The 99,778-nt window shown below is 69.0% G+C and carries 100 protein-coding genes (1 of these 100 cut by a window edge); 31 read left to right on the forward strand and 69 right to left on the reverse strand.

Annotated features, from left to right (window positions below; all coding sequences use genetic code 11):
- Window positions 1–794, forward strand: the 3' portion of a protein-coding gene (locus MKK67_RS30465) for a YncE family protein (RefSeq protein WP_243972557.1). It extends 163 nt beyond the left edge of the window; the window shows 794 of its 957 coding nt (coding positions 164–957); its start codon lies beyond the left edge, outside the window; its stop codon occupies window positions 792–794.
- A 58-nt stretch (window positions 795–852) separates the two neighbouring features.
- Here the strand turns inward: MKK67_RS30465 and MKK67_RS30470 are convergent, their stop codons facing one another.
- The 8 genes from MKK67_RS30470 to MKK67_RS30505 all read right to left on the reverse strand — a co-directional run bounded on the left by MKK67_RS30470 (window position 853) and on the right by MKK67_RS30505 (window position 5,949).
- Complete coding sequence (locus MKK67_RS30470) at window positions 853–1,053, reverse strand: hypothetical protein (RefSeq protein WP_092041377.1); 201 nt, start codon at window positions 1,051–1,053, stop codon at window positions 853–855.
- A 74-nt stretch (window positions 1,054–1,127) separates the two neighbouring features.
- Window positions 1,128–2,300, reverse strand: coding sequence for a chlorophyllase/cutinase-like alpha/beta fold protein (locus MKK67_RS30475; protein WP_243972558.1), 1,173 nt, complete (start codon window positions 2,298–2,300; stop codon window positions 1,128–1,130).
- An 89-nt stretch (window positions 2,301–2,389) separates the two neighbouring features.
- Window positions 2,390–2,590, reverse strand: a complete 201-nt coding sequence (locus tag MKK67_RS30480) for a hypothetical protein (protein ID WP_243972561.1) — start codon at window positions 2,588–2,590, stop codon at window positions 2,390–2,392.
- 79 nt (window positions 2,591–2,669) lie between these two features.
- Window positions 2,670–3,125 (reverse strand): response regulator, encoded by a 456-nt coding sequence (locus MKK67_RS30485; RefSeq protein ID WP_243972563.1) that lies wholly within the window; start codon window positions 3,123–3,125, stop codon window positions 2,670–2,672.
- A gap of 191 nt (window positions 3,126–3,316) precedes the next feature.
- Window positions 3,317–4,189: a dienelactone hydrolase family protein gene (locus tag MKK67_RS30490; RefSeq protein ID WP_243972564.1), complete on the reverse strand. Its 873-nt coding sequence runs from the start codon at window positions 4,187–4,189 to the stop codon at window positions 3,317–3,319.
- A gap of 71 nt (window positions 4,190–4,260) precedes the next feature.
- Entirely contained in the window at window positions 4,261–4,665 is a 405-nt protein-coding gene (locus MKK67_RS30495) for a hypothetical protein (protein WP_243972569.1), read from the reverse strand.
- A 119-nt stretch (window positions 4,666–4,784) separates the two neighbouring features.
- Window positions 4,785–5,279: a DUF192 domain-containing protein gene (locus MKK67_RS30500; RefSeq protein WP_409568182.1), complete on the reverse strand. Its 495-nt coding sequence runs from the start codon at window positions 5,277–5,279 to the stop codon at window positions 4,785–4,787.
- 64 nt (window positions 5,280–5,343) lie between these two features.
- Window positions 5,344–5,949 carry a cold-shock protein gene (locus MKK67_RS30505; protein ID WP_243972579.1) on the reverse strand — a complete coding sequence of 202 codons (606 nt, stop codon included), beginning with the start codon at window positions 5,947–5,949 and terminating at the stop codon, window positions 5,344–5,346.
- Window positions 5,950–6,299: 350 nt separating this feature from the next.
- Between MKK67_RS30505 and MKK67_RS30510 the strand changes: the two genes are divergently transcribed.
- Complete coding sequence (locus MKK67_RS30510) at window positions 6,300–7,295, forward strand: heparan-alpha-glucosaminide N-acetyltransferase (RefSeq protein WP_243972584.1); 996 nt, start codon at window positions 6,300–6,302, stop codon at window positions 7,293–7,295.
- A gap of 204 nt (window positions 7,296–7,499) precedes the next feature.
- Here MKK67_RS30510 and efp read toward each other — a convergent pair whose 3' ends face one another.
- Window positions 7,500–8,066 carry an elongation factor P gene (efp, locus tag MKK67_RS30515; RefSeq protein WP_243972585.1) on the reverse strand — a complete coding sequence of 189 codons (567 nt, stop codon included), beginning with the start codon at window positions 8,064–8,066 and terminating at the stop codon, window positions 7,500–7,502.
- Between the two features lie 277 nt (window positions 8,067–8,343).
- Between efp and epmA the strand changes: the two genes are divergently transcribed.
- The 5 genes from epmA to MKK67_RS30540 all read left to right on the forward strand — a co-directional run bounded on the left by epmA (window position 8,344) and on the right by MKK67_RS30540 (window position 12,644).
- A complete protein-coding gene (gene epmA, locus MKK67_RS30520) occupies window positions 8,344–9,399 on the forward strand; it encodes an EF-P lysine aminoacylase EpmA (protein WP_243972586.1) in 1,056 nt (351 codons plus the stop codon).
- Window positions 9,396–10,439: a lysine-2,3-aminomutase-like protein gene (locus MKK67_RS30525; RefSeq protein ID WP_243972589.1), complete on the forward strand. Its 1,044-nt coding sequence runs from the start codon at window positions 9,396–9,398 to the stop codon at window positions 10,437–10,439. Before epmA ends, MKK67_RS30525 begins: the two co-directional genes overlap by 4 nt.
- 19 nt (window positions 10,440–10,458) lie before the next feature.
- On the forward strand, window positions 10,459–11,070 hold the full coding sequence (locus MKK67_RS30530; protein ID WP_243972776.1) for a glutathione S-transferase family protein: 612 nt from the start codon (window positions 10,459–10,461) through the stop codon (window positions 11,068–11,070).
- Between the two features lie 90 nt (window positions 11,071–11,160).
- Entirely contained in the window at window positions 11,161–11,808 is a 648-nt protein-coding gene (locus MKK67_RS30535) for a dimethylmenaquinone methyltransferase (protein WP_243972591.1), read from the forward strand.
- Window positions 11,809–11,816: 8 nt separating this feature from the next.
- The gene (locus MKK67_RS30540; protein WP_243972593.1) at window positions 11,817–12,644 is read left to right on the forward strand and encodes a YdcF family protein; all 828 of its coding nucleotides are present in this window, start codon (window positions 11,817–11,819) and stop codon (window positions 12,642–12,644) included.
- On the opposite strand, the gene MKK67_RS30545 is transcribed toward MKK67_RS30540, so the two are convergent.
- From MKK67_RS30545 to MKK67_RS30585, 10 genes are all read right to left on the reverse strand, one after another.
- Window positions 12,581–12,889 carry a DUF3253 domain-containing protein gene (locus tag MKK67_RS30545; protein WP_243972595.1) on the reverse strand — a complete coding sequence of 103 codons (309 nt, stop codon included), beginning with the start codon at window positions 12,887–12,889 and terminating at the stop codon, window positions 12,581–12,583. The genes MKK67_RS30540 and MKK67_RS30545 overlap by 64 nt on opposite strands.
- Entirely contained in the window at window positions 12,886–13,647 is a 762-nt protein-coding gene (locus tag MKK67_RS30550; protein WP_243972597.1) for a DUF599 domain-containing protein, read from the reverse strand. The genes MKK67_RS30545 and MKK67_RS30550 overlap by 4 nt, the downstream gene beginning before the upstream one ends.
- Before the next feature lie 97 nt (window positions 13,648–13,744).
- Entirely contained in the window at window positions 13,745–14,029 is a 285-nt protein-coding gene (locus MKK67_RS30555) for an acylphosphatase (RefSeq protein ID WP_243972599.1), read from the reverse strand.
- A 56-nt stretch (window positions 14,030–14,085) separates the two neighbouring features.
- The gene (locus tag MKK67_RS30560; RefSeq protein ID WP_243972601.1) at window positions 14,086–14,934 is read right to left on the reverse strand and encodes a formate/nitrite transporter family protein; all 849 of its coding nucleotides are present in this window, start codon (window positions 14,932–14,934) and stop codon (window positions 14,086–14,088) included.
- A gap of 143 nt (window positions 14,935–15,077) precedes the next feature.
- The gene (locus MKK67_RS30565) at window positions 15,078–15,509 is read right to left on the reverse strand and encodes a gamma-glutamylcyclotransferase family protein (protein ID WP_243972603.1); all 432 of its coding nucleotides are present in this window, start codon (window positions 15,507–15,509) and stop codon (window positions 15,078–15,080) included.
- A 30-nt stretch (window positions 15,510–15,539) separates the two neighbouring features.
- Window positions 15,540–15,662: a hypothetical protein gene (locus tag MKK67_RS32735; RefSeq protein ID WP_279601913.1), complete on the reverse strand. Its 123-nt coding sequence runs from the start codon at window positions 15,660–15,662 to the stop codon at window positions 15,540–15,542.
- Window positions 15,659–15,898: a hypothetical protein gene (locus MKK67_RS30570; protein WP_243972606.1), complete on the reverse strand. Its 240-nt coding sequence runs from the start codon at window positions 15,896–15,898 to the stop codon at window positions 15,659–15,661. The genes MKK67_RS32735 and MKK67_RS30570 overlap by 4 nt, the downstream gene beginning before the upstream one ends.
- Before the next feature lie 7 nt (window positions 15,899–15,905).
- Window positions 15,906–17,909: an acetyl/propionyl/methylcrotonyl-CoA carboxylase subunit alpha gene (locus tag MKK67_RS30575; RefSeq protein WP_243972608.1), complete on the reverse strand. Its 2,004-nt coding sequence runs from the start codon at window positions 17,907–17,909 to the stop codon at window positions 15,906–15,908.
- A gap of 100 nt (window positions 17,910–18,009) precedes the next feature.
- A complete protein-coding gene (locus MKK67_RS30580; RefSeq protein ID WP_243972610.1) occupies window positions 18,010–18,450 on the reverse strand; it encodes a hypothetical protein in 441 nt (146 codons plus the stop codon).
- A gap of 162 nt (window positions 18,451–18,612) precedes the next feature.
- On the reverse strand, window positions 18,613–19,191 hold the full coding sequence (locus tag MKK67_RS30585) for a L,D-transpeptidase (protein ID WP_243972612.1): 579 nt from the start codon (window positions 19,189–19,191) through the stop codon (window positions 18,613–18,615).
- Window positions 19,192–19,375: 184 nt separating this feature from the next.
- Between MKK67_RS30585 and MKK67_RS30590 the strand changes: the two genes are divergently transcribed.
- Together MKK67_RS30590 and MKK67_RS30595 are read left to right on the forward strand one after the other, a co-directional pair.
- Window positions 19,376–20,305, forward strand: coding sequence for a histone deacetylase family protein (locus MKK67_RS30590; protein WP_243972614.1), 930 nt, complete (start codon window positions 19,376–19,378; stop codon window positions 20,303–20,305).
- Window positions 20,306–20,466: 161 nt separating this feature from the next.
- Window positions 20,467–21,084, forward strand: a complete 618-nt coding sequence (locus MKK67_RS30595) for a LysE family translocator (protein ID WP_243972616.1) — start codon at window positions 20,467–20,469, stop codon at window positions 21,082–21,084.
- 4 nt (window positions 21,085–21,088) lie between these two features.
- Here the strand turns inward: MKK67_RS30595 and ribB are convergent, their stop codons facing one another.
- The 4 genes from ribB to MKK67_RS30615 all read right to left on the reverse strand — a co-directional run bounded on the left by ribB (window position 21,089) and on the right by MKK67_RS30615 (window position 24,270).
- Window positions 21,089–22,165, reverse strand: a complete 1,077-nt coding sequence (gene ribB / locus MKK67_RS30600; protein ID WP_243972618.1) for a 3,4-dihydroxy-2-butanone-4-phosphate synthase — start codon at window positions 22,163–22,165, stop codon at window positions 21,089–21,091.
- 159 nt (window positions 22,166–22,324) lie between these two features.
- Window positions 22,325–23,422 (reverse strand): chorismate synthase, encoded by a 1,098-nt coding sequence (aroC, locus tag MKK67_RS30605; protein ID WP_243972621.1) that lies wholly within the window; start codon window positions 23,420–23,422, stop codon window positions 22,325–22,327.
- A gap of 228 nt (window positions 23,423–23,650) precedes the next feature.
- The gene (locus MKK67_RS30610) at window positions 23,651–23,917 is read right to left on the reverse strand and encodes an amino acid transporter protein (protein WP_243972622.1); all 267 of its coding nucleotides are present in this window, start codon (window positions 23,915–23,917) and stop codon (window positions 23,651–23,653) included.
- Window positions 23,918–24,027: 110 nt separating this feature from the next.
- Window positions 24,028–24,270 carry a hypothetical protein gene (locus tag MKK67_RS30615; protein WP_243972623.1) on the reverse strand — a complete coding sequence of 81 codons (243 nt, stop codon included), beginning with the start codon at window positions 24,268–24,270 and terminating at the stop codon, window positions 24,028–24,030.
- A 165-nt stretch (window positions 24,271–24,435) separates the two neighbouring features.
- On the opposite strand from MKK67_RS30615, the gene MKK67_RS30620 reads away from it, so the two are divergent.
- Window positions 24,436–25,368, forward strand: coding sequence for an EamA family transporter (locus tag MKK67_RS30620; protein ID WP_243972624.1), 933 nt, complete (start codon window positions 24,436–24,438; stop codon window positions 25,366–25,368).
- On the opposite strand, the gene MKK67_RS30625 is transcribed toward MKK67_RS30620, so the two are convergent.
- From MKK67_RS30625 to MKK67_RS30635, 3 genes are all read right to left on the reverse strand, one after another.
- Window positions 25,334–25,933: a DUF3578 domain-containing protein gene (locus tag MKK67_RS30625; RefSeq protein WP_243972625.1), complete on the reverse strand. Its 600-nt coding sequence runs from the start codon at window positions 25,931–25,933 to the stop codon at window positions 25,334–25,336. The two genes, MKK67_RS30620 and MKK67_RS30625, sit on opposite strands and share 35 nt — an antisense overlap.
- Window positions 25,934–25,946: 13 nt before the next feature.
- Complete coding sequence (locus MKK67_RS30630; RefSeq protein ID WP_243972778.1) at window positions 25,947–27,029, reverse strand: catalase family protein; 1,083 nt, start codon at window positions 27,027–27,029, stop codon at window positions 25,947–25,949.
- A gap of 79 nt (window positions 27,030–27,108) precedes the next feature.
- Window positions 27,109–28,248, reverse strand: coding sequence for an anhydro-N-acetylmuramic acid kinase (locus MKK67_RS30635; protein ID WP_243972626.1), 1,140 nt, complete (start codon window positions 28,246–28,248; stop codon window positions 27,109–27,111).
- A 127-nt stretch (window positions 28,249–28,375) separates the two neighbouring features.
- Here MKK67_RS30635 and tyrS point away from each other — a divergent pair, with 127 nt between their 5' ends.
- Window positions 28,376–29,647 (forward strand): tyrosine--tRNA ligase, encoded by a 1,272-nt coding sequence (gene tyrS, locus MKK67_RS30640; protein ID WP_243972627.1) that lies wholly within the window; start codon window positions 28,376–28,378, stop codon window positions 29,645–29,647.
- Window positions 29,648–30,040: 393 nt separating this feature from the next.
- On the opposite strand, the gene tatC is transcribed toward tyrS, so the two are convergent.
- The 6 genes from tatC to argS form a co-directional block, all read right to left on the reverse strand.
- The gene (gene tatC / locus MKK67_RS30645; RefSeq protein WP_243972628.1) at window positions 30,041–30,841 is read right to left on the reverse strand and encodes a twin-arginine translocase subunit TatC; all 801 of its coding nucleotides are present in this window, start codon (window positions 30,839–30,841) and stop codon (window positions 30,041–30,043) included.
- Window positions 30,838–31,431, reverse strand: a complete 594-nt coding sequence (gene tatB, locus MKK67_RS30650; protein ID WP_243972630.1) for a Sec-independent protein translocase protein TatB — start codon at window positions 31,429–31,431, stop codon at window positions 30,838–30,840. The genes tatC and tatB overlap by 4 nt, the downstream gene beginning before the upstream one ends.
- 88 nt (window positions 31,432–31,519) lie before the next feature.
- A complete protein-coding gene (locus MKK67_RS30655) occupies window positions 31,520–31,792 on the reverse strand; it encodes a twin-arginine translocase TatA/TatE family subunit (protein WP_243972634.1) in 273 nt (90 codons plus the stop codon).
- Between the two features lie 196 nt (window positions 31,793–31,988).
- Complete coding sequence (gene nagZ / locus MKK67_RS30660; protein ID WP_243972635.1) at window positions 31,989–32,996, reverse strand: beta-N-acetylhexosaminidase; 1,008 nt, start codon at window positions 32,994–32,996, stop codon at window positions 31,989–31,991.
- A 409-nt stretch (window positions 32,997–33,405) separates the two neighbouring features.
- Window positions 33,406–34,758 (reverse strand): SPOR domain-containing protein, encoded by a 1,353-nt coding sequence (locus MKK67_RS30665; protein WP_243972636.1) that lies wholly within the window; start codon window positions 34,756–34,758, stop codon window positions 33,406–33,408.
- Between the two features lie 49 nt (window positions 34,759–34,807).
- On the reverse strand, window positions 34,808–36,559 hold the full coding sequence (gene argS, locus MKK67_RS30670) for an arginine--tRNA ligase (RefSeq protein ID WP_243972637.1): 1,752 nt from the start codon (window positions 36,557–36,559) through the stop codon (window positions 34,808–34,810).
- Between the two features lie 292 nt (window positions 36,560–36,851).
- Here argS and MKK67_RS30675 point away from each other — a divergent pair, with 292 nt between their 5' ends.
- Window positions 36,852–37,271 carry a hypothetical protein gene (locus tag MKK67_RS30675; protein WP_243972638.1) on the forward strand — a complete coding sequence of 140 codons (420 nt, stop codon included), beginning with the start codon at window positions 36,852–36,854 and terminating at the stop codon, window positions 37,269–37,271.
- 25 nt (window positions 37,272–37,296) lie between these two features.
- Here MKK67_RS30675 and MKK67_RS30680 read toward each other — a convergent pair whose 3' ends face one another.
- Entirely contained in the window at window positions 37,297–38,553 is a 1,257-nt protein-coding gene (locus MKK67_RS30680) for a deoxyguanosinetriphosphate triphosphohydrolase (protein WP_243972639.1), read from the reverse strand.
- A 145-nt stretch (window positions 38,554–38,698) separates the two neighbouring features.
- On the opposite strand from MKK67_RS30680, the gene MKK67_RS30685 reads away from it, so the two are divergent.
- Window positions 38,699–39,025, forward strand: coding sequence for a HesB/IscA family protein (locus tag MKK67_RS30685; RefSeq protein WP_243972640.1), 327 nt, complete (start codon window positions 38,699–38,701; stop codon window positions 39,023–39,025).
- Window positions 39,026–39,177: 152 nt separating this feature from the next.
- A complete protein-coding gene (locus MKK67_RS30690) occupies window positions 39,178–41,103 on the forward strand; it encodes a hypothetical protein (protein ID WP_243972641.1) in 1,926 nt (641 codons plus the stop codon).
- 42 nt (window positions 41,104–41,145) lie between these two features.
- Here MKK67_RS30690 and MKK67_RS30695 read toward each other — a convergent pair whose 3' ends face one another.
- The 3 genes from MKK67_RS30695 to MKK67_RS30705 are packed head-to-tail and all read right to left on the reverse strand — an operon-like array spanning window position 41,146 to window position 43,633.
- Window positions 41,146–41,880 carry an ABC transporter ATP-binding protein gene (locus MKK67_RS30695; RefSeq protein ID WP_243972643.1) on the reverse strand — a complete coding sequence of 245 codons (735 nt, stop codon included), beginning with the start codon at window positions 41,878–41,880 and terminating at the stop codon, window positions 41,146–41,148.
- A complete protein-coding gene (locus MKK67_RS30700; protein WP_243972645.1) occupies window positions 41,861–42,598 on the reverse strand; it encodes an ABC transporter permease in 738 nt (245 codons plus the stop codon). Before MKK67_RS30700 ends, MKK67_RS30695 begins: the two co-directional genes overlap by 20 nt.
- 51 nt (window positions 42,599–42,649) lie before the next feature.
- A complete protein-coding gene (locus MKK67_RS30705) occupies window positions 42,650–43,633 on the reverse strand; it encodes an ABC transporter substrate-binding protein (protein ID WP_243972647.1) in 984 nt (327 codons plus the stop codon).
- A 197-nt stretch (window positions 43,634–43,830) separates the two neighbouring features.
- On the opposite strand from MKK67_RS30705, the gene MKK67_RS30710 reads away from it, so the two are divergent.
- Complete coding sequence (locus tag MKK67_RS30710) at window positions 43,831–44,208, forward strand: 4a-hydroxytetrahydrobiopterin dehydratase (protein ID WP_243972649.1); 378 nt, start codon at window positions 43,831–43,833, stop codon at window positions 44,206–44,208.
- A gap of 20 nt (window positions 44,209–44,228) precedes the next feature.
- Here MKK67_RS30710 and MKK67_RS30715 read toward each other — a convergent pair whose 3' ends face one another.
- The 4 genes from MKK67_RS30715 to MKK67_RS30730 all read right to left on the reverse strand — a co-directional run bounded on the left by MKK67_RS30715 (window position 44,229) and on the right by MKK67_RS30730 (window position 49,902).
- Window positions 44,229–44,450: a hypothetical protein gene (locus MKK67_RS30715; protein ID WP_243972651.1), complete on the reverse strand. Its 222-nt coding sequence runs from the start codon at window positions 44,448–44,450 to the stop codon at window positions 44,229–44,231.
- Window positions 44,451–44,628: 178 nt separating this feature from the next.
- A complete protein-coding gene (locus tag MKK67_RS30720) occupies window positions 44,629–47,694 on the reverse strand; it encodes an efflux RND transporter permease subunit (RefSeq protein WP_243972653.1) in 3,066 nt (1,021 codons plus the stop codon).
- 22 nt (window positions 47,695–47,716) lie between these two features.
- Window positions 47,717–48,814, reverse strand: a complete 1,098-nt coding sequence (locus MKK67_RS30725; protein WP_243972654.1) for an efflux RND transporter periplasmic adaptor subunit — start codon at window positions 48,812–48,814, stop codon at window positions 47,717–47,719.
- Window positions 48,811–49,902 (reverse strand): efflux RND transporter periplasmic adaptor subunit, encoded by a 1,092-nt coding sequence (locus MKK67_RS30730; protein WP_243972779.1) that lies wholly within the window; start codon window positions 49,900–49,902, stop codon window positions 48,811–48,813. Before MKK67_RS30730 ends, MKK67_RS30725 begins: the two co-directional genes overlap by 4 nt.
- Window positions 49,903–50,007: 105 nt before the next feature.
- Here MKK67_RS30730 and MKK67_RS30735 point away from each other — a divergent pair, with 105 nt between their 5' ends.
- The gene (locus MKK67_RS30735; RefSeq protein WP_243972655.1) at window positions 50,008–50,571 is read left to right on the forward strand and encodes a TetR/AcrR family transcriptional regulator; all 564 of its coding nucleotides are present in this window, start codon (window positions 50,008–50,010) and stop codon (window positions 50,569–50,571) included.
- A gap of 363 nt (window positions 50,572–50,934) precedes the next feature.
- Entirely contained in the window at window positions 50,935–51,636 is a 702-nt protein-coding gene (locus tag MKK67_RS30740; protein ID WP_243972658.1) for a hypothetical protein, read from the forward strand.
- 37 nt (window positions 51,637–51,673) lie between these two features.
- Here the strand turns inward: MKK67_RS30740 and MKK67_RS30745 are convergent, their stop codons facing one another.
- A complete protein-coding gene (locus MKK67_RS30745; protein ID WP_243972660.1) occupies window positions 51,674–51,958 on the reverse strand; it encodes a hypothetical protein in 285 nt (94 codons plus the stop codon).
- Window positions 51,959–52,403: 445 nt separating this feature from the next.
- Between MKK67_RS30745 and frc the strand changes: the two genes are divergently transcribed.
- Complete coding sequence (gene frc, locus MKK67_RS30750) at window positions 52,404–53,681, forward strand: formyl-CoA transferase (RefSeq protein ID WP_243972662.1); 1,278 nt, start codon at window positions 52,404–52,406, stop codon at window positions 53,679–53,681.
- Window positions 53,682–53,796: 115 nt separating this feature from the next.
- Entirely contained in the window at window positions 53,797–54,729 is a 933-nt protein-coding gene (locus tag MKK67_RS30755) for a methionyl-tRNA formyltransferase (protein ID WP_243972664.1), read from the forward strand.
- Window positions 54,730–54,747: 18 nt separating this feature from the next.
- On the opposite strand, the gene MKK67_RS30760 is transcribed toward MKK67_RS30755, so the two are convergent.
- Together MKK67_RS30760 and oxlT are read right to left on the reverse strand one after the other, a co-directional pair.
- The gene (locus MKK67_RS30760; protein ID WP_243972666.1) at window positions 54,748–55,404 is read right to left on the reverse strand and encodes a class II aldolase/adducin family protein; all 657 of its coding nucleotides are present in this window, start codon (window positions 55,402–55,404) and stop codon (window positions 54,748–54,750) included.
- A gap of 92 nt (window positions 55,405–55,496) precedes the next feature.
- Complete coding sequence (oxlT, locus tag MKK67_RS30765) at window positions 55,497–56,774, reverse strand: oxalate/formate MFS antiporter (protein WP_243972668.1); 1,278 nt, start codon at window positions 56,772–56,774, stop codon at window positions 55,497–55,499.
- A gap of 486 nt (window positions 56,775–57,260) precedes the next feature.
- On the opposite strand from oxlT, the gene MKK67_RS30770 reads away from it, so the two are divergent.
- The 4 genes from MKK67_RS30770 to MKK67_RS30785 all read left to right on the forward strand — a co-directional run bounded on the left by MKK67_RS30770 (window position 57,261) and on the right by MKK67_RS30785 (window position 60,408).
- Window positions 57,261–57,953 (forward strand): GntR family transcriptional regulator, encoded by a 693-nt coding sequence (locus MKK67_RS30770; protein WP_243972671.1) that lies wholly within the window; start codon window positions 57,261–57,263, stop codon window positions 57,951–57,953.
- 502 nt (window positions 57,954–58,455) lie between these two features.
- A complete protein-coding gene (locus MKK67_RS30775; protein ID WP_243972673.1) occupies window positions 58,456–58,608 on the forward strand; it encodes a hypothetical protein in 153 nt (50 codons plus the stop codon).
- A gap of 114 nt (window positions 58,609–58,722) precedes the next feature.
- Window positions 58,723–59,796, forward strand: a complete 1,074-nt coding sequence (locus MKK67_RS30780; RefSeq protein WP_243972675.1) for an HD-GYP domain-containing protein — start codon at window positions 58,723–58,725, stop codon at window positions 59,794–59,796.
- A gap of 117 nt (window positions 59,797–59,913) precedes the next feature.
- On the forward strand, window positions 59,914–60,408 hold the full coding sequence (locus tag MKK67_RS30785) for a CAP domain-containing protein (RefSeq protein WP_243972685.1): 495 nt from the start codon (window positions 59,914–59,916) through the stop codon (window positions 60,406–60,408).
- Window positions 60,409–60,412: 4 nt separating this feature from the next.
- On the opposite strand, the gene recJ is transcribed toward MKK67_RS30785, so the two are convergent.
- From recJ to MKK67_RS30830, 9 genes are all read right to left on the reverse strand, one after another.
- Window positions 60,413–62,236, reverse strand: a complete 1,824-nt coding sequence (gene recJ, locus MKK67_RS30790) for a single-stranded-DNA-specific exonuclease RecJ (RefSeq protein ID WP_243972687.1) — start codon at window positions 62,234–62,236, stop codon at window positions 60,413–60,415.
- A 137-nt stretch (window positions 62,237–62,373) separates the two neighbouring features.
- Window positions 62,374–63,774 (reverse strand): NAD(P)(+) transhydrogenase (Re/Si-specific) subunit beta, encoded by a 1,401-nt coding sequence (locus MKK67_RS30795; protein WP_243972690.1) that lies wholly within the window; start codon window positions 63,772–63,774, stop codon window positions 62,374–62,376.
- A gap of 4 nt (window positions 63,775–63,778) precedes the next feature.
- Window positions 63,779–64,234 (reverse strand): proton-translocating transhydrogenase family protein, encoded by a 456-nt coding sequence (locus MKK67_RS30800; protein WP_058194406.1) that lies wholly within the window; start codon window positions 64,232–64,234, stop codon window positions 63,779–63,781.
- A gap of 24 nt (window positions 64,235–64,258) precedes the next feature.
- On the reverse strand, window positions 64,259–65,488 hold the full coding sequence (locus MKK67_RS30805; RefSeq protein WP_243972696.1) for a Re/Si-specific NAD(P)(+) transhydrogenase subunit alpha: 1,230 nt from the start codon (window positions 65,486–65,488) through the stop codon (window positions 64,259–64,261).
- Window positions 65,489–65,675: 187 nt separating this feature from the next.
- Window positions 65,676–65,969 (reverse strand): aa3-type cytochrome c oxidase subunit IV, encoded by a 294-nt coding sequence (locus tag MKK67_RS30810; RefSeq protein ID WP_243972698.1) that lies wholly within the window; start codon window positions 65,967–65,969, stop codon window positions 65,676–65,678.
- A 124-nt stretch (window positions 65,970–66,093) separates the two neighbouring features.
- Window positions 66,094–67,455, reverse strand: coding sequence for an ABC1 kinase family protein (locus MKK67_RS30815; protein ID WP_243972700.1), 1,362 nt, complete (start codon window positions 67,453–67,455; stop codon window positions 66,094–66,096).
- Window positions 67,456–67,540: 85 nt separating this feature from the next.
- Entirely contained in the window at window positions 67,541–67,948 is a 408-nt protein-coding gene (locus tag MKK67_RS30820) for a type II toxin-antitoxin system death-on-curing family toxin (RefSeq protein WP_243972702.1), read from the reverse strand.
- A complete protein-coding gene (locus MKK67_RS30825) occupies window positions 67,945–68,169 on the reverse strand; it encodes an AbrB/MazE/SpoVT family DNA-binding domain-containing protein (protein WP_243972704.1) in 225 nt (74 codons plus the stop codon). Before MKK67_RS30825 ends, MKK67_RS30820 begins: the two co-directional genes overlap by 4 nt.
- A 60-nt stretch (window positions 68,170–68,229) precedes the next feature.
- Entirely contained in the window at window positions 68,230–70,101 is a 1,872-nt protein-coding gene (locus tag MKK67_RS30830; RefSeq protein ID WP_243972706.1) for a M3 family oligoendopeptidase, read from the reverse strand.
- Between the two features lie 237 nt (window positions 70,102–70,338).
- Here MKK67_RS30830 and MKK67_RS30835 point away from each other — a divergent pair, with 237 nt between their 5' ends.
- The 3 genes from MKK67_RS30835 (at window position 70,339) to MKK67_RS30845 (ending at window position 75,757) form a co-directional block, all read left to right on the forward strand.
- Window positions 70,339–71,823: a sigma-54-dependent transcriptional regulator gene (locus tag MKK67_RS30835; RefSeq protein ID WP_243972709.1), complete on the forward strand. Its 1,485-nt coding sequence runs from the start codon at window positions 70,339–70,341 to the stop codon at window positions 71,821–71,823.
- Window positions 71,824–72,067: 244 nt separating this feature from the next.
- Window positions 72,068–74,071 carry a murein L,D-transpeptidase gene (locus tag MKK67_RS30840; RefSeq protein ID WP_243972711.1) on the forward strand — a complete coding sequence of 668 codons (2,004 nt, stop codon included), beginning with the start codon at window positions 72,068–72,070 and terminating at the stop codon, window positions 74,069–74,071.
- A 198-nt stretch (window positions 74,072–74,269) separates the two neighbouring features.
- The gene (locus tag MKK67_RS30845; protein WP_243972713.1) at window positions 74,270–75,757 is read left to right on the forward strand and encodes a DUF882 domain-containing protein; all 1,488 of its coding nucleotides are present in this window, start codon (window positions 74,270–74,272) and stop codon (window positions 75,755–75,757) included.
- Window positions 75,758–75,765: 8 nt separating this feature from the next.
- Here MKK67_RS30845 and MKK67_RS30850 read toward each other — a convergent pair whose 3' ends face one another.
- The 15 genes from MKK67_RS30850 to MKK67_RS30920 form a co-directional block, all read right to left on the reverse strand.
- Window positions 75,766–76,017 carry a hypothetical protein gene (locus tag MKK67_RS30850; RefSeq protein ID WP_243972715.1) on the reverse strand — a complete coding sequence of 84 codons (252 nt, stop codon included), beginning with the start codon at window positions 76,015–76,017 and terminating at the stop codon, window positions 75,766–75,768.
- 200 nt (window positions 76,018–76,217) lie between these two features.
- Window positions 76,218–78,908 carry a pyruvate, phosphate dikinase gene (gene ppdK / locus MKK67_RS30855; RefSeq protein WP_243972717.1) on the reverse strand — a complete coding sequence of 897 codons (2,691 nt, stop codon included), beginning with the start codon at window positions 78,906–78,908 and terminating at the stop codon, window positions 76,218–76,220.
- A 157-nt stretch (window positions 78,909–79,065) separates the two neighbouring features.
- Window positions 79,066–79,218: a DUF3096 domain-containing protein gene (locus tag MKK67_RS30860; protein ID WP_092041181.1), complete on the reverse strand. Its 153-nt coding sequence runs from the start codon at window positions 79,216–79,218 to the stop codon at window positions 79,066–79,068.
- Between the two features lie 118 nt (window positions 79,219–79,336).
- The gene (pufC, locus tag MKK67_RS30865; protein ID WP_243972719.1) at window positions 79,337–80,449 is read right to left on the reverse strand and encodes a photosynthetic reaction center cytochrome PufC; all 1,113 of its coding nucleotides are present in this window, start codon (window positions 80,447–80,449) and stop codon (window positions 79,337–79,339) included.
- Window positions 80,450–80,459: 10 nt separating this feature from the next.
- Window positions 80,460–81,440 carry a photosynthetic reaction center subunit M gene (gene pufM, locus MKK67_RS30870; protein ID WP_243972721.1) on the reverse strand — a complete coding sequence of 327 codons (981 nt, stop codon included), beginning with the start codon at window positions 81,438–81,440 and terminating at the stop codon, window positions 80,460–80,462.
- Window positions 81,441–81,535: 95 nt separating this feature from the next.
- Window positions 81,536–82,360, reverse strand: coding sequence for a photosynthetic reaction center subunit L (gene pufL, locus MKK67_RS30875; protein WP_243972729.1), 825 nt, complete (start codon window positions 82,358–82,360; stop codon window positions 81,536–81,538).
- A gap of 82 nt (window positions 82,361–82,442) precedes the next feature.
- Complete coding sequence (gene pufA / locus MKK67_RS30880; RefSeq protein WP_058194393.1) at window positions 82,443–82,631, reverse strand: light-harvesting antenna LH1, alpha subunit; 189 nt, start codon at window positions 82,629–82,631, stop codon at window positions 82,443–82,445.
- A 10-nt stretch (window positions 82,632–82,641) separates the two neighbouring features.
- Window positions 82,642–82,878 (reverse strand): light-harvesting antenna LH1, beta subunit, encoded by a 237-nt coding sequence (gene pufB / locus MKK67_RS30885; RefSeq protein ID WP_058194392.1) that lies wholly within the window; start codon window positions 82,876–82,878, stop codon window positions 82,642–82,644.
- A 126-nt stretch (window positions 82,879–83,004) separates the two neighbouring features.
- Complete coding sequence (locus tag MKK67_RS30890; RefSeq protein WP_243972731.1) at window positions 83,005–83,226, reverse strand: hypothetical protein; 222 nt, start codon at window positions 83,224–83,226, stop codon at window positions 83,005–83,007.
- Window positions 83,227–83,261: 35 nt separating this feature from the next.
- Entirely contained in the window at window positions 83,262–84,728 is a 1,467-nt protein-coding gene (gene bchZ, locus MKK67_RS30895; protein WP_243972733.1) for a chlorophyllide a reductase subunit Z, read from the reverse strand.
- Entirely contained in the window at window positions 84,728–86,272 is a 1,545-nt protein-coding gene (bchY, locus tag MKK67_RS30900; RefSeq protein ID WP_243972736.1) for a chlorophyllide a reductase subunit Y, read from the reverse strand. Before bchY ends, bchZ begins: the two co-directional genes overlap by 1 nt.
- A gap of 3 nt (window positions 86,273–86,275) precedes the next feature.
- On the reverse strand, window positions 86,276–87,280 hold the full coding sequence (locus MKK67_RS30905) for a chlorophyllide a reductase iron protein subunit X (RefSeq protein ID WP_243972738.1): 1,005 nt from the start codon (window positions 87,278–87,280) through the stop codon (window positions 86,276–86,278).
- Window positions 87,277–88,215, reverse strand: a complete 939-nt coding sequence (gene bchC / locus MKK67_RS30910) for a chlorophyll synthesis pathway protein BchC (protein ID WP_243972739.1) — start codon at window positions 88,213–88,215, stop codon at window positions 87,277–87,279. Before bchC ends, MKK67_RS30905 begins: the two co-directional genes overlap by 4 nt.
- 99 nt (window positions 88,216–88,314) lie before the next feature.
- The gene (locus tag MKK67_RS30915; protein ID WP_243972740.1) at window positions 88,315–89,433 is read right to left on the reverse strand and encodes an acetylserotonin O-methyltransferase; all 1,119 of its coding nucleotides are present in this window, start codon (window positions 89,431–89,433) and stop codon (window positions 88,315–88,317) included.
- 32 nt (window positions 89,434–89,465) lie between these two features.
- Window positions 89,466–90,335, reverse strand: a complete 870-nt coding sequence (locus MKK67_RS30920) for a polyprenyl synthetase family protein (protein WP_243972741.1) — start codon at window positions 90,333–90,335, stop codon at window positions 89,466–89,468.
- A gap of 111 nt (window positions 90,336–90,446) precedes the next feature.
- Between MKK67_RS30920 and crtD the strand changes: the two genes are divergently transcribed.
- Together crtD and MKK67_RS30930 are read left to right on the forward strand one after the other, a co-directional pair.
- On the forward strand, window positions 90,447–91,982 hold the full coding sequence (crtD, locus tag MKK67_RS30925; RefSeq protein ID WP_243972742.1) for a 1-hydroxycarotenoid 3,4-desaturase CrtD: 1,536 nt from the start codon (window positions 90,447–90,449) through the stop codon (window positions 91,980–91,982).
- Entirely contained in the window at window positions 91,979–92,839 is an 861-nt protein-coding gene (locus MKK67_RS30930) for a carotenoid 1,2-hydratase (RefSeq protein WP_243972743.1), read from the forward strand. Before crtD ends, MKK67_RS30930 begins: the two co-directional genes overlap by 4 nt.
- A gap of 367 nt (window positions 92,840–93,206) precedes the next feature.
- Here the strand turns inward: MKK67_RS30930 and MKK67_RS30935 are convergent, their stop codons facing one another.
- Both MKK67_RS30935 and MKK67_RS30940 read right to left on the reverse strand, forming a co-directional pair.
- Window positions 93,207–93,737, reverse strand: a complete 531-nt coding sequence (locus MKK67_RS30935) for a hypothetical protein (protein WP_243972745.1) — start codon at window positions 93,735–93,737, stop codon at window positions 93,207–93,209.
- Between the two features lie 521 nt (window positions 93,738–94,258).
- Window positions 94,259–95,524, reverse strand: coding sequence for a glycosyltransferase family 87 protein (locus MKK67_RS30940; RefSeq protein WP_243972747.1), 1,266 nt, complete (start codon window positions 95,522–95,524; stop codon window positions 94,259–94,261).
- Window positions 95,525–95,669: 145 nt separating this feature from the next.
- Here MKK67_RS30940 and MKK67_RS30945 point away from each other — a divergent pair, with 145 nt between their 5' ends.
- From MKK67_RS30945 to MKK67_RS30955, 3 genes are all read left to right on the forward strand, one after another.
- Window positions 95,670–96,908 carry a glycosyltransferase family protein gene (locus MKK67_RS30945; protein ID WP_313899053.1) on the forward strand — a complete coding sequence of 413 codons (1,239 nt, stop codon included), beginning with the start codon at window positions 95,670–95,672 and terminating at the stop codon, window positions 96,906–96,908.
- On the forward strand, window positions 96,905–98,185 hold the full coding sequence (locus MKK67_RS30950; RefSeq protein ID WP_243972751.1) for a glycosyltransferase family 4 protein: 1,281 nt from the start codon (window positions 96,905–96,907) through the stop codon (window positions 98,183–98,185). The genes MKK67_RS30945 and MKK67_RS30950 overlap by 4 nt, the downstream gene beginning before the upstream one ends.
- On the forward strand, window positions 98,173–99,778 hold a 1,606-nt coding region (locus MKK67_RS30955; RefSeq protein WP_243972753.1), incomplete at its 3' end, for a glycosyltransferase family protein. The genes MKK67_RS30950 and MKK67_RS30955, both read left to right, overlap by 13 nt.

Consider the following 99,778-nt stretch of genomic DNA (forward strand, 5'->3'; position numbering starts at 1 on the left):
TCGACGGGGCACCGGCCGGGATCGCCCTGTCGCCCGACCGCAAGCGGGCCTACGTCACCCGGCCCGAGGGCCACGGCCTCGCCGTGCTCGACCTCGATGCCGGCCGCGTCATCGCGGAGGTGCCCCTGCCCGGCGGACCGCTCGGCGTCGCCGCCGATCCGAAGGGCGGCACGGTCTACGTGGCAGATTGGTATGGCCACCGGCTGTTCGTGCTGACTGAGCGCGACGGCACGCTGGTTCCCAACGGCGAGATCGCGGTGGGCGCCTCGCCCTCCGGCATCGCCATCGCGCCGGACGGCGCGACGCTCTACGTCGCCAACCGGGAGGCCGATACGGTCTCGGTGGTCGACGCACGAACCCGCAAAGAATCCAAAACAATCCCGGTGGGGCAGCACCCGTTCGGCATCACCCTGGATGCCGCGGCCGGCCGCGCCTACACGGCCAACGTCACGAGCGACGATGTCTCGGTGATCGACCTCGGGGCGGGGCGCGAGATCACCCGGATCCCCACCGGCCGGCGGCCCTACGTGATCGCGCTGTCGCAGGGCCGTGGCTTCGTCACCGACCAATATGCCGGCAGCGTCACGGCCTTCGATCTCGCCACCCTCAAGCCGATCGCCGACATCGATGTCGGCGACCATCCCGAGGGCATCGCGGCGGATAGCGACGGCCGCCTCTACGTCGCCAATTGGGGCGACAACACGCTCAGCGTTCTGGATGCCCGCACGCTCAAGGTGCTGGCGACCATCCCCACCGGCAATGGCCCGCGGGCGTTCGGGGATTTTCTGCGCTGAGACTTTGCTTTTGCATCATCTTCTCCGAAAGCCGGAAACCGCCTTTCGGGATGATGCCCTAATCCATCTGGCGGTGCGGCGCCCGGCGGTAAGCGACCCGGGCGACCACGAGGGCGCTGCCGATTTGGAGAAAGCCGGATTCGCCGAGATCCGGCGGCGCCCAATGCGCCTGGATCAGCAGCCGCGTCAGCGCGTTCAGTGCCAGCAACGTCAGGCAGAAGGCCGCTGCGGCGAGCAGGCTGGCGACGAACTCGGGCATGGCTTCATCCCCCGTGTCGAACACGGACAGACTAGCAAGCCCTACGCCAAGGGGAAGCCCAGCCTCTCAATCGATCAGCGCTTGCGGGCGACAGCCGCCGGGGTCCCGGCCTGGGCAGCAGGCGCGGCCAGCCGAGGTGTCTCGACGGAGAGCCTCTTCACCGGCCAGCCGTCGCTCCAACGCTCCATGTCGGCGAGGCGCGGGTTGTTCTTCATTGCGTTCGCGTCCGACCCGGCGAAGGCCGCTGCCGCCGCGATGTCGAAAGTCTTCCAGAAGCCGAGGTAGTCCAGCGCGTCGACCCGGGCGATGTTGATTTGGGACACGAGCGTCTGCTGTTCGCCGGTCAGCGCCATGTCGGCGGACCAGCGGAACGGCGGCGGTTTCGGGGCGTCCTTGGCCGCGTCCTTCGGCTCCGGCCCCGGCTTGATCGCACCGCCGTCATAGGCGGTGTCGGTGCCGGCGGGCGCCGCCAGCGTCGCCGTGAGCGCCGGGAAGCCGTGATCGTCGGACAGGGCGCGGACGAACAGCTTGCGCTCGATCGGCACGGCGCTGGCCTCGCGGAGCAGGCGCTTGGCCGCGAGGTCGGCCGCCCGGGTGTCCTTGTCGCCGACCATGGTGATGAGCAGCGTCGACGGGTCGATCCCGGACAGTTCGGTCAGCGCGATGCCGCGGGATTTCGGGCCGCTGGCGATGCCGCCGGGCGCCGCGGCGAAGATCAGCTTCGGGACCGGCAGGCCCTGCTGCTTGGCGCCCGCGGCCATGTCGAAGGCGATGGGCGCGCCGGCGAGATGCCCGATCAGCGCGACGCGGCTCAGATCCGGCTTGGCGTCGGCGTCGGAGGCGAGGTCGGCGAGCGCGGACTTGACCAGGCCCTCGGCGATGCTGGGGGCGTCGGCCGGGCGGGTGCGGTTCACGTCCTGGAAGCGCGGATAGAGCACCAGCCAGCCCTGGCGGGTCAGGTGATCGATCCAGCCGCCGTAGCTCTGCGGGTTGACCACGCCCCAGCCGTGCAGGAACACCACGACAGGCCGGCCGGCGGCCGGCGCGGCCCCTGCGGCGTGGAACGCGAAGGTGGTGGCGGTCCCGCGCCCGAGCAGGCGCTTCACGATCGTCGCCTTGCGGTCGCCGACGCTGCCCGGACCCTCGGCCGGCTGAGGCGGCGGCGCAGCGGCCTGCACGCTCTGGATCCCGGCCAGGGCCAGGATCAGGCCAGCGGCAAGCGATCCGCGAAGGAAATGAAGACGCATGAGGGGCTCGACTGAGAGACGCGATGCGTCGGCAGGTCAGAGCCCGCTGAATAGCAGATTCCCCCGCCTTGGCGACTCGTGGCGACCCGTCAGGCGGCGAAGGCGCGCTCGGCGTCCGTATCGTCGAGACGCAGGGCCAAGGCCATGATCTCCGCCGGCACCTCGTCGGCCGCCGCGGCGTAATGCGCGCGCAACTCGTCGCTCAGGGTATCGACGACCTGGGCCTCGGGCGCGTCGTCCCAGGGACGCCGCCGCAGGGAGTCGGCGTGATTGGCAGCGACGATGTGCATGATGAAGTCTGGGCTCGACGGCGTTGCACGGGATGGGGCGCCGGGCGCTCCGGGAGTGGCGTACAACCCGGAGTTGGCTTCAGGTTTCCAAGCCCGGCGTAATTAATTTACCACCCGGCCCGATCACCGCCGGCCCGGTCGTCCCCGAGGGACGCCCCGCCGCCTGCTCGACCCAGGCCAGGATATCCTCGGCGCGCCACGGCTTCGGGATGAAGGTCGCCGACATGCGCAGGTCGCTCGGCTGGTCGCCGGCATCGCCGGAGGTGAGCAGCACCCGCACCCGCGGCCAGGTCACGCCGATGATCCGGGCGAGCTCGAAGCCGCCGATCGGCCCGGGGGTGCGGACATCGGAGAAGACGACGCTCACTTCGTCGGCCCGGTCCTTGAGGATGGCGAGGGCTCGGTCGGCGGTCTCGGCCTCGATCACCGTGAAGCCGGTATCCTCCAGGAGCGTAGCCGCGAGGAAGCGCTCGTCGGGTTGGTCCTCCACGACGAGAATCACGGGCTTCTGTCCGGGCTGTACCGAATCGCTCATGGGCCGGGACACTCTACAGGGGCTGAACGGCGGTCGCGACGATCAGTTCAACGCCCCGATCGCCGCGGTCGGCCGGACCCGCGCAGGCACAGATCCTCCCGCGACCCTGACATATTCGACAAGTTGTGGCCGTGTCCCGGGAAGCACAGCCCACCGGGAACATCTCGCCAAGACGGCGGAAACCGGCGGGTTCAGCCGACGCCGTGGGCTTTCAGGAAGGCGAGTGCCCGATTCCAGCCATCCTCTGCGGCGTCCTTGCGGTAGCTCGGGCGGTAATCCGCGTGAAAACCGTGCGGCGCCTCCGGGTAGATCACCAGTTCGACGCTCTTGCCGGCCTGCTTGGCCTTGTCCCGGGCCTCCTCGGCGGAGGCCGGCGGGATGCCGGTATCGGCGCCGCCGTAGAGGGCGAGCAGGGGCGCGTTGATCTCGGCCGCCACGTCCCCGGCGGTGCGCGGCTGGATGTCGGTCCGCTCGCCGCCGAGGGGCCCGTACCAGGCCACCGCCGCCTTCAGGTCGCGACGATGCGCCGCGTACAGCCAGGCATCCCGCCCGCCCCGGCACCAGCCCATCACCCCGAGCCGGCCGGGATCGCCCTTCGCGGCCGAGGCCGCCCAGGCGGCGGTGGCGTCGAGATCGCCGATCCACTGCGCGTCCGGGGTCTTGGAGATGACGTCCCGGATGATGACCTTGGGATCGGTCATGGTCGAGAGATCGCCCTGGCGGGCATAGAGTTCGGGGGCGACCGCGCAGTAGCCGGCCTTGGCGAGTCGCCGGCAGATGTCCTTGATGTATTCGTGGACCCCAAAAATCTCCTCGATCACCAGCACGATCGGGAATGGGCCTGCGCCGTCCGGCACCGCCCGGTAGGCCGGCATCGGGCCGTCGGCAGCCGGGATCTTCACCTCGCCGGCCTCGATGCCGGCCGCATCGGTGTGGATCACCTGCGCCTCGACACGGGTCGTCGCGACGGTCAAACCGCTGATCAGGCTGGTCATCACGAAACCGCGCCGCGACAGAGGCGCGGTGATCAGGCCGTCGAGCCCGGCATGTGTGGTGTCGGCCATGAACATCTCTCCCGCGTTCTCGCGAAGAGGGCTATCCGGCGAAGACAGCCGCGGTCAAACGACCGAGCGCCTCAGCCCCCTGCTGCAACGAGCGCACGGGCCGGGCGCGGGGCGGCGACGCGGACCGTCTCCGGGAGGGCGCGGGGCTTCAGCACATCGGCTAAGGTGACGAAGGTGTCGGAAGCCGGCGTCTCCACGGCCCGGATGCCGTAGCCCAGGGCGAAGGAGCGGTTCAGACCGGCATCGCGGGCGATCCCGAACAGCTCCAGGGCGCCCAGGAACGCCTCGCGGAACAGGCTCGGCCGGCACCAGCTCTTTTCGGCCATCTGCAACGGCCAGTCCCACAGACCCTCGGCCCGCCGCGCAGCCGCGGCATCCCGGCTGATGAAATAGCCGGTGCCGCGGTGCTCAAGCCCGTCCGCGCTCACCGACCAATCGTCATTGCCGAACAGTTCGGCATCGGCCACGTCGCTCATCGGGTCCTCCGCGCTGTGCCGGCATTCCGAAGCACCGGAACAATGCCGGAACATTGGCGCGGAACATCGCAGCGGTCAAGGCGATTGTTCCCGCTGCGTTCGCAAAGGTCCGTTCCGATTCAGCGGCTCTTGAACAAAGGGTGCTCGACACGGTCGCCGGCCTGGATCCCGAGCTTGGCCGCCGTACCGGCATTGAGTTCGAGGACGGCCGAGACCGGGCTTCCGGACGGGATGATCGCGGTCGACAGAGGCTCGGTATCGGCCGCGACCCGACTCACGATGCCGTCCGGACGGATGAACAGCATGTCGAGCGGCAGATAGGTGTTCTTCATCCACATGGTGACGGGTTCGGTGCGCTCGAAATCGAACAGCATGCCGTGATCGGCGGCCATGTGCCGGCGGAACATCAGGCCCCGGGAGCGGCCGGCATCGTCGCGCATGACCTCGACATCGAACCGCTTCGGGCCGGCCTTGGTGACGATGCTCAGCGGCTCGGTCTTGGCCTGGCTCTCTCGTGCCGGGCTCTGCGCGGAGACGGAACGAAGGGCGGCCGGTGCAGCCAGGACCAGACAGGCGACGGCGGTCGCCTGCGCGACGCGGGAAAGGGCTTTCACAGGCACATGCCTCTCGGGAAACGCGGGTACGGGCGGTGTCAGATAGCGCGTCCGGACCGTGCCGTCAGTGCGAGGTCGGGAGCGCTCCGTCGATCAGGCGGATCTCGGCCGCCATCACACCCTTGGAGCCGTCCCCATAGCGCACCAGCACCGCATCCCCGGGCTTCAGCTCCGCGATGCCGTAGCGACGCAGGGTTTCCATGTGCACGAAGATGTCGGGGGTGCCGTCGCCGCGGGTTAGGAAGCCGAAGCCGCGCAGCCGGTTGAACCACTTCACCACCGCCGTCTCCAGCCCGCTCGTCGGCGTGACGGAGACATGGGTGCGCGGCATCGGCATCTCGGAGGGATGCAGGGCCGCTGATTGGTCGAGGGAGATCACCCGGAACGCCTGCCAGCCCCGCGGGCGCTCCACCGCTTCCACCACGATACGGGAGCCTTCGCTGGCGCCCTGGAAACCGTCCCGCCGCAGGCAGGTGACGTGGAGCAAGATATCGGGGGCGCCGTCATCGGGCACGATGAAGCCAAAACCCTTCGACACGTCGAACCACTTGATGCGGCCGGAGACCTCGACGAGGTCGAGCGCCTCGTCCTCACCCTGCACCGCCTCGGCGGCCCGGGTGTCCTCGATCCGATTGGGGTTTTCCGGCCCGGATCCGCGTTCGTCAGACATGGCCGAGCAACCTACACCGAATCACGCCGCGCGCTCTCACGGCAAGATTAACGAAGTCCTGACGCCCGGAAAGCCCATATGACCGGCACAGGAGCTTTGCCGAGTTGCAATCTTGCCCGGGGGAGGCAGGCCCGCAACAGTCGATCGGTCGCAGCCCGGGCCGGGGAAAGGCGTTTTCACGCCGATCGAGCCGTCCGGATCCCCTTCGTGACCCTGTCCAGCCGAGTTTTCGCGATGGGCCGGCAGGCCACTTCACGTTTTCGAGAGGGTATCGGAGCGGCAAAAGGGCCGGCGTCGCGAAGCGTTCGATGGTGGCGTCCTGGGCGCCGGCGTGGTTTGAGCCACCCGCCATGCAGACCGACGCACCCCGCCCCGCCCCGGCCGCCGCGCAACGCCGCCTGCCGATCATCGACGCCGTGCGGGCGGCGGCGCTCCTGGCGATGGCGAGCTACCACACGCTCTGGGACCTCGGATATGTGCGGCTGACGGCCGAGAACTACGCCCTGACGCCGGCCGGCCACCGGGCGGCCGAGGCGATCGCCGGCACGTTCCTGACGCTGGTCGGGGTCGGGCTGGTGCTGATGAACGGGCGCGGCCTCCGCCTGCGGCCGACCCTGATGCGGCTCGCCCGGATCGGCGGGGCGGCGCTCCTCGTCACCCTCGGAACCTGGCTCGCCTTCCCGGACGCCTACGTGTTCTTCGGGATCCTGCACTGCATCGCCGTGGCGAGCGTCCTGGGCCTGCCGTTCCTGTTCCTGCCGGTCCCCGTGACAGCGCTGGCCGCCGCCGCGATCTTTGCGGCGCCGCTTCTGGTGCACGCGCCGGTGCTCGATGCGCCGATCCTGTACTTCCTCGGCCTCGGCGCGGGGACGCCGCGGACCAACGATTACGTGCCGCTGTTCCCGTGGTTCGGGTTCGTCCTCACGGGGATCGTCCTCGGGCGCCTCGGGCCTCCGCTGCTGGCTCAATCACGCGTTGGCGCCTGGACACCGCGCTCGGCGCTCGGCCGCGTCGCGACCTTCGCGGGGCGCCACAGCCTCGTGGTGTATCTCGTCCACCAGCCGGTGCTGCTCGGGCTGATCACCGGGCTCGTCACTCTGACCGGCCCGAACCCGCTTGCCGGCCTGCGGGCGTTCCGGGCCGATTACGTGAGGATCTGTACGCGCACCGGCGGCGAGCCGCCGCTCTGCCGCATCGCCGCCCGCTGCACCTCCGACGCGCTGCTCAAGGAGGATCTGTTCCGGGAGGATGGCCGGCCGTTCAGCCCGCAGGAGCGGCTACGGGCTCAAGCCCTGTCGCAGGGATGCTACGGGGCGCTCGAGGCGGCGTCTCAGGCGCCGCGGTGAGGTGATGGGTCGACTTCTCCCACCCACGCCCTCATCCTGAGGTGCGAGCGTAGCGAGCCTCGAAGGAGGCCTCCAGTCTGCTCGCGATCCCTGGAGGCCTCCTTCGAGGGCGACGCTGCGCGCCGCCACCTCAGGATGAGGTGTAGGGGGGGATAAAGGGTCCTCGCAGAGCACCCGTCGGCTCGCAGCGAGACCCCCCAAAAATCAATCCTTGGCGCGCTCGACGTAGGCGCCGTCCGCCGTCATCACGACCACCCGGGTGCCGGCGGCGATGTGCGGGGGGACGGTGGTGCGCACGCCGTTCGAGAGCGTGGCCGGCTTGTAGGACGAGGAGGCGGTCTGGCCCTTGAGCACCGGCTCCGTCTCCATGACCTCCAGCGTCACGCGCTGCGGCAGCTCGATGGTCAGCGGCACGTCGTTATGGCTCGCCAGCATCACGACCATGCCCTCCTGGAGGTAGGGGGCGGCGTCACCGACCACATCGGACGGCACCGCGACCTGCTCGTAGCTCTCGGGGTTCATGAAGTGGAACCCTTCGGCATCGCTGTACAGGAAGGTGTGCTCGCGATCCTCCACGAAGGCCCGCTCGACCTGCTCGGTGGTGCGGTAGCGCTCGGACACCTTCACGCCGTCCGTGATCCGGCGCATGTCGAGCTGGGTCACCGGGGTGCCCTTGCCGGGGTGGATGTTCTCGGCGAACAGGATCACGTAGAGCTTGCCGTCCTTCTCGACGACGTTGCCCTTACGGAGCGTTGAGGCGATCACCTTCACGGAATTAGGTCCTGCATTGACAAGGCGGGTCGGCACACGCCAAGCGCGTGCACTGGATCTAGGCCCCGCCACTATCGCATCTGCGACGCCGTTGCCAGCCGGCGGGCATCAACCGGGGCGCGTGGGTTTGAAACCGTGCCGAGGCCGCTCGGAGGAACCGGAATCGGCCCTCTCCACCGAGAGCCTGTCAGGATCGCGCGATGACGACGCTCAGGATCCCCTTGCCCGCCCGACGCCGCCTCCTTCGGGTCGCGCTCGGCCGCTCGGGAGCCGGGCTTTGAGCGGTGTCCCCTCCCCCTGGTGGTCGCCCGATCGCCATGCCGACCGGCGGCCGCGGCTCCTGCTGCGCAACCGCATCCTGGCCGCGTTCCGGGCCTGGTTCGCTGCGCGCGACTTCGTCGAGGCCGAGACCGCCTGCCTGCAGGTCTCGCCGGGCAACGAGGCGCATCTCTCGGCCTTCGCCACCGAGGCGATCGGCGCCAGCGGCGCGCGGACGCCGCTCTACTTGCACACCTCGCCGGAATTCGCCTGCAAGAAGTTGCTGGCGGCCGGCGAGACCCGGCTTCTCAGCGTCGCCCGGGTGTTCCGCAACCGCGAGCGCGGGCCGCTGCACCATCCGGAATTCACCATGCTGGAATGGTACCGCGCCGGCGTGCCCTACACCGACCTGATGGCCGATTGCGCCGACCTGCTGGCGCTCGCCGCCGAGACCGCCGGCACCGGCCGCTTCCGCTATCGCGACCGGGAGACCGACCCGTTCGCCGAGCCGGAGCGCCTGACCCTCGCCGAGGCCTTCAATCGCTTTGCCGGCATCGATCTCCTCGCCACCCTATCGCCCGCCGGCGACACCGACCGCGACGGCCTCGCCGCCGCCGTGGACCAAGCCGGCCTGCGGGTCGCGCCGGACGACACCTGGGCGGATCTGTTTTCCCGGGTGCTGGTGGCCCGGATCGAGCCGCATCTCGGCATCGACCGCCCGACGATCCTGTGCGAGTACCCGATCAGCGAGGCGGCCCTCGCCCGGCCAGCCCCGGACGATCCGCGGGTGGCGGAACGGTTCGAGCTCTATGCCTGCGGGGTCGAGCTCGCCAATGCCTTCGGCGAATTGACCGATCCGGCTTCCCTTCGCAGGCGCTTCGCAGGGGAGATGGCGGAGAAGCTGCGGGTTTACGGCGAAGAATACCCGATCGACGAGGATTTCTTCGACGCATTGGCGGTGATGCCCGACGCCTCGGGGATCGCCCTCGGATTCGATCGCCTGGCCATGCTGGCCTGCGGCGCGAACCGGATCGACGACGTCCTCTGGACCCCGGTGGCGGAGACTTTGCCGTGAATCGCACCCTGCGCAGCGCCGCCGATCTCGCGGCGGCCGGGTTGCTGTCCGGCTCCGAGGCGGACGCCCTGCACGACGTGCTGGCCCGCTACGCCGTCTCGGTCACCCCCGATATGGCCGAGCTGATCGACCTCAATGATCCCGCCGATCCGATCGCCCGCCAGTTCGTCCCGCGGATCGCGGAAAGTGTCGTCGCCCCCGAGGAGCGGGCCGACCCGATCGGCGATGAGGCCCACGCGCCGGTGGTGGGGATCGTGCACCGCTATCCGGATCGGGTGCTGCTGAAGCCGCTGCATATCTGCCCGGTCTATTGCCGCTTCTGCTTCCGCCGGGAGATGGTCGGGCCGGACGGGCTCGGCTCGCTGACCGAGGCCGAGCTCGACGGTGCCCTCGCTTACATCGCCCGGGAGCCGCGGATCTGGGAGGTGGTGCTCACCGGCGGCGACCCGTTCGCGCTCTCTGCCCGGCGGCTCGGACTCATCGCGGAGCGCCTGGCGGGGATCGAGCACGTCCGGGTGATGCGGATCCATACCCGCGTGCCGGTGGTGAAGCCCGATCTCGTCGACGACGATCTGGTGCTGGCGCTCAAGACATTCGGGCGCGCCGTGTTCGTGGCCCTGCACGCCAACCACCCGCGCGAGTTCACCCCGGCGGCCCGGGCGGCCTGCGCCCGGCTGGTCGATGCCGGAATCCCGATGGTCAGCCAGTCGGTGCTGCTACGCGGGGTCAACGACGACGCCGCGACTCTGGAGGCGCTGATGCGGACCTTCGTGGAGAACCGGATCAAGCCCTACTACCTGCATCACGGTGACCTCGCGCCGGGCACCGGCCATCTGCGCACCAGCCTGACCGAGGGGCAGGACCTGATGCGCACCCTGCGCGGCCGCCTCTCCGGCCTGGCGCAGCCGACCTACGTGCTCGACATCCCCGGCGGGCACGGCAAAGTGCCGGTCGGACCCGGCTACCTGCGCGATTCGGAGGGCGAGACGCGGGTGACCGATCCAAACGGGTGCGAGCACGCCTACCCGCCGAAGGCGTGACGGAGATTTTCTGGTGACGATGCGCAAGCTCTGGGGCCGGCTCACTTCGGTGAACGTGCAGAAGGCGGTTTGGGCGCTGGACGAGGCCGGGCTCGCCTATGAGCGGATCGAGGCCGGCGGCGCGCACGGCGGCGTCAACGATCCCGCCTACCGCGCCAAGAACCCGAACGGGCTGGTCCCGACCCTGGAGGAGGACGGGTTCGTGCTCTGGGAGTCGAACGCCATCCTGCGCTACCTCGCGGCCACCGCGCCCGCCCTCGCGCTGCCGGCCGACCCGCGGGCACGCGCCCCTATCGAGCAATGGCTCGATTGGCAGGCCACCTCCTTCACCCCCGCCATGCGCGAGGCGTTCTGGCAGCTCTACCGGTCCGCGAATCCGGACCAAGCCGTTATCGCCGCCTCGCTGAAGCGCTCGGAGGCCTTCGCGGCGATCCTGGAGGTGCATCTGTCCGACCGGGACTACGTGGTCGGCCAAAGCTTCGGCATCGCCGATATCGCGCTCGGCTGCGCGGCGCATCGCTGGCTGAACCTGCCAGCCAAGCGCGTCGAGCGCCCGGCCCTGCGCCGCTGGTACGAGCGGATCGCCGCCCGGCCCGCTGCGGCCCGGGCGCTCGGCGAACCGATCGCTTGAGTCTGAGCTCGGCCTTGCCGGCGCGCCCACGCGATCCACCTTGAGCGGACTCGCCGATCCGTCCGGCGCCAGCCTTCCACGGAGCCTCTGATGGCGATCGACCCGACCCTGCGCGACGCGCTCTCCGCCGTGACGCCGGCGAGCCTGGCCCGAGCATTGGCACGGGCCGGCGTGAAAGCGTTCAGCCCGCGCGGTCTGACCGGCCGTGGGGGTAGCGCCATCGGCCCCGCCTACACGCTGCGGATGATCCCGGCCCGCAACGACGCCGCCGGCGACCTCGCCGCCGCCATCGATGCGATTCCGGAGGGCGCGGTCCTGGTGATCGATGCGGCCGGCTCAGGTCTCGCTCTGCCCTTCGGGGCGATCGTCGCGGCACGGCTCGCCCAGCGCGGCGTGGCCGGTCTCGTCACCGACGGCGCCCTGCCGGATACGGTCGGCCTGCCGGTCTGGTCCGCGCCGGAGGCCGGGAGCGAGACCCTGGCCCTGGTCGGCGCCCGGGAACCCGTGTCCTGCGGCGGTGCCGCGATCCATCCCAGCGATATCGTGGTCTGCGGATCCGGCGGGATCGTCGCGCTGCCGGCCGACCTCGCCGAGCGGGCCGCCCTGGAAGCGGTCGAGCAGCAGCGCCTCGACCTGTGGATTCAGCGCGAAGTCGAGAAGGGCGAGAGCCTCGCCAGCCTGTTGCCGCCGGACGCCGCCGCCCTGGCTCGGTTCGAGGCCGAGACGAAGTCGGCCTGAGTCGAACCATGTTTCTTGCGCTTTCCAAAGTGACTTACTTCTTGGTCACGCCGTCGAATGTCTTCATTTTCCTGGGGTTGATCGGGTTTGCTCTCCTGATGATGCGCCGCCGCGCCGCCGGCATCGCGTTCGGGGCTTTCGGCTTACTCGGGCTGCTGCTCGGCGGACTGACGCCGCTATCCGCGCTGATCCTGCTGCCCCTGGAGCAGAGGTTTGCAGCCTATTCCGCCGCCGATCGCACTCCTCCGACCGGGATCATCGTCCTCGGCGGTGCGATCATGACCGGCGTGTCGGAGGCGCGCGGGCAGATCGTCGTCAATGACGCCGCGGAGCGGCAGATCTATTTCGCCGACCTCGCACGCCGCTTTCCGGATGCGCGTCTCGTCTTCACCGGAGGCAGCGGCGTCGTCGGGGGCGGAACGCCCGAGGCCGACATTGTCAGCCGTGAGGCCGACGCGATGGGTCTGCCCCGCTCTCGGCTGATCCTGGAGAATCGCTCGCGCAACACCTACGAGAACGCGACCTTCTCGGCAGCCCTAGTCCAGCCGAAACCGGGCGAGCACTGGCTGCTGGTCACCTCGGCCTGGCACATGCCCCGGGCGATCGGGTGCTTCCGGCAGGCCGGCTTCACGGTCGACGCCTTCCCGGTCGATTACCGCACCCGGGGCTGGATCGATACGACCCGGTTCAAGGGCTTCGCCTCCGACGGGCTTCTGCAGCTCGATCTGGCCGTTAAGGAATGGATCGGCCTCGCGGTCTACCGGCTCGCCGGCTACACGTCGGATTGGCTGCCGGGGCCGGAGCCGGAGGCCGCACCGGGCAGCGCCAGCCGGTAGATGCCCCGGAAATCGTCCGGGTCGACCGGCTTGCCCTTGCGCAGGATCGCGACCCGGCCGGCATGGGCGAGCCGCACCGCGACCCGGCGTACCGGCTGCATCAGCGGACCCCACCCGTCCGGATGCGGGCCGCCCAGCGCTCGGGCAACCTCGGACGGGCAGATGGTCTTGCCGGCGCCGCGCTCGGCCACGAGGCCGAGCAGGGTCTCCTCGATCGCCGCCTCGTCCGCCTTGGTGGTGTTCATGTCCGTGCCTCCTCGGCGGGGGCCAGGAGCGGACCCTCGTGCGGCCCTTCACCGGCCTCCAGCAGCGCCTTGCGGATCTCTGAGGCGAACTGTCGACGCCACATGATGACGACGACGGCGCTTGTCGAGGCGATCAGCACGTACGGGCTGATGAACCAGCCGAGATAGGCGAGCGCGAAGAAGAACGCCCGCTGCCCGCGGGCGAAGTGCCGCCCGGCGCTGACATTCATCGCCGCGAGCCGCCGGACGGCGCGCATCATCTCGGTATCGCTCACGCCCGAGCCCTTCGGCGGCACCGCGCCGAGCAGGATCGCCGCGTAATTGAACAGCCGGTACGCCCAGGCGAATTTGAAGAACGCGTAGACGAACACCACCGCGAGGCCGGCGACCTTCAGCTCCCAGGTCGTGCGGTTCGCCATCGTCCCGAACGGCAGTGTCGCGAACAGGTTGAGCACGTCGTCGCCGGAGCGCGACAGGGTCAGCACCGAGCCCAGCGCGATCAACGAGGTCGAGGCGAAGAAGGCGGTGCCGTTCTGGAGCGAGGCGTTGATCTGCGTGTCGACCACCCGGTTCTCGCGCCCGATGATCTGCCGGGCCCAGTTGGACCGGTGGACGTTCATGATCTGGCTCAGCGAGATCATGCGCCCGCGCAGGCGGCCGACCGACAGGCCATACGCGACCCAGGCGAGGATGAAATACGCCAGCGCCCCGAGATCGAGGGGCGAAAAGGCGGCGCTACCTGTGGTCAGGTCGATCATGATCTCGGGGGCGCGAAGAGCGGACGATGGAAACGGCCCGAGGGGCCATACCAGTCGCGGCCGCCCCGCAGAACCCGTCGCGCCGCCCCGGACCGGGTCAGCCCCGAAGGATCTCGAACCGGTCCGTCTCCGGCGGATCGCCGCCCTCGTGCACGGCGACATCGGAGACCCGGGCGCCGGGCGGTCCCGACCGGCACAGGGCCACCATCTGATCGACGACGTCCGCCGGGCCGCTGAACAGGGCCTCGACGGAGCCGTCGTTGCGGTTGCGCACGGAGCCGGACAGACCGCGCGCCCGCGCTTCGGCCTGGGTCCAGGCCCGGTAGGAGACGCCCTGGACGCGCCCCTGGATGATGACGGAGACGGTGCGCATCGTGCTCACGAGATAGGCACCGTCCCCAAAAGGCCCGCGCCAATACGCGCGGGCCGCCAAGACCCTTACTCGGCCGCCATCGGGCGACGGATGCCGGCGCCGACCGGGGCGGAGCGCGTCTCGCCGGTGCGGACGTGGGTCGAGTAGAGCATCAGGCCGGTGAAGGCGAGGCCACCGACGATGTTGCCGAGCAGCGTCGGGATCTCGTTCCACAGCAGGTAATCCATGACGGTCAGGTGGCCGCCCATCAGGATCGCCGACGGGAACAGGAACATGTTCACGACCGAGTGCTCGAAGGTCATGAAGAAGAACACCGTGATCGGCATCCACATGGCGATCACTTTGCCTGGGACCGAGGTGGACAGCATCGCGCCGATGACGCCGGTGGAGACCATCCAGTTGCACATCATGGCCCGAACGAAGAGCGTGAGCATGCCGGCGGCGCCGTACTTCTCGTAGCCGAGGGTGCGGGCCTCGCCGATGCCGGCGATTGCCTTGCCGACGGCGTTCGGCTCGGTGGCGAAGCCGAAGGTGAAGACGATCGCCATCATCAGGGCGGTGGTGAGCGCGCCGGCGAAGTTGCCGAAGAACACCAGCGTCCAATTGCGGGCGATGCCGGCCACGGTGACGCCCGGGCGCTTGTCGATCAGGGCGAGCGGCGTGAGCACGCAGACGCCGGTGAACAGGTCGTAGCCGAGCAGGTACAGCATCGAGAAGCCGACCGGGAACAGCAGTGCCCCGACCAGCGGTTGGCCGGTGGTCTGGTTGATGGTCACTGCGAAGGCTGCGGCGAGCGCCAGGATCGCGCCAGCCATGTAGGCCCGGATGAAGGTGTCTTTGGTGGCCATGAAGACCTTCGATTCACCGGCATCGACGGCCTTCTTCACGAAATCGGCGGGCGCCAGATAGGACATGCGAACCTCTCCCCGCACGCGGCCGCCGATCGCCGTTGACCGAATGGCACGCTGCGCAATCACGACAGCTGGCCGGAGCGTAGGGTGGTGTCGCCGCCCCGGTCGATCGCGAGCAAGCAGGTTGCGTACCAGTTGCCGCGCGTTCAGGCGGGAGGGCCACGCATCCAGCGACTGAGTTCGCGAATATAGGCGGGCGGCAGCTGTGCGGCGCGCGCGGCGTCCAGCACGGCGTCGAGATAGCCCGGCCGCGGCCTGCCGGGTGCGGTGGAGCGGCCCAGATAGATCAGGGCGCGCTTGACCCCGCTGGTCGTGGTCACCGGCAGCGTCGCCTTGGCGTAGAGGCCACCGGCGACGCCCTCGTAGCGGTCGAGGGCCGGGATGTCGTCGAGGGCCAATTCCCACAATACGCCATGGACGGCGCGAGCGGGATCCCGAACCACCGAGGCGTAGCCCTCGCGCATGATGATGAACCGGTGCCCCGGCAACCGCCCGCCGCCGATCAGACGCGACACCGGGCAGCGCAGGGCCATCGCGGCGGCATCCATGTTCGCGCCGTAGGCGAAGTAGAGCGGCATACCGCAGTGATCAGCGACCGACCGGCCGGGTCACTTCCCGGATTCGCGCTCGTCGCGCTGCACGGCCCACTCGTTCGCACGCATCGCCGCATAGGCTACCGCGAGCGTGATGGCGGGAATCACGAACGTCACGAAGATTTCGCCCGAACTCATAGCCTGATGCTCCGCAGCACGCGTCTACCCATCCAATGTAAGCCGATGGCCGTGCAAAGCCAGATCGCCGCAAAAAAGGCGGTTGCCGGACGTAGAGGGGGCGCGTTCGCGATCCCGAAACTAATTGCGGTAATTGGCGTCACGAAACCGATGACGACGTAAGCCACCGCGATGTTGTTCAGCGCGGTGGCCAGAAGCTTCGTCTGCTCGTTGTGAACCGCGCTCACGACGAACACGCTATAATCAGGCGAATTCTAGGATCACCGCGTCGACCGCAAGGCTGTCGCCTTCCTTGGCGTGGATTTTCGCCACTGTCGCGTCGCGTTCGGCGCGGAGCATGTTCTCCATCTTCATCGCCTCGACCACCGCGATCGGCTCGCCGTTCTTCACCTCCTGGCCCTCGGTGACCAGGATCTGCTTCACGAGGCCCGGCATCGGGCAGAGCACCTGCTTGCCGGAGCCGGCCTGCTCCTTCACCGGCATCAGCGCGGCGAGCTCGGCCTCGCGGCGGGTGTAGACCCGCGCCTCGGCCGCCGCGCCGGCATGCTGCAGGAACACGCCGTTCAGCAGGCCGTGCACTTGGATGGCGACGCGCTCGGCGCCGATCGTGCCGATCCAGACCGGCTCGCCCGGGCGCCACGCGCTCGCCACCGTGAGCGCGGTGCCATCGTCCCGGGTGACGATCAGGTCTTCACCCTCTGGCTCGACGGTGACCGGGTAGGATTGCCCGGCCAGGATCACGACGCGGTCCCGCTCGAAGGCGAACAGGCCGGGCGCGCGCATCTGCCCGGAGATCCCGCGTTTGCGCTGGTTGAGCTTGTGGTCGATCGCCGCTGCGGCGGCCATCATGCGGATCGCCACCGCGCCCGCGGGCTCCGGGGCGACGAAGCCGTTCGGGAACTCCTCGGCGATGAAGCCGGTGGAAAGTTCGCCCGCCTGCCAGCGCGGGTGCGCCATCAGCGCCGAGAGGAACGGGATGTTGTGGCGGATGCCGTCGATCGCGAAGGCGTCCAGCGCGTCGCCCTGCGCGGCGATCGCCTCGGCGCGGGTCGGGGCCCAGGTCACCAGCTTGGCGATCATCGGATCGTAGTGGATCGCGATCTCTCCGCCCTCCTCCACGCCGGTGTCGTTGCGCACGATCGCGGTGCCCTGCCGACCCTCCTCCGGCGGCCGGTAGGTGGTCAGGCGGCCGATCGAGGGCAGGAAGTTGCGGGTGGGATCCTCGGCGTAGACGCGGCTCTCGACCGCCCAGCCGTCGAGCTTCACCTGCTCCTGCGTCAGCGGGAGATTCTCGCCGGCTGCGACCCGGATCATCAGCTCGACGAGATCGAGGCCGGTGATCATCTCGGTGACCGGATGCTCGACCTGGAGGCGGGTGTTCATCTCCAGGAAGTAGAAGGACTTGTCCTGGCCAGCGACGAACTCGACCGTGCCGGCGGAATCGTAGGCCACGGCCTTGGCGAGGGCGACGGCCTGCTCGCCCATTTTCCGGCGGGTCTCGGCGTCGAGCAGCGGCGACGGCGCCTCCTCGATCACCTTCTGATTGCGGCGCTGGATCGAGCACTCGCGCTCGCCGAGATAGACCACATGGCCGTGCTTATCGCCGATCACCTGGATCTCGATATGCCGGGGGTCGGTGATGAACTTTTCCACGAACACTCGGTCGTCGCCGAAGGACGAGGACGCCTCGGACTTGGCGCGGGCGAAGCCCTCTGCGACCTCGCCCGACGAATGGGCGATGCGCATGCCCTTGCCGCCACCGCCGGCCGACGCCTTGATCATCACCGGGTAGCCGATCCCGTCGGCGATCTCGACGGCGTGCTCGGGGCTCTCGATCACGCCGAGATAGCCGGGGACGGTGGAGACGTTGGCGGCCGCGGCCGCCTTCTTGGATTCGATCTTGTCGCCCATGGCGGCGATGGCGCCGGGATTGGGGCCGATGAACACGATGCCGGCGGCTTCGAGCGCCTTCGGGAAGGCCTCGCGCTCGGACAGGAAGCCGTAGCCGGGATGGACCGCCTGGGCGCCGGTCTGCCGACAGGCCTCGACGATCTTCTCGATGACCAGATAGGACTGCGCGGCGGCGGCGGGGCCGATATGGACCGCCTCGTCGGCCATGGCGACGTGGACCGCGTCGCGGTCGGCGTCCGAATAGACTGCGACCGTCCTGATGCCCATCTTCCGGGCGGTCTTGATGACCCGGCAGGCGATTTCGCCCCGGTTGGCGATCAGGATCTTATCGAACATCGCTGGCGCATCGCTCTCGAGATCGCCGGATTGCACACCGGCTTGACTGTCCCGATAGATCAGTTGTGCCGCTGACGGAAGCTGCGCCTTGGTCTTAGGCTCAAGCCGCGAGGGCGAAGGTGATGCGCGGAGCCTGGCTCGCCTCGCGGGTCCAGCGGTTGGCGTCGAGGGCGAAGGCCATCAGAGCCTCGGCGCTGCCCTGCGCTTCCCGGACGATTTCCATGGCGATCCGGGCGCCGACCGGGCTCGGGCCATCGCGGCCGGTGAGCGAGCCGGCGAGCCAGGCGGCGACCTCCCGGTCGATATAGCCGGTCGGGCGCAGGCCCCACACGGCGAAGTCGACCACCGAGGCGACCAGGAAGTCGGCGAAGTCGTCGGAGCCGATCACCGCGCGCTCCAGGGCGATCAGCATGTCCGCCTCGTCGCGGCTCATGATCCCCTCCGGCAGCACCTCGCGCTTGAGGACCAGGAGGTCCTCGTCGCTGATCGCGCCAGTCGAAACGGCATGGTTGCAGAACTGTTGAACGGAGATCATGGTCATGGCTGCCTGCTCCTCCGACCTTTGCTGCGGTCGGTGCTTGTCCCGGTGTGATGTGAACTTACGGGACGGCACCCCTGCCGGAAGTTAACGGCAAGATCTGAACGGAAGTTCAGGTAAACACGGACCGAGCAAGCAGGCTTATTGGGACGTTGATCAGTTGCGTTACCGGACGATGACCGTGGCCCCGACGGGCACGCGGTTGAACAGGTCCACCACGTCGATGTTGCGCATGCGGATGCAGCCCGAGGAGACCGCCTGTCCGATCTTCTCCGGCTCGTTGGTGCCGTGAATCCGGTAGAGCGTGTCCTTGCCGTGATCCGCCAGATAGAGGGCGCGGGCGCCGAGCGGATTCATCGGGCCGCCCTGCATGGCGTGGACGTGGGGCCAGCGCTTGATCATCTCGGCCGGCGGGTTCCAGGCCGGCCATTCCGCCTTGCGGTCGACCGTGGCGGTGCCGGTCCAGCCATAGGCCTCGTCGCCCACCGACACCCCGTAGCGGATCGCCTTGCCGTCCGGCAGCACGAGGTAGAGCTGGCGCTCCTTGCTCTCGACGACGATCGTGCCCGGCGGCTTCCCGGTCGGGTCGCTCACCTGGTAGCGGGCGAAGTGCGGATCGAACTCGGCCTCGGGCACGAGGGCCATGAACTCCGCGTCGCGGGCCGAGACTTTCGGGTCCGGCACGGCTTTGAACGTGCAGCCCGCGAGCAGCACGGCGCAGGCGATGACCGGGATGATGCGCATGCGGCTGTCCTCGGACGGCTTCCGGGCGTCGGGCGTGCCCCACCCGGTCGCGACGCGTCCCGCGGAAGATTTGAGCAACTATAACCAGGGCGGGCACCCCGCCGTAGTCCGCGCGTTGCGGCCATGGCACATTGCCGGCTCCTGTTGCAGGCGCGCGACAGGACCGCATCCGGGAGTGACCGTCGTGACCACCCTCTACGTGAGCCATCCGGCGAGTTTCGACCACGAGGTTCCGGAGGGGCATCCGGAGCGGCCGGCGCGGATGCGGGCGATCGAGCGCGCCCTGGAAGACGAACGCTTCGCCGGCCTGGTGCGGGTGGCCGCGCCGCGGGCGGAAATCGAGGTCGCGACCCTGGCGCATCCGCGCGACTACGTCGACGCGCTGGTCGCCGCCGTGCCGGAGCACGGCATGGTCGGGATCGATGCCGACACGATCCTGTCCGCCGGCAGCCTGGAGGCGACGCTGCGGGCGATCGGGGGCGCCAACCACGCCCTCGACTCGGTCATGGCCGGCGAGTGCCGCAACGCCTTCGTGGCGATGCGCCCGCCCGGCCACCATGCCGAGCGGACCCGATCCATGGGCTTCTGCCTGTTCAACCACGCCGCCATCGCGGCCCGCTATGCGCGGGAGAAACACGGCGCCGAGCGCGTCGCTCTCGTCGATTGGGACGTCCACCACGGCAACGGCAGCCAGGACATCTTTTGGGACGATTCGAGCGTGCTCTACGCCTCGACGCACCAGATGCCGCTGTTCCCGGGCAGCGGCGCCGCCTCCGAGCGCGGCGAGAAGGACACGATCGTCAACGTGCCGCTGCGGCCCAACGACGACGGCGCGGTGTTTCGCGAGGCGTTCGAGGCCGGCATCCTGTCACGCGTGGAAACGTTCCGGCCCGACGTGATCGTGATCTCGGCGGGTTTCGACGCCCACCGCCTCGATCCTCTGGCGAATCTCCGGCTCGAGGCGGAGGATTTCGGCTGGGCGACCCGCAAGCTGATGGAGGTGGCCGAGCGTTGCGCCGGTGGCCGGATCGTCTCGGTGCTGGAGGGCGGCTACAGCCTGGAAGGGCTTTCCAAATCCGTCTCAGCCCATGTGGATGCGCTGATGGGGCGGTGACGCACGGCGATCGGATTTGGCTTGCGGGCGGTGCGATCGGCGGCATGATCGGTCGGGTCAGAATCGATCGGACACGTGCCGCCGGTGAAACGCTGCGTCTTCCCCACATGGATACATCGCCTTGAGAGCGTCGGGCCTTCGGTCAGATTCGGGGGCAGTCGATGACGCTGGCCGGCTTTTTCACCTACGCTCTGGCGCTCGGCATCGCCGCGGCGGTCCCGGGCCCGGGGATCATCGCACTGGTCGCGCGAGCGCTTAGTTCGGGCTTCCGGGCCGCCATGGCCTTCTCGGTGGGGCTGATCCTGGGGGATCTGATATTCCTGTCCGCCGCCGTGTTCGGGCTTGCCTTGATCACGGAGACGTTGGGCGAAGTCTTCGTCGTCGTCCGGCTCTGTGCCGGCCTCTATCTGGCCTACCTGGCGGTGCGCCTGTGGCGCTCGGCCGGGAAGACCGATCGGATCGAGGGCGGCCCCGCGGATCGGCCGTTCGCGAGCTTCATCGCGGGGATCACCGTCACCCTGGCTAACCCCAAGACGATCGTGTTCTACCTCGCCGTGCTGCCCACGATCGTCGACCTCAGGACGGTCACGGCGGGCGACTTCTGCGTTCTCGTCGGACTGACGGCGCTGGTGCTGGCGGCGGTGGTGACGCCCTACGCCGCCCTGGCGGCCCGGGCGCGGGATTCGCTGCGGAAACCGGTGTTCCGAGCCCGGCTGAACCGGAGCGCGGCCGCCATCATGGCCGGCGCGGCGGTCTGGACCGTCGCGCGCCGGGCCTGAGGGCTCACCCCTCCAGCGGTTCGTCACCCAGAAGCTCGATGCCGAAGCCCGAGAGGCCGACATAGGAGCGGGCCGAGGTCGCGAGGTTGCGGATCGAGACGACGCCGAGGTCGCGCAGGATCTGGGCACCGAGACCGACCTCGCGCCACTGGCGGGCGCGCACGGCCTCCGTCCCCTCCTCCTTGGTGCTCTTCAACGGGACGCCGGCGGTGCCGTCGCGCAGGTAGACCAGCACCCCGCGGCCGGCTGACGCGAAGCGCTTGAGCACAGCGTCGATCTGCTTGCCCCCGCCGATCACGTCAGCGGCGACGTTGGAGCGGTGCAGCCGCACCAGCACGTCGCGGCCATCGCCGATATCGCCCATCACGAAGGCGAATTGCTGGATCGCCTCGAAGGGGGTCGAGAACGCGTAGGCCGTCACCTCGCCGTGGTTGGACTGGACGGTGAAGTGCCCGACCCGCTCCACCAGCCGGTCCCGCGCCTGCCGATAGGCGATCAGGTCGGCCACCGAGACGCGCTTCAGCCCGTGCGTCTCAGAGAAGGCCTCGATCTGGGGCCCCTTCATCACGGTGCCGTCGTCGTTGGCGAGCTCGCAGATCACGCCGACGGGGGGCAGCTCGGCCAGCTTGCACAGGTCGACCGCGGCCTCGGTATGGCCCGAGCGCATCAGCACGCCGCCGTCGCGGGCGATCAGCGGGAAGACATGGCCGGGGCGGACGAAATCGCCGGCGCCCATGTTGCCGTTGGCGAGCGCCCGCACCGTGTTGCAGCGCTGTTCCGCGGAAATGCCAGTTGTGAGGCCGTGCTTCACGTCGACCGTGACCGTGAAGGCGGTGCCGAGCGGCGCATCGTTCGAGGCCACCATTGGGTCGAGGTGCAGCCGCCGGGCCTCGTCCTGTGTGATCGGCGCGCAGACGATGCCGCAGGTGTTGCGGATGATGAACGCCATCTTCTCTGGCGTGCACAGCGAAGCCGCGACGACGAGGTCGCCCTCGTTCTCGCGATCGTCATCGTCGGTGACGACCACGATCTCGCCGCGGGCAAAGGCTGCGATGGCCTCGGTGACGGTGCAATGGGGCACGGATCGCTCTCTCGTCTCGCTTCTCCCCGCCCACCAGGGGAGGAAAGGCCTGGCTCGCGCACCGCCGGCAGGGATCCCAGTCCGGCGCGCGCGAGCCTGTGAAAGTTTCGGACTCGGAGCTTAGCCGATCGCGGCGCGATCGGGCACGGCCCCGGCGGTTCAGGCCGCTCCCACCTGCCCGCGATGGCGTAGATAGTGATCGGCCAGCACGCAGGCCATCATGGCCTCTGCCACCGGCACGGCGCGGATGCCGACGCAGGGATCGTGGCGGCCCTTGGTGATGAGATCGACCTCGGCGCCGTCGCGGGTCACCGAGCGGCGCGGGGTCAGGATCGAGGAGGTCGGCTTCACGGCGAAGCGCACCACCACCGGCTCGCCGTTGGAGATGCCGCCGAGGATGCCGCCCGCATGGTTGGCGAGGAAGCGCGGGCGCCCGCCATTGCCGGCCCGCATCTCGTCGGCATTGTCCTCGCCGCGCAAGGCGGCGGCCGCGAATCCGTCGCCGATCTCGACCCCCTTCACGGCGTTGATCGACATCATCGCCGCGGCGAGATCGGCGTCGAGCTTGCCGTAGACTGGGGCGCCGAGCCCCGGCGGCACGCCCTCGGCCACCACCTCGATCACCGCGCCGACGGAGGAGCCGTCCTTGCGGATCTCGTCGAGATAGGTCTCGTACAGGGCAGCCGCCTCGGCATCGGGGCAGAAGAACGGGTTGTTGCCGACTTCCGCCCAGTCCCAGCGCGACCGATCGATGGCGTGCGGTCCCATCTGCACCAGGGCCGCCCGGATGGTGATGCCCGGCACCACCTTGCGCGCCACGGCGCCGGCGGCGACCCGCGCCGCGGTCTCCCGCGCCGAGGAGCGGCCACCGCCGCGATAATCGCGGATGCCGTATTTGGCGTCGTAGGTGTAGTCGGCGTGGCCCGGACGGTAGCTGTCACGGATCTCGGAATAATCCTTCGAGCGCTGATCGGTATTCTCGATCATCAGGGCGATCGGCGTGCCGGTGGTGAACTGGCGCCCGCCGGTGCGGTCGTCCGAGAACACCCCCGACAGGATCTTCACCTGGTCGGGCTCGCGGCGCTGGGTGGTGAAGCGCGACTGGCCGGGTTTGCGGCGGTCGAGCTCGGCCTGGATCTCCTCCACCTCCAGCGCCAGCCCGGGCGGACAGCCATCCACCACGCAGCCGAGCGCGACCCCGTGGCTCTCGCCGAAGGTCGTGACGCGGAACAGGTGGCCGAACGAGTTGTGAGACATGACGCGGCCCGTCTAGCGCGGGAGCGCCGGGGGCACAAACGGCGGATAGGCGTCAGACCGATCTGTAAGCTGTTTGCTCGCCGAATCGAACAGAGTGGATTTGCCAGAGACCGGGGACGCTCCCCTATCGACGGCCATCGGCTCGCTTCGCAATATGTATCGCGCCGAAACCGAGAATGAGGGCTGCGGCCGGCACGCTCAGCAGGACGAGAACGTTCAAGACACTCATCACGCCAACTCCCTCAGCAAGCCCCACGCTGCATAATGTAGCGTTCCGCTGGTGATCCAGCAAACGACCGCGATGCCGACCATCACCGGTATCGGCACGCTCGGCGTGTTGGATGTGTATAGAATTGCAAAGATCGGGGCCAACCCACCAACAGTGAAAATCGATCCAGCGATGGCGTTAACGTAACCCGCCGTCAGCTTCGTTCGCTCATTTGCAATCAACACAGTGCGAGCCGATGGTTTCGGCATGAAAAGCGATTGATCCATCCATCGCGACCCGGCTGAGAATCCTCAGTAAATCTGGGCTCGACACATTGTCGTAGAAAGCTGGAATGCTCCTGCGCATCGCGACCTTCCACAAAAATGACCCGGACTGATCAGGGGCACTTGCGGACCGGTACTTCAAGGCCGCCCCGCGCCTTGAGCGTTCGATGAACCGCCGCTCCAGCAACGAGATCCTCCGTCAGCCAGCGCTCGAACGGATTTTCGACGCCAGCGGCAGAAAGCGTGCACCTCAGTCGGCGCCCGCTGGCCCGCTTCGCCATATGTATCGCGCCGAAGCCGAGGATTAACGCCGCGGCCGGCACGCTCAGCAAGACGAGGAGATTCGTGATGTACATCACAGCAGCTCCTCGCACCATCATCGGCCAAACTGTCTGGTTCGACAAACCGGACAATTTTGGCTGCTCGAACGGAACTGTACCTGGACTTAACTCATCCCGCGCTCAAGCTTGACCATGCACTGTCCGTCGCCGGAGGAGGTGCGCACTAAGTCGGGAGCATGCGTGGTGTTGGTGGTGGACATATGCATCGCGCTCGTGGTGGTCACGATATTCGGCTTGAATTTCGTGGCGATCAAGATTGCTCTTATGGCCTCTCCGCCGTTGCTTTTGACCGGCCTGCGCTTCCTGCTCGCGGCCTTCCCGGTCCTCTTGATCTTGAAGCCGCCGCGGACGTCCCTCCGCATCGTCGTTGCGTTCGGTTTCGTTCTCGGCGTCGTGAAGTTTGGGCTTCTCTTTCTAGGAATGGCGCTTGGCATGCCTGCGGGCCTGTCCTCGCTCGTGCTGCAGACGCAGGTCTTCTTCACGATCGGGCTCGCCTTCCTGGTCTTCGGCGAGCGTCCGAGCGGGCTCCAGCTGCTCAGCGCGCTGATCGCCGGCTGCGGGGTCGGCGTCATCGCCGCCTGGCAGGGACAGCATGCGCTTCTGGGGGCCTTTCTGCTCGTCATCGGGGCGGCCTTGTTCTGGGGCGTCGCCAACGTGATCGTGAAAGCCGCCGGCCGAATCGACATGCTCGCCCTGATGGTCTGGGGCAGTCTGGTAGCGGCACCGCCGCTCCTCGCCCTATCGCTGGTGATCGAAGGCCCCGACGCCATCACAACCGCGTTCCTGCGGGCGGATGCTCAAACCTGGGGCGCCGTTCTGTTCATCGCCTATCCGACGACGATCCTCGCCTTCGCGCTCTGGAACCGGTTGCTCAGCCGCTATCCCGCCGTCACGGTGACGCCGTTCGCCCTGCTGATCCCGATCATCGGCTTGTCCAGCTCGCGATGGCTTCTCGCCGAGCCCTTCGAGGCCGCCGCCGCGGCTGGCGCCGCGCTCATCTTCTTCGGGATCGCGCTCGATGTGCTGGTCGCTTGGTTCCGACAGCGTCGAGCCGGGGGACCTCGCTCCACAACCGCCATCACGGCAGTCCTGAGAGACCGCCCCGCGCCTTGAGCGCCCGATAAGCCGACACCCCGACCGCGAGATCCGCCCGCAGGCGCCACTCGTCGCCGAGAGCGTCGAGGTCGTAGCTGAGGCCGAGAATGTGGGCCGCCTCGTAGCCCTCCGGCAATTCGCCCGCGCTGCCGAGGGTGATGGACCGGTTCGGCAGCTTGTCGGCGAAGTCGGAGAGGCGGGCGCGGAGAGCGTCGCCGCTGGCGCGTAGATAGGCTTCGGCGCGCGGCCCGTGCTCGCTGATCGCGGCCACCGTCCCCTGCGCCAGCGACAGGTGGACGACCTCGCGATGCGCCGGGAACAGGTAGACGAGATAGTATCCGCGCGTAGCGCTGGTGGTGACGGCGGGGTCGAACACGGCGAGCCAGGGCACGGCCGCCCAGTTGCTGCCGCGTCCGGGGCTGCCCTTCACCAGGAATGAGCCGTCGATGGTTTCGAGGGCGGCGCGCAGCTCGTCCGGTGCGCCCCGCCGGATCACCGCCGCCAGGGGATGCCCGGCCGGCGGATCGAGCCGGGCGAGCGGATATTCCTCGACGATCCGGCGCAGGGCGTGGCCGAGGCTCACATCGCGACCGGCATCAGGCCGGAACCTGCTCGATCCCGGTCGGCTCCGTCTCCGGCGTCTGGTTGCGCCCGTGGCGGAAGCTGGAGAGCGCCTGATAAGTCTTGAGCCGCGCCCGCATCAGCGAGCCGAGCGGGCGGTGCGCCGCGAGGCTGTGGGCCGGCCGGAAGGACAGGACGTCGTTCGCGTAGCGGGTGCGGGCCTCGGATTGGGAATCCTGGGCCGGCAGGACAAGGCGCGCGACCGTGCGATAGGGGCTCTCCCTCTCGTCCCAACGCTTCGACGCATCCTCCACCGGCATGGCGTTGAGATTCGTGCAGAGCTGCGCGCGAATCTCGAACACGGCCGTATGCCCTCCGAAATAAGCCGTGACAGCATGCCGGAACGCGTCCGGGTCCTCGCCCGGATGCAGTTTCTCGTCGGCCAGGGATTCCTGCTTCGGGCCGGCCGGGAAAGCGGCGATCTTGGCGACGTGGTCGCCGTAGCGGAGCGCGGCCTGCGAGTAATACGGCTCGGCCAGCGGATGCAGCGGCTCGTGCCCGAAGAAGTCGAGGAGCGGCGAACTCTCGCCTGTCACCGCCTTCACGACCGTATCGATGGCCCGTGCCGTCCCCGAGACGGCGGCTTTCAAGGCTTCCGGCGCCTTCGTGCCGGCCTCCAGCTGCTTCATGCTGCCGAGGAAGCCTTTGGCATCCGGGTTCGGAAAGACCGGGCCGGTGGCGAGCACGAAGTCCTGGGTCTCCGCGCCGTGGCCGGGCAGCTTTTCCCCCTCGACGCCCAGCACCTTGATCGCCATGCCCCGGTGGGTCGAAACACTATCCTTCAGGAGTTCGCCCGGTCCCTGCGCGAAGCGCACGATCACCGGATAGGTGCCGCCCTTGGCGAACAGGCCCTGCTTCAGCTCGGGCGGGAGATCGTCCGGCACCTGAAGCTCGCCGATGACCACGCCGCTGACCTTAGCGTGCGAGGCGCGCACCGCGTGACCGTAACGGTCGGCCGTGGTCTCGCTCTCGCGGGTCATCGACGCGATGATCGCGTCGATGGTGTCGTTCTCATCCGGAGCCGGCGTCTCGATGCCGTCGTGATAGCGCACATACATCTCTGCCAAGGTCTTTAATCCCGATTGCGTCCTATCGGGAGCCAACAGCCCGGCCATGCGTCGGTTGCCCGCGCGGGGATCAGGCATTCGGTCGCGCCAGGACCCCGCCGGTCATCGGCTCGCGCACTCCGGTGGTCGGCGGGAAAGTGATCGGCAGGCCCCGGAGCGAGCGCACCGCGAGATACGCGAAGGCCTGCGCCTCCAGGTAAGCCGAGGACCAGCCGATCGCGTCCGCGGTCGTGATCTCGGCGCGCAGATGGTAGTTCAGCAGCCGCACCAGCTCGCCGTTGCGCGCCCCGCCGCCGGCCACGATCCAGCGGGTCGGGATCTCGGGGGCGTGGTCCAGCGCCCGGGCCACCGCCCGCGCCGTGAACGCCGTGAGCGTCGCGGCCCCGTCCTCGGTGGAGAGCTGGCCGGCGAGCTTGTGCGAGAACCAGTTCCGGTCGAGCGATTTCGGTGGCCGGCGGAAGAAGAACGGGTGCATCAGCAGCCAGGCGAGCAGCGGCTCGTCGGCGCGGCCGCGGGCGGCAGTGCGGCCGCCATCGTCGAGGTTCTTGCCCTCGCGCTCCTGCATCCACTCGTCGATCAGTGCGTTGCCGGGGCCGGTATCGAAGGCGATCACGCCGCCCTTGGAATCGATCAGCGTCGCGTTGGCGACGCCGCCGATGTTGAGGATGCCGAACGGGCCGTCGAAGCCAGAGGCTTCGGCCAGGGCCTTGTGGAACACCGGCACCAGCGGCGCGCCCTGGCCCCCGGCCTCGATATCGGCCCGGCGCAGGTCCGAGACGACCGGGATGCCGAGCCGGGTGGCCAGCGCCTGCCCGTCACCGATCTGGATCGAGATGCGCTGGTCCGGCCGGTGGATCACGGTCTGCCCGTGGAAGCCGATGACGTCGATGGACTCGGCGCTCAGGCCGTTCTCAGCCAAAAAACGCTCGACCGCCTCGGCATGCGCCTGGGTGACGAACGCCTCAGCCTCGGGCAGGCGCCCAGGGCGGTCGCCCGGATGGAGCACCGACTCGGCATCCTTGGTGGCGGCCCGCAGCAGCGCCTTTTCCTCGTCGGAATAGCCGCGGTAGCCCGTTGGCCCGAGCGGCTCGAGGAAGTTGTTGTGGCCTCGGACGACGTGGACCCGCTCGCCGTCGGTCTCGATCAGCGCGATGTCGACGCCGTCCAGCGAGGTGCCGCTCATCAGTCCGATCGCGCGCATCATCGCCATTGTGCTCGACCCCGTGCCTTTCGGCCAACGCCCTGCTAAGAGCGCGCCGTATCCTGAACCCCAGCAGCGCGAGCTAGCACGCAGAGCCTCGGCCTGTCGCGCCGGCTCGCGATCCGAGACCGCAGCCATGACCGCCGAGAGCTTCGCGCCGAAATCCGACTTCCTGCGGATCCTGACCGAGCGCGGCTACATCCACCAGACTTCGGACCTCGCCGGGATCGACGCCGCGGCGCTCGAAGGGCGCCTCACCACTTATGTCGGTTACGATTGTACGGCGGCCTCGCTCCATGTCGGTCACCTGCTGTCGATCATGATGCTGCACTGGCTGCAGGCCACCGGGGGCAAGCCGATCGCCCTGATGGGCGGCGGCACTACCCGCGTCGGCGACCCGTCCGGCCGCGACGAGACCCGCAAGATCCTCACCGTCGAGCAGATCGACGCCAACAAGGCCGAGATCCGCAAGACCTTCGACCGGTTCCTGCGCTTCGGCCAGGGTTCTACGGATGCGGTGATGGTCGACAACGCCGAGTGGCTGACCAAGCTCAACTACATCGAGATGCTGCGCGACATAGGGCGTCACTTCTCGGTGAACCGCATGCTGTCGATGGACAGCGTCCGCCTCCGCCTGGAGCGCGACCAGGAACTCTCGTTCCTGGAATTCAACTACATGATCCTGCAATCCTACGACTTCGTGGAGCTGAACCGCCGCTACGGCTGCGTCCTGCAGATGGGCGGATCGGACCAGTGGGGCAACATCGTCAACGGCATCGATCTCGGCCGGCGCATGGGCACGCCCCAGCTCTACGCCCTGACCTGCCCGCTGCTGACCACGTCGTCGGGCGCCAAGATGGGCAAGACCGCCGCCGGCGCCGTCTGGCTCAACCCGGACGTGCTCAAGCCCTACGATTACTGGCAGTTCTGGCGCAACACCGAGGATGCGGACGTGGCCCGCTTCCTCAAGCTGTTCACGCTGTTGCCGATGGAGGAGGTCGCGCGGCTCGCGGCGCTCACTGGCTCCGAGATCAACGCAGCCAAGACGGTGCTCGCCACCGAGGCCACGGCGCTGATGCACGGCCGCGAGGCTGCCGAGGCCGCCGCCGAGACCGCGCGCAAGACATTCGTCGAGGGGACGCTGGCCGCCGACCTGCCGAGCGTCACCGTACCGGCCGCGACCCTGGAAGCGGGGCTCGGCGTGCTGACGGCGTTCGGGCCGGAGATCGCCAAGCTCGTCCCCTCGACCAGCGAGGCGCGGCGCCAGATCAAGGGTGGCGGCTTGCGGGTCAACGATGCCGCCGTGACGGACGAGAAGGCTTTGCTGACGCCGGCGGACCTGACCCAGGATGGCGTGATCAAGCTGTCCTTCGGCAAGAAGCGGCACGTGCTGCTGCGGACGGCGTAGGGTTCGCTACGCGCGCGTTCTGGCAAGGTACGCTTTCGTCCCATCGAACGAGGCTAAAAAAGCCCGGGCTGATTTTTTGCCCCCGCATCGCGCAGGCAGATCGGGCGTCAAGAAAGGACGCCATACGTTTGGGACCTCGAGAGTTTCGCAGGCGCTCGAGCATCCACATTGTCATCCCGGGGCCGCGAAGCGGAGCCCGGGATCTATAAACGCCGACAGCTCAAGCACTTGCACCGTCGGCGGATCTGGATTCCGGGCTCGCCTGCGGCGCCCCGGAATGACAAGGTGATCATTCTCGCTGTTGTGGCGTCGCCGGCAAACGACTGCGTGTTTTCAGCCCGAAATTCGAGGAAGCACGTCTCGCCTCGACAATCGTTGCCGAAGGCGAGCCCCTTACGGATCCAACCCTTCCGCCGCCCGTCGCGCCGCGCGCAGCTTCTCCACCCGGGCCACCGAGAATACCGAGGCCTCGTAGAGAATCAGCATCGGCAGGGCGAGTGAGAGCTGCGAGATGACGTCCGGCGGCGTCAGCACGGCCGCGACGACGAAGACCAGCACGATCGCGTAGCGGCGCTTCTCGCGCAGGAAGGCGGCGTCGATGATGCCGATCTGGCCGAGCAGGGTCAGAATTACCGGCAGCTGGAACGCGATGCCGAAGGCGAAGATCAGCGTCATGATCAGCGAGAGATACTCGTCGACCTTGGGCAGCAGCTTGATCGTCGGCTCGCCATCGACGCCGACCTGCTGCAGCGACACCGAGAATTTTATCAAGAGCGGCATCGCCAGGAAGAACACCACCAGCGCGCCAAGGACGAAAAAAATCGGCGTGGCCACCAGGTAGGGCAGGAACGCCTTGCGCTCGTTGCGGTAGAGGCCCGGCGCCACGAAGGCGTAGATCTGCGTGGCGATCACCGGGAAGGCCAGGAACGCGGCACCGAACACGCTGAGCTTGATGTTGGTGAAGACCTGCTCGAGGAAATGCGTCGCGATCAGCTCGGCATTCTGCACGCCCACGATCGAGACGTAGGGGTAGACCAGGATGTTGTAGATATCGCGCGAGAAGAAGAAGCAGCAGAAGAACATCGCCACGAAGGCGATCAGCGACTTGATCAGCCGCGAGCGCAATTCGATCAGGTGTTCGAGCAGCGGCGCCCGGGACGCTTCGATCTCGGCCTCGTCGGCGTCGCTGATCATCGGGCAGTGGCGCCGTTCTTCGGGTCCATGGGGGTGTCGTGCGTCGCAGGCGGCTCGGGCGGGGGCCCGTAGGGATCGTCCACCGAGCCCGGGATCGGAAGCTGTGCTTCGGGCGGGGCAACGTGCTGGAACGGATCGGCGTGCGCGGCCGGCTCAGCGACCGCTGGCGCATCCTCGGTGCTCGGTGGCGCGGCGGCGTCCTGCTCGGCCTTGAGCTGCGCGGTGGCGTCGGCGAGCGAACGCGTGTCCGGCGCCGGCTTCTCGGGGCCGAGGGCCTCGGATCCCTGCCGGGCGGCGACCCGGCCCTCGACGGCACCCTTCAACTCGTCCCGGATCGTCTGGACCGGGTTGAAGCCGGTGCTCGTCGAGCGGACGGTATTGCGGATACCGTCGACCTCTTTGCGAACCTCGTCGAGTTCGGCCTCGCGGATCGCCTCGTTGAACTGCATCTGAAACTCGCCGGCCATGCGGCGCAGCTTCGTGGTGATCTGCCCGACGGTGCGCAGCGCCTTCGGGAGATCCTTCGGCCCGATGACGATGAGGGCGACGCCGCCGATCAGCATCACCTCGCCCCAACTCATGTCCAGCATGTCGTCGACGGTCCTGCTGCCCTGGGATCCGGACCCGAGTCCGAACCCCCGTCAGGCTCTACACCACAGCGCGCGCCCTGCCAGTCTCTCAGACCGGTTTGCGCTCGCCGCCCGGCAGATGGCTCGCCGGGACCGCGGTCCCGGGGCTGGTCTCGGCGGTGTGCGGGATGGTGCGGACCGGCTCGCTCGGCGGCGTCACCGGCTGGCTCGCCGGAGGGGTCTCGTCCTCGGCCATGCCCTTCTTGAACGCCTTGATGCCCTTGGCGACGTCGCCCATCAGGTCGGAGACCTTGCCGCGTCCGAACAGCAGCATGACGATGACGGCAACGATGACCCAGTGCCAGATACTCATGCTGCCCATGGCAACCTCCTGCGTGCGTCCACCTGCCTGCGCCCACTGTGGGAGCGTGACGCTACGACCGGTTGAAGATTTCCGGGCGAACCTAGGGATCGCACCGCCTGAACACAAGCAGAGGCGGGTGCAGGGGCGGTGGAAGGCCGCGGGTTGAAGCCGCGTCCCGACAGGCCGTTGCCGGCTTTCGGAAAACGATGCTCCGCTAGGCCGCGGTGGCGAATGCCGCGGCGAACCGGGCGCGGGCCTCGGACACGTCGATCCCGTCATCGGCACGGTCGAGGCGCGCCAGCGCGGCGGCGGCGCGCCGGGCAGCCTCGCCCGCCAGAGCTGGGGCGGCTTCGGCGACGGCGCGCATCTCATCCATCGCGCCGTTGCAATGCAGCCCGATGTCGATGCCCGCCGCGAAGGCGGCCTGCGTCCGGTCGCGGAACGTGCCGGTGAGCGCGTGCATGGACAGGTCGTCGGTCATCAACAGGCCGTCGAAGCCGATGGCGCCGCGGATCACGTCGCGAATGACCGCCGCCGACTGCGTGGCCGGGCGATCCGGGTCGATCGCGGTGAAGACGACATGCGCGCTCATCGCCATCGGCAGGTCGGCCAGCGCCTGGAATGGCCGGAAATCCTGGGCGGCCAGAGCCTCGCGGGTCGCCTCGACCACCGGCAGGCCGTGATGGCTGTCGCAGGCGGCACGGCCGTGGCCAGGCACATGCTTCATCACCGGCAGGACACCGCCGGCGATCAGACCCTCGGCCACGGCGCGGCCGATCTCGGCCACCGAATTCGGATTCGAGCCGTAGGCCCGGTCGCCGATGATGTCGTGCGATCCGGGGGTCGGCACGTCGAGCACGGGGGCGCAATCGACATTGATGCCGACCTCGGCCAGATCGTGCGCCATCAGGCGGGCGCCGAGCCGCGCGATCGCGGTGGCGCTGCCGTTCAGCCGGCCGTAGCGGCCGCCCGCCGGATAGGCCGGCCAGTGCGGCGGCCCCATCCGCTGGACCCGGCCGCCCTCCTGGTCGATCAGGATCGGCGCGGCGTCGGTGCCCAGGCAATCGCGCAGCGACGCGGTGAGCGCGCGGACCTCGTCCGGCGTGCCGATGTTGCGCTTGAACAAGATGAAGCCCCAGGGCCGTACGTCCCGGAAGAAGGCGGCCTCCTCGGCGGAGAGCGTCTTGCCGGCGCAGCCGAGGATCAGGGCACGGGCGGTCATTCGGATTTCTCGGTGGCCACGCGGGTGCGGCGAGGAAACGGCAGGTCCGGCGAATCGGTGCCGGCAGAGTCGGGCGGGAAATGGGAGCCGGCAAGGCGAAACCGCGGGCCTGGCCCATCTGAGACATAAAGGGGGACGGGGTGTGGGGGGCGGGACTCGCGTCTTGCGTTCAAGTCCTCCCCCTCCTCGCTCGGGGCGATGTTCTCACGGCGCCTGGCGGAGGCCGCGACGCGCCCCCTCTCCCGTGCGGGAGAGGGTTGGGGTGAGGGACCAGGTTTTTCCGGACAAGTCGCGCCCCTCACCCTGTCCCTCTCCCGCACGGGAGAGGGGACCCGAGCCTCATCCGGACATCTTCGATTCCGGTAGCCCGCTTGGGAAGGGGCGCCACGGTTGCCTGACTACCGCTGCCTCAGTTCTTCGCCACGAAGCACTGGCCGCCCTCGCCCTGCAGGGCTGAGCACAGGCTCGCGGCTTCATTCTTGGCCAGCGGTCCGACGCGAACGCGGAAGATCGTCTTGCCGTTGACCTCGGCCTGCCGGATCAGCTCGGGCTTGCCGGCGAGTTCGCTGTACTTGGCCTGCATCTGCTTGAGCGCGGCCTTCGCCTCGGCGGCGCTGCCGCGCACCCCGAGCTGGACCGAGAACCCGCCAACCGAACCGGTCTTGACGGTGTCATCGACGGCCTCCGGCGCGTCCGGGGCGGGCGTCGCCACGGAGGCGACCCGCTGGGCGGCTTTCGGCGGCGGCTTCACGGCGACGGGCTTTGCCGGGGCGGCCTCGACCGGGGTGGCCGACGGCGGTGCCTGGACCGGCTCCGGGGCGGGCGGCGGAAGGGCCGCAGCGGCCTGACGGCCGGGCCGGGCCTTCGGCTGCTGCGGCGGCTCGTCGGTGGGCAGGACCATGGTGGGGATCGGGGCGGGACCGGCCTCAGCCTGCGCCTCGCGCTGGACCGGCGCGGGCGGGGCCTCCGGCTTCACCGCCACGGTGCGGACCCGGCGCGGCTCGCCGAACGCCTCGAACGGGCCGTTGCCCGGCGTGGTGCCGCTCTGCGCGCCGCCAGCGGGGCCGGTGCCCTGCGCGGCGCGGGCCGCCTCGGCCACGTCGATCGGCTGTTCCTCGCGGTTGACGATCTTGATCTGGCCGTCCTTGGCCTTGCCCTTGTTGTTGTCGTAGATCTGCCGGTTCTGGTCGGGGATCTCGACGCCGTCGGCGACCTTCGGGGCGACCTTGAGGGGCGTGGAATCGGCCTGGACGACGGGCACGCCGCCGCCGCTGTCCGTCCCATGCAGGCCCTTGTAGGTGAGCGCGCCGGTGACGGCGACGGCGACGATCGCGATGCCGGCCCCCACGGAGGCGAGCCGCCGGCGCGGGTTCACCCGACGCAGCGAGCGGCCGTCCTCGTACTCGGCGGCTGCCGGATCCTGAGCCTCCGCGCCGTAGGGCGCCGGCTCCTCGTGCGTGTCGCGCTCCACCGAGGCGAGGTATTGGTCGAAGGCGTCGGCGGGGTTCGGCTTGGCCGGCTCCGGGGCGAAGCTCGGCTCGACCCGGCCATCCCAGGCGGCCTGCGGCTGCGCGGTCGCGACGCCGCGCATCTCGTCCCGTACCGCCAGCAGCGCCCGGAACGGGTCGTCCTGCCCGACGATCCGCGCCAACTCGGCCAGCGGGTCGGGCTTGGCGCCGCCCGCGGCGCCACGAGCCTGCTCCTGACGCAGATCGCGCGCGAGGGCGTCCAGATCGACCTGAGCGCGCGAAGCGTTCGTCATGGCAGCATCCTCACATCACGGCCGGTCACCGGCCCGATGGTCATCGAGCCTATCGCATCTCGTCCGGCGCGGTCACACCGAGCACTGCGAGGCCGGCCGCGAGGGTACTCCGAAGAGCCTCGACGAGCGCCAGCCGCGCCCAGGTCGACTTTCGGTCGGTTGCATTAACAAACCGTAATTGCGGCAAGTCTTTGCCCTTGTTCCATAAAGTATGAAGCGCGGCCGCCGTTTCATAGAGGTGGAACGCGATTCGATGCGGCTCGTGCGCCAGCGCCGCCGATTCCAGCACGCGGGGATATTGGGCGATCAGCCGCATCACCTCGATCTCACCCGGATCGCTCAGAAGGTCGAAATCGGCCTCGCGCAGGAGCGCCCTGGCAGACAGGTCCGCCCCCGGGAACGCCTCGCGCGCCTGCCGCTGCACCGAGCGGACCCGGGCATGGGCATACTGGACGTAGAAGACCGGGTTGTCCTTCGACTGCTCGACCACCTTGGCGAGATCGAAATCGAGCGTCGCGTCGTTCTTCCGGTAGAGCATCATGAACCGGATCGCGTCGCGGCCGACCTCGTCGATCACGTCGCGCAGGGTCACGAACTCGCCGGCCCGCTTCGACATCTTCACGGGCTCGCCCGCGCGCAACAGCCGCACCAGCTGGCAGAGCTTCACGTCCAAGATCGCCTGGCCGTCACTGACCGCCTTCACGGCCGCCTGCATCCGCTTGACGTAGCCGCCATGGTCGGCGCCGAGCACGTCGATCAGCTCGGTGGCGCCCGCCAGATACTTCGCACGGTGATAGGCGATGTCCGAGGCGAAGTAGGTGTAGGAGCCGTCCGACTTGAGCAGCGGGCGGTCGGTATCGTCGCCGAATTCCTTGGTGCGGAACAGGGTCTGCTCGCGGTCCTCCCAATCCTCGGGCAGCTGGCCCTTGGGCGGCGGCAGGCGGCCCTCATAGACGAGGCCCTTCTCGCGCAGCTCCTGGAGGAGGGCCTTCACGGCGCCGCTCTGAAGAAGCGTCCGCTCGGAGAAAAACACGTCGTGCCGGATGCCGATCGCCTCGAGATCGGACCGGATCATGTCCATCATCATGCCGAGCGCGACTTCGCGGACCACCGGCAGCCACTCGGCCTCCGGCTGGTCGAGGAGCGTGCGGCCATGGCTGTCGGCGAGCTTGGCGCCGACGGGCTTGAGGTAGTCGCCCGGATAGAGCCCCTCGGCGATCGCGAAGGGTTCGCCCAAGGCCTCGCGGTAGCGCTGGTAGGCGGAGCGGGCCAGGACATCGACCTGGGCGCCGGCGTCGTTGATGTAATATTCGCGCGTCACCTGCCGCCCGGCTGCGACCAGGAGATTGCACAGGGCGTCGCCGAAGACCGCGCCGCGGCCATGCCCGACATGCATCGGCCCGGTCGGATTGGCCGAGACGTACTCGACGTTGATCGGGCCTCCCTGCAGCTGCGCGCGGCCGAACCGCTCCGGGTCCGCGAGGGCGCTGCGGATCACGTCGTGGAAGATCCCAGGCGCCAGGCGCAAGTTGATGAAGCCCGGGCCGGCGACGCTCGCCTCGAGGATCCGCGGATCGGCGCGCAGCTCGGCGGCCAGCGCCTCGCCGAGCGCCTTCGGGTTGGTGCGCGCTTCCTTCGCCAGGACCAGCGCAGCGTTGGTTGCGAGGTCACCGTGCGCGGTGTCGCGCGGCGGCTCGACGACGACGCGGCCGAGGTCGAGGCCCTCCGGCAGCTGGCCGGCGCGGGTCAGGGCCTCCACGGCCTCGCGCACGCGCGCCTCGAACAGGGCGAAGATGTTCATCGGTCTCGGTCTCGCTCGTGCGGGGGATGCTGCCGCCCGGCCGTCTCGGCCTGCGCCCGCTCGGAGCCGTCTAGCAAGGGGGCGGGAGGGTGTCACGGCGCGGCAGCGGTGGCGGGCCGTCAAGCGCCGCAAGCCGGCATTAACCGTGCCAAAAAACGATTCCGCATTCGATCGAATGAGGGCAGTTTATCCCCACGCGATGACTACCGAAGCCTGGCAGAGCATCTTGTCTTGGCCCGCGCGAGTCTATGTGATCGCTGCGATCGCAAAATTCTCGATCTCGGAGATCTTCATGAAGACCTTGATGATGGCGGGCGCGGCGCTCTGCGCGGTGGTTCTGGCGACGCCGGCTGCCGAGGCGCGCGGCTTCCGGGGCGGTGGCTTCCACGGCGGTTACGGCGGCTATCATGGCGGCTTCGCCGGGCGCGGGGGTTACGGCCGCGGCTACGGATATGGTCGCGGCTACGGATACCGCGGCGGCTACGGCCACGGCCTCGGCTACGGGCTGGCCGGCGCAGGAATTGGCCTGGGCCTCGGTCTCGCGGCCGGCAGCCTCTACGGCGGCTACGGCTATGGCGGGGGCGGTTACGGCTATGGCTACCCCGCGGCCTATGGCGGCTACGATTACGCCTACCCGGCCGCTTATGGCGGCGGGTACGGCGGATACGGATCCGGCTGCTACGGCAGCTTCACCTGCGGTTGCGGCTGCTGATTGCGAAAAAACCCCTCGCCGGACCTCAGGGTTCGGTGAGGGGCAGGCCCCGGCTCGGCAATTCCCAGTAGAGATCGGGCGTGGTCGCGTAGAGCTTGCGATGGGCCAGCACCGCGTAGGTGTCGGTCATGCCGGCGATATAGTCGGCGACCCGCCGGGCGATGCGGCCTTCCGAGGCGTCCGACAGCCCGGCGCTCCATTCCTCCGGCATCCGCGACGGCGCGGCCGTAAAGGCTGCGAACAAGTCGTTGACGATGGCGTCCGCCTTCTTGCGCACGGCGACCACCCCCGGGTGCCGGTACATCCGCGCCCAGAGGAAGCGCATGATCTCGGCATCGGCCTCCACGATTGCCGGCGAGAACACGATCACCGGCTCCGATGCATGGCGAATGTCCTCGACGCACTTCGGATCGAGCGCGGCGATCCGGCGGCCGCCTTCGCGGATCACGTCCTCCACGAACCGGGTGATCACCCGCCGGGCGAGTTCATGGATCACCCGGGACGGTTCGAGGCCCGGATGCAGCCGATCGATCTCGTCGAGCAGATCGGCCAGGAACGGAACTGCGCGGAGTTCCGGAATGTCGAACAGGCCGGCGCGCAGACCGTCGTCGAGATCGTGCGCCGCGTAGGCGATGTCGTCGGCGAGCGAAGCCGCCTGCGCCTCCGGGCCGGCCTGGCTCCACAGATCGAGCGGGTTCAGGGCATCGTATTCGAGGATCGCGGCCGGGATGCCACGCTCGACGTAGCGTGCAGTGGGCTTCCCGCTCCGGTCGAGCAGCGGCCCGTTGTGCTTGACCAGCCCCTCCAGGGTTTCCCAGGCGAGGTTGAGGCCGTCGAAGCCGGCGTAGCGCCGTTCGAGCCGGGTGACGATCCGCAGGGCCTGAGCATTGTGGTCGAACCCGCCATGGGCCGCCATGCAGGCGTCTAGCGCATCCTCGCCGGTATGCCCGAAGCAGGTATGGCCGAGGTCGTGGCTCAGCGCCAAGGCCTCCGCCAAGTCTTCGTCGAGCCCCAGGGCGCGGGCGAGCGCCCGGGCGATCTGGCTGACCTCCAAGGTATGGGTCAGGCGCGTGCGGTAATGGTCGCCCTCGTGATGCACGAAGACCTGGGTCTTGTGCTTCAGGCGGCGAAACGCCGTCGAATGGATGATCCGGTCCCGGTCGCGCTGGAAATCGCTGCGCGTCGGCGAGGATGCTTCGGCGATCAGCCGTCCGCGGGTCCGGGCCGGATCGGTGGCGTAGGCCGCCCGCCAGCGCTCACCGTTGGGACGCACGGCGTCCATTCTCGATCTCGCGCAGCCTGATCATGACCCCTCCCCGCCCGGCGCGTTGCGGCGCGGGCCTCGAACCCATATCTTGTGGGCCGAGGCGGGCTCGGCAACGGCCGGGCGACGCCATCCACCGGACACTTGCGTGGCCAGAGCTACAATGGCTGAGATCACCCTGACCCCCCGCGCCGCCAAGCGCATCAACGAGATCATGGGCGCGGAGCCCCCGGGCTCGTCGCTGCGCATCAGCGTCAATGGCGGCGGCTGCTCCGGATTCTCCTACGCGTTCGACATCGCCCGGTCCCGGGAAGACCAGGACTTTGCGATCGAGCGCGACGGTGCCACCGTGATCGTCGATCCGGTCTCGCTGGAATACATGTCCGGCTCGACCATCGACTTCGTCAACGACCTGATCGGCCAGTCCTTCAAGATCGAGAACCCGCTGGCGACCGCCTCCTGCGGCTGCGGCACCTCGTTCTCGCTCTGATCGGCCGCGGCGGTCCCGCTTCCCCGGGGCCGTTGCGCGTCTACGACACTGGAGTCGGCTCAGGGCCCCTGCGTCGCATGTTCAATTGCTTCGACCGGGAAAACGCGGCACCCATGCGGTGACCCCGCCCGAGCCGTGATCCGGACCATCCCATGATCCATCCGAAGGCCCGATCCCGCCTCCGGTCGGCTTTGGCCGCGACCTGCGCCTTCGCCTACCTCGCCGGGATGGGGTTGCCTGCCCCGCTGGCGGCCCAGGAAGGCGCCGCCGCGGTCCAGGACGTGACGGTCACGGACGTCATGCTGCCGCTGGGCGGCACGCTGCTCCGGGCGCCGAAGCTGACGGCGAGTGGCACGCGCCTCTCCAAGGACGAACTGGCGGCGATCCTGAAGTCGGATTCCTCCGAGCCCTGGGAGGCGCGGTTGGCGCGCCTCGACGCCGGCAGCCTGACCATCCCGGTTCTGACGTCCGAATATGCAGGCCCCGGCGACAACCGCCAGACCGTGACCTATCGCGACGTGGTCGCCCGGGACGTGAAATCCGGCCGCGTCCGGGAGCTGACCGCTGCGGGCGCGACGATGAGCGCCGCGGCCGGCCCGAACCGCGGCAACGGCACCTACGGCCAGATCCGGGCGACCGATCTGGACCTCGCCGCGCTGAGCCGGCTCTACACCGTCCCGGGCGACGGCAAGGGGCCAGTGCAAAAAGTCTACGGCACGATTCAGGTCGCGGACGTGACCTATTCCGACGCGCGCGGCACCACCGTGAAGATCGCGCGCCTGGACGGCCGCGACCTCGGCGGACGGCAGATTCCGGATGGCTGGAACGGCGCCTTCGAGATCGTGGCCGCGGGCTTCCAGCCGCCCCACGACCGGCGGACCTTCGCGGCGGCGGCCGCCGACCTGATCGAGGCGACCGCCCTCGGCAGCCTCGACATGCAAGGTCTGAGCGTCAGCAACACCGATCCGCAGGGGCCGGTCCTGTTCGAGATCGGACGGGCGACGTACGCCGCCGCCGGCCCGGAATCCGGCACCGTCCTGGAGAACATGACCCTGTCGCGCGGCAACCTGCGCGCGCATCTCGGGCGCTTGGCGCTGACGAACGTCTCGCTGGCTCCGACGATCGCGGCCCTGCGCAGTTTCGCCGCCGAACCCGAGACCCGGCCCGGCTTCAGCGACGCCGAGATGCGCCGCCTGACGCCGGCCCTGGGCGGCTTGACCCTGGCTGACCTGAGCATCGACCTGCCACCCGACGCCGAGCTTCCGAAGCCCCCGCCACAGGATCCGCGCCCCGCGGCCCGCGGGCCCGCGCCGGGCAAAGCGGCCCCGGCCAAGCCCGTTGATGCCAAGGCTCCGGAGCCGAAGCCCGGTGACCCGCTCGCGGTCACGATCACGCCGGTACCCACCCGCCGGGTCGCCCTGCGCGAGGCCGCCTTGTCGTTCGGGCCACCGCAGGACGGCTTGCCGAGTGCCAGCCGCCTCACCCTCTCCGGCCTGAGCCTGCCGGCGGATCTCGTGGCCGATGCTCCCATCGTCGGCGCGCTGCCGGCCTACGGCTACCGTGATCTCGACCTCGATCTCGTGGCCGACGCAGCTCTGGACGGGAAGGCGCGCGACCTGACGCTGCGGGAAGTCACCGTTTCGGGTCGCGACATCGGCACGATCCGGCTCGCCGGCACGCTGGGCGGCTTCGGCCCGGAACTGTTCAACGGAACCCTGCCGGCCACCACGATGCTGATGTTCACGGGCAGCGCGAAGACACTCGATCTGACCGTCGAGAATGCCGGGCTGTTCGAGCGATTCCTCACCGCCCAGTCGAAGGATCTGAGCCTCAAGCCGGACGAGCTGCGCAGGGAATACGTCACCGCCAGCCTGCTCGGCGTCCCGGTCATTCTGGGCAACACCGCGGCCGCCAAGGGCATCGGCGCGGCGATGGGGCAGTTCGTAATGAAGCCCGGCAAGCTCGTCCTGCACGCCAAGTCCAAGGAGCCCGCCGGCATCGGATTCATCGATATCGGCGCGTCCCGTTCGCCGGCGGCCCTGCTCGACCGACTCGACGTGGACGCCAAGGCGAACTGAGCCCTCGAAAAGAGCCGCCCGCTACCTTTCAGGAGGCGCCGGCTATTCCGCGATGATCCCGGGATGCTGCGCCGCCAGCGCGGCCCGGGTCGTATCGGCCCAGGCGCGGTCGCGCTGCCCGCGCGGGCGGTCGAGGGGCACATCCGCCATGAGAGTCGCGGGCCGCTTCGAGACCAGCAGCAGCCGGTCGGCGATTCCGATCGCCTCGGCGACGTTGTGGGTCACCATCAGGACGCTCATTCCGGCGGAATCGACCGTATCGACCATCAGCCCGCGCAGCTCGGCGGCGGCGGCATCGTCCAGGGACACGAACGGCTCGTCGAGCACCAGCACGCGGGGGTCGTCGGCGAGCGCCCGGGCGAGCGCGACCCGCCGCTGCATCCCAAGCGACAGGGCCTTCGGGTAGCTGCCGCGCCAGGGCGTGAGTCCGAGCCGCGTGAACAGGGTGTCGAGGTCGCGTCCGCGCCGGGCCCGCGGCAGCCCCAACCGGACATTGTGCTCGACGCTGCGCCAGGGCAGCAGCCGCGGCTCTTGGAACACCATCCCGGCCTGATCGGCACCGGAAACGCGGCCCTCGAAATCGGTGTCGAGGCCGAGCAGGATGCGCAGGGTCGTGGTCTTTCCGGCGCCCGACGGCCCGATCAGGCAGACGATCTCGCCGGCCCCGACGCCGAAGGCCAGGTTGCGGACCGCCTCCACCGGCTCGGTGCGCTTGGACCGATAGACCTTCGCGGCGATCGCGACCTGGAGGACGGGTTCAGCGCCAGCGGCGGACATGGGCTTCAAGCCGCTGCAGGAGGAGGACGTCGATCCCGATCATCACGGCCATGAAGACGAGGCTGTATCCGATGATCGCGGCCACGTCGGTGCTCTGCACGAAGTAGTAGTTGATCGCGAAGCCGACCCCGTCGGGGCGTCCGAGCAGCTCGACCACCAGCACGATCTTCCAGGCGAGCGACAGGCCGGAGCGCGCCGCCGTAACCACGTAGGGCTGAAGCTGCGGCACCAGCACGTCGAGCGCCCAGGTGCGCCGGTCGAACCGGTAGGCAAGGGCCATCTCGTCGAGGCCAGGGTCGAGGTTGCGCGCGCCCTCGCGCACGATCACCGCGACGTTCGGAAGCTTGTTGAGGACCACCGCCAGGATCGCGGCGGTCTCGGTCAGCCCGACCCAGACATAGGCCAGCACGGTGATGACGAGGGCCGGGGTGTTGAGCAGGACGAGGAGCGGCGTGTCGAGGGTCAGGTCGGCGGCCTTCGAACGCCCTAGGGCGACGCCGAGCAGGATGCCCAGCACCATCGCCACCGCGAAGGAGATCGCCACCCGCAGTAGCGTGATCCCGACATTGTGCGTGAGGTCGCCGCGCTCGGCCTCCTGGATGATGAAGCGCAAAACCGCCATTGGGGCCGGCAGCAGGCGCGACCCGGCCTCCAGCGCAGCGAATTGCCAGGCGGCGATGAGCACGGCGAGGGACGCGATACGGGTCAGCGCGCCCATGCGGTCCCAGCGATCCGGAGCCGCGACACTGGAGGCAGCCTGACGGGCCGCTCAACCATTGCGGCCGCTGTCGTAGTACAGGTCCGGCGGCAGCCCGGCGCCCTTGCCGACGAGGCGGGGACCGCCGAGGCGGGACATGACGGCGTAGAGCGTCTCGGCATCGGTACGCTCCGCCGCCACCGGGCGGCGCGGGATGCCGGAGAGGAAGTCGCGCTTGAGCGCCTCGAAGGTCGCGTCGTTCTCGGCTGCCATCAGCGGGCGCACGATCTCCCAGGTGCTGGGATCGGCCGCCAGCATCTCCTTGGCGGCCCGGGACGCCCGCGCGAACCCGGCCACCGCCTCGGGCTTCTCCTTCACGGTCACATCCTGGAACAGGTAGCCGATCAGGGACACGTCGCCGGCGACGCCCAGCGCGTGCATGATGTCCTCGGCGCCGACCAGCCGGCGGAAGCCCTTGGCCTCGAGCCGCGCGCAATAGGTCCAGTAGGTCAGCGCCGCGTCGAGGGCGCCCTGCTCCAGCTTCAGGGTGATCAGCGGCGGCGCGCCGTAGGCGATCTCGGTGGCGTGCTCCAGGTCGATGCCGGCGGCGTCCTTGGCCTGGGCCCGCAGGAGCAGCCAGTTCTTGTCGAGCGGGCCCCCGGCGACGCCGAAGCGCTTGCCGTCGAGATCTTTCAGGCTCTTGATCGGGCTGTCGGCCGGCACCATCACGGCGCCCTCCGAGGTCGAGTACGGGATGAAGCGCACCGCCTGGCCGTCATTGCCCAGCCGCGCCGCCCAGAGCAGGTCTCCGATGATCGTATCGACCTGCCCGCCGATAAAGCTGATCCGCGCTGCGTCGTTGCCGGCGAGCTTGACCGCGTCGAGCTGGAAGCCGTTGGCGGTATCGAGGCCGCGGGCCTTGATCACCGCCGCCTCCCAGGTCGAGGTGCCGAAGGGCAGGCTTCCGAGGCGGATCACCGGCACGTCCGCCCGCGCTGCCCGCAGGCCGAGGCCGCCGAGCAGGCCGCCGGCGAGCATTGCGCGCCGTGACAGCATCACGCCTTCTCCCATCGTATTGCGCGGTCTTCGAAGACAGCAGACTTGGGCGTGGACTTGTCCTGACGCCATTGGAAAAAGGTCATAGGGCTCGCGCGGCACGCCGTCCACCGCGGCGAATTTCCCTGCCTGCTTGCGCGCTGCCAGTGCCGCGGGCACCCTATTTTCCCGACGCCGCTACAAGAAGGACGAGGCAAATGAGCGAACAACGCGAGGGCGTTCTGGACGAGGCGGCGGTGGAGGCGCGGCTGAAGGCCGAGCTGCCGCAATGGCGGCTTGAGGAGGGCTGGATCCGCCGCACCTACAAGACGGTGGGCTGGAAGGGCACGCTCATGGTGATCAACACGGTCGGCCACTTGGCTGAGGCCGCCTGGCACCATCCCGACATCACCGCGTCCTATGCCTGGGTCGAGGTCCGGCTGATGAACCACGCGGCCAAGGGCATCACCGACAAGGATTTCGCCCTCGCCAAGAAGATCGAGGAGGTCGTGTCCTGGCAGCCGGCCCTGGAGGGACAGGGTCTGGACGGCACGCCGTCCGATCCGCGTTTCGCCTACATCAAGTACGACAAGTAGCTCAGCCTGGAGCCGCCCGGTCACTGCGGCTCCTTCACCCGGCGGCACTCGGTCTTGAGGTAGGCGGACTTGCCGATCTCCTCCCGCCGCTGGGTGCGGGCGATGATCTCCTGCCAGCCTGTGGCGCAGCCAAGTTCGTTGGCGACGCGGACCTTGCGCACCTCCAGCGCCTCGGCATCGGTGCAGGCCTCCTGGGCGAGACCGTTGGCGCAGACCAGGACGACGGCGATGAAGGCGTTCATGCGGGCGGTATTCCTCGGATCACGCCCCGCTTACGCGCGGAGAAGGTCCAGAGTTTCCGCCCGCGGCGCGACCTGCGCGCCGGGATGATTCACGGTCGGCCCGCCCTGAGGGGGCGGAGGGGCGGGCCGACCGCTCATCGCAGCGTGGCGCCACGCTGCGATCGGTGTGGCTGTTCGCTCAGGCGCCCTGCGCCGGAACCGGATCACGGCTCTCCGGCCGGATCCGGTAGCAGCCCACATAGAGGGCGGGCAGGAACAGCAGCGTCAGGAATGTAGCCGCCAAAATACCGCCGATCATCGCAAACGCCATGGGGCCCCAGAACACCTCGCGGGCGATCGGAATCAGGCCGAGGCTGGCCGCGGCGGCGGTGAGCAGGATCGGCCGCATCCGGTGGTGGGTCGCCTCGTAGACGGCGTCCCAGGGCGCCATGCCCTCGGCCCGGAACTCCTCGATCTGGCTCACCAGGATCACGGCGTTGCGGATGATGATGCCGATCAGGGCCAGGATGCCGAGGATCGCCACGAAGCCCATCGGCTTGTCGAACAGCAGCAGCGCCGGGACGACGCCGATCAGCCCGAGGGGCGCTACTGTGAACACCAGCAGCATCCGGCCGACGCTCTGGAGCTGGACCATCAGCAGCAGCGCCATGGTGAGCAGCATCACCGGGACCACGGCGGCGATCGGGCCTTGGCCCTTGGCCGATTCCTCGACGGCGCCGCCGGTCTCCAGGGTGTAGCCCTCGGGCAGCGCCTTCGCGAAGGCTTCGATGCCGGGCTGGAGCGCGGTGACGATGGTGGCCGGCTGGGTGGTGTCGCGGATCGTGGCGCGCACCGTCACGGTCGCGAGCCGGTTCCGGCGCCAGACGATCGGCTGCTCGAGGTCGTAGCCGATCCGCGCGAAGGACAGCAGCGGCACGACGGAACCGTTGGCGAGGCCGACCTGCAGGGATTGCAGGGTATCGAGCGACGAACGCTCGGCCGCCCGCGCCCGCCCGACGACGTTCACGAGGTAGATCGAGTCCCGCACCTGCGTGATCGCCTGGCCGCCCTCAATACCGTTGAGGATGCCGGCGATGTCCTGGCTGGTTACGCCGAGCTGGCGCGCCTTGTCCTGGAGGATCTCGACCCGCAGGACCTTGCCGGGCTCGTTCCAGTCGAAGGTCGGCACGTCGAGGCGCCGGTCGGTGGCGACCACGTTGGCCAAGTCGAGGGCGAGGCGGCGGACGGTCTCCATGTTCGCCCCGCTCAGCCGATACTGGACCGGTCGGCCCACCGGCGGCCCGAGGCTCAGCGGCTGAACCAGCACGTCGGTGCCGACGAAGTCGCGCTTTCCGATCGCCTGGAGGCGGCCCATCACCTGATCCCGGATCTCCAGGGATTTCGTGACGACGACGATCTGCCCGTAGAACGCGTTGGAGAGCTGCTGGTCGAGGGGCAGGTAGAAGCGCACCGCGCCCTGGCCGACATAGGATGACCAGCTGGTCACGTCCGGATCATCCTTCAGCTTGGCCTCGAACCGGTCCATCTGCGCCTTGGTCTCGGCGATGGTGGCGTTCTGCGGCAGCGTCAGGTCGACCAGCACCTCGGAGCGGTCCGAGGACGGGAAGAATTGCTGCTGGACGTGGCCCATGCCGACGATCGCCGTCGCCATCAGAGCGAGGCAGAGCACGACCGTGGTCCAGCGCCAGGCCATGGCGAGCTTGAGCACCGCCAGGAACAGCCGGGTCAGGAACCCGCGCTTCTCGGCGTGGTGCTTGACGGTCTTCGGCAGCAGCGTGACGCCGATCAGCGGGGCGAACAGCACCGCCACTACCCAGGAGACCAGCAGAGCGGCGGCCAGCACCACGAACAGAGAGTAGGTGTACTCGCCCGCCCCCGAGCCGTTGAAGCCGATCGGCAGGAAACCCGCCACCGTCACCAGGGTGCCGGTCAGCATCGGGAACGCCGTCGAGGTGTAGGCGAAGGTCGCGGCCTTGCGCAGCGTGTCGCCCTGTTCCAGCCGGGCGACCATCATCTCGACCGTGATCATGGCGTCGTCGACCAGAAGGCCCAGCGCGATGATCAGGGCGCCGAGCGAGATGCGCTGCAGCGTCACGTCCATCATCTGCATCACGACGAAGACGATCGCGAGCACGAGGGGAATCGAGACCGAGACCACCAGCCCGGCCCGGACGCCGAGGCTGACGAAGCTGACGGCGAGCACGATCACGACGGCCTCGACCAGCGCCTCGGTGAAGCCGCCGACCGCGTGCTCGACCTGCTTGGGCTGGTCGGAGATCAGGTGGACGCCCACGCCCATCGGCAGCGTCGCCTCGATCCGCCGCATCTGATCCTTCAGGGCCTCGCCGAAATGCAGTAGGTTGGCGCCCGGCCGCATAGCGATGGCGAGGCCGATGGCGGGCTCGCCGTTGACCCGGAACATCGGGGCGGGCGGATCCTCGTAGCCCCGGCTGATGTCGGCGATGTCGGCCAGCCGGAAGAAGCGGTCATTGACCCGCAGGTTCACGTCCTGAAGCGAGGCTTCCGAGGTGAAGGAGCCGCTGACCCGCAGCGAGACGCGCTCCGGCCCGGCCTGCACCACGCCCGAGGCCGAGACCGCGTTCTGGGCCTGCAGGGCCTTGATCAGCGCCTGGAAGTCGATGCCGTAGCCGGCGAGCTTGCGGGTCGAGAAATCGAGGTAGATCGTTTCGGCCTGGGTGCCGATCAGCTGGGTCTTGCCGATATCGGGCACCCGCAGGACCTCGGTGCGCACGCCCTCGACGTAGTCGCGCAGCTGCCGGTAGGTCAGTCCGTCGGCGGTAAAGGCGTAGATGTTGCCGTAGACGTCGCCGAACTCATCGTTGAAGAACGGGCCCTGCACGCCGTCCGGGAACTGGCCCTTGATGTCGCCCAGCCGCTTGCGGACCTGGTAGAAGGCCGGCTGCACGTCGGACTTCTTCAGGGTATCGCGGAACTGCACGAACACCGTCGAGGAGCCCGGCGTCGTGTAGCTGCGGACGTAATCCAGGCCGTTGAGCTGCTGCAGCTCCTTCTCGATCCGGTCGGTGACCTGATCGATCGTGTCCTTGATCGTGGCGCCCGGCCAGGTCGTCTGCACGACCACGGTCTTGATCGTGAACGGCGGGTCCTCCTCGCGGCCGAGGCGGCTATAGGCCATCACGCCCGCCACCAGCGCGACCGCCATCAGGAACCAGACGAACGAGCGATGCCCGAGCGCCCAGTCGGAGAGATTGAAATCCTTCACGGGAAACCCTCGTCCGACCGGCTCAACGGGCGTCGTCGGTCAGGCGCACAGCCTGGCCTTCGCGCAGGGTGTGGACGCCCGCGACCACGATCCGCTCGCCCGGTTCAAGACCGTCGCTGATGGCGACGCGCCCGCCCTCGACCGCTTCCGTGGTGGAGGCCGGCGTCACGTCGCGGCGCGTCACCGCTTTGCCGTCCGCGGCGACGATCCAGACCGAGCGGCGCTGGCCCTCTTCGAGCAGCGCCGACTCCGGAAGGAGGAAGCGGCGCGGGACCTTGCGCATGAGCGACACGTCGATTGTCGCGCCCAGCCGGAAGGCGGGGCCGGGATCCTCCAGGGTGATGCGGATGCGTCGGGAACGCGTCCCGGCCTCGGCGAGGGGCGCGATTTCCCGGACGCGGCCCTTGGCCGTCAGCTCCGGCGCGCTCTGGAGCGAGACGGTGAACACGCCATCCGCCGGCAGGGCGCCGACATATTGCTCCGGAATGTCGACCACCGCCTCGCGGATCTCCGGCCGGGCGACGGTGACGACGCCCTGGCCGGCGCTCAGCACCTGCCCGACCTCGGCGAGGCGCTGAGTGACGACGCCGTCGAACTCGGCCTTCAGCTCGGTGTAGCCCATCTGGTCCCGGGCCTTCTGGAGGCTCGCCGCAGCCTGATCGAGCCGCGCCCGGGCGGTGTCGCGCTTGGCCACCGCCTGATCGAGGGACGCCTGCGAGACGTTGTTCCCCGCCATGAGACGCCGGGCACGCACCTCGGCGGCCTCCGCGTTCTCGGCCTGCGCGCGGGCGTCGGCGAGATCGGCCTCGGCCCGGGTCAGGTCGAAGCGCGTGACCACGGTGTCGAGGGCGGCCAGCCGCTGCCCCTTCTTGACGATGTCGCCGACGGTCACGTCGCGCGCCACCATCCGGCCGGGAATCTGGAAGCCGAGTTGCGACTGGTAGCGGGGCTCGATCGTGCCCGCGAAGGGGCCGAATGCGATGTTGTTGCTCGGCACGGCGACCTGCGTGAGCACAGGCCGCACCGGCGCAGCCGCCTCCTTGGGCGTGTCGCCATGGCCGTCGCAACCGCCGAGACTGAGGGCGAATGCGATGGCCGCCAGAACCGCGCGCACACTCATGGGTTGCCTCCGACGAGGGCGGCGGCAACCTCCTGCCCCGGCCGCAGAAACTGGATACCCGCGATGACGACGCGCTCGCCCGGCTCGACGCCGCTCTTCAAGGCGATGACATCCGGCCCGTACCGGTCGATCTCGACGGTGCGGACCGACACGGTCCGCCGGCCTGTGTCGTAGATCCAGACCGCCGGGTGGCCGTCGTAGCGATAGAGTGCCGACCAGGGCAGGATCACCGCATCATGCGGCGCGAAGCGTCCGTGGCCGATGACGACGGCGCCGAGCCCCATGGCGGGCGGCGTCTGCTCCAGGCCGATCTTGACCCGGACCGTGCCGCTCGACGCATCCACCGTCGGCGAGACCTCGCGCACGGTGCCGCGCGCCGAGATCGCCGGGTTCGCCTGCAGCGAGACGGTGATGGTCTTGTCGCCGGGCGGTCGTGCAGTCAAGGATTCGTAGACGTTGAACACCGCGTCGCGCGGCCCGTCCTGGGCGAGCACGAGCACGGTCTGGCCAGATTGAACCACCTGACCGACCTCGACACTTCGGCTCGTAACGATCCCGGACACGCCGGCGCGCAGTTCCGTGTAGGAGAACTGCTCCTGCGCGGTCCCGAGGGCGGCCTCGGCCGAATCGACCGCGGCCTGCGCGGTGCGCAGCTCCTGCTCGGCATTGTCGTAGCTCGGTCGCGTGGTGTAGCCGCCCGCCAGGAGCTGCTTTTGGCGCTCGTAGGCCATCTTGGCCTGGGTCAGCCGCGCCTCCGCGGAGGCCAGGGCGGCCTTGGCGTTGTCGAGATTGGCCCGCTGGGTCAGCGGCTCCAGCACGGCGAGGACCTGATCGGCCTCGACATGATCGCCGACCTCGACCCGGCGCTCGGCGACCTTGCCGTTCGTCCGGAACGAGACGTTGACCTGCGCCTGGGCCTGGATATCGCCGGTCAGCACGACCTCGGAGGCGACCGGCGTGCGCTGGGCCTCGACCACGCGGACGCGCGCCAGGGCCGTATCCGGTGCCATCGTCGGTTCAGCGGCCTTGGCTGCCGACGCGAGGGCGATCGTCGCCAACACCACGGCTGTGTATCGATGAGCGGTCATGCGGATCTTGCGGTCGACCATCGCGGCGGACTGGGAGCCCACGGCGTGACGGGTTCCTACTTCATCGATTACATACCGTCCAGTCGGTTTCTAAAACGGTGACCCATGCGCGTGAAACGGCAGCGGCTGGCGGAACGGCCGGAGATCATCCTGGAGGCGGCCGACGCGGTGTTGCGCAAGGGCGGCGCGCGGGCGCTGACCATCGACGCCGTCGCGGCCGAGGCGGGCCTGAGCAAGGGCGGCGTGCTGCATCACTACGCATCTAAGGATGCGCTGATCGTGGCCCTCGTCGCCCGCAAGCTCTCCGAGCTGCGCGAGGACATCGCCGCCTGCGAGGCCGAGATCCCGCCCGGACCGGCGCAGCTGCCGATGGCCATGGTGGCGCATGTTCGGTCGCATTACTGCGACGACGACGAATCCTCCCGCGCCCTGCTCCTGGCCTCGATCGAGTATCCGGCGGCCCTCAACGACTACCGGGCCTTCGTGGCCGACCAGCTCGACCGGCTCGCCGGGATGAACGGCGCCCGCCCGGGCGAAGGCTCGGTGCTGTTCTTCGCCATCCTGGGCGTGATCATGGGCCGGACCCTCGGCTTCCATCGTCTCGACGCGGACGAACTGGAGCCGATGTTCGGGGCGCTGGAGCGGATCGCCCGGAAATCCGAGGGGTGATCCCGTCCCGGACGCCACCGCATCCGCTGCGCCAATTGTATCCACAGGTGGGAGAGGCAAAAATTCATCGGCGGTGCCAAGCTCGAACCGCAGTCTTCCGCGATGGCGGATCCCCGACGGAAGACGTACGCGGGCGGTGGAACCCGGCATCCCCGTAAAAATCGCGGCGGTGTCTTTACTGGATCGCCGGAACGACCGTGCGATGAAAGAGTCTCAATCGTGTCGCGTCGCCGGGTGGTCGGGTCATTGCATGCGGACGATGATTTTTTCGGGCGACAACACCGGATCGTCATGCGCCGATGAGTCCTCCGGCTGCACAAGCGCGTTGACAGCCGTCCCGTTACTCGCCGCCAGCGTAGCGTCATGAACGAACACGCCGCGACTCCGTCCTCCGAGGACCTGCGCAACGCCCTGGCGCGCGCTCTGTACGATCACGATGGAAGCGGGAACGCCAACCATCCGGCCTGGGACGGAGACACGCTGGATACCCATCATCCGGGGCTGCGCCAGCGCTATCTGCGACGCGCCGACGCCCTGGCCGCCGGCCCCCTTGCCGCCCTGATCTCGGATCGGAACGACCGGACCGCGTGCGACGAGGAGTTGCGCGTGCTCCGACGGCAGCGCATGGCCCCGGAGCGGGAACGCGAGCTTTTGGAGGCCAACAACCGCGTCCTCGCGCGCGCCCATGCGGCGGAGGCCGCCCAGGAAGCTGCCGAAGCGGCGCTGTCCGTGGCGCAGCGGGAGCGCGACGTCGCCCGGGAGGCGGAGGCGTTCTGGCAGCGTTTCGCCTTCGACGCCGACGAATTGGCGACCCGCCGGCTGATCGAGCAGACGGACGCAAGGGCCGAAGCCGAACGGACCGCGATCCGCGAGCGCTGCCGGCGCGAGCGGGCGGAGAGCGCACTTCGGCTCTTCGCCGACCGGGCCGAGGTGATGCCCAAGGAGGGCTGGGCGTCGGAATTGACCAAGGCCAATCGCGACATCCCGCTCTGGTGGTTCCACGCCGCCCGGGTCGCGCTGGATTCGCACGAGCCGGAGAGCGGTCCCGAGCCGGAAACTCCTTGATCCGGCTGCGGGGGTCGCGTTTAGGCCGGACGGACCGTCAGGCCGCGGCCGACCGCGCCAGATCCGCCGGCGGCTCGCGGAACAAAGCCGTGCAGCCGGAGCCGCGATGCATGCTGAGGATCGAGGCCCGGTCGATGTCCGGGTGTGCCTTCAGCACCTTCTGCACGCAGCACAGGACGCGCTCGTACTGCGCGGCGTCGTAATTCGGTTCCAGCGGGCTCACGGCGATGTAGGTCTCGACCACGAGCACGCGCTCCGCACGATCGCGGTCGACATCGACCGCAATCCAGGACGACTTGATCAAGCTGGTGCTGGCGAGCATGGGCGTTCCTCGTTCAGCTTTGTTGCGCGGTCGTTCACGGGGGGACGACCGATTTTGGCGGAATGATGGACCGCCTTGAGACGTATGCCAAGAGGGCAAGGACCAGTTCCCCCGTTGCTCTGCGGGGTTCGCGTTGAGACCTGAAACTCTTGGGTCTAAGCTGGGGAGCTCGCCACAACCTTCGCGAGTGTTTCTTGGTACTCGCCTCCGGCGGATGGCATGTGGTATACAAATTTCAAGGCCCGCCAGACCGGGCCACGTGACGGAACCGCGAATCGACGGGGCCGCGCATCGGGAGGGAGTTTCGGCATGGTTTGTCCGAGAACGCGAGACGCGTGGTTCCAGACCCGCTGCGCAGCCTCCGCGATGACGCGGCGCGCACGACCGATCTGAGACCCCTCCCGTCGCCGCATCCCGAAACCCGACCCGAGATCCGAGACCGATCATGACCAAGGCCCTCGAAGGCGTCCGCATCCTGGACTTCACCCACGTCCAATCCGGCCCGACCTGTACGCAGCTCCTGGCCTGGTTCGGAGCGGACGTGATCAAGGTCGAGCGGCCGGGGGTCGGCGACGCCACCCGCCAGCAGCTTCAGGACATTCCGGATGTGGACAGCCTGTATTTCACGATGCTGAACCACAACAAGCGCTCGCTCACGCTCGATTCGAAGAACCCGAAGGGCAAGGAGGTGCTCTGGCGCCTGATCGAGGAATGCGATGTCCTCGTCGAGAACTTCGCTCCCGGGGCGCTGGCGCGGATGGGTCTGACCTGGGAGAAGATCCACGCCAAGAACCCGCGCATGATCCTCGCCTCGGTGAAGGGGTTCGGGCCGGGTCGCTACGAGGAGTGCAAGGTCTACGAGAACGTCGCGCAATGCGCCGGCGGCTCGGCCTCGACCACAGGCTTCCGCGACGGCATCCCGATGGTGACCGGCGCCCAGATCGGCGATTCCGGCACCGGCCTCCACCTCGCGCTCGGCATCGTCACGGCGCTCTACCACCGCACCCAGACCGGGCTGGGCCAGAAGGTCGACTGCGCCATGCAGGACGGCGTGCTCAACCTGTGCCGGGTGAAGCTGCGCGACCAGCAGCGCCTCGAGCACGGGCCGCTGAAGGAATACAGCCAGTTCGGCGAGGGCATCCCGTTCGGCGAGGCGACCCCGCGGGCCGGCAACGATTCCGGCGGCGGCCAGCCGGGCCGGATCCTGCGCTGCAAGGGCTGGGAGCAGGACCCGAACGCCTACATCTACGTGATCACGCAGGCCGCGGTCTGGGACCCGATCTGCGACATCATCGGCGAGCCGGGCTGGAAGACCGATCCGAACTACGTCTCCCCGAAGGCGCGCCTGCCGCATCTCAACGAGATCTTCACGCGCATCGAAGCCTGGACGATGAAGATGTCCAAGTTCGAGGCGATGGACATCCTCAACGGCCACGACATCCCGTGCGGCCCGATCCTGTCCATGAAGGAGATCGCCGCCGATGAGGCGCTGCGGGCGACCGGCACCATCGTGGAAGTCGATCACCCCACCCGCGGGCGCTACCTGTCGGTCGGTAACCCGATCAAACTGTCGGCGAGCCCCACCGAGGTCGTGCGCTCGCCCCTGCTCGGCGAGCACAACGACGAGATCCTGCGCGACGTGCTCAGGTACTCCGCCGAGGACATCGAGGCGATCGCCGGTTCCGGCGCCATCGGCGGCGTGCAGAAGATCGCCGCGGAGTGAGAGCGGCGGGCGATCCCGGGCCGTCGTCCGGGATCGCCTTCGGGCCGCACGAAAACCCCGCAAATCAAAAAGAATCCCGCCCCGTGTCGGGGCCGGACGACGCCAGGGATCGCCCATGCGCATCGCCGTCATCGGTCAGCAGGATTTCGGCAAGGCCGTCCTGGACGCGTTCCTGAAGCGTGGGGATACCGTCACGGGCGTCTTCTGTGCACCGGAGAAGCCCGGGGCCAAGCCGGACGTGCTCAAGACCGCGGCGCTGGAGAAGGACCTGCCTGTCTTCCAGTTCCCGAGTCTGAAGAGCCCGGAGGCTGAGGCGGCGATGCGCGGCCTCGACGCCGATATCGGCATCATGGCCTACGTGCTGCAATTCGCACCGCAGAGCTTCGTCACCATCCCGAAGCACGGCACGATCCAGTACCACCCGAGCCTGCTGCCGCGCTATCGCGGCCCGTCCTCGATCAACTGGCCGATCGCCAAGGGCGACCTGCAGACCGGGCTGACGATCTTCCGCCCAACCGACGGCCTCGATGAGGGGCCGGTGATCCTGCAGAAGACCTGCGAGATCGGCGGCGACGCGACGCTCGGCGACATCTACTTCAACACCCTGTTCCCGATGGGCGTCGACGCGATGCTGGAGGCGGCCGACCTCGTGGTCGCGGGCGAGCATATCGAGGTCGATCAGGATGAGGACGCGGCGAGCTACGAGGGCTGGTTCCGCGCCGCTGAAGCCGAGATCCGCTGGTCGGCCCATGCCGACCAGATCTACAACCTGATCCGGGCCGCGAACCCGGCTCCCGGTGCCTGGACCACCCTCGACGGCAAGAAGCTCCAGATCTTCGACGCGCACCTGCATCCGGTCCGCCGCCTCGGCGAGGTGAAGGGCAAGCCCGGCGAGGTGATCGCCGTGGACGAGGACGGGTTCAGCGTCTGCGCGCAGGGCGGCCGGATCGAGATCCGCAAGGTCAAGCCGGAGGACGGCAAGAAGATCGCGGCTGCCGAGTTCGCCGCCTCCGGCGGCATCGCGGTCGGGCAGATCCTCGGCCGCTGAGCCGAGGATTACCGCGCTTCAACCTTTGTCGACCGCGTTCAGCCCGTAGCCGCGGAAGCGCTCGACGGTGCCGTTGATCTCGTGGTCGGACAGGATGTTCGGGGCGCCGACCTGGAGCGCCACGGCGTATTGCCAGCACAGGGTCTCCAGCTCGACGGCGAGCCATAGCGCCTTCTCCAGGCTCTCCCCGGCGGCGATCATGCCGTGGTTGGCGAGCAGGCAGACGTTCCGGTCCTTGAGCGCCGCCAGGGCCAGCTCCGAAAGCTCCGCCGTGCCGTAGGGCGCATAGGGCGCGCAGCGCACGTTCGGTCCGCCGAAGGCCGCGATCATGTAATGCACCGCCGGGATCTCCCGCCCGCACAGGGCGAAGGCGGTGCAGTGGATCGGATGGGCGTGGACGACGGCGCCGATCTCGGGCCGCGCCGCCAGGATGTCCCGATGGAACCGCCATTCCGAGGACGGCTTGAGCCCATCCGGGTGCGTACCGTCGAAGGCCAGCGGCACGATGTCGTCCGGGCCCATGCGCGCGGTGGGCAGCCCCGAGGGCGTGATCAGGAGGCGATCGCGGAACCGCACCGAGACGTTGCCCGAGGTGCCACGGTTCAGCCCTTGCGCGTCGAGATCCCGCACCGCCGTCACCACGCCCTCGCGTGCGATCCGCTCGTCCCTATCCATGCCCGATCCTCGGATGAACCCGGTACCGGGTACGCACGAAGGCCCGGCGCCGTAAAGCCGGCGCCGGGCCTCCTGTCGGTCGTTCCGCTGCCTTACTGGGCGAGCACCGGTGCGAGGTTCGCCTGCGGCGCCTTGGTGTAGGCCGCCCGCATCGGCTTGAGCACGAACAGGGCCAGGAACGCCGCGAGGATATTGAGCCCGGCGGCCACCAAGAACACCGTGTGCCAGCTCCCCGTCATGGTCGTGAGCACGCTGGTATAAGGCACGATCAGCGCCGCCGTCCCCTTGGCGGTGTAGAGCAAGCCGGCATTGGTCGCAGCGTATTTCGAGCCAAAGGTGTCGCCGCAGGTCGCCGGGAACAGCGAGTAGATCTCACCCCAGGCGAAGAACACCAGACCGGTGAGCAGCACGAAGGCGATCGGGTTCTCGCCGAACTGGCTCAGCGCGTAGATGCCCAGGCCCTCGATGGCGAAGGAGATGAACATCGTGTTCTCGCGGCCGATATGGTCCGAGACCCAGCCGAAGAACGGCCGCGTCACGCCGTTGAGCACCCGGTCCAGGGTCGCCGCGAAGGTGAGCGCCGGCAGCGTGATCCCGAGCAGCGAGACCGGCACGTCGGCGATCTTGAAGTCCTTGGCGATCGGGCCGAGCTGCGCGGTCGCCATCAGGCCGCCGGCGGCCATCATGACGAACATCGCGTACATCACCCAGAAGATCGGGGTCCGCACCATCTCACCCGGCTTGAAGTCGCGCTTGGACTGGCTGACCCGGGCGACATCCGGGACCTGGCCCTTGGCCGGCGACCGGAGGAACAGGGCGATCAGCATCACGATCAGGCCCTGGCCGATGCCGAAGTAGAAGAACGCGGCCTCGTAGCCCTGGGACTTGATCATCGCCTGGATCGGCACGACGGTCAGCGCAGAGCCGGCGCCGAAGCCCATCGCGGTGATGCCGGCGGCGAGACCGCGGCGGTCCGGGAACCACTTGAGGGAGTTGCCCACGCAGGTCCCGTAGACCGCGCCCGCGCCGGTGCCGCCGATGGCGGCCGCCACGTAGAGCATCGTGAGGGTTTCCGCGTAGGAATTCATCACCCAGGCGATGCCGCAGAGCAGGCCGCCGAACAGGGTGACGATCCGCGGGCCGTACTTATCGACGAACCAGCCCTCGATCGGCACCAGCCAGGTTTCGGTGACCACGAACAGCGTGAAGGCGATCTGGATCGCGGCGCGATCCCAGCCGTGCCGCTCCTGCATCGGGTTCACGAAGAACGTCCAGCCGTACTGCATGTTGGCGATCATGCACATGCAGACGACGCCGAATGCCAGCTGGAGCCATCGGCCCCGCCCGACCGGTTTGCGGATCTCGGACATACGCTTCCCTCCAGATTGGATTTAATATTTTCTCTCGTTCGCCGGCTGTGTTTATGACCCGACGGCGCCGCCCGTGGCAGTACAAACCGCGGGGCGTGCTTTGAAAAATTCTTGGCTGGCGGACAAACGAAGTCTCGGCGGCGCCGCCTTCCACCGCCGAAAAGTCTCACCCGCGCCGTTCTGGTCTACGGTATGCCAGATGAATGGTGCTGAGGTCGGGGGGATCTGTCAATCGATCATGCATAAAAATACACGAATTGGCCGCGGGATTACCGGGGCGTCGGATACGTGAGCTCCAAAGTTGGCATTACCGTTCCGGTTTGTGCGGCCACCGCGTGATCCGCTCGATCAGACCGTTCGCGACCGGTCTGTGGAGTTGGCTCGCAATCGGCTAGGATCTGCCAAAGGTTTGGGCTAGTTCGTTTAAAGAGCGCACGACGCAGAACACGTGCGAGAAATCATGGGCATGGGCCGACTGGACGAGGCATGTCGAACTCCGAACCGTTGAGCGTTAAACCGATCGTCGCCAGCTCCAGTTTACGGACCTTGGCTTATGAAGCGCTCAAGACTGCTATCACCAACATGGACATCTACGGGCGGCCGGATGAGGTGCGGCTCGACGAGCGGAAACTGTCGCAGGATCTCGGCGTCAGCCGCACGCCTGTCCGTGAGGCGCTCACCGTCCTGGAGCAGGAAGGGTTCGTTCGGTCCGAGGCGCGCCGCGGTGTCTTCGTCATTAAGAAGAACAAGCGCGAGATCGTCGGCATGATCCACGCCTGGACGGCCCTGGAGAGCATGGCGGCCCGCCTCGCCTGTGCCAGCGCCACCGACAAACAGCTCCGGTCGCTGCGCGAATCATTTCCGGAGTTCTATGAGGGGCAGCCGGCCGAGCATATCGACGAATACTCGGACGCCAATATCCGCTTCCATCAGCGGATAATTGCGCTCGGGCATTGCGAGCCGATCGCCGAGCTGACCAGCAACCTGCTGATGCATGTCCGGGGCATCCGCAGCACCGCGCTCCGCCAGGGCGATCGGGCGGAGCGGTCGATCCGCGAGCACGTGGCGATCATCGCTGCGCTGGAAGCCCGAGATGCCGACACGGCGGAACGGCTGGTGCGGGAACACGGTCTCGGCCTCGCGCAGCACGTGGACAGGTACGGCGATTACCTCGACTGAGGATCGTCGACCGGCCGATGAAGCAGGGGTCGAACGGTGTCTGCCTTCCGCTAGCCTGTTTGACCGGTCTTTCCCTTTCTCGACCTCATCCTGAGGCGACGAAGCGAAGCGGAGGCCTCGAAGAAGCCCTCCAGCCAGCCGCGCGATCCTTGGAGGGCTCCTTCGAGGCTGCTGCGCAGCACCTCAGGATGAGGGGAGAGATTGGGATCGTGCGGTCAAATAGGCTTTGGGCGGCCTCCAAGAGCATCGTTCATCGAACGCGCGTTCTGACAGACCGATTGCGTTGCAACATGCTCCCTCTGCGAGCGCCCCTAACTCGACACATCGCACACTAAGCAGGTGAAGCCGAGACCGAAATTAAGGGTCGCTTTCCGGTTGCCGGTCACGTCATGCATTCTGGGCATGACTGGAATTCGGTATCTGGCATACCAGTTTGCGGCGCGGCATGGCATCTCTTGCATCGCAACATCGTTGTCCTGCCGAGCCGCACCGGAGCCTCCCGATGATCGCCAGTTTCCTCGTCGTGTTTGTCGCCCTCGCCGCTTGCCAGGCCCTGCTGGCCGTCAAGCTCGCGGACATCCTGAGCCCGTCCTCCGATGCCGGAAAGGCCTCCGCCCAGCCGGTCCGTCAGGACGGCACCGTCAGCCTCGCCTGAACTCTGCTTTTCCGGCGTCTATACGCGGGCAGACTGCGTAGGGTTAACACTTTGCTCAAGGGTTTCCGCTAGCGTCAACGGATCGTTGACCATGCGGGCGAGGGAGCAACCGCGTTGGCCCTCGGCCTCTCTTCGCGGACCGCAGACGGTCCGTTCGTCCTGCTGGTCTCGGATCGTCCGTCCGAACGCGCCGCCCTGGAGCGCGCGATCGCTCTGGTGATGGATTGCCGTGCGGTCCCCGCCGGCAAGGCGATCCCTTCGGGACGTCCCCATCTAATCATTCTGGACCTGCCGCCGACGCAGGCGGCGGCGCTGGAGCCAACGCTGACCCATCGCGGGCTGCCGGTTCCGCGCCTCGTCCTGGTTCGCGGCGAGCCGTTGAAGGCCTCCCCGCATGTGCGCCAGCTGCCGGCGGCCGCTCCGCGCCAGCAGGTGCTGGCGAATGTCTTCGCGATGATCGAGGCGGTGACGCGCTCGGTGGAGACGCGCCGGCAGAAACTCGTCGGGCGCGTCTCGGACGCGACCGCGATCGTGTCCGAACTGTTCGACAGCGCGGCGCTCGGAGCGGGGCTGCAGCGCGCCGATGTCGAGCGCGGGACCGAGCTGGTGCTGGCCGCCATCTCCGAGGCCGGGATCACGGATTGGCTGGCCGAAGTCTGGCGCCACGATATCGGCGTCTACCAGCACACGCTGGGGGTGGCCGGCCATGCCGCGAGCTTCGGCGCGCAGATCGGGCTGAGCCGGATCGACCTCGCGCGCTTGGTGCGATCCGCCCTCCTCCACGACATCGGCAAGTCGCGCATCCCGAGCGAGATCCTGAACAAGCCCGGCCATCTCGACCCGGAGGAGTTGCGGCTGATGCAGCGCCATCCGGTGATCGGCGCCGATCTCCTGCAGGCCCAGGGCACGTTCGAGGACGAGGTCATCGACGTCGTCCTGCACCATCACGAGCGCCTCGACGGGACCGGCTATCCGGACCGGCTCCGGGGCGCGGCGATCTCCGATCTGGTCCGGATCGTGGCGATCTGCGACGTGTTCTCGGCCCTGACCGAGCGCCGCGCCTACCGGAAGCCCGCCGGCCCCGCCGAGGCTCTGGCGATCATGACCGACGGGTCCGGACATCTCGACCCCGATCTCCTGCGCGTGTTCGCGCCGGTCATGCTCGGGGGCGACGCGCTCGCGGCCTGATCGCCGTGGCCTCGGCGCCACGGTTCGACGGTGCGGGTCGAGGCCAACGACGAGTGCCGCGCTTTCGCCGCAACCGCGCCCGAGGGAGACGCACCCCGTCTGGAAGCGCTGTCCCCCGTGTCGAAAATTTCCCTCGCCGTCGCTGCCGCCCTGTCGCTGACGCTCGCCGGTTGCGGTGGCCTGTCGTTCACGCCCGAACCGAGTGTCAAGACCACCACCCATACCGCGATCCTCGACGAGGTCGCCGCCGCGGCCGCGATCTCGGCCTACCGGGTCCAGCACGGGCTCAGCCCGGTCATCGTCGACACCGGCTTGGTGAAGGCCGCCGCGTTCCAGGCCGGCAACAATGCTTGCCATGGCCAGCTCAGCCACGATTTCGGCGGCAGCTTCACCTCGCGCATGGCCTCAGCGGGTCTGGCAAGGTCCTACGCTGCGGAGAATCTCAGCGCCGGCTCCGAAACCTTCGAGCAGGTGCTCGCCCGCTGGAAGGCCAGTCCCGAGCACAACAAGAACATGCTGCTCCCGCAGATCCGCCGGATCGGCATCGCCCGGGTCGACGCGCCCGACACCCGCTACAAGCGGTTCTGGGCGCTGGTGATGGCGGGCGGCTGATCGATCAGGGCTCGGCCAGAGCCAGATCGATGATCCGCAGCTGTGCCCGCTCGGCCCCGCGCCAGCGGTCGCAGGACAACGTGCCGGCCACGTGCATCTCCTGGCCGATTCCCCTCAGCAGGGCCTGACCGAGCGGGCGTTCCGCGGCGCGAAAGCAGATCGCCCCGACGGCCTGCCCGTCGCGGCTGCGCAGGCGGGCGCGGACATGGCCGGAGCCGACGACAGCGGCATCGACCAGACGATGGCGGCCGAGGGCGAAGACCGGCTCTGGCGCGCCCTGCCCGAACGGTCCGGCGCGCTGAAGCAGCCGGACGGTCTCGGCGGTGGCACCGCCGGCGCTGAGGCCGCCGTCGATCAGCAGGGCGTCGGCCGCCCGCGAGACCGCGACGCTGGCCCCGAGCAAGGCTGCCAGATGCGTCTCGAAGCGCGGGATATCGTCGGCTCGCACGGTGACGCCGGCCGCCATGGCGTGGCCGCCGCCCTTGCTGGCGAGCCCGGCCTCGACGCAGGCGCGGACGGCGAGGCCGAGATCGGCCCCCGGAATCGAGCGCCCGGATCCGGTGGCGCTGCCGTCCGGCCGGATCGCGAAGGCGAAGGCCGGGCGGTTGAAGCGCTCCTTGAGGCGCGCCGCGATCAGCCCGACGATGCCGGGATGCCACTCGGCGTTCCCCGTCACCAGCACGGCCCGGGCGGGATCGAGGGTCAGGGCGCGATCCATCTCGGCCTCGGCCTCGGACACCGCATGCGCCTCGATCGCCTGACGCTCGCGGTTGAGCCGGTCGAGATCGGCGGCGATCCGGGCGGCCTCGACCGGGTCAGCCGTGGTGAGCAGGCGCGCGCCGAGGGCCGAATCGCCGATCCGGCCGCCGGCATTGATCCGCGGCCCGAGCACGAAGCCGAGATGCCAGGATTCCGGGGGCTCGCTGAGGGAGGCGGCGTCGAGCAGGGCCGCCAGCCCGGTCCGGCCCCGGTGGCGCATCACCGTCAGCCCCTGGGTCACGAAGGCGCGGTTCAGGCCGATCAGCGGCACCACGTCGGCCACCGTCGCCAGGGCCACGAGGTCGAGGGCGTCCGTGAGGGTCGGCTCCGGGCGATCCGGACCGAAAAAGCCGTCCCGGCGCAGGGCGCGGTTGAGGGCGGCGAGCGTCAGGAACACGACCCCGGCGGCGCAGAGATGGCCGAGGCCGGAGAGGTCGTCGAGGCGATTGGGGTTCACCACCGCGCGGGCGGGGGGCAGCAGCTCGGCGGCGGCGTGGTGATCGAGCACGATCACGTCGAGGCCCAGCTTCTCGGCCTCCTCCAGTGGTCCGTGGCCGCTCGTGCCGCAATCGACGCAGACCAGCAGGGTTGCGCCCTCGGCCGCCAGTGCGGTGATCGCCGCGGCATTCGGGCCGTAGCCCTCGGTGATCCGGTCCGGGATGTGGATCGGTGCCCGCAGGCCGAGCTGGCGCAGGTAGCCGGCAAGCAACGCCGCGCTGGCCGCGCCATCCACGTCGTAATCGCCGAACACGGCGACGATCTCGCCGCGGCGGATGGCCCGCACGAGCCGGCGCACGGCCGCATCCATGTCGAGCAGCGTGTCCGGATCCGGCATTAGGTCGCGCAGGCGCGGCGCCAAGTGGCGGGCAGCTTCGTCCGGCGCCACCTGCCGACCGGCCAGCACCCGCGCCAGAAGTTCGGGCAGACCGTGAGCCTGGACCATCTTGGCGATGTGGTTCTGCACCGCCAGGCCGGCGCAACGCTCCTGCCAGCGCCGCCCGGTCACGGAGGCGGCGACGCCCAGGAACGGCGGCGGATCGGCGATCAGCGAGGCGGCGGCGGCGGACACGGGCGGCACTCTACACCGGGTCGGACACGGAAATCGCGGGCGCGGCGGCAACAGCGGCCGCGATCGATGCTGTCCCGGCAAAACGAAAGGGCGGGCATCGCTGCCCGCCCCTCGCCGAAACCGATATTCAGACGGTCTCAGAACGCTTTGAGGATGTTGTCGACCACCTTCTTGGCGTCGCCGAACAGCATCATGGTGTTGTCGCGGAAGAACACCTCGTTCTCGACGCCGGCATAGCCCGAGCCCATGCCGCGCTTGATGAACAGCACGGTCTTGGCCCGCTCCACGTCCAGGATCGGCATGCCGTAGATCGGCGAGGCCTTGTCGGTCTTAGCCGCCGGGTTGGTGACGTCGTTGGCGCCGATCACGAAGGCGACATCCGCCTGCGGGAACTCGCCGTTGATGTCCTCCAGCTCGAACACCTCGTCGTAGGGCACGTTCGCCTCGGCGAGCAGCACGTTCATGTGGCCCGGCATGCGGCCCGCCACCGGGTGGATGGCGTATTTCACGTCGACGCCCTCCTTCTTCAGCATGTCGGCCATCTCACGCAAGCTGTGCTGCGCCTGCGCCACCGCCATGCCGTAGCCCGGGACGATGATCACCCGCTCGGCGTTCTTCATGATGTAGGCCGCGTCATCGGCCGAGCCCTGCTTGACCGGGCGCGTCTCGACCTGGCCGGGGCCGGCCGCGGCAGCGGCGTCGCCGCCGAACCCGCCGAGGATGACCGAGATGAACGACCGGTTCATCGCGTGGCACATGATGTAGGACAGGATCGCGCCCGAGGAGCCGACCAGCGAGCCGGTGATGATCAGCGCGAGGTTGCCCAGGGTGAAGCCGATGCCGGCCGCCGCCCAGCCCGAGTACGAGTTGAGCATCGACACGACGACGGGCATGTCGGCACCGCCGATCGGGATGATCAGCAGGCCGCCCAGGGCGAAGGACAGCAGCACGATCAGCCAGAAGATCGCCTTGCTCTCGTTGCCGATGAACAGCGCGATGAGCACCACCAGCGCGACAGCGAGGCCGATATTGATGAGGTGCCGGCTCGGCAGCATGATCGGCTTGCCCGACATGCGGCCGTCGAGCTTGGCGAAGGCGATGACCGAGCCGGTGAAGGTGATCGCGCCGATGGCCGCGCCGAGCGCCATCTCGAACAGCGACTGCTTGTGGATGTGGCCGTTCTCGAGGATGCCCACAGCCTGCGGCGCGTAGAGCGTCGCCGCGGCGCCGGCCACGGCCGCGAGGCCGACCAGCGAGTGGAACGCGGCCACGAGCTGCGGCATCGCCGTCATCGGCACGCGCTTGGCGATGACCGCGCCGGCCCCGCCGCCGATGCCGATGCCGAGAATCACCAGGATCCAGGCGCCGAACCCGGCGGGCGGATGGCCGACGAGCGTCGTGAGCACGGCCAGCGCCATGCCGATCATGCCGTAGAGGTTGCCCTGCCGCGACGTCGTCGGGTGCGAGAGCCCCCGCAACGCCATGATGAACAGGACGCCGGCGACGATGTAGAGAAGCGCGGAGACGTTCTGGGACATCGTCTCAGGCCTTCTTCTTGTACATGCCGAGCATGCGCTGGGTGACGAGGAAGCCGCCGAAGATGTTCACGCTCGCGAGCACGATGCCAATAAAGCCGAAGGCGCGGGCCCAGCCGGTGCCCTTCTCCAGGAGCGGCACGCCAGCGGCGAGGATCGCGCCGACGATGATCACCGAGGAGATCGCGTTGGTGACCGACATCAGCGGCGTGTGCAGCGCCGGAGTCACGGACCAGACCACGTAGTAGCCGACGAAGATCGCCAGCACGAAGATGGCGAACTGGAAGATGAACGGATCGACCGCGCCGCCAGTGGCCGCGCTGATCCCGTGGCCCATGCCGGAGGCGATGGCCTGGGCCTGGTCGGCGGCGTTGCGGGCGACATCGGCCGCCGCGCGCGCGGCATCGGCCAGCACGCGGGTCTGATCAGCCGCTTGATCGGGAGGGACGACAAGGTTTGCCATTCTGCTTCTCCTCGCGATCGGTCTTCAGTGCGCGCCCGACGGGGCCGGGGCGGCCTCAGCCTTGCCGGTCTCCGACTTGGCGAGGCCCACCGCTGCGGCTTCCGAGGCGGGGCCGTCGGTCTTCGACTGGAAGGACGCGTGCACGACGGAGCCGTCGCGGGTCAGGTTGGTGGCCTTCACCAACTCGTCGTCCCAATTGATCGCCAGGGCCTTGCTCTCCTTGTCGATCAGGGTCTCGGCGAAGGCGTAGAGGTTGCGCGCGTAGAGGCTCGACGCCGTGGCGGCGAGGCGGCCCGGCACGTTGGTGTGGCCGACGATCTTCACGCCGCGGTCGGTCACCACGATCTCACCCGGCTTGGCGCCGGCGACGTTGCCACCGCGCTCGACCGCGAGATCGATCAGGACCGAGCCCGGCTTCATCGAGGCGACCATCTCCTCGGAGACCAGCTTCGGGGCCGGACGGCCCGGGATCAGCGCCGTGGTGATGACGATGTCCTGCTTGGCGATGTGGCCCTTGACCAGCTCCGCCTGCTTGGCCTGGTAGCCGGCCGACATCTCTTTGGCGTAGCCGCCCGCGGTCTCAGCCTGCTTGAACTCGTCGTCCTCGACCGCGACGAACTTGGCGCCGAGGGATTCGACCTGCTCCTTGGTGGCGGGGCGCACGTCGGTGGCGGTCACGACCGCGCCGAGGCGCCGGGCGGTGGCGATGGCCTGGAGGCCGGCGACGCCGACGCCCATGATGAAGACCCGGGCTGCCGGCACGGTGCCCGCGGCGGTCATCATCATCGGCATGGCCCGGCCGTACTCGGCGGCCCCGTCGATGACGGCCCGGTAGCCGGCAAGGTTCGCCTGAGAGGACAGCACGTCCATCACCTGCGCACGGGTGATGCGCGGCATCAACTCCATGGCGAATCCCGAGACCCCTGCGTCGGCCAAAGCCTTGAGCGCGGCCTCGTTGCCGTAGGGATCCATGATCGCGATGATCGTGGCACCGCGCTTGAACAGCGACAGCTCCTCGGCCGCCGGCCGGCGGACCTTGAGGACGAGGTCGGCATCCCGCGCCGCATCGGCAGCGCTGCCGGCAATCTCGGCGCCCGCGGCCTCGTACTCGGAATCGAGGATCCCCGCCTTCAGACCGGCACCCGCTTGCACGGTGATGTCGGCGCCGAGCGTCTTGAATTTCTTGACGGTCTCCGGGACTGCGGCCACCCGCGGTTCCGCAGAGTCCGTCTCGGACAGCACAGCAATGCGCATGCGAGGCTTCCCCTGAACAAGCTTGGCCTCTCGAATGCGCGAACCGGCACAGCTTTTCGAGACGCGAAAGAAGTTTGCGCTGATGGAATAAGTGGGAATGTAACCCGCGGCGCACCGACCCGGCGGCCACGCTTCAATGCGTCATCGGACCGCTCGGCCAGACAGGCGAGCGATCCTCCTCGCAGCTTCAGGCGAAGGCGAGATACAGGAAGAGGAGAATGGCGACGACGAGAGGCCCGCGCCATCCGATGGCGGGAGCCAGGGCACCGACGGCGCCGGCGGCACCCGAGACGATCACGCTGAGAATCGCCAGAAGCCACGCTTCGCGAATCCCGCCCACGGCGAGCGCCAGCACCCAGCAGATCACCACGCCGGTACCGATCTCGACGAAGCGCACGAAGCCGCGATAGGTCTGCTCGTGGGTGCTCGCGTCCATCGCCGGGCTGTAGGTGTGCCCGGCCACCGTCTCACTCTCGGCCATCGTGCGCTCGTTTCCCTCAGATGCGACTTCTTGTGGTCACCCCGGGATGTAGCTCAAGCGTTTTCCTGCCGCAATCGGACGCTCGCAAGTTGATTGCCCTCACGGTGGGCTTCCGTGTGCGAATTTACGCCGGCTTCGGCAGACCGGCCTGGGCGAGAATTTGGTCTTGGCGCACACCGAGCTTTTCCAGTGAAAAATGCTCGATCTCGGCCTCGAACAGCCGGTGGTAGTTCAGCTCCGATCGGAGGTGGAGGAACACCGCGCCCAGGCCCACAGCGGCGCGATCCATGAACACGAACTCCTGAGGCACCGTCACGGGACCGCGCTCCTTCAGGGCCTGATGCACCTGGAACGCCTGCCGCCGGCCATAGTCGCCGGGCTTGACCCCGTCCGCCACCGTGCGGGTGCGGTCCTCTAGAAGCGGGCCGTATATGAAGCGCGCCCAGATGTTCAGGATCTCGATCTTCTCCTTGTCGAGATTTTTAAAGCCCCAGACCTCGTAGGCGTGGACGATGCGCGCCGAATCCTCCTCCAACAGGCCGCGATACAGATCGACCACGCCGCCGACGAAGCGCGGATGGAAGATCCGCACGCAGCCATAATCGAGCAGATTGATGCCCGCCGCCTCGCCGCCCTCGGAGAAGACCGTGTAGTTGCCGAGATGCGGGTCGCCGTGGATCACCGCGGCGCGGCTGAACGGATGCCACCACGCCTTGAACATCGCCTGCGCGATGCGGTTGCGCACCTCGACCGGCTCCTCGGCGAAACCGAGGATCTTATCGCCGTCGAGCCAGCTCAGGGTGAGGAGGCGCTTGGTCGACAGGTCGGAGAAGACCCGCGGCACGCGCACGGCGTCGATATCCTTGAGCACCTCGCCGTAGAGGCTCGCGTGCTTGGCCTCACGCTCGTAATCGAGCTCCTCACGCACCCGCGCGCCGATCTCCTTGGCGATCTCGCGGGTATCGAGCCAGCTGTTCATCCGTCGATGGAGCGCGAAGGCGATCTCGAGCTGCTGGAGGTCGGCCTCCACGGCCGATTGCATGTCGGGGTACTGAAGCTTGCAGGCCAGCTGTTCGCCGTCCTTCGTGGTGGCGCGATGGACTTGGCCCAACGAGGCCGCGGCGGCGGGCTTCAGGTCGAAGCTGCCGAATCTGTCCTGCCAGCCGGCGCCCAGCTCGGACTGCATCCGCCGCTTGACGAAGGCCGCGCCCATGGGCGGCGCATCGGCCTGGAGCTTCTGGAGTTCGGCGGCGTATTCGGGGGGCAGCAGATCGGGGATGGTGGCGAGCAGCTGCGCCACCTTCATGATCGGCCCTTTGAGGCCGCCGAGCGCCTGCGCCAGCGCGGCGGCGCTGGTTGTCCCCTCCTTGCCGAACAGCCGGGACATCGCCATCCGCGCGGCGACACCGCCAACATTCGCGCCGACGCTGGCGTAGCGGCCCGCGCGGGCGGAGAAGCGATTGGCTTCGCGGTCGGTCTCAGCCATGGTCCAGGATCTTCCTCGGTGCAGGCTGGGACATAAGCGTTTCGGCACCCCGCACCAGCCCGCCGGGTCGCTGCGCCGCGGCGGCTCAGCCGGCCGGCCAGTTGTCCCGGATCCAGCGCGTGAGGCCGGATTCGTCGATCTCGCCCGCGGCGAGGCCGCGTATCATCACCACGGCCTCGGCCTCGTCGGCGACGAAGTCGATATCGTTGAGCCCGAGGAACGTGATGAGGGCCAGAAGAGCAGCCCGCTTGTTGCCGTCGATGAACGGATGATTCTTGGCGATGCCGAAGGCATAAGCCGCCGCGAGTTCGGCCAAGTCGATCTCCGTGCCGTCCTCGGCATATGCGATCCGATTGACCGGCCGCCCCAGCGCGGATTCAAGGGCGCCTTCGTCGCGAAGGCCGGGCGGTCCGCCGAACTGCTTCAGCTGCAGAGCATGAATCGCCCTCACCAGCTCGCTCGTGAGCCAGACGATCTCGCGATCGGTGCTCATTTTGCGAGCTCCGCCAAGGCATTGCGATAGGTCTTCATCGCCTTCTCGGCGACCTTCATACCCTTTTCGAATGCAGGATCGTAGGGCGACAGCCGCACGGAGCCGTCGGCATTCTCGGTCACGTAGAGCCAGTCGCCCTGCGCCAGATTCAACTTGCCGAGAAAATCCTTGGGCAGGATCAGACCGGTCGAGTTCCCGACGCGCTTCACCTCGAGCTTCATGACCACCTCCGCGATGTTATACATCACGTATAACATCGCGGAGGTCCGCTTGGAAGCGGGCTAGGCGTGGCCCTCCATCCCCTCCAGCTCGACGATCATTCCCTCGATCATCCCGAGGCCGATCTGCCAAAAACCCGGATCCTTCGCATCGAGGCCGAACGGCGCCAGCAACTCGCCGTAGGGCTTCGAACCGCCGGCCGCGAGCAGCGCGAAGTAGCGCTCGACGAAGCCCGATTCCGCCTCGGCGTAGACCCCGTAGAGCGAGTTCACGAGGCAATCGCCGAACGCGTAGGCGTAGACGTAGAACGGCGAGTGGATGAAGTGCGGGATGTAGGCCCAGAACGGCTCGTAACCCGCATCAAGCGTGATCGCAGGCCCGAGGGACTCGGCCTGAACCGAGAGCCAGAGGGCGTTGATCTGGTCGCTGGTCAGCTCGCCCTTGGCCCGCGCAAGGTGAACCTTCCGCTCGAACGAGTAGAACGCGATCTGGCGCACCACCGTGTTGATCATATCCTCGACCTTGGCGGCGAGCATGGCCCGGCGCTGGGTCGTGTCGGTGGTTGCCGCGAGCAGCTTGCGGAAGGTCAGCATCTCGCCGAACACGCTGGCGGTTTCGGCGAGCGTCAGGGGCGTCGGCGCCATCAGGGCACCGTTCGGACCGGCGAGCACTTGGTGGACGCCGTGGCCCAGTTCGTGGGCCAGCGTCATCACGTCCCGCGGCTTGCCCTGGTAATTGACCAGCACGTAGGGGTGGACCGAGGGCACGGTCGGGTGTGCGAAGGCGCCGGGCGCCTTGCCGGGCCGGGTCGGCGCATCGATCCAGCGCTCGTCGAAAAACCGCTTCGCGATCCCCGCCATCTTCGGTGAGAACGCGTCGTAGGCCGACAAGACCGTGTCGCGGGCCTCCGTCCAGGGGATCGTGCGCTGCTCGACCTTCGGCAGCGGCGCGTTGCGGTCCCAGTAGGGCAGCGCGTCCTGCCCGAACCACTTGGCCTTCAGCCGATAGTAGCGGTGCGAGAGGCGCGGATAGGCCGCCTGCACGGCATCGACCAGGGCCGCCACCACCTCCGGCTCGACCCGGTTGGCGAGGTGGCGCGCGTCGGCAACATCCTTGAAGCCGCGCCAGCGGTCGGAGATCTCCTTGTCCTTCGCCAGGGTGTTGGTGATCAGCGTGAAGACCCGGAGATTGCCGCGCAGGACCTCGCTGATCGCCCCGGCCGCCTCCTTGCGGACGGCGCCGTCCGGATCCTGGAGCTTGTTGAGGGTCGGCTCCAGAGGCATCTGCTCGCCCTGGACCGTGAAGCGCAGGCCGGCGATCGTCTCGTTGAACAGCCGGTCCCAAGCGGCGTTCGCGGTGACCGACTTCTCCAGGAACAGCTTCTCGGTGCGGTCGTCGAGCTGGTGCGGCTTCTCGCGCCGCAGATCCTCGATCCACGGGGCGTAATGCGCGAGCGGCCCCTGGGACATCGCCGCATCCATCACCGCATCCTCGACCCGATTCAGTTCGAGGGCGAAGAACAGCAGGTCGGCGGAGGCGTCGGTCAGGCGCTCGCGCGTGTCGCCGTAGAACTTGGCCCGGGCCTCGTCGGTGGTGTCGCCGGAATAGACTAGGCCGGCAAACGACATCAGCTTGCCGAGCAGCTCCTCGATGCCCTCGTAGGCCCGGACCGCCTCGGCGAGGCGCTCGGACGCGTCCGCGGCTGCGACCAGCTCGGCGATGCGGCCGGCATAGGTCTCCGAGAAGCGGCGGCACTCCTCCTCGGCCCGGGTCATGTCGGCCGAGAATTCCGGCGCGTCGATGCCGGCATAGAGATCGGACAGGTCCCATTCCGGAAGATGGCCGAGGTCGACGGCCTTGGCTGCGGCGCGTGCGGCGCTCACGCCATCCGGCGCACGGACGTTCACCGGCGAAGCGGTGGTGCTCGGCATCATGTCTCGCAATCCTCAAGGGGGGTCGAAGGCCAGTACCTTGATATCGAGCGCGCGGCCACGCGTTCAACGTGGCCGGCCGCCCCGTCGCGGTGACGCCCGAACGCAAACGTCGTTAAGCGCGACTTTACGTCTGTCCGGCACCCTCCGGTTCGAAACGAAACACGCGCCGACTCAGGCGGTGCGGCGCGGGCCGATCCCGAGCTGCATTCGGCCTGCCGCGCCGCGCAGGGAGTCGCCATGTCCACCACAATTCTCATCGTGGACGACGATCCGGTTCAGCGGCGCCTCGCCGAGGCGGCGGTGCGCCGGTTCGGCTTCAATGCACGCGTCGTGGAGACCGGTGCCGACGCGCTCACCGTGCTGAAGACCGAGAGCGTGGACGTGGTGCTCCTCGATCTCGTGATGCCGGGCCTCGACGGCCTCGGCGTCCTCGCCGAGATGCGCAGCAGCGGCCTCGACACGCCGGTGATCGTCCAGACCTCGAACGGCTCGATCGACGCCGTGGTCAACGCCATGCGGGCGGGCGCCGTCGACTTCGTGGTCAAACCCGCCGGTGCCGAGCGCCTGCAGGTGTCGATCAAGAACGCCCTGCGGGTCGACGTGCTGGAGGAGGAGGTGCGCCGCATGCGCCGCCGCGCCTCCGGGGCGCTGACCTTCAAGGACTTCACGTCCAAGAGCCCCGACATGGAGCGGGTGATCCGCCTCGCCGAGCGGGCCACGAAATCTAACATCCCGGTGCTGATCGAAGGCGAGTCAGGCGTTGGCAAGGAGGTGCTGGCCCGGGCGATCCAGGGTTCGGGCGACCGGCGCGGCAAGCCGTTCGTCACCGTCAATTGCGGAGCGATCCCGGAAAACCTCGTCGAGTCGACCCTGTTCGGCCACGAGAAGGGTGCATTCACCGGCGCCACCGAGAAGCACGCCGGCAAGTTCGTGGAAGCTTCGGGCGGAACCCTGTTCCTCGACGAGATCGGCGAGCTGCCCCTCGACGCCCAGGTGAAGCTGCTGCGCGCGCTCCAAGAGGGCGAGGTCGATCCGGTGGGCGGCAAGCGCTCGGTGCGGGTCGATATCCGCCTGGTCTCCGCCACGAACCGCTCGCTGCTCGACCTCGTGAAGCAGGGCAAATTCCGCGAGGACCTGTATTACCGCCTCAACGTCTTCCCGATGACGCTGCCGCCCCTGCGCGCCCGGCGCGAGGACATCCCGGATCTGGTGCGCTCGTTCTGCGTCCGGTTCTCCGCGGAAGAGGGCAAGCGGATCCGCGCGATCGCCCCGGAGGCGATGGCGTTGCTCACCCGCTATCCCTGGCCCGGCAACGTCCGCCAGTTGGAGAACGCCCTGTTCCGCGCCGTGGTGCTCGCCGATTGCGACGAGCTGACCGTGGCCGAGTTCCCGCAGATCGCCGCGCAGGTCGAAGGTTTCGACGTCCGCATCCCGGCGGCTCCGACGCAGCCGCAGATGCCGGCCTACGCCCCGGAGCCGGTGCGCGAGATCGTCCGGGTCGAGGTCCGCGACCCGCATGCCATGTCGCTGGTCACCGAGGAGACCGGCGAGATGAAGACCATGGAAGTCCTAGAGACGGAGATCATCCGCTTCGCGCTGCAATTCTACCGGCAGCGCATGTCCGAGGTCTCCCGCCGCCTCGGAATTGGCCGATCCACCCTCTACCGCAAGCTGAAGGATCTCGGACTGGAAGGCGACGAGAAGGCCGAGGACGCCGCCTGAGGCAGCACAGAGTGTGCTAGCGCACCGCGCGCCCTCGGACATGACAGCTCGGGGAAAAGCGTTGCCGCGCTACAGAACACGGCGCGACAATCAATGAATCCCGCGTCGCATCAGCTTATCGATGAAATGACCGTCGCGAAGACTGAATTTGGATCGACGACGACTACAGTTGCTCAACGCCACGCTTGAGCGGATAATCACAATCAGAGCGTGCGGCCCTGCCGCCGTGTCCCGGGAGATCACGATGCGCGTCCCGCGCTCCAGCCTCGTCGCGCTGGCCGCCCTACTGACCGGAACGCTGGCCTCGGCCGGCGCGCTCGGCGCCGAGACGGTCGCGCTTGACCCGGCGACCCTCGGCACGCCCGCGCACCCGGCCGAGCCCGCGCAGGCGGCACCGACTGGGTCCGATCTGGTCTCGACCGCGTTGCCCGACTACAAGCCCGAGGCCCCAAAGGCGGAACCCGCCCCGGCCCCGGTCGTGGCGGCGCCCGTGGCTCCTGACTATCCGCAGGGCGCAGCGATCGTCGCACGCTTGACCGATACCGCTCCGCTGCTGCTGCGTCTCCCCGGCAAAGATCGCGACGGCATTCGCGCCTTCTACGAGGCCCGCGCCTACAAGCCGCTCTGGATCGCCGACGGTGCCTGGACTGAGGCCGCCAAGTCGATCTCCGCACGCCTGACTGCCGCCGGCGAAGACGGGCTCGAGGCTCGGGCCTACACGATCCCGAACCTGGCCGAGAAGCCGGACGACAAGGCGGTGGCCGATGCCGATCTCCGCCTGTCAGCGGCGGCTCTGCTCTATGCCCGGGACGCAAGGGGCGGCCGCATCAACCTCGCCTCGATCTCGCGGCTGATCACGCCTCAACTCGATCTGCCCGACGCCAACGCGGTGCTGACCAAGCTCTCGGATGCGGGCGCCAAGGCCGGCGAGGCTCTTCAGAGCTACAACCCGTCCACGGCAGGCTATCAGGCTCTCAAAGCGCGGCTCGCGAGCTTGCGCGGGCCGGCCCCAGCTGCCGTGAAGCCCCTGCGCCTGCCCGCCGGGCCCGTCCTGCGGATCGGTATGCGCGATCCCCGCGTGCCGCTGCTGCGCGCGCATTTCGGCATCGAGACACGCCCGGCCGGCACCCTCGATCGGGCGCCGGGCGAGCCGGAGGAGTACGATGCCACGGTGGCCGACGCGGTGGCGAAGTTCCAGCGCGGCCGCGGGCTGCCCGCCAACGGCGTGCTCAACGTCCAGACCGTGCTGGCCCTGGCCGACACAGGTCGGCCGGCGCGGGCAAGCGGCAGCGAGGCCGAGCTGATCGTCAACATGGAACGCTGGCGCTGGCTGCCGGGCGACCTCGGCTCGGACTACATCCTGGTCAACATCCCGGAATATCGCCTGCGTGCCTATCGCGGCGGCAGCCTGCGCGACGAGGCCCGGGTCATCGTCGGCAAGCCGGAATCGCGCACGCCGCTGTTCTCGGGGCTGATGGAATACGCGGTGGTCAACCCGTCCTGGTACGTGCCGCCCTCGATCCTGAAGACCATGGCGCCGAAGCTCGCGGGCTACGGCGGCAAGACCTGGGGCGGCTACGAGGTGGTGCGCCACGGCGGCCACGTCTCGCTGCGCCAGCCCCCGGGTGAGCGCAATGCGCTGGGCTTCATCAAGTTCATGTTCCCGAACCAGCACGCGGTCTATCTGCACGACACGCCGAACCGCTCGCTGTTCTCGGCGGCCAAGCGCGACTTCAGTCACGGCTGCGTGCGCGTCGACGACCCCTTCCGCCTGGCGGACGCGGTGCTGCCCGATTGGTCCGAAGCGCGGCTCAAGAAGCTGATCGGCAAGGGCGAGCGCACTATCCGGCTGCCCGCGAAACTGCCGGTGCATCTGGCCTACTTCACCGCCTACGTGGACGATGGCGGCGCGTTCCGCACCCTGCCCGATCTCTACGGTTACGACGCGCCGATGCGCGCAGCCCTCGGGCTGCCCGGCGGGGGCGGACCGATGATCGCCAAGCTCCCCGAGGAGAAGGCGCGCCGCAAGCCCGAGGCCGCGCCGGTGGCGCACGCAGATACGGCGCCGCGCCGAGAGGCCGCGCGTCCCCGCCGCTACGCCGAACCGGAGCCGAGCGCCCGCTACGACGAATACGATACGCCGCGCCGGAGCGTTCGTCGTGCGGCCCGCGCCGACAGCGCGCCGGAATACGGCGAGCCCGGCCTGTGGACGCCGGCACCGGCGCCGGTGTCTCGCGGCTGGTGGTAGGTTCACAGCCGGACCGCCGCTTCAACGCACAGGTGCGCGGCCGCACAGCCGGGCACGATTTCGCCACGGTCCAGCCTTAGCCGTTTCCGTCGCACGCTCGGCGCGACGACGCGATAACGGCCCAGACGGGCCGGGCCGCCTCGACCGGACATCCGCCGAGTGCCCGTTTGCGGGTTCCGGGAGAGGATCAGGACTATCGTGCCGAGCCTTCCACGCCCCGCCCGACACCTCGTCCTGACCCTGTGCGGCCTGGCGCTCGGCCTGATCGCCGGCACCGCCGAGACCGAGAACGCGGTCGCCAACGGCGATACCCGCGCGCTCACAATCTACCACACGCATACCCAGGAGAGCGCGACCATCACGTTCAAGCGCGATGGCCGCTACGACCGTGCGGCCCTCGAGCAGCTGAATTGGCTCCTCCGCGATTGGCGCGTCAACGAGCCGATCAAGATGGACCCGCGCCTGTTCGATACGGTCTGGGAGGCCTACCGGCAGGTCGGCGCGAGTCAGCCGATCCACGTGGTCTCGGCCTATCGTTCGCCCGGCACCAACGCGATGCTGCGCCGCCGCTCCCGGATGGTCGCCGAGTTCAGCCAGCACATGCTCGGCAAGGCGATGGACTTCTACCTGCCGGAAGTCTCGATCGACCGGATCCGCGAGGTCGGTCTCCAGATGCAGCGCGGCGGCGTGGGCTGGTACCCGCATGCCGGGACGCCCTTCGTCCATCTCGATGTCGGGTCGGTGCGGATGTGGCCGCGCATGACCCACGACCAGCTCGCCCGGCTGTTCCCGGACGGGAAGACCGTCCACCTTGCGAGCGACAACCGTCCCTTCGCCCGCTACGAGGAGGCGAAGGCCGAGATCCTGGCCCGCGGCGGCACCGTGGCCGGCCTCACCACCCAGATGGCGAGCGGCGAGGAGGAGGACGGGCCTGGCTTGTTCGGCTTCCTGGCGAGCCTGTTCGGCGGCGGCTCCTCCGCGCCGGAGCCGGCTGCGGCACCGCCGCCCGCTCCCGTGGCGAAGCGGGGCCGTCAGGCTCCGGTGGTGGCCGTCGCCAGCGCCGATCCGCAGGATCCGGTCGGCACCCGCGCCGCCCTGGCCTACGCCGCGCCGACGGCGGACGACACGCTGCGCAACACGCTCGGCCGGCCCGACCCGGCGAAGGACGGCAAGCCGGTCGACGCCAGAGCCCTGCTGACCGTGGACAAGCCGACCGCGGAGGACGCCGTTGCCGCCGTGATCGCGCCGCTGCCGCCACGCCGGCCCTCGGATTTCACTGCCGTCGCGGCCGCCGCGATCAGCATGCCGCTGCCGCCGCCGCGCCCGGTGCAGTTCGCCTCGCTGGACGGCGGCATGGCCAACCTGGCGGCGTCGTCCGCAGGCCGTGCCCTCATCCGAGACATTCCGGCCGAGCCGGCGCCGCGGCGTCCTCTCGTGGCCGCCGATGCCGACGGGAAAGCGCAGTTGCGCGCGCTGTTCGAAGCGGCCTCCGCCGGCCCGGTCGCGGCGCCTGCGAGCCGCAGCGCCCCCGTGCGGGTCGCCGCCACCCGGGTTCGCGATGCGGCGCCCGATGCCGTCGTGGCGGCGATGCCGGGACCGGTCTCGACCCGGTTCAGCGCGAAGAGCCCGGGGGACGACCTCACGGCCTCGCGCTTCACCGGCTCCGCAACGCGCGGAACGCGCTAAAGGCAAGATCAGCGCAGGGGCTTGGACAGGTTGACCGCCAGGGCCGAGACCAGGGTCGTGGTATAGCCGTCGTCCTGGGTATCGGCGATGCGCTCGGCTTCGTCGCCGCTATTGGCCGCCACCGACATCATCAGCATCACGGCGGTCATGACCGCGCCGAAGCCGGCGACCAGAGCGAGATAGGCCCGCACGGCGGCACGCGGAACGGGCGAAGCGGCGGTACCGTCGAGGCATAGCGGAGAAGGGCTGCGGTGAATCATGGTCGGTGATTCTGGCGCCTGACGCTGGACCCGAGACGGACTGATTACCAGCACGCACCACCCATCGAATCAATCAGTCAACGTGCCGTCTTTGTCCGAGTTCATTGAACCAGAATGTTTTTCAACCGGGATTTTTACAGGTTGGTTGATGACCCGTATTGGTGGCGACGAGCCGCCCCCAATACGGTTTTCAACGAGGCTCAGCCTTCCTTGCCGAGCACCTTGCCCAGCGCCGCCTGCGCGGCGGCGAGGCGGGCGATCGGAACCCGGTACGGCGAGCACGAGACGTAATCGAGCCCGACCTCCTGGCAGAAGCCGATCGAGGCCGGATCGCCGCCATGCTCGCCGCAGATGCCGAGCTTGATGTCCGGACGGGTAGCGCGGCCGCGCTCGACGCCGATGCGGACCAACTCGCCGACGCCTTCCTGGTCGATGGTGATGAACGGGTCGGCCGGCAGGATGCCCTTCTGGGTGTAGGGACCCAGGAAGGTCGCCGCGTCGTCGCGGGAGATGCCGAGCGCCGTCTGCGTCAGGTCGTTGGTGCCGAACGAGAAGAACTCAGCGGTCTGTGCGATCTCGCCGGCCTTGAGCGCCGCCCGCGGCAACTCGATCATGGTGCCGACCTGGTAGTCCAGGGTGGCGCCCTTCTCCTCGGACACCGCCTTGGCCATGGCGTCGATCCGCGCCTTCACGATGTCGAACTCGGCGCGGGTGAAGACCAGCGGCACCATCACCTCGGGGGTGACCGGGCTGCCGGTATCCGCAGCGGCCTGGACGGCGGCCTCGAAGATCGCCCGGGCCTGCATCTCGGCGATCTCCGGGAAGGCGATCGCCAAGCGGCAGCCGCGGAAGCCGAGCATCGGGTTGTGCTCGGACAATTCCCGCATCCGGTGGCGGATTTTTTCCTCCGATACGCCGGTCGCCTTCACGACCTCGGCGACCTCCGCATCCGTGTGCGGCAGGAACTCGTGCAGCGGCGGATCGAGCAGGCGGATCGTCACCGGCAGGCCGGACATGATCGTGAACAGCTCGACGAAGTCCTGGCGCTGGTAGGGCAGGATCTTCGCGAGCGCGGCGCGGCGGCCCTCGGCGTCGTCGGCCAGGATCATCTCACGGACCGCGATGATGCGGTCACCTTCGAAGAACATGTGCTCGGTGCGGCACAGGCCGATACCCTCGGCGCCGAAATTCCGCGCCGTGCGGGCGTCTGTCGGGGTGTCGGCATTGGCCCGCACCTTCATGCCGCGGAACTGGTCGGCCCATTCCATCAGGGTCGCGAAGTCGCCCGACAGCTCGGGCTCGAGCATCTTCACTTCGCCCTGGATCACTTGGCCCGTCGAACCGTCGATGGTGATCCGGTCGCCGGCCTTCAGGGTGGCGTCCCCGACCTTCATGGTCTGGGCCTTGTAGTCGATCCGGATCGAGCCGACGCCGGAGACGCAGGGCTTGCCCATGCCGCGGGCGACCACGGCCGCGTGGCTGGTCATGCCGCCGCGGGTGGTGAGGATGCCCTCGGCGGCGTGCATGCCGTGGATGTCCTCGGGCGAGGTCTCGATGCGCACCAGGATGCACTTGCGCTCGGCCTTGCGCAGGGCCTCGGCGTCCTCGGAGTTGAACACGATCTCCCCGGTGGCCGCCCCGGGGGAGGCCGGCAGGCCGGAGGCGATGACCTTGCGGTCTGCCTTCGGGTCGATCGTCGGGTGCAGCAGCTGGTCGAGGGCCGAGGGCTCGACCCGGCCAATCGCCTCCTCGCGGGAGATCAGCCCCTCGCCGGCCAGATCCACGGCGATGCGCAGGGCCGCCTTGGCGGTGCGCTTGCCGTTGCGGGTCTGGAGCATCCAGAGCTTACCCTTCTCGATGGTAAACTCCATGTCCTGCATGTCGCGGTAATGCGCCTCCAGGATCCCGTAGATCCGGGTCAGCTCCGCGTAGCTCTCGGGCAGGGCCTTCTCCATGGAAGGCTTGTCGCTCTCGGCCTCGATCCGGGCCTTTTCCGTGATGTTCTGCGGCGTGCGAATGCCCGCCACCACGTCCTCGCCCTGAGCGTTGATCAGGAACTCGCCGTAGAGCGCCTTCTCGCCGGTGGAGGGGTTGCGGGTGAAGGCGACGCCGGTGGCCGAGGTGTCGCCCATGTTGCCGAACACCATGGCCTGGACGTTGACGGCCGTGCCCCAGCTCTCCGGGATGCTGTTCAGCTCGCGGTACTTCTTCGCCCGCGGGATCATCCAGGAATTGAACACGGCGCTGATCGCGCCCCAGAGTTGGTCCTCGGCTCCCTGCGGGAAGTCCGAGCCGTGCTCGTCGCGGACGATCTTCTTATAGGTCTGGATCAGGGTCTTCCAATCCTCGGCGCCGAGCTCGGTGTCGAGGTCGTAGCCCTTGCCCTCCTTGTAGTGCTCCAGGGCCTCCTCGAAGGCGTGGTGCTCAACATTCAGCACCACGTTCGAGTACATTGTGATGAAGCGGCGGTAGGAATCGTAGGCGAAGCGCTCGTCGTCCGCTTCCTTGGCCAGGGCCAGAACGGTCTGGTCGTTGAGGCCGAGATTCAGCACGGTGTCCATCATGCCTGGCATCGAGGCGCGGGCGCCGGATCGGACCGAGACCAGCAGCGGGTTCGCCGCATCGCCGAACTTGCGGCCGGTCAGCGTGCCGATCTGGTTCAGCGCGGCCGCGACCTGATCCTTCAGCTCCGGCGGGTAGGCCTTCCCGTTATCGTAGTAGGAGGTGCAGACTTCGGTGGTGATGGTGAAGCCGGGCGGGACCGGCAGGCCGAGATTGCACATCTCGGCGAGGTTGGCGCCCTTGCCCCCGAGCAGGTCGCGCATCTGCGACTTGCCCTCCGCTTTGCCGTCGCCGAAGGCATAGACCCACTTCGCGCTGCCGGTCGCCATGTCGATCCCGTCCATATCTGGTGCCCGGCGCAGGCCGAGCTGATGGGCGCGGGTTGGACCATCCCGCAACGCAACGCAAGATGAACGCATTGCGGGCTTGTGCGCGCGCGGCTGACGCGCGGCGACGTCTGTCAGGAATCGCGCGCCTGAACCGGCTTTACGAAAGGCCGCGCAGCAGGCCGAGACCGATCACGCCGACCACGATCAGGTAGATCGCCACGATGTAGTTGAGGAGCCGCGGCACGATCAGGATCAGGATCCCGGCCAGGATCGCGATGAGCGGCTGAAGGTTCGAGATGGTGATGGTCACGGGCGCCTCCAGGGGCCGAGCTCGGCCGTTGACGATCGACGTCCGTAGCGCATGGCGGTTCCCTGTGGCTGGCGCATGACGAAGCGCCGGATCGGCTCCGGCGCTTCGTGCGTTCGCGTCAGGGCTTCGATGGCTTCAGCGCCGGCGTGTTCGTCCCCGGGATCGGGTCCTTCGCCTCGCCGGTGGGCAGGCTCGCTTCGATGGTCGGGTGCGACAGCTCCGGATAGGGGCCGATCACGTTGGCGCCGTTGAGCGGCTTGTTGGCGCCGTTGTGGCAGGTGGCGCAGTTGATCTTCGGCACGTCACCGAGCGCCCCGAGGCGGTTGCGCGGGAAGGTCCCGGTAAGCGGCTCCATGAAGTCCTGATTCAGGTCGCGCACCATGCGGATGCCGTACCAGGCGTGGACCCGGTTGGGCGTGCTGGTGTCCCACTGCGCCACCGACCGGGTGTTGTGGCAGAAGGTGCAGTTGACCCCGAGCGATTGCGACATGCTGATCATGATCGCGAAGGTCTTCTCCGCGTCCTGGATCGGCTTGCCCTTGGTTTCCGGCAGGACCGTGGTGCCGTTGACCCGCACGGCGTCCTCGGACGTGTCCTTGTGCTGGTAGAACGCCTGGTAGACGTCGTAGGGCAGCGAGGTGTTGCCGACTTCCGCGGAGGCCAGGTTCTGGCTGTTGTTGCGCGGCTTGAACCGGCCCTCGCCCTGGACGGGACGGTCGAACCAGATGTTAGCCGGCACCGGATTGCCCCGGTGGCAGGTGTAGCAGGTCACGCCCGCCTCGTGGACGTGCTTCTCCTTCCAGGACGAATTGATCGTCTGGGTCATCTGCAGCATCCGACGGGCGACCCGCTTCTGGTACAGCTCGTCGGAGGCCATGTTCTCGGTGCTGTGGCAGTAGGTGCAGCCCTGCTGGGGCGCCACCCACTCGGTGATCGAGACCATCAGCCGGTTGAACTGCTCGGCCGAGAGATCCCCTAAGACCTGGACGTTCTCGTAGACCGCCGAGGCCTTGTCGCCGCCGGCATCGGCCGGGTCGGCGGGGGCCGGGGCGACGTTGGCCGCCGCCAGCGCCTCGTTGCCGGCCCGGGTCCGGATCAGGTCCATGCCGGTGCCGCGGAAGCCGGTCTGCTTGGCCGCCATGGGGGGATGGGTCCAGCCCGCGCCCCCGAACATCGCGATGGTGAGGAACAGGGCGAGCGCCCCGCCGACCACCGCCAGAATCGTCTTCATGACGGCCTCCTCACGGCTTCATGCCGGGTGCGAGATGGGCGGGGTCGACGATCGGGCCGTAGACCTGCGGATAGGACGGGGCGACGCCATGCTTGACCGCCCAGAGGTACCAGTTGTCGACCACCGTGCCGGTGAGCAGGATGCCGATGCCGCCGGTCAGCGTCGTCAGCACCGCGAACCACCACGCCCAGCGGTGGATCGACTCCATCGTGGCGTTGAAGCCCATGGTCCAGCGCCAGAACAGGGCGGCGCGCTCGGTGGCGGTGCCGCGATCGACGATCTGGTCGATCTCGCGGTCGGCGCCGTAGCGGGAGCAGGCCAGGATGGTGCCCCCGTGCATCGCGAACAGCAGCGTCGATCCGTAGAGGAACGTGATCGAGAGCATGTGGAACGGGTTGTAGAACAGGTTGCCGTAGCGGAGCGAGAACGCCGCGGTCCAGTCGAGGTGGGGAAAGATCCCGAACGGCACCGCCTCCGACCACGAGCCCATCATCAGCGGCCGGATGAAGCCGAGGACGAGGTAGAGCCAGATCGCCGAGGCGAAGGCCCACGGCACGTGGGTGCCCAGCCCGAGTGCCCGCGCCCGGCGATAGAGATGGACCCACCACAGCAGGATCGACGTGGTCAGGAAGAAGCCGGCGATCAGCCACCAGCCGCCCTCGTTGAGCGGGGGCAGGATCTTCAGCCCGTATTTCGGCAAGGGCGGTTCCAGGGCGAGCCAGGGCAATTGCCGGGCGAACTGCACCGGATCCCAATTCACCGAGGCCCACATGTTGAGCCCGATGATCTCGAAGGCGATCAGCCCGCAGACCATCGACAGGGCGGCGACGTAGCCGATGTAGATCGGACCGACTTGGCTGTTGCCCAGCAGGCCGAACAGGTAGCTGTTGAACGGCTTGCCGACGCGCTCGTTGGAGCTCACCGGAATGCCGTTCTCCGGCTCCAGCGGGCGCACCTGAACCTGGGTGAAGATGTTCTGGTAATAGGCCATCGCCCGCCCTCCCCCCGGTCGACCGCACGCGTCGTGCGGCGCCGGCTTGGATCATTGGTATCGGTTCGCCCGATTCTCGGCGGGCGATGCGTTTTTCAGCGCCACACCGGCAGGTTGAGCCACCAGCCCCACCATTGCGGCCAGCCCTGCGTCCAGAACGGCCCGCTGATCACGATGCAGACGGCGCTCCAGAAGCCCGCCGACAGGGCCAGGAACAGGCCGAGGCGGTGGATGCCGAGCGTGCCGATCGAGTAGCCGATCGTGTCGCGGAAGAAGGTGTCCTCGTGCTCGGGGGTCTTCACGGTCTCGCCCTTCTTCGGGTTGGTCGCCGCGAGGATCAGGCCGCCGTGCATCGCCAGCGCCAGGGTGGTCGTGAAGAAGAACGTCACGGCCAGCATGTGCGCCGGATTGTAGTGGAAGTGCAGGTATTGGTACCCGGTGTTCGACACCCAATCGAGGTGGCTGAGGATGCCGTACGGGAAGCCGTAGCCCCAGGCACCCATCAGGAACGGCCGCACCACGACGAGGGTGAAATAGGCGAAGATCGCCATGCCGAAGGCGGCCGGCACGTGATAGCCGATGCCGAGCTTCCGGCAGATCTCGACCTCGCGCATCATCCAGGACAGGAACGAGCCCAGCGCGCAGAACGTGATGATCTGCCAGAGGCCGCCCTCTTTCAGCGGCGCGAGCTTCAGCCCGTAGCTGATGTCGGGCGGCGCGATGTTGATCTGCCAGACGTTCCAGGTCGGCCCGATCGCGGCACCGTAGATCACCAGCGCGGTGCCGAGCACCGTGAAGAACAGCCCGGTCACGCCGAAGAATCCGACGAAGAACGGCCCGACCCAGAAGTCGAACAGGTCGCCCCCGAGCAGCGTCCCGCCGCGGATCCTGTACTTTCGCTCGAAGCTCAGCATCGCCATGGCGGACACTCCTCAGCCCGGCCGCAATTTTTGGGGTTTTTGGACCGCGGCCCTTTGGAGCCGCGGTCCCGGCCAGCCTGGATCAGGCGGGCATGCTGGGCAGGACGAGCGTGATGTTGCTCGCCGCCTTGTTCGCCTTCGGACCTTCCAGCCAGTTGAACCGGTCGGTCGAGAGCAGGATGAAGTGGATCAGCAGCGCCAGGATGAAGAGGAAGGTGAACAGAGCCACCAGCGTGCGCCGCGGATCGAACAGTAACCAGACCTTGTGCATCCGATCCTCCTCAGCCGATCATCGTGACGAGGGCGCGGGCCGCATCGGTGACGCCTTCGAGAGAGGCGTAGCCCTGCGGTCCGGGGAGCCAGGGGCGCCACAACCAGACGAGGATGTGGGCGACCACGGCAATCGCCGTGAAGATGAGGAAGCTCGTCAGGAAGATCGCGTGGAACTCCTTGGCTTCCGGTTCCGTCAGCCCGGACAGGCTGCTCGGTCTTTCTGTTGCAACGGGTCCACCGGCCATGATTCAGACCTCCGTGTGTTGGCCGCGTTCCCCGAGAGGAAGGCGACGGGTGCTGCCGTGTTGCTCAAGGCGGTCACGGCTTGACTTCCCCCGCGTCACCGGACGGAAGCGTCTCGATCAGGGCGTTCAGCCCATGAAGGCGAAGGGGATCGCTTGAACCGCCATGGCGCGGGCCTCGCCGAACACCGAACGGCGCGCCGGCGCGAAACCCAGGCGGGCGGCCTCGCGGGCCGGACGGACGCGGTTGAACGCGGCGGCGGCGAGGAAGCACGGGTAGGTCGCGGCCAGGATCAGCCGGAACTGCAGCGCTTCCTGGTGCAGACGTGCGGTCGGGACCATCGTTCGCATCGTCAGGTCTCCTCTCAGGGGAACGGAAAGGCGGTTCATGCGGGGATCCCCCCGGCAAGATCGGCTCGGGCGCGTGCCACATGGGCAGGCGCGACGGCAGCGGATTCGGCTGTGCGGGCGGCGCGCTCGGCGGCGTCGCGCAGGCGCTTGGCGGCGGAGATGCGGGCCAGGACCGGCTGCGCCTCGACCAGGTCGTCCAGCGCCGCGCGCGCGGCCTCGTCCCAGGGCAGCTCGCGGTGGTGGCGCGCCGGGGTGGCCTCGACCTTGTCCATGTCGCGGGCGAGCGGCAGGATGTGGAAGAGCGTGTCGAACAGCGCGTTGCAAACTTCCTGGACCAGGTAGGTCGCGCCCGCGAACCCCATGAACGGCGTGCCGGTGTGCCGCCGGATAATCGCCCCGGGGAACGAGGCCGGGATGTAGGTCGCCCGGGCCCCGCACTCGGCGAGATACATCCGCTCGTTGAACGAGCCGAACAGCACCAGCGGCGGCTTCTCGGCGATGGCCTTGCGCACCGCATCGTTGTCGGGCTTCAGCCCGGCCGACCGGCTGAACGCGAAGTTGCAAGGCAGCCCCATCTCGTCTTCAAGGAAGTGCCGGACACCGCGGGCGTAGGTCTCGGTGGCGACGATCCCGAAGCTGGCGGTCCCGAAAAAGTCCTGCGTGACCGAGCGCCAGAGGTCCCAGACCGGCTTGATCGTGGTGTGGCGCTCGCGCTCGATGAACGGCTCCGGGTCGAGCCCGAGGATCGCACCCAATGAGCGCAGGAACTTGGTGGTCGAGAGGATGCCGACCGGCGCCTGCAGGTAGGGCCGCTCCAGGTCCTCGCAGAGCAGGCGTCCGAACTCGCGGTAGAGGCAGATATTGGCGTCGGCGTTGACGAGCTTGGGCACATCCGCGAGGTGCGAGCCCAGCGGGAAGGTCAAGTTCACCTCGGCGCCGACCCCCTCGACCAGCCGCCGGATCTCGGCGAGGTCGGAGGGCATGTTGAAGGTGCCGTAGGCCGGCCCGATGATGTTCACCCGCGGCTTTTCGCCGGGCTTCTTCTCGGGCCGGGCGGGGATGCCCTTCTTGGCGAATTTCTTGGCGCCGTATTCCTGCCAGAGCCAGCGCATCGCGCGGTCGGCAGCCTGCCACTGGTCCTCGTCGATGGTGCGCGGCAGGAAGCGCTGGAGGCCGGTGCCCTCCGGCGTCACGCCGCCGCCGATCATCTCGGCGATCGAGCCAGTGACGACCACGCTGGGCTGGCCCGGATCGAGGGTGGCGTGGGCGCGCTTCATCGCGCCCTCGGTGCCGTGGCGGCCGAGCTCTTCCTCGGCGAGACCCGTGACGACGATCGGCAATTCGTGCGGCGGCAGCGCGTCGGTGTAGTGCAGCACCGAGGTGACCGGCAGGTTCTCGCAGCCGACCGGGCCGTCGATGACGACCTGCAAGCCCTTGATCGCCGTGAAGACGTAGACGGCGCCCCAGTAGCCCCCGGCCCTGTCGTGATCGAGGATCAGCATCACGCCATCTCCCCGATCGGCTTCTTCGGACCTTCGATCTTCGGGCCCTGGCGCTTCTGCGGGGTTTCCTGCCAGACGCCGGCGGCGTGGCCGGTGCCGACACCCTCGAAGAACTCGCGCATGGCGTCGAAGCGGGGCTTGTTGGCGAGCGCGCCGTTGATCACCCGCGCCAGGGAACCGGCGCCGGCCGCGCCCATGAGCGGGCGGGCCGAGATCAGGTTGGTGAAGTAGAGGGCCGGCGTGCCGCGCTCCTTGGCCCGCTGCACCACCGGCGTCGTGCCGATGGCCAGGTCCGGCTTCAGCGCGTCGAGGGCGAAGAGGTCGTCCTCCAGCGAGGCGCGGTAGCGGACTTCGGTGCCGCGCGCTTCGAGCCAATCGCGGTCTGCCTCGGACCACGGCGTGCGCGGGCAGGCGGTGCCGACATACGGGACCTCGGCGCCGCTCTCGATGAGGAGACGCGCCACCAGCAGCTCCGAGCCCTCGTAGCCGGAAAGCGTGATCCGGCCCTTGATCGGCATGGCGGCGAGGGCGCCGCGGATGCCCGGGAGGATCTTGTTTTTGGCCGCCTCGACGGTGGCACGCCTGACGCCGCAGGCCTCGCCGATCCGGTCGAGCCAGTCCGCGGTGCCGTCGACGCCCACCGGGGCGGAGCCGACCACGGGCCGGCCGGCCGCCTCGAACTCGCGGATCGAAGCGGTGTAGAACGGGTGGATGGCTGCAACGGCGGCGCAGTCCAGGGCAGCGTAGAGCTCGCGCCATTCGCGGGTCGGCACCACCGGCCCCGCCGCGAGGCCCAAAGGCTCCAGCAGCGCGCCGATCACCACCGGGTCTGCCGGGAAGACCTCGCCGAGCAGCGCCACGCTCGGGCGCTCCGAGCGGCCGCCGCGCGGTGTCGCGACCGGGCCCTGCTCGGCCTCGGTGCGGGCGACCTTGAGCATGGCCCCGGCCAGAACGTCTTTGGCCTCGGCATGGGTCGGAACCCCGAAGCCCGGCACGTCGATGCCGATCACCCGGACGCCGTCGATCTGCTTCGGCAGCAGGCGGAGCGGGACGCCCGAGGCGGTCGGCACGCAGAGGTTGATGACGACGACCGCGTCGTAATCCTCGGGCTTGGCCGTGGCGTGGACCGCCTCGCGGATGTCCTCGAACAGCTTGCCGGTGACCAGGGTCTCGGAATTGAACGGCACGTAGCCGACGCTGCGCCGGGCGCCGTAGAAATGCGACGTGAAGGTCAGGCCGTAGACGCAGCAGGCCGAGCCCGAGAGGATCGTGGCGGTGCGGCGCATGCGCAGGCCGACCCGGAGCGAGCCAAAGGCCGGGCACATGCTCTGCGGCTGGTCGTGCGGCCCCTGCGGGTAATCGCTGCGGAGCTGCGCCAGGGTCTCCGATATCCCGGCCGCCTCGGCGGCTTCCCGCATCGCATCCTTGCCGGAATGGCAGCCCAGCCCGTCGCCTTTGGTGGCGTCGAGGTTGATCGCCTCGGCCGGCGGGGCGGCAGGGCGGGGACGAGCCCGCAGATCGGAGATGTCGAGGGAGACGGCCATGCCTCAAACCTCGTCGTAGACGACTTCGAGGGACGGCTTGGTCACGTGCGCGACGCCGCACATGTCCTCATGGGTCGCCGGGACCAGGACCACGTCGCGGCCGGTCACATCGCTGGAGAACAGGCCGAGCAGCCCGTCCTGCGTGAGCGGCGTCGGCCGGTGCGGCGCGGACGTGGCGACGTTGGCGGCCAGATCCGAGAACAGGCTGCCCCAGCGGCTCTCCGGACGGCCGATGATCTCGTAATTGGCGCTCTTGCGGCGGATGTCGTCGTCGGCCGGAATCGAGGCCAGGACCGGGATGCCGGCGGCGTCCGCGAAGGCCTGGGCCTCGCCGGTGCCGTCATCCTTGTTGATCACCAGGCCGCCCACGCCGACATTGCCGCCGAGCTTGCGGAAATACTCGACCGCCGAGCAGACGTTGTTGGCGACGTAGAGCGATTGCAGGTCGTTCGAGCCGACGACGATGACCTTCTGGCACATGTCCCGGGCGATCGGCAGGCCGAAGCCGCCGCAGACCACGTCGCCCAGGAAGTCCAAGAGGACGAAGTCGAAGCCCCAATCGTGGAAGCCGAGCTTTTCCAGCAGCTCGAAGCCGTGGATGATACCCCGGCCGCCGCAGCCGCGCCCGACCTCGGGGCCGCCGAGCTCCATGGCGTAGACGCCGTCGCGCTTGAAGCAGACATCGCCGATCGCCACCGGCTCGCCGGCGAGCTTCTTCTTCGTCGAGGTCTCGATGATGGTCGGGCAGGCCTTGCCGCCGAACAGGAGCGAAGTGGTGTCGCTTTTCGGATCGCAGCCGATCAGCAGGACCTTCTTGCCCTGCTGGGCCATCATGTAGCTGAGATTGGCGAGCGTGAACGACTTGCCGATACCGCCCTTGCCGTAGATCGCGATGATCTGCGTTTCTTTCTTCACGGGGGCGGTCGAGACCGCATCCGGCTCGATCGCCGCTTCGGCGCGGAGCTGGGTGGCCTGATCGAGGGCGGCCTTGTTGAGCTGAACGTTCACGCGGCGTCCCTCCAGTCGAGGATCATCTTCAGGCAGGCGGGATCGGCGAAGGCTTGGCGATAGGCGTCCGGGGCTTGAGCCGCCGGGGCGCGGTGGGTGATCAGCCCGTCGAGGGAGAGGCGGCCGCCCTCGATCAGCGCTGTGACCGCGGCGAGATCCTCGGGGCGGAACTCGGCCGAGATCCGGATCCGGGCCTCCCGCATGAAGGCCGGTGGGAAGGCGAAGGACAGGGGCGCCTCGTAAAAGCCGGCGAGCACGATTTCGCCGCCGGGGGCCAGGCGGGCGATCAGCCCGTCGAGGCCGGACGCATCGCCGCTGACATCAGTGATCACCGCGTAATCGCGCCGGGAATCGTCCTCCGGTGCCAGGACCGTGTAGCCGGGGGCGCCTTCGCGGCGGGCCGGGTCCAGCTCCCAGACGGTCGGCTCGGCGCCGGCGGCGAGCGTGAGGCGCGCCAGCAGCCGTCCCAGCACACCGTGCCCCACGATCAGCGGCTTCGCTCCGGCGGAGAGGCCGCCGAGCGCCCGGTAGGCCGTGGCCGCGAGCGCGATCAGGCAGGCCGTGTCACCGAGAGCCGAGTCCACCGGCACGAGGCGGGCAGCCGGGGCGATGAGGTGCGAGGCCGCGCCGCCGAACAGGCCGCGGACGGCACCGAAGCAGCGGGCACCCGGGACGAAGACGGTCTGTCCGACTCGGACCGGCGCATCGGCGGCGGCTTCGACCACGGTGCCGACCGACTCGTAGCCCGGGACCAGGGGGTAGCCCATGCCGGGGAACGGCGGCATGCGGCCCGACCAGAGAAGACGCTCGGTTCCGGTGCTGATCCCGCTCCAGGACACCGCCACGACCGCGTCGGCAGCTCCGGCAGGCGTCAGGGCCAGGCGATTGAGCGCCAAGTGCTCCGGACGTTCGAGGATGACGGCAAGAGCGTCCATGACTGGAATAATCCGCCCTGTGTTTTGCGACTCTCGCTTTGGCGGAACCGCTATGTGTCATCCTAGATAGACACAATGGCGCGTCAAGTCATTCTTACATCAACGTGCGTCTTTCTGCGCGACGATCAGACGTGTGAGGAGCGGACGGCGGGTCCGGTGCTCGCGCGTGGTCGCAAAACCCGCCCTGCGCAGCATGGCGTGCAGCTCCTCGGCGCGGCGCGGACGGCCCGAGCCCATGGCGAGGAGGTAGAATCCGAAATACGCATCCCCAACCGGCTCGGCCCCTGGCGTGCCGGCCATCGGCTCCGCCAGGATCAGCGTTCCGCCGGGCGGCAGCGCCGCGTGCACGGCCTTGAGCAGGGCCAGCGCCGGCCCGTCATCGTGATCGTGGACGATCCGGACCAGGGACATCGTGTCGGCACCGGCCGGCAGGCCGTCGTGGAAGCTGCCGCCGCGGCAGGTGATGCGCTCGGCCAAACCCGCCTGCGCCAGCCGCTCGGCGGCGCGACCGGCCACGGCCGGAAGGTCGAACAGGGTCAATGGCAGGGCGTCATGCCGAGCCGCGACCGCTTGCAGGAACGCCCCCTCGCCGCCGCCGACATCCATCAGGTGCCGGCTCCGCGAGAGGTCGCAGGCATCGAGCACGTCGTCGGCGATCAGCGCCTGCGACGAACCCATCAGGCCGCCATAGGGCGCCACCGAGGCCGCATCGGCGGTCTCGCCGGCGGCGTAGGGCCAGTAGCGCGCGAGCCGGGTCGGCTCCGCCGTCCCGCGCAGGAGCGCCACCGGATCCGCGAGGTCGGCGTAGAGCAGCGCGTGGTGCTCCACCATCGCGGCGATCCCGGGATTGCCGGTCAGGGCGGCGCCGAGATCGGCGAGGCCGAAACGGTCGCCCGGCAACGCCCGGACGAGGTCGAGGGAGGCGGCGGCACGCATCAGGCAGCGCGTCTTCTCGACCGGCAGGTCGAGGCGGCGCGCCAGCATGTCGAGGGTCAGTGGCCCCTCGGCCAGGATCCGGAAGAGGTCGAGGCGGATGCAGGCCGTCAGCACCTGCGTGTAGACGAAGCCGGCGCAGAGATCGAACAGCGCCCGGGTGTTCTTCCGGGCGATGCCCCGGGTCAGCGGGAAGCCCGCTGCCCAGCGCTGGAAGCGCGGGCTCGCCACCACGCGGTTCCGCCAGCCGAGCCAGCGGTCCCGGAGCGAAGCCCGAGGAGCCAAGGTTGCGCCGGGGCGCGGAACCGAGCCGGCGGTCAGGCCGCCACCGCGCGCAGGCTCGCAGGCAGGAACAGCCGCGCCTGCGCCTCGATCTCGGCTTTGAGCTGCGCCACACCCGGACAGGCCGGGATCGCCGCCACCGCCTCACGGGTGAGACGGGCCAGGCGATCCAGGGCGCCGTCGGTGCCGAGGAGCGCGGCGGCGTTGGGGCGCCCGAGGGTGGCGTCGCGACCGGCGGGCTTGCCGATCTCTTCCTGGCGGCAGGCGACATCGCGCAGGTCATCCGCAACTTGGTAGGCCTCGCCGAGACACTCTCCGAGGCGCCGCCAGGGCTCTGGATCGGATCCCGCGGCTGCCGCGCCCAGCACAGTCGCGGCGGCGAACAGGGCGCCGGTCTTGGCCTGCTGGTAGTCGCTCAGGCTGATATGGGCCTCCGACTCCCAGGCCTGTCCGGCCGCGATGCCGCTGGGCGAGCCGGCGGCGCGCCCGAGGAGGCCGACGAGGCGACCGAGCCGGACCGGATAGGGGCCGGCGGCCCGAGCCAGGGTCTCGAAGGCCAGAACGATCAGGGCATCGCCGGCGAGCACAGCGATCGGCTCGCCAAAGGCAACGTGCACCGTGGGTTTCTGGCGGCGCAGGGGGGCGTCGTCGAAGCAGGGCAGGTCGTCGTGGACCAGGGAGGCGCAGTGCAGCAACTCGATCGCAGCCGCCGCGGCCTCGGAGGCGGTGGGATCATCGTCGCCGCAGGCCCGGGCCACCGAGAGGCACAGGCGGGGCCGGATGCGGTGTCCGCCGGGAAAGACGGCGTAGCGCAGGGCCTCGGCCAGGAGGGGCGGCGCACCCGGCGCCTCGGCATAAGCCACGGCGCGATCCAGCGCCTGTTCGATCCGCCGGCCCGACTCCATGGCGCGCCTCCCGTGTTATGATCGGTTGTCAGCGACAAGTGTCATTTCTTATTGACACTTTGCGGACCGGAGATCAATCCCAATCGGCAGGCGGACGGCGTGGGGTTGAGCGTGGCGCAGGAACGCGTCGTGGTGATCGGAGCCGGGATCGGCGGTCTGGCCGCCGCCCTACGGTTGGCGCATGCCGGGCTATCGGTCACGGTGGTTGAGCGCGCCGCGCGGCCGGGCGGCAAGATGGCGCGCGTGCCGGTCGGCGAATTCGCCGTCGAAACCGGCCCGACCGTGTTCACGATGCGCTGGGTCTTCGAAGAATTGTTCGCCGAGGCGGGCGCTCGCTTCGCAGACCATGCGCAGCTGACGCCGGCGAGCCTGCTGGCCCGGCACGCCTGGACGAAAGACGCGCGGTTGGACCTGTTCGCCAACCCGGACGCCTCGGCAGCGGCGATCGCCGACTTCGCCGGGCCCCGGGAGGCCGACGGCTACCGCCGATTCTGCGCCCGCTCGGCCGAGGTCTACCGGACCCTGGAAGGTCCGTTCATCCGCGAGGGCCGGACCAGCCCGACCGGCCTGGCGCAACGGGTCGGGATCTCGGGTCTCGGCGACCTCTGGCGCATCCAGCCCTTCGCGACGCTGTGGTCGGCGCTCGGCACGTTCTTCCGCGATCCCCGGCTGCTGCAGCTGTTCGGGCGCTACGCGACCTATTGCGGCGCCTCGCCGTTCACCGCGCCGGCGACGCTGATGCTGGTCGCCCATGTCGAGCAGGCGGGGGTCTGGACCGTGGCGGGCGGCATGAGTGCGCTCGCCGGGGCGGTGGCGGATCTGGCCGCGGAGCGCGGCGCGACGTTCCGCTACGGCGCGCATGTCGAGCGGATCGTCACCGAGGGCGGCCGGGTCTCCGGGGTTGTCCTAGCCGACGGCGAAAAAATCCCAGCGGAAACCATCGTCTGCAACGCCGATGCGGCGGCGCTCGGCGCGGGGCTGTTCGGCCCGGACGCGGCGCTCATGGGTGAGCGGCTGGCCCCGGCCGAGCGCTCGCTCTCGGCCGTCACCCTGTGCACGGCGGCGATCCCGCAGGGCTTCCCGCTGGCCCACCACACCGTGTTCTTCTCGGCCGATTACCGGGCCGAGTTCGACACGATCCTGCGGCAGCGCCGCCTGCCCGACGACCCCACCATCTACATCTGCGCGCAGGACCGGACCGAGACGGGCGCCCCGCCCGCCGGGCCGGAACGCCTGCTGATGCTCGTCAACGCCCCGGCCGACGGCCGGGAGCGCCCGCTGACGCCCTCGGAGATCGCCCGATGCGAGACGAATCTGAATCGCCGGCTGGAAGCCTGCGGGCTGACCTTCGCGGAGACCCTGCCCCTGGTGGTGACCGATCCGACCGGGTTCGAGAAAAAATTTCCGGGGAGCGCGGGGGCGCTCTACGGCCGGGCGCCGCAGGGCTGGGCCTCGACCTTCAAGCGGGCGGGCGCCCGGACCGCCCTGCCGGGCCTGTACCTGGCGGGGGGCACGATCCATCCTGGCCCGGGCGTGCCGATGGCGGCGCAATCCGGCCGGCTGGCGGCGGCAGCGATCCTGCAGGACCTCGATTCGACGGCCCGGTCGCGCAGAACGGCTACGCGTGGTGGTACGTCGATGCGGTGAGCGATGACGGTCGCCAGGGGCTGACGATCATCGCCTTCATCGGCAGCGTGTTCTCGCCCTATTACGGCTGGAGCGCCGACAAGGACCCGTTTGCCCATTGCGCCATGAACGTGGTGCTCTACGGCGACCAAAGCCGCTTCGCCATGACCGAGCGCGGCGCCGGCAGCCTGTCCCGCAGCCGGCACCACATCGCCATCGGCCCCAGCGCCATGGCGTGGGACGGCACGGCCCTGACGGTCCGGATCGACGAGCGCGGCGCCCCCCTGCCCCGGCGGATCCGCGGCACGGTGCGGCTCACCCCGCGCGGCTTCACCCCCGGGCCGTTCCAGCTCGATCCCGGTGGGCGGCACCGCTGGTGGCCGATGGCGCCGTCCTCGCGGGTCGAAGTCGATCTCGACCGGCCCGATCTCCGCTGGACCGGCAGCGGCTATTTCGACACCAACAACGGCGACGAGCCCCTGGCCTCGGCCTTCACCCGCTGGACCTGGTGCCGGGCCGACCTGCCGGACGGCGCCGCGATCCTGTACGACGTGCGCCACCGCAACGGCGGCGGCCAGAACCTGTCGCTGCGCTTCTCCCACGACGGCAGCCGCCGCGAGATCCGCCCACCCCTGGCCGCGACCCTGCCGGCCACCTCGTTCTGGCGCATGCCCCGGGAGACCCGCAGCGACGACGGCCGCTCCCGGGTGCTCACCACCTTCGAGGACACGCCGTTCTATTCACGCTCCCTGCTCGCCTCGACGCTCGGCGGCGAGCCCGTGCGGGCCGTGCACGAGAGTCTTTCGCTGGACCGGTTCCGCAACCCGCTGGTGCAGCTGATGCTGCCGTTCCGCATGCCGCGGCCCTATGCGGGATGATTTTTTTTTGGATGTGGGAATGCGCACGATCCGGGCGGGTGCCTCATAACCCACCCCGTCATTCCGCGGCCGCGAGGCGGACCCCGGAATGACGGGGTGTCCGACTTACGCGTGCGCACAAGTCTGACCGCGCTGGAAAGACGAGCTCCAGCAATGCAGCGGCTTTCCATACATCTTCGTAAGTCGCGAACATGTCCTCAGCCCCGAACCTCCCACCCGCCACCTCATCCTGAGGTGCCGCAGCGCAGCGGAGGCCTCGAAGGAGCCCTCCAGAGAGCTCCGCGATCCCTGGAAGCCTCCTTCGAGGCTGCTGCGCAGCACCTCAGGATGAGGTGGAGGGTGGGATCTTTGATCGCTCGGGATGCGGTTACAGCCGACCCAGAACCTTCGTCTGCGACTCCTGCAAGCTCTTCCAGAGCGAAACACCCTTCGACCAGGACGGCATGTCCTCGATGCGGACCGACGCCGGATCCTGCGCATCGGCTTTCGATTTCTCGAGCTCACCCCAGGCTTTGACGAAGTGGTTGACGACCGGATCACCGGTTTCGACGCTCAGGGCGGCCCGCCCCTGGTGCCGCTCCTTCGCGAGGCTCTGATACTGCACCTGCGCCGCGGCGCGCTTCTGCGCCCAGTCCAGGGACGCTTTTTCCTCCGGGCCGGCGCCGTCCAGAACGGTGATCGTCGCCTTGGCGGCCGCCGCCGCATCGGTGCCGCGGGGATTGGCGGTGCGGGACGCGCGCGCCGCGATGGACGCAACCTCGGATTTGGCCGCCTTCACCTCGGTCGCGGAGAACAGGCCACCGTGATTGGTGGCGATGGCGTAGAGCGCGCGGCGGTCGAGCGCCTGGATGCGGATGGTGCCGTGCCAATCCTGGTCGGTCGTGGCGGCATCGGCCACCTTGCCGAGCTTCTGATAGCCGGCATCCAGAAATTTTCGAGCCTCGACGGCGACCTGCGAGAAGGATTTCTTGTCCGCGTCCGCCGTCGTGGTCGACGGCGTGGTGGTCGTCCGGGTGCGCCGATCCGAGGTTGAAGGCGTGGACGTTTTCGACGTCTCAACGTGCGGGTGATAGGAGCTGCCGACGTATTTCAGGAACGCTGAAAACACGATGATTCTCCCGCGAATAATTTTTGGCTATCAGTAAGCTTAGTCCGAGATCAAGCCGAGAACTATGCTCGGCGCTGCTTGGCACATGATCAGCCAAGGGAACGATTTTCAAAAATAAGATTTTGAGGAGGCTATCTGAGAACTTGATATCATCGGGACACGACGTGGCGTCGATGTCAAGAAGAACGCCCCGCCGTCATTGCGAGCGCAGCGAAGCAACCCAGGGCGGCGCGCGATCTCCAAATGTGGCGTTTCCCTAGGTTGCTTCGCTGCGCTCGCAATGACGGCGTGCGGCTTCCTGGGACGGGAGCTCAGGCGAGAGCGGACCGGCGACCGCCCGAAAAGCGCCACGGGCGGATCCGGTCGGTGATGCAGGCCAGGGTCGCGAGGCTCAGGACCAGCCCAAGGGGAAAGCCGGTCAGGCCGGCGCCCTCGCGCAGGAGCGCGAACAGGGGCGTGGCGAGCAGGAGCGCGCGCTCGGGGCGGCGCAGGCCGCCGGCGCGGTGGGCGGTGAGCACCAGCAGCAGCGTCGCCGGAACCAGGGGCACAAGGTCGTAGACCGGCAGGTAGGGCGAGAGCAGCGGTGCGGCAGCGAGCAGGGCTGCGGCGCGCAGATCGGGCTCTACCGGCCGCGTCCAGGCACGGATGGCGAGGGCGAGCGCCAGGGCGGCGACGAGCGCTTGGAGTGCCCAGGCGGCCAGGATCGGGCCGCCGAGCAGCCGCACGGCCCCGAAGGCGCTGGCATTGAGTTCGAGCCCGGCCGCGGCCTTTTGCAGGATGATCCGGTTGGTCTCACCGAGCGTCCCCAGGAAGCCGATCCACGGGGCGGTGCCGAACAGGGCCAGCGAGGCGAGGCACAGGGCGAGCGCGGTCGCCAGGCAGGAGGCCAGGCAGGTTTTGCGGCCGGTGATCAGCAGGAGCAGCGGCGCAAGGGCGGCGAAATGCGGCTTGTAGGCGAGCAGGCCGAAGCACAGGCCGGACAGCCAGGGGCGGCGGTCGACCAGCAGCGCCCCGAGGGTCAGGAGCGAGGCCGTGAACAGTCCGTTCTGGCCGTAGGTCAGGTTGCAGAATACCAGCGGGTGGGCGAGCGCGATCCAGGCCGCGTCGCGCCGGCCGGCGGCGAACCGCATCGTCAGCGCGAAGGTGGTCAGCGACAGGACCGTCCAGAGAAAGAAGGCCGGCTGCGGCTCCAGGGTCGCGAAGGCCGCGGCGGGGATCAGGAACACCGGCGGGTAGTGCCAGGCGAACCGGCATTCCGGCCCGAACGCCGCCTTCAGGTTCTCGAGATGGACGGCCAGGTCGTAGGGCTCGCCGCCCCGCCCATCGAGGGCGGACCGGCCGGCCACCCAGATCTGGCTGAAATCGTTGCCCAGCATGTCGCCGTACCAGTTCCGGCGCGGCTCCGGCCCGGTGCCGAACACCACGGCGACGATGGCGAGCGTCAGCGGCACCAGCACCCAGGCGGCGCGCTTGGCGAAGGCGAGCAGCCGGGCGTCGCTGCCGACGAGGTCCTTGAGATCGGCCCAGAGCGCCGCGGTCCACGACACCGGCGCTGCGATCGGGATGGGCGCGGACATGGCGGCTTTCGGCGGGGTGGTCGACCGCCACTCTAAGGCGAAGGCGGTTCCGCCGTGGTTAATGACGCGGTTTGCCGAACGCCGCGGCTTGTGCGAGAGGGGCGCGGCTGCGACATTCGCGCCGTCAACGGGGGCGGCGATGACGATGCGACCGGACGAGGCCTCCCCCGCCCCGCGCGTCCTGATCTACAGCCACGACACGTTCGGGCTTGGGCACCTGCGGCGCTCGCGGGCGATCGCCAACGCCATCGTGGCGTGCAACCGCGGCGCGCGGGCGATGATCATCTCCGGCTCCCCGGTGGTCGACCGCTACGCCTTCGCGCAAGGCGTCTACACCGTACGGCTGCCATCCGTGACCAAGTTCGCCGACGGGAACTATGCCAGCCTCGACGGCACCACGCCGCTGGCCCGCACGGTGGCGCAGCGCACGGCGATCATCGCCCGGACCGATGCCAGCTTCGCCCCCGACCTGATCCTGGTCGACAAGGAACCCGCGGGTTTCCACGGCGAGCTGATGCCGGTGCTGGAAGCCGCCGCCACCCGGGGCACGCGCCTCGTGCTCGGCCTGCGCGACGTGCTCGACGACGCCGACCGCCTCGTGCCCGAATGGGAGCGCAAGGGCGCCGCCGAGATCATGGCGCGGTTCTACGACGAGATCTGGGTCTACGGCCTCAGCCGCATCCACGAGCCCCTGGCCGCCCTGCCGATGGAGCCCGAGATGGCCGCCCGGATCGCCGAGCGGCTGATCTATACCGGGTATCTGCGCCGGGAGGTGCCGGAGATGCGCGCCGGCCGTGAGGAGCCGGCCATCGCCCGGGGGCCGTTCGTGCTGGTCACGCCCGGCGGCGGCGGCGACGGCGCCGCGCTGATCGACTGGGTGATCGCCGCCTACGAGACCGATCCCGGCATCCCCCTGCCCGCCCTGATCGCCTTCGGACCGTTCCTCGACGACGCCACCCGGGACGGCTTCACGGCCCGGATCGACCGGCTCGGGCAAAAAATCGCGGCGATCACCTTCGACAGCCAGATCGAGTTCCTGATGCGCAAGGCCGCCGGGGTCGTGGCGATGGGCGGCTACAACACGTTCTGCGAGATCCTGTCCTTCGACCTGCGGGCGATCCTGGTGCCGCGCACCGAGCCGCGCCGGGAGCAGGCGATCCGGGCGCTGGCGGCCGAGCAGCTCGGCCTCGCCCGGGTGCTGCTGGAGGCCGACGGCCGCGCGCCGCAGCGCATGGCCGCGGCGCTCCGTGCCCTGCCGGACCAGAGCGTGCCGTCGCGGGTGCTGGTGCCGGGCCTGCTCGACGGGCTCGACGCGGTCGCGCGCCGGGTCCGGGCGCTGGCCGGCCCCGGGACGCTGGGCGCCCGGGCGCGGGCCTTCTCGTGACGGAGAAACGCATCGCGGTGGTGCTGAAGGGCTATCCGCGTCTCTCCGAGACCTTCATTGCCCAGGAACTGCTGGCCCTGGAGCGGCGCGGCCTGCCCCTGGAGATCTGGTCCCTGCGCCGGCCCACAGACCGCGCCCGCCACCCAATGCACGCGGCGATCCAGGCGCCCGCCGCCTACCTGCCCGAATATCTTCGCGATGCGCCCTTTCGGGTGCTGCGCGGCCTCGGTGCAGCCCTGGCGCGGCCGCGCCTGCCGGCCCTGCTCGCCCTGTTCGCCCGCGACCTTTTTCGCGATCCCTCGGCCTCGCGCCTGCGCCGGCTCGGGCAGGCGCTGGTTCTCGCCCGGGAGCTGCCGCCCGAGGTGGCCCATATCCACGTGCATTTCCTGCACACGCCGGCCAGCGTCGCCCGCTACGCCGCGCTGCTGACCGGGCGGCGCTGGAGTTTTTCCGCCCACGCCAAGGACATCTGGACAACGCCGGCCTGGGAGCTCACCGAGAAGCTCGCCGACGCGGCCTGGGGGGTGACCTGCACACGCGACGGGCTCGCCCGGCTCGAATCCCTGGCGCCGGGCCGGACGCGGCTCGCCTATCACGGCCTCGACCTCGCCCGCTTCCCCGCCGCGCCCCCACTTCGCGCGCCCCGGGACGGGACCGACCCGGCGGCGCCGCTGCGGCTCCTCTGCGTCGGCCGTCTGGTCGCCAAGAAGGGGCATGACGATTTGATCGACGCCCTCGCGGCCCTGTCCAAGAATCTGCACTGGCGCCTCGACCTGATCGGCGGCGGCGAGCTGCGCGGCGCCCTGGAAGCGCGGGTTCGCGAGCGGTTTCTCACCGAGCGCGTGACCTTTCTGGGCGCCCTGGCGCAGCCGGCTGTGGTCGCGGCGATGCGAGAGGCCGACCTGTTCGTGCTGCCGACCAAGCCCGCCCCGGGCGGCGACCGGGACGGTCTGCCCAACGTGCTGATGGAGGCCGCGAGCCAGGCGCTGCCGATCCTGGCCACCGCCTTCGCGGGCACGCCGGAATTCATCACCGACGGCGAACACGGCACCCTGGTCGCCCCCGGCGACCCCGCCGCCCTCGCGAACGCCCTGTCTCGTCTCGCTGCCGATCCGGCCCTGCGTCTGCGCCTCGGCGAGGCCGCCCGGGTCCGGCTGGTGCGCGATTTCTCGGAAGCGGCTGCGATCGACCTGATCGCGGATGCCCTGCGCCTCTCGGCGGGTCTCCCCCCGTCAGCCAAAAGCCTGGAACCGGAGCTGGCCGCGTGCGCGTCCTGATCGCGGTCACGCATCTGCTCGGCGCCGGCCATCTCACCCGCGCCGCCGCCCTGGCGCGGGCGTTTGCGGCGGCGGCCCATGACGCGCTGCTGGTCTCGGGCGGCAGGCCGGCCCCGATGGTGCGGCCGGAGGGCCTGCGCCTGGTGCAGCTGCCGCCGCTCCACGTCGCCGGCACCGACTTTGCGCGGCCGCTCGGGCCGGACGGAAGCCCGGCCGAGGCCGCCCTATTCGCGCAGCGCCGCGCCCTGCTCCTGGACGCCCTGGCGGATTTCGCCCCCGACGCGGTGATCACCGAGCTGTTCCCGTTCGGCCGCCGGGCGCTGGCCGCCGAGTTCCTGGCCCTGGTCGAGGCCGCGCGGGCGCGCCGGCCGCGCCCGCTGGTTCTGGCTTCCGTGCGCGACATCCTGGTCGCGTCGTCCAAGCCGGAGCGGATCGCGCAGGCGCATGAGCGGGTGGCGCGGCTCTACGATGCCGTGCTGGTCCACGGCGATCCGACCCTGGTGCCCCTCGACGCCTCCTGGCCCGTCGATGCCGGGACCGCCCAAAAGATCCGGTACACCGGCTATGTCGACGAGGGCACCGCCTGCCCACCGGCAACGACGCGCAAGGGCGTGCTGGTCGCGGCCGGATCCGGGCCGGCAGGACTCGGTCTGCTGCGGGCCTCCGCCGAGGCGGCCCGGCTTCAGCCGGCGCTCGGCTGGCGGATCCTGGCGGGGCACGGTGTGCCGGAGGCCGATCTGGCTGCACTCGGCCGCGGTTTGCCGGACGGCACGATCCAGCGGGCGCGTCCCGATTACCGGGCCCTGCTCGCGGGGGCGGCCCTGTCGGTGAGCCAGTGCGGCTACAACACCGCCATCGACCTCCTGGCGACGGCCACGCCCGCGGTGCTGGTCCCCTTCGAGGCCGGCGGCGAGACCGAGCAGCGGCTGCGCGCGGAGTGCCTCGCCGGACGCGGCCTCGCCCGGGTGCTGCCGGAGGCGGACCTGACCGCGGCATCACTCCTGCAAGCGGTGGCCGCCCAGCTCGGCGCAAAGCCGCCCGAGCCGCACGGGATCGATCTCGGCGGGGCGGGGCGGACGGTCAGGATCGTCGAGGATGTTTTGGTCGGTCGCAGCGCTCAGGTCTTCCCGGCGGGTCGGATGGTGCCGGATGCGGCGCTGGTCCCCTCTCCCGTGCGGGAGAGGGACAGGGTGAGGGATGCGACCTCTCCGGAAAAACCTGACCCCTCACCCCAACCCTCTCCAGCACGGGAGAGGGGGCGCGTCGCGACCGGCACGGGCCGGCCCGTGAGCCTTGCCGCCCTTGCGGATCAAAGCACCGGTCGCTCAAACGCCCCCTTCCCTCCCCCCTCTGCGGGGGAGGGTGGCCCCCGAAGGAGGTCGGGAGAGGGGAGCGCCGCTTCAGGCAAAAGTGCGCCGGGCAACACATCCTGCGCCGTCGCGCTGCCCCTCTCCCCCCCTGCTGCGCAGGGTACCCTCCCCCGCAGAGGGGGGAGGGAGAGCGCGCGTTTCGGCTTCACTGTACTCCGAAAAACCCTGGACGAAGTGGCCGCGCGCGGCCAGCGTGTGCCGTTCTGGTGGCGGGACGACGATG

It is taken from the genome of Methylobacterium sp. J-072, from assembly GCF_022829425.1.
In the GTDB taxonomy this organism is placed as follows: domain Bacteria; phylum Pseudomonadota; class Alphaproteobacteria; order Rhizobiales; family Beijerinckiaceae; genus Methylobacterium.

Excerpts from the sequence above, each read along its gene's own strand:
- MKK67_RS30815 (WP_243972700.1), bottom strand. The coding sequence starts at position 67,455 with ATGGCTGAGACCGACCGCGAAGCCAATCGCTTCTCCGCCCGCGCGGGC.
- pufL (WP_243972729.1), bottom strand. The coding sequence starts at position 82,360 with ATGGCGATGCTGAGCTTCGAGCGAAAGTACAGGATCCGCGGCGGGACG.
- bchY (WP_243972736.1), bottom strand. The coding sequence starts at position 86,272 with ATGGCCGTCTCCCTCGACATCTCCGATCTGCGGGCTCGTCCCCGCCCT.
- argS (WP_243972637.1), bottom strand. The coding sequence starts at position 36,559 with ATGAACATCTTCGCCCTGTTCGAGGCGCGCGTGCGCGAGGCCGTGGAG.
- MKK67_RS30510 (WP_243972584.1), top strand. The coding sequence starts at position 6,300 with ATGCAGACCGACGCACCCCGCCCCGCCCCGGCCGCCGCGCAACGCCGC.
- MKK67_RS30710 (WP_243972649.1), top strand. The coding sequence starts at position 43,831 with ATGAGCGAACAACGCGAGGGCGTTCTGGACGAGGCGGCGGTGGAGGCG.
- MKK67_RS30700 (WP_243972645.1), bottom strand. The coding sequence starts at position 42,598 with ATGGGCGCGCTGACCCGTATCGCGTCCCTCGCCGTGCTCATCGCCGCC.
- MKK67_RS30835 (WP_243972709.1), top strand. The coding sequence starts at position 70,339 with ATGTCCACCACAATTCTCATCGTGGACGACGATCCGGTTCAGCGGCGC.
- tatB (WP_243972630.1), bottom strand. The coding sequence starts at position 31,431 with ATGCTGGACATGAGTTGGGGCGAGGTGATGCTGATCGGCGGCGTCGCC.
- MKK67_RS30730 (WP_243972779.1), bottom strand. The coding sequence starts at position 49,902 with ATGACCGCTCATCGATACACAGCCGTGGTGTTGGCGACGATCGCCCTC.
- MKK67_RS30485 (WP_243972563.1), bottom strand. The coding sequence starts at position 3,125 with ATGAGCGATTCGGTACAGCCCGGACAGAAGCCCGTGATTCTCGTCGTG.
- MKK67_RS30495 (WP_243972569.1), bottom strand. The coding sequence starts at position 4,665 with ATGAGCGACGTGGCCGATGCCGAACTGTTCGGCAATGACGATTGGTCG.
- MKK67_RS30715 (WP_243972651.1), bottom strand. The coding sequence starts at position 44,450 with ATGAACGCCTTCATCGCCGTCGTCCTGGTCTGCGCCAACGGTCTCGCC.
- MKK67_RS30635 (WP_243972626.1), bottom strand. The coding sequence starts at position 28,248 with ATGGCGATGATGCGCGCGATCGGACTGATGAGCGGCACCTCGCTGGAC.
- nagZ (WP_243972635.1), bottom strand. The coding sequence starts at position 32,996 with ATGACCGCCCGTGCCCTGATCCTCGGCTGCGCCGGCAAGACGCTCTCC.
- MKK67_RS30655 (WP_243972634.1), bottom strand. The coding sequence starts at position 31,792 with ATGGGCAGCATGAGTATCTGGCACTGGGTCATCGTTGCCGTCATCGTC.
- MKK67_RS30475 (WP_243972558.1), bottom strand. The coding sequence starts at position 2,300 with ATGCGTCTTCATTTCCTTCGCGGATCGCTTGCCGCTGGCCTGATCCTG.
- frc (WP_243972662.1), top strand. The coding sequence starts at position 52,404 with ATGACCAAGGCCCTCGAAGGCGTCCGCATCCTGGACTTCACCCACGTC.
- MKK67_RS30480 (WP_243972561.1), bottom strand. The coding sequence starts at position 2,590 with ATGCACATCGTCGCTGCCAATCACGCCGACTCCCTGCGGCGGCGTCCC.
- MKK67_RS30795 (WP_243972690.1), bottom strand. The coding sequence starts at position 63,774 with ATGTCCCAGAACGTCTCCGCGCTTCTCTACATCGTCGCCGGCGTCCTG.
- oxlT (WP_243972668.1), bottom strand. The coding sequence starts at position 56,774 with ATGTCCGAGATCCGCAAACCGGTCGGGCGGGGCCGATGGCTCCAGCTG.
- MKK67_RS30580 (WP_243972610.1), bottom strand. The coding sequence starts at position 18,450 with ATGACCATGATCTCCGTTCAACAGTTCTGCAACCATGCCGTTTCGACT.
- MKK67_RS30630 (WP_243972778.1), bottom strand. The coding sequence starts at position 27,029 with ATGTATGTGCGCTATCACGACGGCATCGAGACGCCGGCTCCGGATGAG.
- tyrS (WP_243972627.1), top strand. The coding sequence starts at position 28,376 with ATGACCGCCGAGAGCTTCGCGCCGAAATCCGACTTCCTGCGGATCCTG.
- bchC (WP_243972739.1), bottom strand. The coding sequence starts at position 88,215 with ATGGACGCTCTTGCCGTCATCCTCGAACGTCCGGAGCACTTGGCGCTC.
- MKK67_RS30490 (WP_243972564.1), bottom strand. The coding sequence starts at position 4,189 with ATGGCCGACACCACACATGCCGGGCTCGACGGCCTGATCACCGCGCCT.
- bchZ (WP_243972733.1), bottom strand. The coding sequence starts at position 84,728 with ATGCTGATCCTCGATCACGACAGGGCCGGGGGCTACTGGGGCGCCGTC.
- MKK67_RS30550 (WP_243972597.1), bottom strand. The coding sequence starts at position 13,647 with ATGATCGACCTGACCACAGGTAGCGCCGCCTTTTCGCCCCTCGATCTC.
- pufB (WP_058194392.1), bottom strand. The coding sequence starts at position 82,878 with ATGGCCGGTGGACCCGTTGCAACAGAAAGACCGAGCAGCCTGTCCGGG.
- MKK67_RS30595 (WP_243972616.1), top strand. The coding sequence starts at position 20,467 with ATGACGCTGGCCGGCTTTTTCACCTACGCTCTGGCGCTCGGCATCGCC.
- MKK67_RS30610 (WP_243972622.1), bottom strand. The coding sequence starts at position 23,917 with ATGGATCAATCGCTTTTCATGCCGAAACCATCGGCTCGCACTGTGTTG.
- MKK67_RS30695 (WP_243972643.1), bottom strand. The coding sequence starts at position 41,880 with ATGTCCGCCGCTGGCGCTGAACCCGTCCTCCAGGTCGCGATCGCCGCG.
- MKK67_RS30560 (WP_243972601.1), bottom strand. The coding sequence starts at position 14,934 with ATGTCCTATCTGGCGCCCGCCGATTTCGTGAAGAAGGCCGTCGATGCC.
- MKK67_RS30585 (WP_243972612.1), bottom strand. The coding sequence starts at position 19,191 with ATGCGCATCATCCCGGTCATCGCCTGCGCCGTGCTGCTCGCGGGCTGC.
- MKK67_RS30890 (WP_243972731.1), bottom strand. The coding sequence starts at position 83,226 with ATGCGAACGATGGTCCCGACCGCACGTCTGCACCAGGAAGCGCTGCAG.
- MKK67_RS30940 (WP_243972747.1), bottom strand. The coding sequence starts at position 95,524 with ATGTCCGCGCCCATCCCGATCGCAGCGCCGGTGTCGTGGACCGCGGCG.
- MKK67_RS30755 (WP_243972664.1), top strand. The coding sequence starts at position 53,797 with ATGCGCATCGCCGTCATCGGTCAGCAGGATTTCGGCAAGGCCGTCCTG.
- MKK67_RS30470 (WP_092041377.1), bottom strand. The coding sequence starts at position 1,053 with ATGCCCGAGTTCGTCGCCAGCCTGCTCGCCGCAGCGGCCTTCTGCCTG.
- MKK67_RS30800 (WP_058194406.1), bottom strand. The coding sequence starts at position 64,234 with ATGGCAAACCTTGTCGTCCCTCCCGATCAAGCGGCTGATCAGACCCGC.
- MKK67_RS30830 (WP_243972706.1), bottom strand. The coding sequence starts at position 70,101 with ATGATGCCGAGCACCACCGCTTCGCCGGTGAACGTCCGTGCGCCGGAT.
- MKK67_RS30760 (WP_243972666.1), bottom strand. The coding sequence starts at position 55,404 with ATGGATAGGGACGAGCGGATCGCACGCGAGGGCGTGGTGACGGCGGTG.
- MKK67_RS30820 (WP_243972702.1), bottom strand. The coding sequence starts at position 67,948 with ATGAGCACCGATCGCGAGATCGTCTGGCTCACGAGCGAGCTGGTGAGG.
- aroC (WP_243972621.1), bottom strand. The coding sequence starts at position 23,422 with ATGTCTCACAACTCGTTCGGCCACCTGTTCCGCGTCACGACCTTCGGC.
- tatC (WP_243972628.1), bottom strand. The coding sequence starts at position 30,841 with ATGATCAGCGACGCCGACGAGGCCGAGATCGAAGCGTCCCGGGCGCCG.
- pufM (WP_243972721.1), bottom strand. The coding sequence starts at position 81,440 with ATGGCCTATTACCAGAACATCTTCACCCAGGTTCAGGTGCGCCCGCTG.
- MKK67_RS30665 (WP_243972636.1), bottom strand. The coding sequence starts at position 34,758 with ATGACGAACGCTTCGCGCGCTCAGGTCGATCTGGACGCCCTCGCGCGC.
- MKK67_RS30850 (WP_243972715.1), bottom strand. The coding sequence starts at position 76,017 with ATGATTCACCGCAGCCCTTCTCCGCTATGCCTCGACGGTACCGCCGCT.
- MKK67_RS30745 (WP_243972660.1), bottom strand. The coding sequence starts at position 51,958 with ATGCTCGCCAGCACCAGCTTGATCAAGTCGTCCTGGATTGCGGTCGAT.
- MKK67_RS30740 (WP_243972658.1), top strand. The coding sequence starts at position 50,935 with ATGAACGAACACGCCGCGACTCCGTCCTCCGAGGACCTGCGCAACGCC.
- MKK67_RS30685 (WP_243972640.1), top strand. The coding sequence starts at position 38,699 with ATGGCTGAGATCACCCTGACCCCCCGCGCCGCCAAGCGCATCAACGAG.
- MKK67_RS30945 (WP_313899053.1), top strand. The coding sequence starts at position 95,670 with ATGCGACCGGACGAGGCCTCCCCCGCCCCGCGCGTCCTGATCTACAGC.
- MKK67_RS30675 (WP_243972638.1), top strand. The coding sequence starts at position 36,852 with ATGAAGACCTTGATGATGGCGGGCGCGGCGCTCTGCGCGGTGGTTCTG.
- MKK67_RS32735 (WP_279601913.1), bottom strand. The coding sequence starts at position 15,662 with ATGAGTTCGGGCGAAATCTTCGTGACGTTCGTGATTCCCGCCATCACG.
- MKK67_RS30690 (WP_243972641.1), top strand. The coding sequence starts at position 39,178 with ATGATCCATCCGAAGGCCCGATCCCGCCTCCGGTCGGCTTTGGCCGCG.
- ppdK (WP_243972717.1), bottom strand. The coding sequence starts at position 78,908 with ATGGCGACCGGCAGCGCGAAGTGGGTCTATGCCTTCGGCGACGGCAAA.
- MKK67_RS30825 (WP_243972704.1), bottom strand. The coding sequence starts at position 68,169 with ATGAAGCTCGAGGTGAAGCGCGTCGGGAACTCGACCGGTCTGATCCTG.
- MKK67_RS30530 (WP_243972776.1), top strand. The coding sequence starts at position 10,459 with ATGCGCAAGCTCTGGGGCCGGCTCACTTCGGTGAACGTGCAGAAGGCG.
- MKK67_RS30545 (WP_243972595.1), bottom strand. The coding sequence starts at position 12,889 with ATGAACACCACCAAGGCGGACGAGGCGGCGATCGAGGAGACCCTGCTC.
- MKK67_RS30735 (WP_243972655.1), top strand. The coding sequence starts at position 50,008 with ATGCGCGTGAAACGGCAGCGGCTGGCGGAACGGCCGGAGATCATCCTG.
- MKK67_RS30725 (WP_243972654.1), bottom strand. The coding sequence starts at position 48,814 with ATGAGTGTGCGCGCGGTTCTGGCGGCCATCGCATTCGCCCTCAGTCTC.
- pufC (WP_243972719.1), bottom strand. The coding sequence starts at position 80,449 with ATGAAGACGATTCTGGCGGTGGTCGGCGGGGCGCTCGCCCTGTTCCTC.
- MKK67_RS30810 (WP_243972698.1), bottom strand. The coding sequence starts at position 65,969 with ATGGCCGAGAGTGAGACGGTGGCCGGGCACACCTACAGCCCGGCGATG.
- MKK67_RS30840 (WP_243972711.1), top strand. The coding sequence starts at position 72,068 with ATGCGCGTCCCGCGCTCCAGCCTCGTCGCGCTGGCCGCCCTACTGACC.
- MKK67_RS30775 (WP_243972673.1), top strand. The coding sequence starts at position 58,456 with ATGATCGCCAGTTTCCTCGTCGTGTTTGTCGCCCTCGCCGCTTGCCAG.
- pufA (WP_058194393.1), bottom strand. The coding sequence starts at position 82,631 with ATGCACAAGGTCTGGTTACTGTTCGATCCGCGGCGCACGCTGGTGGCT.
- MKK67_RS30505 (WP_243972579.1), bottom strand. The coding sequence starts at position 5,949 with ATGTCTGACGAACGCGGATCCGGGCCGGAAAACCCCAATCGGATCGAG.
- MKK67_RS30540 (WP_243972593.1), top strand. The coding sequence starts at position 11,817 with ATGTTTCTTGCGCTTTCCAAAGTGACTTACTTCTTGGTCACGCCGTCG.
- MKK67_RS30705 (WP_243972647.1), bottom strand. The coding sequence starts at position 43,633 with ATGCTGTCACGGCGCGCAATGCTCGCCGGCGGCCTGCTCGGCGGCCTC.
- MKK67_RS30770 (WP_243972671.1), top strand. The coding sequence starts at position 57,261 with ATGTCGAACTCCGAACCGTTGAGCGTTAAACCGATCGTCGCCAGCTCC.
- MKK67_RS30805 (WP_243972696.1), bottom strand. The coding sequence starts at position 65,488 with ATGCGCATTGCTGTGCTGTCCGAGACGGACTCTGCGGAACCGCGGGTG.
- MKK67_RS30920 (WP_243972741.1), bottom strand. The coding sequence starts at position 90,335 with ATGGAGTCGGGCCGGCGGATCGAACAGGCGCTGGATCGCGCCGTGGCT.
- MKK67_RS30535 (WP_243972591.1), top strand. The coding sequence starts at position 11,161 with ATGGCGATCGACCCGACCCTGCGCGACGCGCTCTCCGCCGTGACGCCG.
- MKK67_RS30615 (WP_243972623.1), bottom strand. The coding sequence starts at position 24,270 with ATGTACATCACGAATCTCCTCGTCTTGCTGAGCGTGCCGGCCGCGGCG.
- MKK67_RS30680 (WP_243972639.1), bottom strand. The coding sequence starts at position 38,553 with ATGGACGCCGTGCGTCCCAACGGTGAGCGCTGGCGGGCGGCCTACGCC.
- MKK67_RS30575 (WP_243972608.1), bottom strand. The coding sequence starts at position 17,909 with ATGTTCGATAAGATCCTGATCGCCAACCGGGGCGAAATCGCCTGCCGG.
- MKK67_RS30565 (WP_243972603.1), bottom strand. The coding sequence starts at position 15,509 with ATGCCGCTCTACTTCGCCTACGGCGCGAACATGGATGCCGCCGCGATG.